The 109,315-nt window shown below is 68.2% G+C and carries 109 protein-coding genes, 1 tRNA gene, 1 other RNA gene and 3 riboswitches (2 of these 114 cut by a window edge); of the genes, 58 read left to right on the forward strand and 53 right to left on the reverse strand.

Annotation, left to right across the window (positions count from 1 at the left end):
• The 3 genes in view from AC1Q9M_RS03120 to alaS are tightly spaced (at most 42 nt apart) and all read right to left on the reverse strand, a layout consistent with a single transcriptional unit that may run on beyond the window.
• A protein-coding gene (locus tag AC1Q9M_RS03120) for a transglutaminase-like domain-containing protein (protein ID WP_492432362.1) crosses the window boundary here: on the reverse strand, positions 1–706 show its 5' portion. It extends 419 nt beyond the left edge of the window; 706 of the gene's 1,125 nt are visible here — the first part of the coding sequence; its start codon is at positions 704–706; its stop codon lies beyond the left edge, outside the window.
• Between the two features lie 42 nt (positions 707–748).
• Positions 749–1,276, reverse strand: a complete 528-nt coding sequence (locus AC1Q9M_RS03125) for a TlpA family protein disulfide reductase (protein ID WP_492432364.1) — start codon at positions 1,274–1,276, stop codon at positions 749–751.
• Positions 1,273–3,894: an alanine--tRNA ligase gene (alaS, locus tag AC1Q9M_RS03130; RefSeq protein ID WP_492432366.1), complete on the reverse strand. Its 2,622-nt coding sequence runs from the start codon at positions 3,892–3,894 to the stop codon at positions 1,273–1,275. Before alaS ends, AC1Q9M_RS03125 begins: the two co-directional genes overlap by 4 nt.
• 267 nt (positions 3,895–4,161) lie before the next feature.
• Between alaS and AC1Q9M_RS03135 the strand changes: the two genes are divergently transcribed.
• A complete protein-coding gene (locus tag AC1Q9M_RS03135) occupies positions 4,162–5,652 on the forward strand; it encodes an NAD-dependent succinate-semialdehyde dehydrogenase (RefSeq protein ID WP_492432368.1) in 1,491 nt (496 codons plus the stop codon).
• A 25-nt stretch (positions 5,653–5,677) separates the two neighbouring features.
• On the forward strand, positions 5,678–7,285 hold the full coding sequence (locus AC1Q9M_RS03140; protein ID WP_492432370.1) for a gamma-glutamyltransferase family protein: 1,608 nt from the start codon (positions 5,678–5,680) through the stop codon (positions 7,283–7,285).
• A gap of 26 nt (positions 7,286–7,311) precedes the next feature.
• Here AC1Q9M_RS03140 and AC1Q9M_RS03145 read toward each other — a convergent pair whose 3' ends face one another.
• The 12 genes from AC1Q9M_RS03145 to AC1Q9M_RS03200 form a co-directional block, all read right to left on the reverse strand.
• Positions 7,312–8,301: a Bug family tripartite tricarboxylate transporter substrate binding protein gene (locus AC1Q9M_RS03145; protein ID WP_382326950.1), complete on the reverse strand. Its 990-nt coding sequence runs from the start codon at positions 8,299–8,301 to the stop codon at positions 7,312–7,314.
• Between the two features lie 51 nt (positions 8,302–8,352).
• Positions 8,353–9,012 (reverse strand): 4-carboxy-4-hydroxy-2-oxoadipate aldolase/oxaloacetate decarboxylase, encoded by a 660-nt coding sequence (locus AC1Q9M_RS03150; protein WP_382324059.1) that lies wholly within the window; start codon positions 9,010–9,012, stop codon positions 8,353–8,355.
• Entirely contained in the window at positions 9,012–9,668 is a 657-nt protein-coding gene (locus AC1Q9M_RS03155) for an RraA family protein (protein ID WP_382158927.1), read from the reverse strand. Before AC1Q9M_RS03155 ends, AC1Q9M_RS03150 begins: the two co-directional genes overlap by 1 nt.
• Entirely contained in the window at positions 9,665–10,345 is a 681-nt protein-coding gene (locus AC1Q9M_RS03160) for an RraA family protein (protein ID WP_444686266.1), read from the reverse strand. Before AC1Q9M_RS03160 ends, AC1Q9M_RS03155 begins: the two co-directional genes overlap by 4 nt.
• A complete protein-coding gene (locus AC1Q9M_RS03165; protein WP_382326958.1) occupies positions 10,342–11,592 on the reverse strand; it encodes a Rieske 2Fe-2S domain-containing protein in 1,251 nt (416 codons plus the stop codon). The genes AC1Q9M_RS03160 and AC1Q9M_RS03165 overlap by 4 nt, the downstream gene beginning before the upstream one ends.
• 18 nt (positions 11,593–11,610) lie before the next feature.
• The gene (locus tag AC1Q9M_RS03170; protein WP_492432374.1) at positions 11,611–12,627 is read right to left on the reverse strand and encodes a DODA-type extradiol aromatic ring-opening family dioxygenase; all 1,017 of its coding nucleotides are present in this window, start codon (positions 12,625–12,627) and stop codon (positions 11,611–11,613) included.
• 23 nt (positions 12,628–12,650) lie between these two features.
• Complete coding sequence (locus AC1Q9M_RS03175; RefSeq protein WP_291121599.1) at positions 12,651–13,658, reverse strand: amidohydrolase family protein; 1,008 nt, start codon at positions 13,656–13,658, stop codon at positions 12,651–12,653.
• 219 nt (positions 13,659–13,877) lie between these two features.
• Positions 13,878–14,645: a FadR/GntR family transcriptional regulator gene (locus tag AC1Q9M_RS03180; protein WP_444686263.1), complete on the reverse strand. Its 768-nt coding sequence runs from the start codon at positions 14,643–14,645 to the stop codon at positions 13,878–13,880.
• Between the two features lie 67 nt (positions 14,646–14,712).
• Positions 14,713–14,786, reverse strand: a tRNA-Gly gene (locus AC1Q9M_RS03185).
• A 35-nt stretch (positions 14,787–14,821) separates the two neighbouring features.
• The gene (locus AC1Q9M_RS03190) at positions 14,822–15,400 is read right to left on the reverse strand and encodes a TMEM165/GDT1 family protein (RefSeq protein WP_382158938.1); all 579 of its coding nucleotides are present in this window, start codon (positions 15,398–15,400) and stop codon (positions 14,822–14,824) included.
• A 6-nt stretch (positions 15,401–15,406) separates the two neighbouring features.
• Positions 15,407–15,580, reverse strand: a riboswitch (yybP-ykoY riboswitch).
• A 26-nt stretch (positions 15,581–15,606) separates the two neighbouring features.
• Entirely contained in the window at positions 15,607–16,242 is a 636-nt protein-coding gene (locus AC1Q9M_RS03195) for a 3-oxoacid CoA-transferase subunit B (protein ID WP_382158940.1), read from the reverse strand.
• 2 nt (positions 16,243–16,244) lie between these two features.
• Positions 16,245–16,952, reverse strand: coding sequence for a CoA transferase subunit A (locus AC1Q9M_RS03200; RefSeq protein WP_382324046.1), 708 nt, complete (start codon positions 16,950–16,952; stop codon positions 16,245–16,247).
• A 99-nt stretch (positions 16,953–17,051) separates the two neighbouring features.
• Here AC1Q9M_RS03200 and AC1Q9M_RS03205 point away from each other — a divergent pair, with 99 nt between their 5' ends.
• On the forward strand, positions 17,052–17,606 hold the full coding sequence (locus AC1Q9M_RS03205; protein ID WP_444686261.1) for a LuxR C-terminal-related transcriptional regulator: 555 nt from the start codon (positions 17,052–17,054) through the stop codon (positions 17,604–17,606).
• Between the two features lie 18 nt (positions 17,607–17,624).
• Here the strand turns inward: AC1Q9M_RS03205 and AC1Q9M_RS03210 are convergent, their stop codons facing one another.
• Entirely contained in the window at positions 17,625–18,596 is a 972-nt protein-coding gene (locus tag AC1Q9M_RS03210) for a Bug family tripartite tricarboxylate transporter substrate binding protein (RefSeq protein ID WP_382158945.1), read from the reverse strand.
• Between the two features lie 57 nt (positions 18,597–18,653).
• Entirely contained in the window at positions 18,654–19,040 is a 387-nt protein-coding gene (gene pcaC, locus AC1Q9M_RS03215) for a 4-carboxymuconolactone decarboxylase (protein WP_492432378.1), read from the reverse strand.
• 283 nt (positions 19,041–19,323) lie between these two features.
• Between pcaC and AC1Q9M_RS03220 the strand changes: the two genes are divergently transcribed.
• The 4 genes from AC1Q9M_RS03220 (at position 19,324) to AC1Q9M_RS03235 (ending at position 26,071) form a co-directional block, all read left to right on the forward strand.
• The gene (locus tag AC1Q9M_RS03220; protein ID WP_492432380.1) at positions 19,324–23,271 is read left to right on the forward strand and encodes a two-partner secretion domain-containing protein; all 3,948 of its coding nucleotides are present in this window, start codon (positions 19,324–19,326) and stop codon (positions 23,269–23,271) included.
• Positions 23,272–23,360: 89 nt separating this feature from the next.
• Positions 23,361–25,031, forward strand: coding sequence for a ShlB/FhaC/HecB family hemolysin secretion/activation protein (locus tag AC1Q9M_RS03225; RefSeq protein ID WP_492432382.1), 1,671 nt, complete (start codon positions 23,361–23,363; stop codon positions 25,029–25,031).
• A gap of 54 nt (positions 25,032–25,085) precedes the next feature.
• Positions 25,086–25,670 (forward strand): peroxidase-related enzyme, encoded by a 585-nt coding sequence (locus AC1Q9M_RS03230; protein ID WP_291115254.1) that lies wholly within the window; start codon positions 25,086–25,088, stop codon positions 25,668–25,670.
• 95 nt (positions 25,671–25,765) lie between these two features.
• The gene (locus tag AC1Q9M_RS03235; RefSeq protein WP_291115256.1) at positions 25,766–26,071 is read left to right on the forward strand and encodes a DUF5666 domain-containing protein; all 306 of its coding nucleotides are present in this window, start codon (positions 25,766–25,768) and stop codon (positions 26,069–26,071) included.
• 15 nt (positions 26,072–26,086) lie between these two features.
• On the opposite strand, the gene AC1Q9M_RS03240 is transcribed toward AC1Q9M_RS03235, so the two are convergent.
• From AC1Q9M_RS03240 to AC1Q9M_RS03255, 4 genes are all read right to left on the reverse strand, one after another.
• Complete coding sequence (locus tag AC1Q9M_RS03240; protein WP_492432385.1) at positions 26,087–27,304, reverse strand: PQQ-dependent sugar dehydrogenase; 1,218 nt, start codon at positions 27,302–27,304, stop codon at positions 26,087–26,089.
• A gap of 70 nt (positions 27,305–27,374) precedes the next feature.
• Complete coding sequence (locus AC1Q9M_RS03245) at positions 27,375–27,794, reverse strand: acyl-CoA thioesterase (RefSeq protein ID WP_382158955.1); 420 nt, start codon at positions 27,792–27,794, stop codon at positions 27,375–27,377.
• Positions 27,795–27,810: 16 nt separating this feature from the next.
• Complete coding sequence (locus tag AC1Q9M_RS03250) at positions 27,811–28,758, reverse strand: DMT family transporter (RefSeq protein WP_382158957.1); 948 nt, start codon at positions 28,756–28,758, stop codon at positions 27,811–27,813.
• A complete protein-coding gene (locus AC1Q9M_RS03255) occupies positions 28,759–29,541 on the reverse strand; it encodes an SDR family oxidoreductase (protein ID WP_382158959.1) in 783 nt (260 codons plus the stop codon).
• 190 nt (positions 29,542–29,731) lie between these two features.
• Here AC1Q9M_RS03255 and AC1Q9M_RS03260 point away from each other — a divergent pair, with 190 nt between their 5' ends.
• Positions 29,732–31,417 carry an electron transfer flavoprotein-ubiquinone oxidoreductase gene (locus AC1Q9M_RS03260; RefSeq protein ID WP_492432388.1) on the forward strand — a complete coding sequence of 562 codons (1,686 nt, stop codon included), beginning with the start codon at positions 29,732–29,734 and terminating at the stop codon, positions 31,415–31,417.
• Positions 31,418–31,423: 6 nt separating this feature from the next.
• Here the strand turns inward: AC1Q9M_RS03260 and AC1Q9M_RS03265 are convergent, their stop codons facing one another.
• The 5 genes from AC1Q9M_RS03265 to AC1Q9M_RS03285 are packed head-to-tail and all read right to left on the reverse strand — an operon-like array spanning position 31,424 to position 36,101.
• On the reverse strand, positions 31,424–32,401 hold the full coding sequence (locus AC1Q9M_RS03265) for a Bug family tripartite tricarboxylate transporter substrate binding protein (protein WP_382324036.1): 978 nt from the start codon (positions 32,399–32,401) through the stop codon (positions 31,424–31,426).
• A 25-nt stretch (positions 32,402–32,426) separates the two neighbouring features.
• Positions 32,427–33,074, reverse strand: a complete 648-nt coding sequence (locus AC1Q9M_RS03270) for a 2-dehydro-3-deoxy-6-phosphogalactonate aldolase (RefSeq protein WP_492432390.1) — start codon at positions 33,072–33,074, stop codon at positions 32,427–32,429.
• Positions 33,071–33,991, reverse strand: coding sequence for a 2-dehydro-3-deoxygalactonokinase (locus AC1Q9M_RS03275; protein ID WP_444686253.1), 921 nt, complete (start codon positions 33,989–33,991; stop codon positions 33,071–33,073). Before AC1Q9M_RS03275 ends, AC1Q9M_RS03270 begins: the two co-directional genes overlap by 4 nt.
• Positions 33,988–35,172, reverse strand: a complete 1,185-nt coding sequence (locus AC1Q9M_RS03280) for a mandelate racemase/muconate lactonizing enzyme family protein (RefSeq protein ID WP_444686252.1) — start codon at positions 35,170–35,172, stop codon at positions 33,988–33,990. The genes AC1Q9M_RS03275 and AC1Q9M_RS03280 overlap by 4 nt, the downstream gene beginning before the upstream one ends.
• Positions 35,169–36,101, reverse strand: a complete 933-nt coding sequence (locus tag AC1Q9M_RS03285; RefSeq protein ID WP_444686251.1) for a dihydrodipicolinate synthase family protein — start codon at positions 36,099–36,101, stop codon at positions 35,169–35,171. Before AC1Q9M_RS03285 ends, AC1Q9M_RS03280 begins: the two co-directional genes overlap by 4 nt.
• 124 nt (positions 36,102–36,225) lie before the next feature.
• On the opposite strand from AC1Q9M_RS03285, the gene AC1Q9M_RS03290 reads away from it, so the two are divergent.
• The 6 genes from AC1Q9M_RS03290 (at position 36,226) to AC1Q9M_RS03315 (ending at position 45,593) form a co-directional block, all read left to right on the forward strand.
• Entirely contained in the window at positions 36,226–37,938 is a 1,713-nt protein-coding gene (locus tag AC1Q9M_RS03290) for an SMP-30/gluconolactonase/LRE family protein (protein ID WP_444686250.1), read from the forward strand.
• Between the two features lie 92 nt (positions 37,939–38,030).
• Complete coding sequence (locus tag AC1Q9M_RS03295; protein ID WP_382158963.1) at positions 38,031–38,534, forward strand: hypothetical protein; 504 nt, start codon at positions 38,031–38,033, stop codon at positions 38,532–38,534.
• Positions 38,535–38,565: 31 nt separating this feature from the next.
• A riboswitch (glycine riboswitch) is annotated at positions 38,566–38,680 on the forward strand.
• Positions 38,681–38,692: 12 nt separating this feature from the next.
• Positions 38,693–38,797, forward strand: a riboswitch (glycine riboswitch).
• Positions 38,798–38,802: 5 nt separating this feature from the next.
• Entirely contained in the window at positions 38,803–39,987 is a 1,185-nt protein-coding gene (gcvT, locus tag AC1Q9M_RS03300; RefSeq protein ID WP_492432393.1) for a glycine cleavage system aminomethyltransferase GcvT, read from the forward strand.
• A gap of 37 nt (positions 39,988–40,024) precedes the next feature.
• Positions 40,025–40,393 carry a glycine cleavage system protein GcvH gene (gcvH, locus tag AC1Q9M_RS03305; RefSeq protein WP_382158966.1) on the forward strand — a complete coding sequence of 123 codons (369 nt, stop codon included), beginning with the start codon at positions 40,025–40,027 and terminating at the stop codon, positions 40,391–40,393.
• 28 nt (positions 40,394–40,421) lie between these two features.
• Entirely contained in the window at positions 40,422–43,325 is a 2,904-nt protein-coding gene (gene gcvP, locus AC1Q9M_RS03310) for an aminomethyl-transferring glycine dehydrogenase (RefSeq protein WP_492432395.1), read from the forward strand.
• 318 nt (positions 43,326–43,643) lie between these two features.
• Entirely contained in the window at positions 43,644–45,593 is a 1,950-nt protein-coding gene (locus tag AC1Q9M_RS03315) for a B12-binding domain-containing radical SAM protein (protein WP_492432397.1), read from the forward strand.
• 22 nt (positions 45,594–45,615) lie between these two features.
• On the opposite strand, the gene AC1Q9M_RS03320 is transcribed toward AC1Q9M_RS03315, so the two are convergent.
• Positions 45,616–46,257, reverse strand: a complete 642-nt coding sequence (locus AC1Q9M_RS03320) for an NrsF family protein (protein ID WP_382324012.1) — start codon at positions 46,255–46,257, stop codon at positions 45,616–45,618.
• On the reverse strand, positions 46,254–46,817 hold the full coding sequence (locus AC1Q9M_RS03325; protein ID WP_382324010.1) for a sigma-70 family RNA polymerase sigma factor: 564 nt from the start codon (positions 46,815–46,817) through the stop codon (positions 46,254–46,256). Before AC1Q9M_RS03325 ends, AC1Q9M_RS03320 begins: the two co-directional genes overlap by 4 nt.
• A gap of 141 nt (positions 46,818–46,958) precedes the next feature.
• On the opposite strand from AC1Q9M_RS03325, the gene AC1Q9M_RS03330 reads away from it, so the two are divergent.
• From AC1Q9M_RS03330 to AC1Q9M_RS03345, 4 genes are read left to right on the forward strand one after another with little or no spacing between them, the layout of a single operon-like run.
• Positions 46,959–47,252, forward strand: coding sequence for a BufA1 family periplasmic bufferin-type metallophore (locus tag AC1Q9M_RS03330; RefSeq protein WP_382158976.1), 294 nt, complete (start codon positions 46,959–46,961; stop codon positions 47,250–47,252).
• A gap of 7 nt (positions 47,253–47,259) precedes the next feature.
• The gene (gene bufB, locus AC1Q9M_RS03335; RefSeq protein WP_492432400.1) at positions 47,260–48,093 is read left to right on the forward strand and encodes an MNIO family bufferin maturase; all 834 of its coding nucleotides are present in this window, start codon (positions 47,260–47,262) and stop codon (positions 48,091–48,093) included.
• Positions 48,090–48,836, forward strand: coding sequence for an HvfC/BufC family peptide modification chaperone (locus AC1Q9M_RS03340; protein ID WP_492432402.1), 747 nt, complete (start codon positions 48,090–48,092; stop codon positions 48,834–48,836). Before bufB ends, AC1Q9M_RS03340 begins: the two co-directional genes overlap by 4 nt.
• Positions 48,833–49,291 (forward strand): DoxX family protein, encoded by a 459-nt coding sequence (locus tag AC1Q9M_RS03345; RefSeq protein WP_492432404.1) that lies wholly within the window; start codon positions 48,833–48,835, stop codon positions 49,289–49,291. Before AC1Q9M_RS03340 ends, AC1Q9M_RS03345 begins: the two co-directional genes overlap by 4 nt.
• Positions 49,292–49,315: 24 nt before the next feature.
• Here AC1Q9M_RS03345 and AC1Q9M_RS03350 read toward each other — a convergent pair whose 3' ends face one another.
• Complete coding sequence (locus tag AC1Q9M_RS03350) at positions 49,316–49,945, reverse strand: hypothetical protein (protein ID WP_492432406.1); 630 nt, start codon at positions 49,943–49,945, stop codon at positions 49,316–49,318.
• A 183-nt stretch (positions 49,946–50,128) separates the two neighbouring features.
• On the opposite strand from AC1Q9M_RS03350, the gene AC1Q9M_RS03355 reads away from it, so the two are divergent.
• Positions 50,129–50,557: a YciI family protein gene (locus AC1Q9M_RS03355; protein ID WP_492432408.1), complete on the forward strand. Its 429-nt coding sequence runs from the start codon at positions 50,129–50,131 to the stop codon at positions 50,555–50,557.
• 21 nt (positions 50,558–50,578) lie between these two features.
• Entirely contained in the window at positions 50,579–51,112 is a 534-nt protein-coding gene (locus tag AC1Q9M_RS03360) for a GNAT family N-acetyltransferase (protein WP_492432410.1), read from the forward strand.
• A 200-nt stretch (positions 51,113–51,312) separates the two neighbouring features.
• Here AC1Q9M_RS03360 and AC1Q9M_RS03365 read toward each other — a convergent pair whose 3' ends face one another.
• A complete protein-coding gene (locus AC1Q9M_RS03365) occupies positions 51,313–51,762 on the reverse strand; it encodes a carboxymuconolactone decarboxylase family protein (protein ID WP_382323847.1) in 450 nt (149 codons plus the stop codon).
• Between the two features lie 161 nt (positions 51,763–51,923).
• Positions 51,924–52,916, reverse strand: coding sequence for a sigma-70 family RNA polymerase sigma factor (locus tag AC1Q9M_RS03370; protein WP_492432412.1), 993 nt, complete (start codon positions 52,914–52,916; stop codon positions 51,924–51,926).
• A 443-nt stretch (positions 52,917–53,359) separates the two neighbouring features.
• On the opposite strand from AC1Q9M_RS03370, the gene AC1Q9M_RS03375 reads away from it, so the two are divergent.
• Positions 53,360–53,743, forward strand: a complete 384-nt coding sequence (locus AC1Q9M_RS03375; RefSeq protein WP_492432414.1) for a hypothetical protein — start codon at positions 53,360–53,362, stop codon at positions 53,741–53,743.
• A 96-nt stretch (positions 53,744–53,839) separates the two neighbouring features.
• A complete protein-coding gene (locus tag AC1Q9M_RS03380) occupies positions 53,840–56,257 on the forward strand; it encodes a TonB C-terminal domain-containing protein (RefSeq protein ID WP_492432416.1) in 2,418 nt (805 codons plus the stop codon).
• 9 nt (positions 56,258–56,266) lie between these two features.
• On the opposite strand, the gene AC1Q9M_RS03385 is transcribed toward AC1Q9M_RS03380, so the two are convergent.
• Positions 56,267–56,932, reverse strand: coding sequence for a DsbA family oxidoreductase (locus tag AC1Q9M_RS03385; protein WP_382323985.1), 666 nt, complete (start codon positions 56,930–56,932; stop codon positions 56,267–56,269).
• Between the two features lie 89 nt (positions 56,933–57,021).
• Between AC1Q9M_RS03385 and aroE the strand changes: the two genes are divergently transcribed.
• From aroE to AC1Q9M_RS03435, 10 genes are all read left to right on the forward strand, one after another.
• Positions 57,022–57,843 carry a shikimate dehydrogenase gene (gene aroE / locus AC1Q9M_RS03390; RefSeq protein ID WP_492432418.1) on the forward strand — a complete coding sequence of 274 codons (822 nt, stop codon included), beginning with the start codon at positions 57,022–57,024 and terminating at the stop codon, positions 57,841–57,843.
• A complete protein-coding gene (locus AC1Q9M_RS03395) occupies positions 57,840–58,721 on the forward strand; it encodes a DMT family transporter (protein ID WP_444688767.1) in 882 nt (293 codons plus the stop codon). Before aroE ends, AC1Q9M_RS03395 begins: the two co-directional genes overlap by 4 nt.
• 39 nt (positions 58,722–58,760) lie before the next feature.
• On the forward strand, positions 58,761–59,441 hold the full coding sequence (locus AC1Q9M_RS03400; RefSeq protein WP_382323979.1) for a TetR family transcriptional regulator: 681 nt from the start codon (positions 58,761–58,763) through the stop codon (positions 59,439–59,441).
• A 134-nt stretch (positions 59,442–59,575) separates the two neighbouring features.
• Positions 59,576–60,112, forward strand: coding sequence for a TRAP transporter small permease (locus AC1Q9M_RS03405; RefSeq protein ID WP_382323977.1), 537 nt, complete (start codon positions 59,576–59,578; stop codon positions 60,110–60,112).
• An 18-nt stretch (positions 60,113–60,130) separates the two neighbouring features.
• On the forward strand, positions 60,131–61,414 hold the full coding sequence (locus AC1Q9M_RS03410) for a TRAP transporter large permease (RefSeq protein ID WP_492432421.1): 1,284 nt from the start codon (positions 60,131–60,133) through the stop codon (positions 61,412–61,414).
• Between the two features lie 92 nt (positions 61,415–61,506).
• The gene (locus tag AC1Q9M_RS03415; protein ID WP_382159012.1) at positions 61,507–62,508 is read left to right on the forward strand and encodes a TRAP transporter substrate-binding protein; all 1,002 of its coding nucleotides are present in this window, start codon (positions 61,507–61,509) and stop codon (positions 62,506–62,508) included.
• 22 nt (positions 62,509–62,530) lie between these two features.
• Entirely contained in the window at positions 62,531–63,580 is a 1,050-nt protein-coding gene (locus AC1Q9M_RS03420) for a Gfo/Idh/MocA family protein (RefSeq protein ID WP_492432423.1), read from the forward strand.
• Between the two features lie 41 nt (positions 63,581–63,621).
• Positions 63,622–64,068, forward strand: coding sequence for a type II 3-dehydroquinate dehydratase (aroQ, locus tag AC1Q9M_RS03425; RefSeq protein ID WP_382159016.1), 447 nt, complete (start codon positions 63,622–63,624; stop codon positions 64,066–64,068).
• Positions 64,069–64,086: 18 nt separating this feature from the next.
• The gene (locus tag AC1Q9M_RS03430; RefSeq protein ID WP_382159018.1) at positions 64,087–64,920 is read left to right on the forward strand and encodes a shikimate dehydrogenase family protein; all 834 of its coding nucleotides are present in this window, start codon (positions 64,087–64,089) and stop codon (positions 64,918–64,920) included.
• Between the two features lie 6 nt (positions 64,921–64,926).
• On the forward strand, positions 64,927–65,802 hold the full coding sequence (locus tag AC1Q9M_RS03435; protein ID WP_382323973.1) for a DMT family transporter: 876 nt from the start codon (positions 64,927–64,929) through the stop codon (positions 65,800–65,802).
• Here AC1Q9M_RS03435 and AC1Q9M_RS03440 read toward each other — a convergent pair whose 3' ends face one another.
• The 4 genes from AC1Q9M_RS03440 to aroC all read right to left on the reverse strand — a co-directional run bounded on the left by AC1Q9M_RS03440 (position 65,803) and on the right by aroC (position 70,094).
• Positions 65,803–66,714, reverse strand: a complete 912-nt coding sequence (locus AC1Q9M_RS03440) for a sugar phosphate isomerase/epimerase family protein (protein WP_492432426.1) — start codon at positions 66,712–66,714, stop codon at positions 65,803–65,805.
• Positions 66,715–66,718: 4 nt separating this feature from the next.
• Positions 66,719–67,633 (reverse strand): 4-hydroxyphenylpyruvate dioxygenase, encoded by a 915-nt coding sequence (locus AC1Q9M_RS03445; RefSeq protein WP_382323969.1) that lies wholly within the window; start codon positions 67,631–67,633, stop codon positions 66,719–66,721.
• 159 nt (positions 67,634–67,792) lie between these two features.
• A complete protein-coding gene (locus AC1Q9M_RS03450) occupies positions 67,793–68,935 on the reverse strand; it encodes an MFS transporter (protein ID WP_444691231.1) in 1,143 nt (380 codons plus the stop codon).
• Positions 68,936–68,993: 58 nt separating this feature from the next.
• The gene (aroC, locus tag AC1Q9M_RS03455) at positions 68,994–70,094 is read right to left on the reverse strand and encodes a chorismate synthase (RefSeq protein WP_382323965.1); all 1,101 of its coding nucleotides are present in this window, start codon (positions 70,092–70,094) and stop codon (positions 68,994–68,996) included.
• Between the two features lie 144 nt (positions 70,095–70,238).
• On the opposite strand from aroC, the gene AC1Q9M_RS03460 reads away from it, so the two are divergent.
• Complete coding sequence (locus AC1Q9M_RS03460) at positions 70,239–70,661, forward strand: cupin domain-containing protein (RefSeq protein WP_444688762.1); 423 nt, start codon at positions 70,239–70,241, stop codon at positions 70,659–70,661.
• Positions 70,662–70,948: 287 nt separating this feature from the next.
• On the opposite strand, the gene AC1Q9M_RS03465 is transcribed toward AC1Q9M_RS03460, so the two are convergent.
• Positions 70,949–71,605, reverse strand: a complete 657-nt coding sequence (locus AC1Q9M_RS03465; RefSeq protein WP_444688761.1) for a glutathione S-transferase — start codon at positions 71,603–71,605, stop codon at positions 70,949–70,951.
• Between the two features lie 137 nt (positions 71,606–71,742).
• Between AC1Q9M_RS03465 and AC1Q9M_RS03470 the strand changes: the two genes are divergently transcribed.
• Entirely contained in the window at positions 71,743–72,954 is a 1,212-nt protein-coding gene (locus AC1Q9M_RS03470) for a polyhydroxyalkanoate depolymerase (protein ID WP_492432429.1), read from the forward strand.
• A gap of 68 nt (positions 72,955–73,022) precedes the next feature.
• On the opposite strand, the gene AC1Q9M_RS03475 is transcribed toward AC1Q9M_RS03470, so the two are convergent.
• Positions 73,023–73,490 (reverse strand): CBS domain-containing protein, encoded by a 468-nt coding sequence (locus AC1Q9M_RS03475; protein ID WP_291114768.1) that lies wholly within the window; start codon positions 73,488–73,490, stop codon positions 73,023–73,025.
• A gap of 127 nt (positions 73,491–73,617) precedes the next feature.
• Here AC1Q9M_RS03475 and AC1Q9M_RS03480 point away from each other — a divergent pair, with 127 nt between their 5' ends.
• On the forward strand, positions 73,618–74,928 hold the full coding sequence (locus tag AC1Q9M_RS03480; protein ID WP_382159031.1) for an O-acetylhomoserine aminocarboxypropyltransferase: 1,311 nt from the start codon (positions 73,618–73,620) through the stop codon (positions 74,926–74,928).
• Positions 74,929–74,930: 2 nt separating this feature from the next.
• Positions 74,931–75,749, forward strand: coding sequence for an alpha/beta fold hydrolase (locus AC1Q9M_RS03485; RefSeq protein ID WP_492432432.1), 819 nt, complete (start codon positions 74,931–74,933; stop codon positions 75,747–75,749).
• Here the strand turns inward: AC1Q9M_RS03485 and AC1Q9M_RS03490 are convergent.
• Both AC1Q9M_RS03490 and AC1Q9M_RS03495 read right to left on the reverse strand, forming a co-directional pair.
• Positions 75,746–76,588 (reverse strand): alpha/beta fold hydrolase, encoded by an 843-nt coding sequence (locus AC1Q9M_RS03490; protein ID WP_444688757.1) that lies wholly within the window; start codon positions 76,586–76,588, stop codon positions 75,746–75,748. The genes AC1Q9M_RS03485 and AC1Q9M_RS03490 overlap by 4 nt on opposite strands.
• Positions 76,589–76,603: 15 nt before the next feature.
• Positions 76,604–77,584, reverse strand: a complete 981-nt coding sequence (locus tag AC1Q9M_RS03495) for a Bug family tripartite tricarboxylate transporter substrate binding protein (RefSeq protein WP_382323951.1) — start codon at positions 77,582–77,584, stop codon at positions 76,604–76,606.
• A gap of 97 nt (positions 77,585–77,681) precedes the next feature.
• Here AC1Q9M_RS03495 and AC1Q9M_RS03500 point away from each other — a divergent pair, with 97 nt between their 5' ends.
• A complete protein-coding gene (locus tag AC1Q9M_RS03500; RefSeq protein WP_492432435.1) occupies positions 77,682–78,578 on the forward strand; it encodes a LysR substrate-binding domain-containing protein in 897 nt (298 codons plus the stop codon).
• Here AC1Q9M_RS03500 and AC1Q9M_RS03505 read toward each other — a convergent pair.
• The gene (locus AC1Q9M_RS03505) at positions 78,571–78,840 is read right to left on the reverse strand and encodes a hypothetical protein (RefSeq protein ID WP_291114781.1); all 270 of its coding nucleotides are present in this window, start codon (positions 78,838–78,840) and stop codon (positions 78,571–78,573) included. The two genes, AC1Q9M_RS03500 and AC1Q9M_RS03505, sit on opposite strands and share 8 nt — an antisense overlap.
• A gap of 127 nt (positions 78,841–78,967) precedes the next feature.
• On the opposite strand from AC1Q9M_RS03505, the gene AC1Q9M_RS03510 reads away from it, so the two are divergent.
• Entirely contained in the window at positions 78,968–80,227 is a 1,260-nt protein-coding gene (locus AC1Q9M_RS03510) for a cytochrome P450 (RefSeq protein WP_492432437.1), read from the forward strand.
• 9 nt (positions 80,228–80,236) lie between these two features.
• On the opposite strand, the gene AC1Q9M_RS03515 is transcribed toward AC1Q9M_RS03510, so the two are convergent.
• On the reverse strand, positions 80,237–81,526 hold the full coding sequence (locus AC1Q9M_RS03515; RefSeq protein WP_382159043.1) for a YihY family inner membrane protein: 1,290 nt from the start codon (positions 81,524–81,526) through the stop codon (positions 80,237–80,239).
• Positions 81,527–81,576: 50 nt separating this feature from the next.
• Here AC1Q9M_RS03515 and AC1Q9M_RS03520 point away from each other — a divergent pair, with 50 nt between their 5' ends.
• The 11 genes from AC1Q9M_RS03520 to AC1Q9M_RS03570 all read left to right on the forward strand — a co-directional run bounded on the left by AC1Q9M_RS03520 (position 81,577) and on the right by AC1Q9M_RS03570 (position 91,916).
• Positions 81,577–82,032 (forward strand): DUF2069 domain-containing protein, encoded by a 456-nt coding sequence (locus AC1Q9M_RS03520; RefSeq protein ID WP_382159045.1) that lies wholly within the window; start codon positions 81,577–81,579, stop codon positions 82,030–82,032.
• On the forward strand, positions 82,029–83,459 hold the full coding sequence (locus tag AC1Q9M_RS03525; protein ID WP_444688755.1) for an FAD-binding oxidoreductase: 1,431 nt from the start codon (positions 82,029–82,031) through the stop codon (positions 83,457–83,459). Before AC1Q9M_RS03520 ends, AC1Q9M_RS03525 begins: the two co-directional genes overlap by 4 nt.
• A complete protein-coding gene (locus tag AC1Q9M_RS03530; RefSeq protein ID WP_382323945.1) occupies positions 83,456–84,370 on the forward strand; it encodes a lytic transglycosylase domain-containing protein in 915 nt (304 codons plus the stop codon). Before AC1Q9M_RS03525 ends, AC1Q9M_RS03530 begins: the two co-directional genes overlap by 4 nt.
• A 162-nt stretch (positions 84,371–84,532) precedes the next feature.
• Entirely contained in the window at positions 84,533–86,065 is a 1,533-nt protein-coding gene (locus AC1Q9M_RS03535) for a class I adenylate-forming enzyme family protein (protein WP_382326992.1), read from the forward strand.
• On the forward strand, positions 86,062–87,009 hold the full coding sequence (locus AC1Q9M_RS03540; protein ID WP_382326994.1) for a fumarylacetoacetate hydrolase family protein: 948 nt from the start codon (positions 86,062–86,064) through the stop codon (positions 87,007–87,009). Before AC1Q9M_RS03535 ends, AC1Q9M_RS03540 begins: the two co-directional genes overlap by 4 nt.
• Before the next feature lie 35 nt (positions 87,010–87,044).
• Positions 87,045–87,992, forward strand: coding sequence for an ABC transporter substrate-binding protein (locus AC1Q9M_RS03545; RefSeq protein WP_444688752.1), 948 nt, complete (start codon positions 87,045–87,047; stop codon positions 87,990–87,992).
• Between the two features lie 5 nt (positions 87,993–87,997).
• Positions 87,998–88,768 (forward strand): ABC transporter ATP-binding protein, encoded by a 771-nt coding sequence (locus AC1Q9M_RS03550; RefSeq protein WP_382159056.1) that lies wholly within the window; start codon positions 87,998–88,000, stop codon positions 88,766–88,768.
• Position 88,769: 1 nt separating this feature from the next.
• Positions 88,770–89,546: an ABC transporter permease gene (locus tag AC1Q9M_RS03555; protein ID WP_382323939.1), complete on the forward strand. Its 777-nt coding sequence runs from the start codon at positions 88,770–88,772 to the stop codon at positions 89,544–89,546.
• On the forward strand, positions 89,543–90,307 hold the full coding sequence (locus AC1Q9M_RS03560; protein WP_382159059.1) for an ABC transporter permease: 765 nt from the start codon (positions 89,543–89,545) through the stop codon (positions 90,305–90,307). Before AC1Q9M_RS03555 ends, AC1Q9M_RS03560 begins: the two co-directional genes overlap by 4 nt.
• Positions 90,308–90,344: 37 nt before the next feature.
• Positions 90,345–91,352, forward strand: coding sequence for an MBL fold metallo-hydrolase (locus tag AC1Q9M_RS03565; RefSeq protein ID WP_382159061.1), 1,008 nt, complete (start codon positions 90,345–90,347; stop codon positions 91,350–91,352).
• A gap of 33 nt (positions 91,353–91,385) precedes the next feature.
• Positions 91,386–91,916, forward strand: coding sequence for a cupin domain-containing protein (locus AC1Q9M_RS03570; protein WP_382159062.1), 531 nt, complete (start codon positions 91,386–91,388; stop codon positions 91,914–91,916).
• Between the two features lie 22 nt (positions 91,917–91,938).
• Here AC1Q9M_RS03570 and AC1Q9M_RS03575 read toward each other — a convergent pair whose 3' ends face one another.
• Entirely contained in the window at positions 91,939–92,517 is a 579-nt protein-coding gene (locus tag AC1Q9M_RS03575; protein ID WP_382323937.1) for a LuxR C-terminal-related transcriptional regulator, read from the reverse strand.
• 87 nt (positions 92,518–92,604) lie between these two features.
• Here AC1Q9M_RS03575 and AC1Q9M_RS03580 point away from each other — a divergent pair, with 87 nt between their 5' ends.
• The 3 genes from AC1Q9M_RS03580 to AC1Q9M_RS03590 are packed head-to-tail and all read left to right on the forward strand — an operon-like array spanning position 92,605 to position 94,847.
• The gene (locus AC1Q9M_RS03580; protein ID WP_382159065.1) at positions 92,605–93,417 is read left to right on the forward strand and encodes a thymidylate synthase; all 813 of its coding nucleotides are present in this window, start codon (positions 92,605–92,607) and stop codon (positions 93,415–93,417) included.
• A 22-nt stretch (positions 93,418–93,439) separates the two neighbouring features.
• Positions 93,440–94,333, forward strand: a complete 894-nt coding sequence (locus tag AC1Q9M_RS03585) for a DMT family transporter (RefSeq protein ID WP_382326998.1) — start codon at positions 93,440–93,442, stop codon at positions 94,331–94,333.
• A gap of 4 nt (positions 94,334–94,337) precedes the next feature.
• Entirely contained in the window at positions 94,338–94,847 is a 510-nt protein-coding gene (locus AC1Q9M_RS03590; RefSeq protein ID WP_444688748.1) for a dihydrofolate reductase, read from the forward strand.
• Here the strand turns inward: AC1Q9M_RS03590 and AC1Q9M_RS03595 are convergent.
• Complete coding sequence (locus AC1Q9M_RS03595; RefSeq protein ID WP_492432445.1) at positions 94,823–95,482, reverse strand: helix-turn-helix transcriptional regulator; 660 nt, start codon at positions 95,480–95,482, stop codon at positions 94,823–94,825. The genes AC1Q9M_RS03590 and AC1Q9M_RS03595 overlap by 25 nt on opposite strands.
• Before the next feature lie 70 nt (positions 95,483–95,552).
• On the opposite strand from AC1Q9M_RS03595, the gene AC1Q9M_RS03600 reads away from it, so the two are divergent.
• The 3 genes from AC1Q9M_RS03600 to xth all read left to right on the forward strand — a co-directional run bounded on the left by AC1Q9M_RS03600 (position 95,553) and on the right by xth (position 98,201).
• Positions 95,553–96,995 carry an MFS transporter gene (locus AC1Q9M_RS03600; RefSeq protein WP_492432447.1) on the forward strand — a complete coding sequence of 481 codons (1,443 nt, stop codon included), beginning with the start codon at positions 95,553–95,555 and terminating at the stop codon, positions 96,993–96,995.
• A 9-nt stretch (positions 96,996–97,004) separates the two neighbouring features.
• Positions 97,005–97,322 (forward strand): tetratricopeptide repeat protein, encoded by a 318-nt coding sequence (locus tag AC1Q9M_RS03605; RefSeq protein ID WP_382323932.1) that lies wholly within the window; start codon positions 97,005–97,007, stop codon positions 97,320–97,322.
• Positions 97,323–97,424: 102 nt separating this feature from the next.
• Positions 97,425–98,201 carry an exodeoxyribonuclease III gene (xth, locus tag AC1Q9M_RS03610; RefSeq protein WP_382323931.1) on the forward strand — a complete coding sequence of 259 codons (777 nt, stop codon included), beginning with the start codon at positions 97,425–97,427 and terminating at the stop codon, positions 98,199–98,201.
• A gap of 6 nt (positions 98,202–98,207) precedes the next feature.
• On the opposite strand, the gene ntrC is transcribed toward xth, so the two are convergent.
• From ntrC to AC1Q9M_RS03640, 6 genes are all read right to left on the reverse strand, one after another.
• Entirely contained in the window at positions 98,208–99,767 is a 1,560-nt protein-coding gene (gene ntrC, locus AC1Q9M_RS03615) for a nitrogen regulation protein NR(I) (protein WP_492432449.1), read from the reverse strand.
• Between the two features lie 48 nt (positions 99,768–99,815).
• A complete protein-coding gene (gene glnL, locus AC1Q9M_RS03620; RefSeq protein ID WP_444688744.1) occupies positions 99,816–100,973 on the reverse strand; it encodes a nitrogen regulation protein NR(II) in 1,158 nt (385 codons plus the stop codon).
• Positions 100,970–101,497, reverse strand: a complete 528-nt coding sequence (locus AC1Q9M_RS03625) for an efflux RND transporter periplasmic adaptor subunit (protein ID WP_382159084.1) — start codon at positions 101,495–101,497, stop codon at positions 100,970–100,972. The genes glnL and AC1Q9M_RS03625 overlap by 4 nt, the downstream gene beginning before the upstream one ends.
• Positions 101,498–101,706: 209 nt before the next feature.
• Positions 101,707–103,122: a type I glutamate--ammonia ligase gene (gene glnA / locus AC1Q9M_RS03630; protein ID WP_291114810.1), complete on the reverse strand. Its 1,416-nt coding sequence runs from the start codon at positions 103,120–103,122 to the stop codon at positions 101,707–101,709.
• A gap of 265 nt (positions 103,123–103,387) precedes the next feature.
• Positions 103,388–104,203: a competence/damage-inducible protein A gene (locus AC1Q9M_RS03635; RefSeq protein WP_382159086.1), complete on the reverse strand. Its 816-nt coding sequence runs from the start codon at positions 104,201–104,203 to the stop codon at positions 103,388–103,390.
• The gene (locus AC1Q9M_RS03640; RefSeq protein ID WP_492432452.1) at positions 104,200–105,096 is read right to left on the reverse strand and encodes an EI24 domain-containing protein; all 897 of its coding nucleotides are present in this window, start codon (positions 105,094–105,096) and stop codon (positions 104,200–104,202) included. The genes AC1Q9M_RS03635 and AC1Q9M_RS03640 overlap by 4 nt, the downstream gene beginning before the upstream one ends.
• A gap of 84 nt (positions 105,097–105,180) precedes the next feature.
• Here AC1Q9M_RS03640 and AC1Q9M_RS03645 point away from each other — a divergent pair, with 84 nt between their 5' ends.
• Together AC1Q9M_RS03645 and AC1Q9M_RS03650 are read left to right on the forward strand one after the other, a co-directional pair.
• Entirely contained in the window at positions 105,181–105,993 is an 813-nt protein-coding gene (locus AC1Q9M_RS03645; protein ID WP_444688742.1) for an alpha/beta fold hydrolase, read from the forward strand.
• A 226-nt stretch (positions 105,994–106,219) separates the two neighbouring features.
• Entirely contained in the window at positions 106,220–106,948 is a 729-nt protein-coding gene (locus AC1Q9M_RS03650) for a hypothetical protein (RefSeq protein ID WP_291114818.1), read from the forward strand.
• 17 nt (positions 106,949–106,965) lie between these two features.
• Here the strand turns inward: AC1Q9M_RS03650 and AC1Q9M_RS03655 are convergent, their stop codons facing one another.
• Complete coding sequence (locus AC1Q9M_RS03655) at positions 106,966–107,715, reverse strand: pseudouridine synthase (protein WP_382325555.1); 750 nt, start codon at positions 107,713–107,715, stop codon at positions 106,966–106,968.
• A gap of 91 nt (positions 107,716–107,806) precedes the next feature.
• Here AC1Q9M_RS03655 and AC1Q9M_RS03660 point away from each other — a divergent pair, with 91 nt between their 5' ends.
• A complete protein-coding gene (locus AC1Q9M_RS03660) occupies positions 107,807–108,397 on the forward strand; it encodes a DUF2062 domain-containing protein (protein WP_382327006.1) in 591 nt (196 codons plus the stop codon).
• Between the two features lie 63 nt (positions 108,398–108,460).
• On the opposite strand, the gene ssrA is transcribed toward AC1Q9M_RS03660, so the two are convergent.
• Both ssrA and AC1Q9M_RS03670 read right to left on the reverse strand, forming a co-directional pair.
• Positions 108,461–108,837: a transfer-messenger RNA gene (gene ssrA / locus AC1Q9M_RS03665) on the reverse strand.
• Between the two features lie 13 nt (positions 108,838–108,850).
• Positions 108,851–109,315, reverse strand: partial view of an HAD-IA family hydrolase gene (locus tag AC1Q9M_RS03670; protein ID WP_382323925.1) — the 3' portion only. It continues 207 nt past the right edge of the window; only the last 465 of its 672 coding nucleotides appear in the window; its start codon lies off the right edge, out of view; the stop codon is at positions 108,851–108,853.

Raw genomic sequence — 109,315 nt, forward strand, 5'->3', positions numbered from 1 at the left:
CCGGCAGGCCGGCCGAGCGGCACAGGCCGACGAAGATGGCGTTGAGGTCGGCGCACTTGCCGCCCAGGTTGCCGGTCTCCAGCATGGTCTTGATGTCGCCTTCGCCGCAGCCGCGCACCTTGGGCTCGCGGTAGGTGTTGGCCACCACCCAGTCGTAGATCTGGCGCGCCTTCTGCGCGTCGGTGCGCGCACCGCGCGTGGCCTTGAGCGCGGTCTCGCGCACGATGCCGTCGGTGGGCAGCAGGGCCGTGGGCTGGGTCCAGAAGCGCAGGCTGGCGGCGTCTTCGGTGCTGGCCGTTTTCTGCGAAAGATCGGCCGCGCGGTTGCGCGTCTGCACGCGGCTGGTGAGTTCCACGTAAGGCATGCCACCACCTTCGGCGAACGTCACGTGCAGCATGCGGGCACCGTAGTGCCGCTCTTCGGTCAGCTGCGCGGTGCCGTTGGTGCGGAAGTCGCTGGTGAAGGACTTCTGCCAGTCGCTCTCGACCGAGGGCAGCGGCAACCAGACCTGGGAAGCGCCCCGGGGCAACTCGATGTCCACCCGGGTGGTCACATCGAAGGTGCGCCAGGCGCCGGGCTGCGGGTTGAACTCGCGCTGTGGTGCCGGGTTGGCCTGGGCCAGGGCCCCTGTGGCATGGAACAGCGGTGATGCGGCGGCCACGGAGGTGGCGGCGCGCTGCAGGAAGCGGCGGCGATCGGGGGTCATGAAGGGCACTCCGGAAGGGGGGACAGGAATTATGGGACGGGGTCAGAGCACGAGCAAACGATCCACCCAGCCCAGCGCCTCGCGGCCGCTCCAGTCGACCTCGCCCCGCACGCGCTGGCGCGCGCGGCCCTGGCGATTGATCAGCACCGTGGTCGGAAACACCCGCACGCCCCAGGCGCGCGCGTGTTCGCCCAGTGGGTCCAGCCACACCGGCAGGCTCAGCTGGGTCTGCTCCACGAAACGCAGGGCGCGCTGCGGCGGCTCCTTGAAGTTGAGCGCGATCACCGCCAGGCGGTCCTCGCCAATCAGCGGGGGCAGGTCCTGCAGCATGGGCATTTCGGTGCGGCAGGGCTCGCACCAGCTGGCCCAGAAGTTGAGCAGCACGGCGCGGCCTTTGAAATCGGCGAGCTTCACGGCCCGGCCTTGCAGGTCCAGGGTCGTCAGCGCCGGCGTGGGCGTGCCGCGCGGCCAGTCGCTCAGTTCGAAAGCCGGCTGTGCGCCGACCGCCACCGGCCCCAGGGCCACGGCCAGCCCGCTGGCCAGGACCTGCCGGCGGCTCAGCGTGCTCACACGCGTTCGGCCACCCAGCCCTGCACCGACTGCAGTGCCTTGGGCAGGCCGCTCGCGTCGGTGCCGCCAGCCATGGCCATGTCGGGCTTGCCGCCGCCTTTGCCGCCCACCTGCTGGGCCACGAAGTTCACCAGCTCGCCGGCCTTGACCTTGCCCATGCTGTCGGCGGTGACGCCGGCGGCCAGTTGCACCTTGGCGCCGTCCACGGCAGCCAGCACGATGGCGGCGGACTTGAGCTTGTCCTTGAGCTTGTCCAGCGTGTCGCGCAGGGTCTTGGCGTCGGCGCCGTTGAGCACGGCGGCCAGCACCTTGATGCCCTTGACGTCCACCGCCTGCGCCACCAGCTCGTCGCCCTGGCTCGAAGCCAGCTTGCCCTTGAGCGCGGCCACTTCCTTCTCCAGTGCCTTGACCTGCTCCAGCGTCTGGCCGATGCGCGCGTTCAGCTCGACCGTGGGCGCCTTGAGCACGCCCGCCGCCTGCGCCACCGTGTCTTCCAGCGACTGCAGGTAGGCCAGCGCGTTCGTGCCGGTGATGGCTTCGATGCGGCGCACGCCCGCGGCCACGCCGCTTTCGCCCACCACCTTGAAGAGGCCGATGTCGCCGGTGCGCTGCACGTGCGTGCCGCCGCAGAGCTCGCGGCTGCTGCCGATGTCGAGCACGCGCACGGTCTCGCCGTACTTCTCGCCGAACAGCATCATGGCGCCGGTCTTCTGCGCCGACTCGATGTCCATCAGGCGCGCCTGCGTGGCGTGGTTGTCGAGGATCTCGGCGTTCACCTTGGCCTCGATCTGGCGGATCTGCGCGTCCGTGACGGGCGCGTTGTGCGCGAAGTCGAAGCGCGTGCGCTCGGCGTTCACCAGCGAGCCCTTCTGCTGCACGTGCTCACCCAGCACCTCGCGCAAGGCCTTGTGCATCAGGTGGGTGGCGCTGTGGTTGCGCACGGTGGCGGCGCGCAGCGCGGTGTTCACCTGGGCGTTCACGTGGTCGCCCACGTTGAGCGTGCCCTGCTCCACGCTGCCGTGGTGGCCGAACACGTCGGCCTTGATCTTCTGCGTATCGCCCACGGCGAAACGCGCCGAGCCACTGGTGATGACGCCCTCGTCGCCGACCTGGCCACCGCTCTCGGCGTAGAACGGCGTGTTGTCCAGCACCACCACACCGGTCTGGCCGGCGTTCAGCGCGGCGACCGGCGTGCCTTCGAAGTAGAGCGCGACGATCTTGCCGGGCGCTTCCAGCTGTTCGTAGCCCACGAACTGGTTGCCCGCGCCGGTGTAGTCCAGCGCCTTGTCCATCTTGAACTTGCCGGCCGCGCGACCTGCGGCCTTCTGCTTTTCCATCGCGGCGTGGAAACCCGCCTCGTCCACCGACAGGCCGCGCTCGCGGCAGACGTCGGCCGACAGGTCGAGCGGGAAGCCGTAGGTGTCGTGCAGCTTGAAGGCCACGTCGCCCGGCAGCACCTTCTCGCCGCCGGCCAGCGCCGCGTCGAGGATTTCCATGCCGTTGGCCAGCGTTTCGTAGAAGCGCTCTTCCTCGGCCTTGAGCACCTCGGTGATGCGCTGCTCCTGGCGCGCCAGGTTCGGATAGGCCGCGCCCATCAGCTTCACCAGGTCGGGCACCAGCTTGTGGAAGAACGGCGTCTTCTGGCCCAGCTTGTAGCCGTGGCGGATGGCGCGGCGCACGATGCGGCGCTGCACATAGCCCCGGCCTTCGTTGCTGGGGATCACGCCGTCGCTCACCAGGAAGGCGGTGGCGCGGATGTGGTCGGCGATCACCTTGAGCGAGGGGTTGTCCAGGTCGCTGATGTGCGTCTCGCGCGCGGCGGCCTTGATGAGCGCGTCGAAGATGTCGATCTCGTAGTTGCTGTGCACGTGCTGCAGGATCGCGGCCAGGCGCTCCAGGCCCATGCCGGTGTCCACGCAGGGGGCGGGCAGCGGCGTGACGGCGCCGGTCTCGTCCATGTTGAACTGCATGAACACGTTGTTCCAGATCTCGATGAAGCGGTCGCCGTCTTCATCGGGACTGCCCGGAGGGCCACCGGCGATGTGGTCACCGTGGTCGTAGAAGATCTCGCTGCACGGACCGCAAGGTCCGGTGTCGGCCATCATCCAGAAGTTGTCGGACTTGTAGCGGCCGCCCTTGTTGTCGCCGATGCGGATCACGCGCTCGGGCGGCAGGCCGATCTCTTTCGTCCAGATGTCGTAGGCCTCGTCGTCCTCTTCATACACCGTGGCCAGCAGGCGCTCCTTGGGCAACTGGTAGACCTCGGTCAGCAGCTCCCAGGCCCATTTCAGGCTCTCGCGCTTGAAGTAGTCGCCGAACGACCAGTTGCCCAGCATCTCGAAGAAGGTGTGGTGGCGCGCGGTGTAGCCCACGTTCTCCAGGTCGTTGTGCTTGCCGCCGGCGCGCAGGCAGGCCTGCACCGAGGCCGCGCGCACATAGGGGCGCTTGTCGGTGCCGAGGAACACGTCCTTGAACTGCACCATGCCGGAGTTGGTGAACATGAGCGTCGGGTCGTTGCCGGGCACCAGGGGGCTGGACGCGACCACGGTGTGGCCCTTGGAAGCGAAAAAGTCCAGGAAGCTCTTGCGGATGTCGGCAACGGAGGCGGGGCGGGTCATGTTGGCCTTGTGGGTGGTCGTCGTTGAATGCGGGGCAGCGCTCGCGCGCGCGGAACCCGCTATTTTCCAACATGCGGGCCGACCCCGGCGCGCGGGCGGCGAAATCGGGTGGATCGGCCCGCCGCGTCGCGGGCGGCACCGCCCCGGAAAAGACCGGGGGCTATGCTGGAACGCCTTTCGGCGGCACAATCGGCGGCGATTCATTTAACAAGTTAAATAAATTCCGATCACCCCTTCCCGCGCACCGCATCGACGGAGACAACACCCATGGACATGAAGACCTCCCCCCTGGCCCTGCTCAAGGACCCGAGCCTGCTCAAGACCGACGCCCTGATCAACGGCCAGTGGGTTGCCGGCAACCGCCGTTTCGACGTGCACGACCCGGCCACCGGCCACAAGCTGGCCGACGTGGCCAACCTGGGCCCCGCAGATGCCGAAGCCGCGATCGCCGCCGCCAACGCCGCCTGGCCGGCCTGGAAGGCCAAGACCGCCAAGGAACGCAGCCACATCCTGCGCAAGTGGTACGACCTGCTGATGGCGAACCAGGACGACCTGGGCACCCTCATGACCGCCGAACAGGGCAAGCCCCTGGCCGAGGCCAAAGGCGAGGTGGCCTATGGCGCGAGCTTCGTGGAATGGTTCGCCGAGGAAGCCAAGCGCATCAACGGCGAAACCCTGCCCACCTTCGACAACAACCGCCGCCTGATGGTGCTTAAGCAGCCCATCGGCGTGTGCGCGGCCATCACGCCCTGGAACTTCCCGCTCGCCATGATCACGCGCAAGGTGGCGCCCGCGCTGGCCGCCGGCTGCCCCGTGATCATCAAGCCGGCCGAGCTCACGCCGCTGACCGCGCTGGCCGCGGCCGAACTGGCCATCCGCGCCGGCATCCCGGCCGGGGTGTTCAACATCCTCACCGCCGACGCCGAACAGTCCATCGCCGTGGGCAAGGTGCTGTGCGCGAGCGATGTGGTGCGCCACATCAGCTTCACCGGCTCCACCGAGGTCGGCCGCATCCTCATGGCGCAGTGCGCGCCCACGGTCAAGAAGATGTCGCTCGAACTGGGTGGCAACGCGCCCTTCATCGTGTTCGACGACGCCGACATCGACAGCGCGGTGGAAGGCGCCTTCGCCAGCAAGTACCGCAACGCCGGCCAGACCTGCGTCTGCACCAACCGCTTCTACGTGCAGGCCGGCGTCTACGACGCCTTCGTGGCCAAGTTCGCCGCCAAGGTGAAGACCGCCAAGGTCGGCAACGGCTTTGGGGAGGGCGTGAGCCAGGGCCCGCTGATCGAGGAAGCAGCCCTCGTGAAGGTGCAGCGACATGTGGACGATGCCGTGGCCAAGGGTGGGCGCGTGGTGGCCGGTGGCCAGCGCCTCGCCAGCCTGGGCAGCGGCCAGTTCTTCGAACCCACCGTGGTGGCCGACGCGACGGCCGACATGCTGTGCGCGAAGGAGGAAACCTTCGGCCCCTTCGCGCCGGTGTTCAAGTTCCACACCGAGCAGGAAGCCATCGACGCGGCCAACGCCACCGAATTCGGCCTGGCGAGCTACTTCTACAGCCGCGACGTCGGCCGCATCTTCCGCGTGAGCGAGGCGCTGGAGTACGGCATGGTCGGCATCAACGTCGGCATCCTGGCCACCGAACACGTGCCCTTCGGCGGCGTGAAGCAATCCGGCCTGGGCCGCGAGGGCTCGCACCACGGCATGGACGACTACGTGGAAATCAAGTACCTCTGCGTCGGCGATATCCTCAAGTGATTCCCACCTGAGAGACACCCACCCCATGCAGTTCGACTGGAGCCACCCCTACCCCACCATCCGCAGCCCGCTCATGGCGCGCAACGTGGTCGCCACCTCGCAGCCCCTGGCCGCGCAGGCCGGTCTGCGCATGCTGCTCAAGGGCGGCAACGCGGTGGACGCCGCGATCGCGGCCGCCGCCGCCCTCACCGTGGTGGAGCCCATCTCCAACGGCCTGGGCAGCGACAACTTCGCGATCGTCTGGGACGGTCAGCAACTGCACGGCATGAACTCCTCGGGCGTGGCGCCCGCGGGCTGGAGCAAGGCCTATTTCGAGAACAAGCACAACGGCCAGATCCCGCTGCGCGGCTTCGACGCCGTGACCGTGCCCGGCGCGGTGGCCGGCTGGGCCGCCTTGTCCGAGCGCTTCGGCGCCCTGCCCTTCGCCGACCTGATGGCGCCCGCCATCGAGCTGGCCGAAAGCGGCTTCGCGGTGGCGCCCGTCATCGCGCACAAATGGGCCCTTGCCGTGCCCCTGCTGCAGGACAAACCCGGTTTCGCGCAGGCCTTCATGCCCCGTGGCCGTGCGCCGCTGCCCGGTGAGCGCTTCGGCTTCGCCGAGGCCGGCCGCGCGCTGCGCCGCATCGCCGAGACGCGCGGCGAGGCCTTCTACCGGGGCGAGATCGCCGCCGCCATCGACGCCTTCGCGCGCGAACACGGCGCGCAACTGCGCGCCAGCGACCTCGCCGCGCACGAGGTGCAGTGGGCCAAGCCCATCGAGATGGCGTTCGCCGGCCACACGGTGCACGAACTGCCACCCAACGGCCAGGGCATCGCCGCGCTCATGGCGCTGGGCATGCTGGAACAACTGGACATCGGGCGCTACGGGCCGGACAGCATCGAAGGCCAGCACCTGCAGATCGAGGCCGTCAAGCTCGCCTTCGCCGACACCTACCGCTGGGTCGCCGACGAGCGCTTCATGACCGAGGTGCGCGCCGCCGACCTGCTGGACCCGGGCTACCTGCGCGACCGCGCCAGGCTCATCGACCCGAAACGCGCCATTCACCCCGGCGCGGGCCACCCGCCGCGCGGTGGCACGGTCTACCTCACCGCCGCCGATGCGCAGGGCCGCATGGTCAGCCTGATCCAGTCCAACTACCTGGGTTTCGGCAGCGGCGTGGTGGTGCCCGGCTGGGGCATCAGCCTGCAGAACCGGGGCCACGGCTTCACGATGCAGGATGGCCACCCCAACCAGGTCGCACCGGGCAAGCGGCCCTTCCACACCATCATCCCGGGCTTCCTCACGCGGCAGGGCCAGGGTGTGATGAGCTTTGGCGTGATGGGCGCCAACATGCAGCCGCAAGGCCATGTGCAGACGCTGGTGCGCATGCTGGTGCACGGCCAGCAGCCCCAGGCCGCGTGCGACGCACCGCGCTGGAAATGGGGCAAAGGCCTGGACGTGGATTTCGAATCCACCATGGCGCCCGCGCTGCGCGACGGCCTCAAGGCGCTGGGCCACCGCTTCGAGCCGACCGCCGACACCTACCTCGACTTCGGCAGCGGCCAGTTCATCGCGCGCCTGAGCGACGACATGGCCGACGGCTACGTGGCCGCGAGCGATGCGCGGCGCGACGGGCAGGCGGTGGGGTTCTGAGCTTCGTCCTGCGGAGGCGCCACGCGTCAGTCGGCCTTGATGCCGTTGCGCTTGACCACGTCGGTCCACATCGCGAGTTCGCTGCGGCACAGCGCCGCCAGTTGCTCGGGTGACCCCCCCACCGGCTCCGTGCCGGCCGTGAGGAGCTGCGTCTTCACCTCCGGCATGGCGAGCACCGCGGCGACTTCCCTGTTCAGCTTCGCCAGGATGGGCTTGGGTGTGCCCGCAGGCAGAAAGAGGCCGTACCAGAGTTCGCTGTGAACGCTGGAGAGGCCGGCCTCGGCAAACGTCGGCACATCGGGAATCTCGGCGAAGCGCGATTTGCCGGTTTGCGCCATCGCCTTGAGGTGGCCGCTCTTGATCAGGCGAACGGCGTTCTCCATCGGGGCGAGCACCACCGTGACGCTGTTCTGAACCACGTCCATGATGGCGCCGGGCACGCCCTTGCTCGGGACGTGCCGCATGCTGGTGCCCAGCACCTGTTGCAGCTGGGCGGTGTAGAGGTGCAGGGTCGAGGCCTGCCCCGCCGAAGCGTAGGTGGCGTTGTCGCCCTGCGCCTTCAGATAGCTCACCAACTCCTTCAGGTTGTTCGCCGGTGTCGCGGCGTTCACCACCAGCACCAGGTTCGAGCGGGCGATCTGGATGACCGGATCGAAGTTCTTGATCGGGTCGTAAGGCATCTTGCGCAGCACCGAGTTGATGATGTGCGTGGGTGGCGCCAGCATCATGGTGTAGCCGTCCGGCGCGGCGGCGGCGACCGCCGCGGTGCCGATCTGTCCGCTCGCACCGGGGCGGTTCTCGACGATGACCGGCTGCCCCAGGCGTTGCGACAGCCGCTCCGACACCATGCGGGCCAGGGTGTCCGTCACGGACCCCGGGCTGTAGGGCACGACCATCTTGAGGGTCTTGGCGGGATAGTTGCCCGCTGTCTCGGCCTGGGCCATCGCCCATGGGGTGGTGGCGGCGGCCAGCAGGCCGATGACCGCGGTGCGTCGGTCGAGTCGAGGGATGTTCATGGGGTTTGTCTCCTGGTTTTACCGTCCATCTGCCTGGGCTTGCGCGGGCGCCTAACGCCATCCGTAAATCGACAAGGTGCTCTCTCCTCGTTGGAGCCGCTGGACGAACTCGGCTTCTTCGGCATCGCGTTGCGCCCCCGCGTCCAGGACCGCCCCGGCCATGTAATGAGGAATGGAGACGACCCCATCGCCGTCACCGACGATCAGATCGCCAGCGTTCACGACCACGTCGCCGATCAGAACCGGGTGATTGATCCAGCCGACGGCGCCGAAATCCTTGCCCGTCCCCCGGATGCAGAGACCGCGGCTGAACGTGGGCACGCCGATCTCCCGCAGCAGATGGCCATCGCGCACGCAGCCGTCGATCACCAGGCCGGCCAGGCCTCGGGCCTTGGCCATCGTCGCCATGATCTCGCCCCAATAACCATGCTCGTGGGCACCGCCCGCGAACACCACCATCACATCGCCGGGCTGGACCCGCTCGAGCGCGCGATGCAGCCAGAGGTTGTCCCCCGGCGGGGAATGCACGGTGAGGGCCGATCCCGCGCAGCGAAACCCGGGCGCGAGCGCCTGGATCTGGGAAGGCAGGGCACCGATCTTTCGCGCGGCCTCGTGCAGCGTGGCCGACGATGCGGCCTGCGCTCGCGCGAGGACGGGCGCCGGCAGCCGGACCGCGTCCCGCGTCGTGGTGGAAGGGTCGTGCCGCTGCATCACGATGCCCTCGTCTGCAACTGGTGGTACCCATGGGCCTTGCGCGCCTCGTCCAGGCGCATGCCACCCCGCACCGCCGCGCGCACGCGCGCCTCGGCCGAGTCGATGGCTTCGGCGGTGTCCAGGACCCGTGCCTCGTGCTCCTTCGGAATGATCACGACGCCATCCGCGTCGCCTTTCACGATGTCACCCGGGCTCACACGGGCATCGCCGACATTGACGGGAACGCCCGTGGCCTCGACCTGCACACGGTCCTTGCCGGTGCGCATCCAGTGGTCCTTGGAGAAGACCGGGTAGTTCAGTTCCAGACAGAGCGCGACATCGCGGCAGATGCCGTCGATCACGGTCCCGGCGATGCCCCGCCGATGCGCAATCTCGGTCAGGATGTCGCCCCACACGGTGGCGTTGTCGCGGCCGCCGTTGTCCAGCACGATCACGCTGCCAGGAGGCACATCGTCGATGTAGTCTCCGACGGTGCCAGGTGGGCTGCCCGCAGGGCCGTACAGCAGGGTCCACGCCCGGCCGGCCATGCGAAAGGAAGGGTCTCGCGGCTTGACGCGATGGCACTGGCCAACGATGCCCAGCTTGTCGAGAGCGTCACTGAGGGCGGCCGTGTCCAGCCGGGCCGCGCGTTGCACATGGGGATCGTCGTTCATCGCTTGTTCTCCAGCATCTGTTCGTAGTGGCCATTCATCACCTGGCTGATCGGGGTTCCCCCCTGGAGGGCCTTGGCCATGCCGCCCTCGCGCCGCGCGATGGCTTCGGCGGTGTCGAGCACCTCCTCGATGCTTGCCGCCGCAATGACGACCACACCACTGCGATCGGCCACCACGTAGTCACCCGGCTGGACCGAGACATTCCCCAGCGCCACCGGCAGCTGAGTGCCCAGCTCGACGACGCGCGACCGGGCCGTCAGGCAGGTCAGGCTGCGGCTGAAGATGGGGAAACCGTAGGCGATGGCCTCGTCCACGTCCCGAAGTGGGCCATCGGCAATGACGCCCTCGACGCCGCGCACCTTGGCGCCCAGCGTGAGCAGCCCGCCCCAGCAGCCGGCCTCGACGCCGGAACGCTGCTCGACCACGATCACCTGGTCCGGCCCCGAGAGTTCGATGGCGGTGCAACCCAGATGCCGTGGCTCACCCGGGGGTGGCTGGCCTGGACCGACCTTCATCGTGACAGCGACCCCGGCGATGCGCCCCTGACCACTGCGCTGCGGGATGCCGGTGACGGCGCCCGCGCGCCCCAGCTTGTCGAGGGCGTCGGACAGCGCGCAGACGTCGATGCGCCGCAGGCGCGCCACGCATGCCTTCTGGATGGTGCTCAGCGTGTTCATAGGCCTGCCGCCTCCCGGAAAGCCTGGCGGACCGACTCGGGCTGGCCATAGGCAAAGCGGAACCCTTCGTAGTGCTGCCGCCAGATGGGGTGCGCCAGAAGCACTTGCCTCGGAAGGCCCCGCAGCAGAAACTCGCGTTCCGCGATGGGCAGCTGAACCCGGACGTTTTTCGCCGGATCACGGATGACGCCTTTCGGATCCTCGCCCCGTTCAACCGCCGCGATGTCCTGCTCGAACCGCCGACGCAGCATCACGATGCCGCGGTCGCTGAGCCCGAGGGTCTCCTTCGTCCGGTCGGCGATGACCCCCTGGCCCACCCAGGCCACCATGTCCTGGTTGATCACGTGACTCGTCACCCAGCGCCCGGTGGCGTCGTCCTTGACCGGGCTGCGCCAGGTCGGCACCGAGGGCTGTGAATACGACTCGACCTCCTGCGGCAGGCGCGTGAAGATCCACGAGATGCTGAGCGTGTTCTCGTCGTCGATCGGCACCCGATACTCGAAGTGGTCCCCGAGGAAGAACGCGTTGGGCCACAGGCACACCCGGCCGACGGTCCACATCGCATCGGCCTTCGTGGCCTCGCCGCGGATGCGCTTGTAGACCAGCCCGTGGTCGAACTCTTCGAAAGCGACTTCCTTGTGTTCCGCCGAGTAGGGGCCGGTCTGCCCGCTCAGGCGGGTGCTCCAGTTGTTGTGCATCCATTCGAAGTGCACGGGGTCGATGGAGTTCTCCTGGCACTGCAACCAGTTGCAGGGCACGTCGGATACCACGATCTGGACGAAACCGTTCTCGAAGCTGAAAGGCTCCCAGTCGGGCAGCTCCGGTGCGGGAGCGGGCCCCAGGTAGGCCCACAGAAGCCCGGCCTTCTCCTTCACCGGATAGCCCTGGATGCAAATCCGCCCGCGTTTCGTGATGTCGGGGTTGACGGTGTCCTCGTACGGGCGGCTCACGCACTTGCCCGAGGCATTGAAGGCCCAGCCGTGGTAGCTGCAGCGGATGCCGTCGGCCTCGACGAAACCGTAGGACAGGTCGGCGCGGCGGTGGGCACAGGCCCGCTCGACCAGGCCATGGTTGCCGCTCAGGTCGCGGTAGAGGACGAGGTCCTCGCCCATCAGCCGCAGCGGCTTGATGGGGTTCTCATCGAGTTCCGAGGCACCCGCGATCGGCATCCAGTGCCTTCGCAGCACCTCGCCCATGGGCGTTCCGCGGCCGACCTGCGTCAGCCTGCGGTTCTGTTCTTCATTCATTGCTTCTGTTTCCTTCTTTCACACTGACAAGGACCACGCCACGAAACCCATGCCGCTGCCGGTGCCGGCCGGCGTCCGGTAGCACGGCGTGTAGTCCCGCATGTCGATGCGCAGCCCCGCTTCGTTCATGGCCGCGGCCACGGCCATCCAGCTCTTGATCTCGCCGCTGTTCCCGTTGAACCAGCTCTCCGGAATCGACTGGAGCGATGCCGCATCGAATGGGCTCAGGGCCTGGAGGACTTTCTGATCCAGCGATTCGTCGACCACGAAGTGGCTCAGCCCCCCCGAGGCGATGAACACCACACGCGACGCATCGGGCAGATCGCGCACCGCCCGGGCCAATGCCGCGCCGAAGCCGAGCGCCCTCCCCGTTCTGACCTGGTTGGGGGCGACACCCACGTTGACAAAGACGGGCACGCTCGGCGGCGGCGCATCGTTCAGGATGCGCCGGTACACGAAACCGAACGCGTGGGGAATGCCGTGCTGTCCATCGGCGGTCGACGGCAGGCGGGCGGAGGTCGCCACATCGAAACCCGCGTCGCTCAGGCTCTCCACGATGCGCGTCGCCTGGGCCGCATGACCGGGGTACACCGCCCCCTCCGGTGGACAGTGCCCCACCTCCGCTTCGGCGATGCCGGGCGGCAGCTTGGCCAGCTGCGCCGGGGTCAGGGGAATGTTGGGAATCGACTCGCCGGTGTACACCAGCAACGCGGGTGACATGTCGTCATGGAAGACCTCCCGCTGGTCGTTGCCCACGACGATCACCCAGTCCGCCCTCATCGCCTTGAACTTGTCCGCCAGCTGGTCCAGTGACGACTGGCATTGCGCGTAGGCGCGCGCCTGATGCGCTGCCTGCACGGCCATGCCGAATCCCGGCGCTCTGGCGGCGAGCAGCTCATCGTAGTGATGGCGCCGGCCCTGATACCAGTGGTTCACATTCTTCTGATCGGCTCCCGCTCGCAGGTGCCAGATCGAAGGAGGCGTGCACAACAGGGGGCCATGGGAGACCGCAATGCCCCCAACGATGTTTGCCATGTCTGGTGTCTCCCGCAGAGGATCTACAGCTTGAAGACCTGCTTCGCGTTGCCACTGAAGATCGCCTGCTTCGCGTCTTCGGAGAGCCAGTCGAAACCCTCGATGAGCGGCTGGATGTCGTCCATCCAGCGCCCGGTCGCGGGGTCTTTCACCGTGCCGACGCCAGGGCGCTCGGCGCCGAAGATGCAGCGCTCGGGGCCGACGGTCTTGATCAGCAGGCGCAAGGCCTCTTCCGAATAGAGCACGGTGTCGAAGTAGAGGCGGCGCAGCGCATCGAGGAAGGGCTCGGGTGCCCGACCCGGGCGCAGCGATGGCGCATGGAAGCGCCCGACCTGATACGGCATCGCGCCACCGCCATGCGACACGACGATGCGCAGTCGCGGGAAATCCTTGAACACGCGCGAGTTGCACAGCGCCATGACGGCTATCGTCTCTTCGTTGATGAAGTGGACCGAGTAGCTGTTGCGCTCCGAACGAAAGCCCGCGGAGTGCAGGTAGGCGGGCACGTCGAGTTCGACCAGGCGCTCCCACAGCGGGTACCAGTATTCGCTGCCGAGATTCGGCACCGCCTGGGTGTCCAGCCCCTCGCTGGGATCGGTGTTCACCATCGCCGCCACCATGCCGAGCTCCTTGACGCAACGGTCCAGCTCCGGCAGGCAGTTCTGGATCGGCTCGCCCCAGGCCTGCGGCAGGCCACATACCCCCCGGAAGGTGCCCGGCACCAACCGGGCCTGCTGCCCGATCATGCTGTTCACCTCTTCCGTGTACCAGTGAACCAGCTTGGCCGGCCTTTCGCTGTGCATGCTCTGGTAGGGCCGGGGCGAGATCAGCTGCATGTCCGTGCCGAGCTCTTTCAACTGTTCCAGGTGGGACTTGGTGCCGAAGGTCGGCGTGTGGAGGACGGCCAGCATCTCGTCGTCACTCACCTTCGGCGATCCGCGTCCGTGGTTGCCGCGGTGCGACAGCAATCCGGCCTTCCACACATACAGCGAATCGGGCGCAGTCACGTGCGCGTGTGCATCAATGAGCATGTCTTTTTCCGTGGGCATTGCGGGCGATCGGGACCAACGCGGCACCTCGACCTCTGGCGCCGGACACCCCATGGGCGTCTCTCGGCTTGGGTCGAACTGTAATCTGTATATCTGTAATATACATTAGGGTTTTCACGATGGTGCCGGCGCAGGCGCACCAAAGAGAACGGGCGCCCAAGGCGCCCGTTCTGGCAAAAAAAGAAGAAAAAGCGCCCGGCGCTAGGGGGCCGGGGCTTGAGCCGCCGGCTCGGCCGTGGCGGTCGGATCCGAGCCCAGGATGCGCATCCGGATGCCGGACTCGCGCTCGCGCATCAGCTCACCCGCGGCCACCGCATCCCCATTGACGATGGCCTGGAGCAGGCGGGCGTTGGACTGGATGATCCGGCGAGTGGCCGCCGCGGTCGTGTTGGCCTCGAGCAAGGGACCGAGCACCGATCCGAAGGCCCGGTACTGGGCGATGAGGACGCGGTTCTTGGAGGCGTTGACGATGGCCTCGCGGAACCGCATGGAAGCTTCCGTGAACGCGTGCGGGTCACCCGCGGCCGCCTCGGTGGCCTGCGCCGCCTCTTCCATCCGCGCGGCATCCTCCGGGGTCACGCGGCCCGCGGCCAGCTCGGCCGAGGCGATGCTCGTGATGCTCTGCGCTTCGAGCATCTCCGCCGCGGTCAATCCGATGAGATGGAGCTGAACGGCCAGCGAGTCGACCAGGCGATCGGAGTTGCCCATGGCCACCCAGGCACCACCCCGGGAACCCATGCGGACTTCCACCACGCCCATGGCGATCAGCGAACGCAGCGCATCGCGCGCCGCGATCCGGCTCACACCGAACTGCTGAGCCAGGGTGATTTCGCTGCCGATGAACTCGCCGGCCTTGAGCTTTCCCGAGAAGAGCGCATCGCGGATCTGCCGCACGATCGACCACGAGAGGCTTTCGGCTCGCGCGGCGGGCTCCCATTGGGGGGCGGTGTGGGCTGATGGCTCGTTCATGATGAAACCGCGCTGCCACAGGCGCCGCACGCGCAGCGATGGTGCCGGTGAAGGGGGAGTCCAGAGGTGGAGCGGGTGAAGGGAATCGAACCCTCGTATGAAGCTTGGGAAGCTGCCGTTCTACCATTGAACTACACCCGCAGCAGGCCGCCATTCTAGCGCCCCGGCCGGACCGGTCAGCCGGTCATCGACGCGCCCACGCCCATCAGGGCCAGCACGCCCAGCACCGCGAAGATCAGCGCGGCGATGATGTGCACGATCTTGATCGGCACGCGCCGCGTGATCGCCTCGCCGAAGAACACCACCGGCGCGTTGGCCAGCATCATGCCGAAGGTGGTGCCGATCACCACCGCGATCAGGGGTTCGTACTGCGCGCCCAGCGCCACGGTGGCGATCTGTGTCTTGTCGCCCATCTCGGCCAGGAAGAAGGCCCACAGCGTCGCGACGAACACGCCCATCTGCCGCTTGGGCACGGCGTCTTCGTCGTCCAGTTTGTCGGGAATCAGCATCCACCCCGCCATGGCGATGAAGGAGACCCCCAGCACCCAGCGCATCACGTTCGGGCCCACGGCGGCCATGATCCAGGCGCCGGCAGCGCCCGCGAGGGCGTGGTTGAGCAGGGTGGCCACCAGGATGCCCCAGACGATGGGCCAGGGGCGCTTGAAGCGGGCGGCGAGGACGAGGGACAACAACTGGGTCTTGTCGCCCATTTCGGCGAGGGCGACGATGCCCGTCGAGATCAGGAATGCTTCCAAGAGAATGCTCCGAGGGCCGGCAAAAGACAGAAGACCACACGGCATCCCCGGCCCATCCGGAGGCAGTGTGGTCAAAGGTCTTGCCAGGCTGGAAGCTGTCTGCGCCATGGCCGTGGGGGCCAAGTGTGTTGACGCGGACCTCTGCAGGGCGCAGAGCGGCTACTCCCCAATGACGGGTGCAGGCGGGAGTATACCCGCCAGGGGTATCAGACCAGCGTGACGCCGGTCTTGGACTGGATGAACTCGCGCGTGACGCCCGGGGCCATTTCCACCAGCTTGAGGCCTTGCGGCGTCACGTCCATCACGCCCAGGTCGGTGATGATGCGATCGACCACGCCCACGCCGGTCAGCGGCAGGGTGCAGGACGGAATGATCTTCAGGTCTTCGGTGCCATCCTTCTTCTTCGCGACGTGCTCCATCAGCACGATCACGCGCTTGACGCCGGCCACGAGGTCCATCGCGCCCCCCATGCCCTTGACCATCTTGCCCGGGATCATCCAGTTGGCCAGATCGCCCTTCTCGCTGACCTGCATCGCGCCCAGGATGGAGAGGTTGATCTTGCCCCCGCGGATCATCGCGAAGCTGTCGTGGCTGCCGAAGATGCTGGAGCCCGGGAGCGTGGTCACGGTCTGTTTGCCGGCGTTGATCAGGTCGGCGTCGACCTGGTCTTCGGTCGGGAACGGACCGATGCCCAGCATGCCGTTCTCGCTCTGCAGCCAGACTTCCTTGGTGCCGGTGTGGTTGGCCACCAGCGTCGGGATGCCGATGCCGAGGTTCACGTAGAAACCGTCTTCGAGTTCTTGCGCCGCGCGCGCGGCCATTTGGTCTTGGGTCCAGGGCATGGTCAGGCTCCAGCTTTCTCGGTGATGGTGCGCTTCTCGATGCGCTTCTCGGGGTGGGCGTTGTGCACGATGCGGTGCACGTAGATGCCGGGCAGGTGGATCTGGTCCGGGTCGATCGCGCCGGTCTCGACGATTTCCTCCACCTCGACCACGCAGATCTTGCCGGCCATGGCCGCGGCGGGGTTGAAGTTGCGCGCGGTCAGGCGGAACTGCAGGTTGCCGGACTTGTCGGCGCGGTGCGCCTTCACCAAGGCCACGTCGGGCACCAGCGCACGCTCCATCACGTAGGTCTCGCCGTCGAACTCGCGCAGCTCCTTGCCCTCGGCCACCAGGGTGCCGACACCGGTCTTGGTGAAGAAGGCCGGGATGCCCGCGCCGCCGGCACGCAGCTTCTCGGCCAGCGTGCCCTGCGGCGTGAATTCGAGTTGCAGTTCACCGGCCAGGTACTGGCGCTCGAACTCCTTGTTCTCACCGACGTAGCTCGAGATCATCTTGCTGATCTGGCGCGTCTCCAGCAGCTTGCCCAGGCCGAAGCCGTCCACGCCCGCGTTGTTGGAGATCACGGTGAGGTTCTTCGCGCCGCTGTCGCGCAGCGCATCGATCAGGGCCTCGGGAATGCCGCAAAGGCCGAAGCCTCCGACGGCAAGCAACTGGCCATCGGCCACGATGCCTTTGAGCGCGGCGTCCGCGTTCGGGAAAATCTTGTTCACGTCGGTGTCTCCTGGGTTGGGCCGTGGAAGCCGCTACGATACTACGTAACCACATACGTAGTATTTCGTAAAGCCAAACCCGCACCTGAGCGACACCCCATGGAGATCGACTACCGCCTCGCCTTCGACCTCGCCCCCGTGGGCCTGGCCCTGTCCCGGCAGCGCATCATGGTCGACTGCAACCAGGTGCTGTGCGAGATGTTCGGCGCCACGCGCGAGCAGCTCGTGGGCCAGAGCTTCCAGATCCTCTACCCGAGCGCCGACGAGTACGAGCGCATCGGCGAGCGCATGGCGCCCCTGCTGGGCCGCAGCGGCACCTACTCGGACAACCGCATCATGAAGCGCGTGGGCGGGCAGTCGCAGGGCGAGACCTTCTGGTGCCACGTGACCGGCCGCGCGCTGAACCGCGACGCGCCGCACGCCGCCGGCATCTGGAGCTTCGAAGACCTCAGCTCCACGCGCACCGTGAAGGCCGAGCTGACACCGCGCGAGCGCGAGGTGGCGGCCTTTCTCATGGATGGCCTGACCAGCAAGCAGATCGGCAAGGCGCTGGACATCAGCCACCGCACGGTGGAGGTCTACCGCGCGCGGCTCATGCGCAAGTACCAGGCCCACAGCACGCCGGACCTGATGCAGCGCCTGCTGGCGGGCTAAGCCCGATCCGGCGCCAGATCACTGTGGCTGGAAGCCGCTGTCCTGGATGATCTTCGCCCACACCTTGCCATAGGCCTGCTCGCGCGCGCCCAGCTGTTCGCCGGTCATGAAACCCACGGTGAGGCCCATGGCGGTGAGCTTCTCGCGCACGTCGGGCTGGGCGATCGCCTTCTGCACCGCCTGGGCAATGCGGTCCAGCGCGGCCTTGGGTGTGCCGGCCGGCGCGAACAGACCGTAGTACGGCACGTCCTCGAAACCCTTGAGGCCGAGTTCGGAGAAGGTGGGCACCTCGGGCATGGCGGCCTGGCGCTGCGAACCCATCACCGCCACCACGCGCAGCTTGCCGGCCTTGTGGTTTTCGATGAAGTCGGGAATGGAGGCCACGCCGGCGGGGATCTGGTTGCCCAGCATGTCCGACATCATGGGCGCGCTGCCCCGGTAGGGCGCGGCCACGAGGTCCAGGCCGTTCTGCTTGGCGATCACCTGCACCAGGAACTGTGGCACCGAGGCCGGCGCGGGAATGCCCACCGAGCCCTTGCCACCCGCCGCTTTCACGCCATCCACATAGGCCTTGAACGATTGCGCGGGCGTGCCGTTGGAGACGGCGAAGGCGTTGACGAAGGTCGCGAAGCCCGCCACCGGCACGAAGTCCTTGGCCGAGTCGTAACCCGGGTTCCTGGTCACCATGGGCAGGATGGTGATGCTGTGGTCGTGGCTGAGGAACAGGGTGTGGCCGTCGGCCGGCGCGGCTTTCAGCGCCTGAGCGGCCAGCTGCCCGCCCGCGCCGGGCTTGTTGTCCACCACCACCGGGCTGCCCAGGTCCTGCTGCAGGCGCTCGCCCAGGATGCGGGCGATGGCGTCGGTGCCGCCGCCGGGCGGGAAGCCCACCAGGATGCGGGTGGTGGACTGCGCCTGGGCCAGGCCGAGGGAGCAGACCAGGCCGGCGGCCAACAGGGCGCGGCGGACCAGCGAGAGACGGTAAGCGGTCATGACGGAACTCCGTAGGGGATGGTGAAGAAACCCCCGATCGTAGCGCCGCATCGGCACTCAGGCCTTCTCGCCGTCCACCACGCTGGCCGCCGTGCGAAACGCCTCCACCGCCGCCGGCACGCCGCAGTACACGGCGGCGTGCAGCAGCACCTCCTGCAACTCGGCGGGCGTAGCGCCGTTGTTCAGCGCGCCGCGCACGTGGCCCTTGAGCTCGTGCTGCTTGCCCAGCGCCGTGAGCATGGCCACGGTGATGAGGCTGCGGGTCTTCAGATCGAGCCCCTCGCGCTGCCACACGTCCCCCCAGGCCTTGCGGGTGATGTGCTGCTGCATCGGTTCGGTGAAGGCCGTCATGTCGCCGAAGGCCTTGTCCACGAAGGCATCGCCCATGACCTGCCTGCGCGTGGCCAGGCCGCGCTCGAATTCGGAATCGGGATGAGATGGCATAGGTGCTCCATGGCAAGAAAAACAGGGTTCGTGTGAACGATAGCGCAGCGAACCGAACAAGCACCCCAATCCCCCGTTATTCGGGCCTCAAGAACATCAAGGCCCGGTCGATACTGCCCCGAGAGCAATTTCTATAGCAACAGCTCCATCATCCGCGCGGCCTGCTCGACAGACCGCAATCCATATCCATCGGCATCCCCCGGCATGCAATGTGTCCGGGCCGCACCGGCCCTCTCACGGTCTTCGAACCGAGGGCGACTGAAGAAGAAAACCAGACAACGCCATGAACCGCATCTACACCACCATCTGGAACCACGCCATCAACGCATGGACCGTTGTGAGCGAGGTCGCCAGCGCGCGCGGCAAGCGCGGCGCCTCCCGCGTGGCCGGCGCCCTGCTGCTCGCGCCCCTGGCCGCCGTGGCCGGCGGCCTGCCCACCGGCGGCACCGTCACCGCCGGCCAGGGCAGCCTGCAGCAGGCCGGCAACGTGCTCACCATCCAGCAGGCCAGCGACAAGCTCGCCATCGACTGGAACAGCTTCTCCATCGGCCAGGGCCACAGCGTCAACTTCGTGCAACCCGGCGCGGCCTCGGTCGCGCTCAACCGTGTGCTCGGACCCGACGTGTCGGTGATCCAGGGCGCGCTGAACGCCAATGGCCAGGTGTTCCTGGTCAACCCCAACGGCGTGCTCTTCTCGCCCACCGCGCAGGTGAACGTGGGCTCTCTGGTGGCCTCCACGCTGAACATCAGCACCGAAGACTTCCTCGCGGGCCGCTACCACTTCAGCGGCGACAGCGCCGCCGCCATCGTGAACCAGGGCCAGATCTCGGCCGCCTCGGGTGGCCACGTCGCGCTGGTCGCGGCGCGCATCGTGAACGACGGCCAACTCTTGGCCGAACGCGGCAGCGTGGTGCTCGCCGCAGGCAGCACCGTGCGGCTCGACCTGGGCGGCCCGGTGCAGGTCGAGGTCGACGGCGGCGCGCTGGGCGCGCTGATCGACAACGGCGGCGCCATCCACGCCAACGGCGGCACCGTGCTCATGACCGCGCGCGCCATCGACAGCCTCACCGCCACCGTGATCAACAGCAGCGGCCTGATCGAGGCGCGCTCGCTCGGCGTCGGCGCCGACGGCGTGGTGAGCCTGGTCGCCGAACAGGGCGGCGTGCATGTCTCGGGCCGCATCGACGTCTCCGCGCCGCAAGGCCAGGCCGGCAAGGCCATCGTCACCGGCGACACGGTCACCATCGCCGACGGCGCGGTGATCGACGCCACCGGCGCCACCGGCGGCGGCCAGATCTATGTCGGCGGCAGTTGGCAAGGCAAGGACAACCGCATCAAGCAGGCACACCACACCGTGGTGGCTTCGGGCGCCCTGCTCGACGCCTCCGCCACGCAGAACGGCCACGGTGGCACCGTGGTCGCCTGGTCCGACATCCACGCGGCCGGCGGCCGCACCGAGGTCGCGGGCGTGCTCAAGGCGCGCGGCGGCGCGCAAGGCGGCAACGGTGGCCGCATCGAAACCAGCGGCGCCACGCTCTCGGTGAACCGCGCGGCCGATGCCGCCGCCCCCAAGGGCAACGGCGGCCTGTGGCTGATCGACCCCACCAACGTCACCATCGCCGCCGGCGCAGGCGCGATCGGCGGCACCAACGTGGGCCTCGACGACATCGAGACCGCGCTCGCGGGCGGCACCAACGTCAGCATCCAGGCCGACGACACCATCACCTGGACCAGCGACTACACCAACACCGGCGGCAGCGGCCGCTCGCTGATCCTCAGCGCGGACCAGCTGGTGCTGCAGGGCAACATCGGCTCCACCTCGGACCTGAGCTTCATCTTCAATGGCGACGTCAAGCTCGACGGCCACATCACCATCGCCAGCCAGGGCGGCGAGATCTACTTCGCCAAGTACGTGGACTCGGCCACAGCGGGCGCGGGCAACGCCAGCCGCCTCACGCTGACCAACACCGGTACGGGCAGCATCGTCTTCGGTGACCAGGTGGGAGGCACCAACCCGCTTGCTTCGTTGTACGTCACCACCGCCCCCACCGGCGCCACGCACATCAACGGCGGCATCGTGCGCACCTTCGGCGAGCAGGTGTATGACTCGCCCGTGGTGCTGGGCGCGGCCGAGTTCCTGAACGCCGGCTTCGAGAACGGCACCACCGGCTGGAGCATCCACGACCAGCGCGTCTACATGAACGGTGGCTCCACCGTGCGCGGCTACCTCACGCCGAACGACCCGAGCGGCCCCGCCACCTCCAGCGGCGAAAACGTCAGCTCCTCTGGCACCTTCACCTCCGGCGTCTCCAACAACGGTGCCAACGGCACCCAGGGCCTGCAACTCAGCAGCATCCAGCAGTGCGCCACCGGCTACTGCATCGTGCGCGGCGGCTACGTCACCAGCGACAGCACCATCGCCCTGGCCAAGGGCGACGTGGTCAGCTTCCAGTGGAACGCGGCCGGCAGCTCGGACGCCTACGACGTGTTCGGCTACCTGCTCAACGTGAAGACCGGCGAGACGCAGGTGATTCTCAACGCCACCGGCGCCAACGCCTGGTCCTCCACCGGCTGGCAGACGGCCAGCACGACCGTGGAGACCGCCGGCACCTACGCCTTCGTCTTCGTCTCGGGCAGCTGGGATGCCAGCGGCGGCCGGGCGCTGGGCGCGACGCTGACGCTGGACAACATTTCCACCACGTCCCTGTTCAATGGCAAGACGCTCGAAGGCAGCTCGCTGAGCTTCCTCCAGGGCATGAACGCGGCCGACAACAAGCTCACGCTCAAGGCCGACGAGGTGAACTTCGGCGGCACCGTCTCCGGCACCGGCCAGATCGGTTTCGAGGCCCTCAACCCTGGCCACGACATCCACGTCGGCGGCGGCGCGGGCACACCGGGCGACGGCGTGCTGAACGTCTCTTCCGCCACGCTGGCCTCGCTGGCCGACGGCTTCTCCTCCATCAACATCGGCGGCGCGGCCATGCAGGGCAACATCGTGGTCGTGACCGACACCCGCCTGCAGGACAGCGTCGCCCTCAACGCAGGCACCGGGAACATCCGGCTCGACGCCGTGCTGGGCTCCACCGACATGGTGACGCTGCAGACCGAAGGCGGCACCGTGACCCAGGCCGGCAACGCCACCCTCGAAGCCAGCACGCTCGCCCTCGTCGGCAACGGCGGCCAGTTCACGCTGGGCAACGCGGGCAACACCGTGGGCACGCTGGTCACCGACACGCAGGACGTGCACTTCGTCAACAGCGGCGCGCTCGCCATCGGCAGCGCCACGCTGGCCGACGGCAGCACCCTCAACGGCATCCACAACACGGGTCTGGTGAACGTGAGCACCGTCAGCGGCGACATCGCGCTCGGCAAGAGCGTTCAGACCAGCAGCACCGCCAGCAACGCCATCGTGCTCAACGCCGGCGCCAGCCAGTCGGCCGGCCAGGCCACGGGCGGCAACGTGACGGTGGGCGCGGGCGCGACCGTGGGCACCGGCGCGGGCGGCCGCGCGGTGATCTACACCGGCAGCGTGGCCGGCAGCACCGGCGTGACCGGCGCCGTGGGCAGTGGCTCGGGCCGCTTCCGCTACAACAGCGACGAAAGCACCAGCAACTTCACCAAGGCCCTGGGCGACAGCGGCGTGCACGCGGTCTACCGCGAACAACCCGTGCTCACCGTGAGCACCAACGGTTCGACCAAGCTCGAAGCGGACAACTCCGGTGTCAATGGCTTCGATGGCGGTGGCGCCGAGGGCTACGACGTGCAAGGCCTGCTCAACGGCGACACCAAGGCCATGCTCGGCGATCCGCGCTACACCACCGACGCGGCCGGCCCGGGCAAGCACGCCATCCGGATTTCGCTGCTCAACGAGCTGGGCTACGCCGTGGTCAACAGCACGGAGAACGCCGAGGTCGAGGTGACCCTGCCCTTCAACCCGGCTTCGGTGACCGACAGCATCCAGCGCCCCAGCCTCACGGCCGTGCCGGCGCAAGTGCATGTGCCACAGGTCAGCGAGCCGGCATCCGCGCCCGATGCGACCGGCGGCCTGCAACTGGTGCAACTGGCGGCCGAGGGTGACTCCACCACGGGTGCCGGTACCCAGAGCGCCAGCGCAACGGATGCCGCACCGGAAGACTGCGCCGCCAGCGGCTGGACCGGCAGCGGTTGCGGCGCCTCGGCCCAGGTCCTCGTCAGGGGCAGCGGCCTGCGCCTGCCCAACGGCGGCCACTGACGCGCACACCACCGCGGCTCCTTTTTTTTGATCGCTCCCGCCAGGGCCCAACGGCCCTGGCGCGGGCATCCACGAACGATTCACCTCCCATGCACAAGACCTTTCGCCTCTCGCCGCTCACGCTGGCCCTCTCCGCGCTCGCCCTGAGCAGCGCCTCTTCCGCCTTCGCCCAACAGGCCCCCGATGCCGGCCGCATCCTGCAAGACCTGCAACTGCCCCAGCAGGTGCTGCCCGAATCGCTGAACCTTCAGCTCGACGTGCCGCCGGCGGACAGCGCCGGCCGCGACGAAGGACCCGCGGTCGCGCTCAAGACCGTCCGCATCAACGGCGCCAGCCGCATCGAGACCGCGCGGTTGCAGGCCCTCATCGCGCCCGCCATCGGACGCAGCCACACCCTGGCCGGCCTGCGCGGCCTGGCGGACCAGATCACGCGCTTCTACCGCGAGCAGGGCTACCCCTTCGCCCGCGCCTACGTGCCTGCCCAGCGCATGGCCGACGGCGAACTCACCATCGAAGTCATCGAAGGCCGCTACGGCCAGGTGAACGCCACCTCGCAGGACGCCGACCTGGCCACCGAAGCCGGGCGTTTCCTCGGCGACCTGCGCAGCGGCGACGTGATCGCCATGGACGCACTCGAACGCTCGGTGCTCGTGCTGTCCGATCTGCCGGGCATCCGCGTGCGCCCGGTGGTGCGCCCCGGCCAGGCCGTGGGCACGGGCGACCTCGCCGTCGAGGTCGAACGCACCAAGGCCGTGGAAGGCCGCGTCTCCGTCGACAACCACGGCAACCGCTACTCGGGCCAGCACCGCGTGCTGGTCGAAGGCGCGTGGAACAACCCGTTCAGCTTCGGCGACCGCCTCAACGCAGCCGTGATGGCCACCGACGAAGACCTGTTCTTCGGCAACCTCGCCTACTCGCGCGCCCTGGGCACCAGCGGCCTGCGCGGCGACGTCGGCTACGCCGTCTCCGACTACAGCCTCGGTGGCGAGTTCAGCAGCCTGCAGGCCTCCGGCACGGCCCGCGTGGCCAGCCTCGGCGTGAGCTACCCGCTGGTGCGCAGCAACCGCGCGAACCTGCTGCTCACCGCGCAGGCACAACACAAGACCATGGTGGACGAATACCGCGCCACCGGCATGCGCAACGAAAAAACCAGCAACGTGCTGCCGGTCGCGGTGCAGTTCGACCTGCGAGACGCGCTGCTCGGCGGCGGCATCACCTACGGCACGCTGGGCTGGACGCACGGCAGCGTTTCGCTCAAGGGCGATGTGCAGCGCCTGCTCGACCGCCTCACCGCCAAGACCCACGGCTCGTTCAACAAGGTCAACCTCGACGTCACCCGCCTGCAGGCCCTGCCAGGCGGCTGGACGCTGTCGGCCCGCGTCGCGGCGCAATGGAGCGGCAAGAACCTGGACTCCTCCGAAGACTTCGTGCTCGGCGGCGCCAGCGGCGTGCGCGCCTACCCGCGCGGCGAAGGCGCGGGCGACGAAGGCGTGCTCGGCCAGGTGGAGCTGCGCTACGGCCAGGGCGCGGTCGTGCCCTACGCCTTCTGGGACGCCGGCCAGAGCACGCTCAACCGCCGGCCCTGGGCCGTGGGCGACAACCACCGCAGCCTCGCCGGCGGCGGCGTGGGCGTGCGCGCTCAGCACGGCAACTGGTCGGTGGACGGCACGCTGGCCTGGCGCCACGCCGGCGGCCCCTCGCAATCGGACAGCCAGCAGCGCAACCCGCGCGTCTGGGTGACCGGGGCCTACCGCTTCTGACCCTCGGCGGGGGGCGGTACGATGGCCAGACATTCCACCACGCCGGAGACCCGCATGAGCCGCTACCCCGCCCCCGACATCAACGACCTGCCCGAGGACATCAAGGCCAAGGTGCTCGAAGTGCAGGAAAAGGCGGGCTTCGTGCCCAACGTGTTCCTGGCCCTGGCGCGCCGGCCCGCCGAGTGGCGGGCCTTCTTCGCGTACCACGACGCGCTGATGCTCAAGGAAGAAGGTTCGCTCACCAAGGGCGACCGCGAAATGATCGTCACCACCACCAGCGCGGCCAACCAGTGCCTGTACTGCGTGGTGGCGCACGGCGCCATCCTGCGCATCCACGAGAAGAAACCACTGGTGGCCGATCAGGTCGCGGTGAACTACCGCAAGGCCGACATCACGCCGCGCCAGAAGGCCATGCTGGACTTCGCCATGAAGGTCTGCCAGCGCTCGCACGAAATCAACGACGACGACTTCGCCCCCCTGCACGCCCACGGCTTCTCCGACGAGGACATCTGGGACATCGCCGCCATCACCGCCTTCTTCGGCCTGTCCAACCGGCTGGCGAGCTTCAGCAACATGTTGCCCAACCCGGAGTTCTACCTGATGGGCCGCGTGCCCAAGGCCAAGCCGCCGAAGGACTGAACGGCACAGCCGCCAAATCAGACAAGGCTTACAGCACTTTTTGTCGGCGCGCGATTCAATCGATACCGCCACACAACAACACAAGGAGTGCTTCCATGCCGATCAAACCATCCGTCAAGCGAGCCTTCCTGCTCACCGCCGTCCTCGCCCTGGGCACAGGCGCGGCCTGCGCAGAAGACATCAAGGGACGCATCACGGCCGTCGACACCACCGCGAAGACCTTCACCGTCAACAGCGAAGTGATCTATGTGACCGACAAGACCGACTACGAAAACGACTACAAGCGCTTCGAGGATCTGCGCCAGGGCCACTATGTGGAAGTCGACATCGACCGCAGAGACGGCCGCCTGTACGCAGACGACGTCGAGTACAAGAAGGACGCTCGCGAGAACAAGCAGTAAGCCGCCGCGCCGGCTTCAGCCCCCGATGCGCAGCAGCTTGCCGCTGCCGCCATCGGTGAGCAGGTAAAGCCGGCCGTCGGGGCCCTGCCGCACATCGCGGATGCGCTCGTTGCGGTTCGCCAGCAGGCGCTCGCGCCCCACCACCCGCGTGCCATCGAGCTGCAGGCGCCACAGCGCCGTGCCGGCCAACGCGCCCACGAACAGGCTGCGGTTCCAGTTCATGGGAATGGTGCCGGTGAAGAAGGCCATGCCGCTGGGCGCGATGGACGACTTCTGTCCGCCGGTCCAGGCGCTGCCGTCGATGGTCTCCCAGTACGCCACCGGTTGCTCCATGCCGGCCTTGGCCGTGCCCTCGCCCACCTGCTGCGTCGTGCCGTACTCCTGCCCATAGCTGATGATGGGCCAGCCGTAGTTGCGCCCCGCCTGCGTGAGGTTGACCTCGTCGCCACCCTGTGGGCCGTGTTCGCTGGTCCACAGCTCACCGGTCTCCGGGTGCAGCGCCGCGCCCTGCGGGTTGCGGTGGCCGTAGCTCCAGATACCGGCCTGCGCGCCCGCCAGCACAGGGTTGCCCGGTGCCGCCGCGCCCGAGGTGGTGATGCGCACCACCTTGCCGTTGCCGCGGCTCAGGTCCTGCGCGTACCCACGCTGGTCGTTGCTCTGCCGGTCGCCCAGCGTCACGAACAGGTGGCCCTCGCGGTCGAACACGAGGCGCGAACCGAAGTGCCCACTGCTCGCCACCTTGGGCAACTGCCGGTAGATCACCTGCAGGTTCACCAGCGCCATCGCGCCCGTGTCGAGCTCGGCCCGCGCCACGGCGGTGCCGTTGTTGTTCGCGTTGCCACTGTCGGTTTCCGAGAAGCTGAAGTAGATGCGCCGGTTGCTGCCGAAGGCCGGGTCCAGCACCACGTCGAGCAGACCGCCCTGCCCGCCGGTGTCCAGCGCGGGCAGGCCGCTGATGAGGTTGAACGACTGCGCGTTCGCCGCGTACAGGCGCAGGCTGCCCGTGCGCCCCGTGATCAGCATGCGGCCATCGGGCAGGAAGGCCAGGCTCCAGGGACTGGGCAGGTTGGTCGCGAGTTCGGTGACCGCGACCGGCCCGGTCGTGGGCACGAAGCTGGGGTTGCCAGGCGCGGGCGAGCCATCGTCACCGTCACGACCACCACCGCCGCCGCCGCACGACAACAGCAGACCCATCGATAGGGCCCCGCCGATGAGCGCAGAGAGGTGGCGCATGTCGGACATGCTAGGCACGCGCGCGCCGCCTGTGTGCAAGCATTTGTGTGTGCGCCAGCGCACACAGCGATCAGCTCAGATGCGCGCGCAGCCAGTCGGGAATCGGGGCCGACTTCTTCAGCGGGAAGTTCACCCACACGGTGGTCGCACCGCCGGCCGCGTACACGGTGTCGGGGTCGTCGCTGCGCGAGAGCGTGCACCAGCTCTCGAAGCTGCTGCGACCCACATCGCTCACGTACATGGTGGCGATCACATCGCCCGGGTATTCGAGCTGCCGGTAGAAGTTGCAGAAGGCGTTGGCGATCACCGGCCCTTCGCCGCCCGGATCGGGCGGGCAGCCGATGGAGTGCATCCAGTCGATGCGGATGATCTCCAGGTAGCGGAAATAGATCGTGTTGTTCACGTGGTTCATGCCGTCCATGTCGCCCCAGCGGATGGGGATGGTCATGCTGAACACGCGCTTCTTCTGTTCGGGGATGTCAAGTTTCATGGGGTTGGGGTGGTCGTCAGCGGTGCGCCTTGATCGACGCGAGGATGCCGAGCACGAACAGCACGCAGGCCGTCCATTGCAGGGCAGCGGGCCACTGGGCGCTCCAGGCGAAGGTGTAGATCAGGCCGAACACGGTCTCGCTCACGATGAGCTGGCCCGCCAGGCTCGGGCTCAGGCGGCGGCTGGCCATGTTCCAGAGCACCGAGGCGATCCAGGCCGAGCCGATGCCGGTGACCGCGCAGACGATCAGGAACATGCCGAAGCCCGGGCGCTGCACCAGGGTGTCCACCTCGGTCCCGGCCACGGCCCAGATGCCCAGCGCGCCCAGGCCCGCCGCCACGCCCAGCCAGTTGGCCCACACGGTGGAGTTCACTTCCGGGTGGCGGCTCAGCCAGCGCGCGTTCAGCAGACCGAACGCGGTCCACGAGGCCATGGCCAGCACGGCATAGAAGATGCCGAGCCAGAGGTTCGCACCGCCGCCCGCCTCGCCACCGCCATGCGCCGTCACCCGCATCATCAGCGCCAGGCCCGCCAGGGTCAGCAGCAGCCCCGGCACCAGCGCGCGCCAGCGCAGGCCCTGCGGCTTGCCCAGCAACATGATCCAGATCGGGATGGTGCCGATGATCAGCACCGGCAGCGCCGCGCCCGCCGCCTGGATGGCCAGCACCAGCAGCAGGTAGTAGCCGGTGTAACCCAGCAGGCTCAACCACAGCGCGGCGCCCGCCTGGCGCCAGGTCGGCAGGTGCGCCTCGCCGCGCAGCCCGGCCCACGCCAGCAGCAGCACCGACAACAGGCCGCAGGCCAGGAAACGGCCCACCGTGAGATCGATCGAGCTGAAGCCCGGCGTGAGCAGGGGCGCCAGAAAGGCCGTGCCCCAGAAAGCCCCCGCGCCCAGCCCCGCCAGAATGCCGGTCACCATGCCCGGCGGCCAGCCCGAAGGCCGGCCCAACACCGCTGCCGTCATCTAAGCCCCGAAACCGTCGTCGGCGGCAATGACCGCACCGTTCACGAAATGGCTCTCGCTCGAACACAGCATCACCAGCAGCGCGTCCAGGTCGGCGGGTGAACCGACGCGCTTGCGCGGCAGCATGTTGATGAGCTTCTGGCCCTGCTCGGTCTGCCAGTGGTGGTGGTTGAGCTCGGTGTCGATGTAGCCCGGGCAGATCGCGTTCACGTTGATGCCGAAGCGGCCCCACTCGATCGCCATCGCCTTGGTCATCTGCACCACGGCGGCCTTGCTCATGCAGTACACGCCGATCTGTGGCAGCACCTTGAGCCCGGCCATGGACGCGATGTTGACGATGCGCCCGCCCACGTAGGTGCCCGGCGCCGCGCCGTTGGCGCGCGCCAGCATGCGACGACCCACTTCCTGCGCCACGAAGAACGCGCCCTTGGTGTTGGTGTCGAAGACGAAGTCGTAGTCTTCCTCCGTCACGTCCTGCAGGCGCTGCGTGGTGCTCACGCCCGAGTTGTTGACCAGGATGTCGATCGCGCCGACCTCGGTCTCGGCGTGCGCCACCGCCGCCTTGATCGACGCCGTGTCGGTCACATCCATCGCCACCACGTGCGCGTCGCCGCCGGCGGCCTCGATGTGCGCGCGCAGCGCCATCAGGCGGTCGGTGCGGCGGCTGGCCAGCACCACGGCCGCGCCCGCCCGCGCCAGCGTCTTGGCGAACTGTTCACCAAGCCCGCCGGACGCCCCGGTGATCAGGGCCACGCGGCCCGACAAGTCCAGGCTGTATGCCATGAGAGAACCTCCTCTAAAGTGGTTGGATTCTGCGGCCATCCGAGCACCGCCCAGGCCGACGAGGCCCCATCCGACAGGATTGTGCGCCCTGGGCCACTAAAATCGGTCCCGACCACGACACCGGCATGACTCCATGCATTGCCGTCATGAAAATCCCCGGGCGCCCGCCCGACAGAGTGAGACCCTCGACATGACCCCCGAAGAAATCCTCAGCACCTACGGCCCGCGCGAAGCCATGGAGTACGACGTGGTCGTGGTCGGTGGCGGCCCCGGCGGCCTGGCCACGGCGATCCGGCTCAAGCAGATCGCCGCCGAAAAAGGCGGCGAGATCAACGTCTGCGTGCTCGAAAAAGGCTCGGAGCCCGGCGCGCACATCCTCAGCGGCGCGGTGATGGACCCCAAGGCCCTCAACGAGCTGCTGCCCAACTGGAAGGCCGACGGCGCGCCGCTCAACCAGCCTGTCACCGACGACAAGCTGCTCTGGCTGACCGAAAAAGGCGCCATCGACACGCCCAAGTTCCTGATCCCCAACAACTTCCACAACGAAGGCAACTACGTCGTCGGCCTGGGCAACGTGGTCAAGTGGATGGCCCAGCAGGCCGAAAACCTCGGCGTGGAGATCTTCCCCGGCTTCGCGGCCGCCGAAGTGCTCTACAACGACGACGGCTCCGTCAAGGGCGTGGCCACCGGCAACCTGGGCGTGGGCAAGGACGGCGAGCCGACCGACAACTTCCAGCTCGGCATGGAGCTGCACGCGAAATACACCGTCTTCGCCGAAGGCTCGCGCGGCCACCTGGGCAAGCGCCTGATCGCCCAATTCCACCTCGACGAAGGCAAGGACCCGCAGGCCTACGCCATCGGCGTGAAGGAACTGTGGGAAATCGACCCCGCCAGGCACCAGCCCGGCCTGGTGATCCACACCGCCGGCTGGCCCATGAAGGACGACACCTACGGTGGTGGCTTCATGTACCACCTGGAAGACAACAAGGTCACGCTGGGCCTGGTCACCGGCCTGAACTACAGCAACCCCTGGCTCAGCCCGTTCGAGGAAATGCAGCGCTGGAAGACGCACCCGCGCATCCGCGCCTTCCTCGAAGGCGGCAAGCGCATCAGCTACGGCGCGCGCGCCATCACCACCGGTGGCCTCATGAGCCTGCCGCAGACCACCTTCCCCGGTGGCGCCCTGGTCGGTTGTGACGCGGGTTACCTCAACGGCGCGCGCATCAAGGGCAGCCACGCCGCCATCAAGAGCGGCATGCTCTGCGCCGAAGCCGCCTTCGAGGCCGTGCAGGCCGGCCGCCAGCACGACGAACTCAAGGCCTACCCGGTCGCCTTCGGCAAGAGCTGGCTGCGCGAAGAGCTGGACGCCTCGCGCAACTTCAAGTCCTGGTTCAAGTACGGCAACATCGTCGGCGGCCTCATGGTCGGCATCGAACACTGGCTGCTGCCCCGCCTGGGCTTCAAGGCCCCGCCGTGGTCGCTGCATCGCGAGAAGGCCGACCACCTCTACCTCAAGCCGGCCGCCGAGTGCGAGCAGATCGTCTACCCCAAGCCCGATGGCAAGCTCACCTTCGACCGCCTGGGCAGCGTCTTCGTCAGCAACACCAACCACGAAGAGCACCAGCCGGCCCACCTCACGCTGAAAGACGCCAGCGTGCCGGTGAGGATCAACCTCGCCAAGTACGCCGGCCCCGAAGCCCGCTACTGCCCGGCCGGCGTGTACGAGTTCGTGAAGAACCCCGACAACACCGACCGCCTGCAGATCAACGCGCAGAACTGCGTGCACTGCAAGACCTGCGACATCAAGGACCCGACGCAGAACATCGTCTGGGTCACGCCCGAAGGCGGCGGCGGTCCGAACTACGCCGGCATGTGAGCCAGCTCACTCCAGCTTGATGCCGCGGCTCTTGACCACGTCGCCCCAGCGCGCGGTCTCGGAAGCGATGAAATCGCGCAGCTGCGCCGGCGTGGCGATCTCGGGCGTGACGCCAAAACCCGCGAAGCGCTCGCGCACGCTTTCCTGCTGCAAGGCCGCGCGCAGTTGCGTGCCCAGGCGCTCCACCCCGGCCGCGGGCACATTGCGCGCCGCGAACAGCGCGGCCCAGCCGGTGATCACGAACTCGGGGCCCTGGGTGTTGAGGGTCTTCACGCCGGGCAGCGAGGCCACCGGCTTGCTCGATGTGACGGCAATGGCGCGCAGGCGGCCGTCCTGGATCAACGGCAGCGCCACCGGCAGGTTCATCACCCCCATCGAGATGGTCCCGGCCACCACGTCGGGGATCAGCTGCGCGTCGCCCTTGTAGGGCACCGCCAGCAGCTTCAGACCCAGTTTTCGATTGAGCAGTTCGGTGGTCAGGTGCGACAGCGTGCCCACGCCGCTGTTGCCCGCCGTGAGCTCGCCACCCTTGCCACGCGCGACCAGGTCGTCCAGCGACTTCAGCGGCGAATTGGCGGGCACGGCGAACACCAGGGGCTGCGAGGAGATCATACCCACGGGCTGCAGGTCGCGCTGCACGTCGTAGCCCAGGTCGCTGCGCAGCGCGGGCAGGATGGTCATCGTCGTGCTGCCCATCAGCAGCATGTGGTCGTCGTTGCTGTGGGTCACCACCTGCGTGCCCGGGATGCCGCCGCCACCGGCGCGGTTCTCCACCACGAGCGGCTGGCCGATCTGCGGGCCGATGATCTCCGCCAGGATGCGCACCGAGCCGTTGCCCGCGCCGCCCGGCGCAAAAGGCACGATGACGGTCACGGGCTTGGTGGGCCAGCTCGCCTGCGCCCAGGCGCGGGCGGGCAGCACACCCGAGGCCACCACGGCGGCCGAGGCCGCGAGCAGCGTGCGGCGGTTGAATCGTTGGTTCATCACTTCATCTCCTGGTTGTGTTGTATCAGTCCGGCTGGCCCTGCCAGCGCGCGACAAACTCGCGCGCGCGTCGAGCGGCCTCGGCCGCAGATGTGCCCGGCGCATAGAGCGCCGAGCCGATGCCCGCGCCGCTGGCGCCCGCGGCCTTGAAGGCCGGCAGGTTCTCCAGGTTGACGCCGCCCACGCTGAACATCGGGGTGGCGCGCGGAAACACCGCGCCCCAGGCCTTGATGACCGCAGGACCGAGCAGCTCACCCGGGAACAGCTTGAGCGCGTCGGCACCTGCATCGAGCGCGTCGAAGCCCTCGCTGACCGTGCCCACGCCCGGCATCGAATAGAGGCCGTGCGCCCGGGTGCGCCGCACCACGGGCGCGTGGAAGTTGGGCGAGAGCACGAGTTGCGCGCCCGCCGCCGCGACAGCGTCGACATCCTGTTCGCGCAGCACGGTGCCCGCGCCGATCACCGCCTCGCCCGCGAGCGCCTGGACCAGCAGGCGGATGCTCTCCAGCGGCTCGGGCGAGTTGAGCGGCACTTCGATCACGCCGATGCCCGCGGCGTGCAGCGCACGGCCGACCGCCACCGCCTCGGGCGGTGTGATGCCGCGCAGGATGGCGACCAGCGGTCGGGCCGCGAGCGCCTGTGCGACCCGTTCGCTCGCGCTGCGCGCGCTCATGGCGCGCGCTCCAGCAGACCGGCCTGCCGCGCCACGCGCCACTGGCCGCGCGTGGTCGCACCGTCGGCGGCGCGCGTGCTCGCGATGCCCGCGAGTGCAAGCGCCTTCGCATAGCGTTCGCACAGGCCGTCGTCGCCCAGCAGCACCACCTCGAGCGGGCGCTCGGTGCGCGTGGCGCTCGCGATCTCGATGCCCATGAGGATGCCCGACAGATAGTCAGGCAGGCCCTCGGGCGCGATGCGGCCCATCAGGCCGGCGGTGCGCGCGGCAAAGATCACGTGGGTGGCGTTGTCGCTCTGCGCCAGGCCGAGCCGAACGCCGGCCTCGAAGGCCTGCGGCGCGGCGTGGCCGAACGCCATGAGGCGGCCCAGGATGCCGTGCTGGGTCAGCAGGCCGTAGAGCTCGCCGGTCATGTAGGTGGAAAAGCGCGTGACCTGGCCGGCCTCGCCAAGCCAGGCCCACTTGGCATGGGTGCCGGGCAGCACGCAGCAGCTGCCGGCGGCGAGGTCGGCGCCCCACATCTGCGTCTCTTCGCCGCGCATCACGTCGTCCTGTCCGTCGGCGTTGCGGCAGGTCAGGCCCGGCACGATGTGCAGCGGCACCCCCGGCAGCACGTCCACACGCGTGAGGCGCGCGGCGGCCTCGCCGATGCCCGCAGGGCAGCCGAGGTAGTCGGCCTCTTTCCAGCCCTGGCGGCTGCCGATCATGCCGCTGGCGATCAGCGCGCCCGCGCGTTGATCGATCCAGTCGCCGCACAGCGACAGCAGGGCATCGGCGAAACGGCCGTCCTTCACGGCCATGACGCCGCCAGGCGCGGCGCGCGTCTCGATCGCTTCGCCGGCCGCATCGAGCAGGCTGGCGCGCAGGTTGGAGGTACCCCAGTCGATGGCGATGAGGGCGGAGGGGGAAGCGGTCATGAAATGGGGGCTTTCTTGCGCAGGAAGGACCAGAGCGTGGCATTGGGTTCGATGCCCAGCCCCGGCCCGTCGGGAACGATGAACGCGCCGCTTTCGCAGCGCATGGTGGTGTCGACGAACCGCAGGTTGCGATCGAACACCGAGTGCTGGTACTCGTGCATGGGCACGTTGGGCAGCGACGCCGAGGCGTGCAGGCTCGCGGCCTGGAAGATGCCCACGCCAATGCTCGCGTGCGGAATCACGCGCATGTGGAAAGCGTGCGCCATGCGGCCGATCTGCATGAACTGGCTCACGCCCGTGTGGCCCATCTCGGGCTGCACGATCGACATCGCGCGGCGCTCGAAGCGCGGCAGCGCCTCGTGCACCGAGCGCCACTCCTCGCCCAGCGCCACCGGCACGCGCACGGCGGCGGCCACACGCGCCTGGCCTTCGAGATCCTCGGCGGCGCACGGCGCCTCGACAAAGTACGGGGCGAAGGGCGCGAGCCGGTCGATGAGCTGGATCGCCTCGCCCGCATCGAACTTCCAGTGCAGGTCGACCATCAGCTTCGCGCGCGGCCCCAGCGCCTCGCGCAGCGCGCGCATCTCATCGACGATGCCCTCGAACGACACCGCCGCCGCGTACTTGAACGCGGTGAACCCGCGCGCCGCGAAATCGCGCGCCAGCGCCACCTTGTCGGCGAGTGTCCTGCCCGGCAGGCCTGAAACGTAGGCCGGCACGCGCACCGTGCGCTGGCCGCCCAGCAGCTTGGCCACGGGCAGGCCAGAGAGCTTGCCGGCGAGGTCCCACAGCGCGATGTCGATGCCCGCGATGGCGTCGCCCCAGAAGCCGCCCGAGGCCCCACGCACGCGCATGAGGTCGTAGAGGTCCTCGTGGATGGCGGTCGCATCGCGCGGGTCGCGCCCGAGGATCACCGGCCCGAGCACGTCGTCGATCAGGGCCGTGACCGCCTCAGGCGCGACGATGCCGTAGGTCTCGCCCCAACCCCATGTGCCATCCTCGGCCGTCACCTTGATCAGCACCGACATGTCGGTGCTCGGGTAGATCGTGCGGTTGCCCTGGCGCACCAGGTAACCGCGCGCGTTGACCTGCTCGCCCTCACCCAGCGGGCCGAGGTAGGGCGTGTCGCGCGGCAGCGAGACCACGAAGGTCTCGACCGCAGCGATGCGCGGCCCACTCATCCCGCACGCCCCCGCAGCGGGTGCGTGGGCAACAACAGGTCCTGCAAGTCGCCCAGGAAGGCGTCCACGTCGGCCTTGTCCAGCGCGTCCAGGCGCGGGCCGGCCGCGCGCTGATGCTCGCACGGCAGCAGGCCACGGGCACTCAGCACGTACTTGGTGAGCGACCAGCGGAACACCGCCTGCACGTTGAGGATGGGCAGCATGCGCGTGAACAGTTCGCGCACACGCGCCGCGTCGCCCGCGCGGTGGGCCTTGAACAGCGCCACATGCACTTCGGCCAGCTCGATCGCCGGCATGGTGCCGGCCGCGCCGCGCCGCAGTTCGTCGGTGATGTAGCGCCCACCCGCGCCGCCGAACACCCCCACCAGGCTGGCCGGGCCGCGCTCGCGCAGCACCGTCAGGCGCTGGCCGCTGGGCAGGGTCTCTTCCTTCACGTAGCGGATCGCGTGAACGACGGCCGCCACTTCCACGATCGCCTCGGGGTCGAGGCCGGCCCCCACCGGCTGCGGCACGTTCTGCAGCACCAGCACCGCGCCCGGCACGGCCGCCGACACCTCGCGGAAGTACTCGACCTGGGTGGCCACCGTCGGACGGTCCGGCGGTACGGCCACCATCAGCGCGGCCGCGCCCTGCGCGATCGCGGCCCGCGCCAGCTCGATCGTGGTGGCCGCCTGGGCGCTGGACACCCCCGCCACCACCGGCACCCGGCCCGCCACTTCCTCCAGCACGGCGGCGGTCAGCGACAGGCGCTCGGGCACGCTGAGCTGGCCAACTTCACTGGCCACGCCCGGGTAGGTGATGCCATCCACACCCGCTTCAAGCAGGTAGCGCACCAGGCCGCGCAGGGCCTGCGCGTCCGGTTGGCCGGCGGCGTCGAAAGGCGTGGGGAGAACGGGGTAGACCCCGGCAAGCGATGCAGGTGATGTCACGTCGTGAATCCAATTTGTTCCGTTGAATGGAACTTCAATTGTAGATCTCGTGGTGTTTGACAAACAAGTTCCATTCATTGGTACTTACCCTGGGTTGACCTCCCCTAGAATTCCCGCACCCGCCATGTCAGAAACCGCTCATCCCGCCTCGACCTCCGCCACCACCGCCCCGGGCCTGGGGGTGCTGGAGAAAGCCATGGCCGTGCTCAATCTGGTGTCGGCGGCGCGCGCGCCCATGACGTTCACGCAACTGCAGCGCGCCTCGGCCCTGCCCAAAGCCACGCTGCACCGCATGCTGGGCACGCTGGTGCGCGAAGGCCTGCTGCGCCACGACAGCTACAACAAGACCTTCCTGCTCGGGTTCCGGTTGCTGGAACTGGCGCACGAGGTCTGGAGCGATTTCGATCTGCGCGTGGCGGCCCAGGACGAACTGGTGCGCCTGCGCAACGCGTTCGACGAAAGCGTGCAACTGGTGGTGCTCAGTGGCCAACAGATGGTGGTGGTGGCCAGCGAGGACGCTGGCCGCGAACCGCAGGTCGCCTCCAAGGTGGGCATGCGCCTGCCCTTGCACGCCAGCGCGGCCGGCAAGGCGATCGCGGCCTGCCTGGCGCCCGCGCAGCAGGCCCAGCTGTTGGCCGCCTCGCTGCTGGAGCGCTTCACCGAGCACACCATCGTGGACAACGAGGCGCTGCGGGCCGAGCTCGACCTCACCCGCGCACGCGGCTACGCGCTGGAAGTGGGTGAATACGACGCCGAGCGCGTGAGCGTGGCCGCGCCGGTGTTCGACTACGAGGGCCGCGCCATCGGGGCCGTAGCCGTGACGGCCAGCGCGGCGCAGCTGGATGCGCGGCGCGCGCACAGCCTGTCGGCCGAGCTGATCGGCGCGGCCCGCACCATCACGCACAGCGCGGCGGGCCAGCCGATGTCGCTGCTGGCGCACACCGAGCCCCCCGCGGCGCCCACGCCCGAGGTGCATGCCATCGGCGAGGCGCGGGCGCTGCTGGGCGAAGGCCCGGTCTGGTCGCCCCGCGACAACGCGCTGTACTGGGTGGACATCCTCGCGCCGGCCATCCACCAGCTCGACGCCGCCAGCGGGGTGCTGCGCGAAACACCGCTGGGCGCCATGGTGAGCATGGTCGTGCCCATGGCCTCCGGTGGCCTGCTGCTCGCCACGCCCTCGGGCCTGATGGCCATGGCGCCCGACTCGGGCCGCATGACCCTGTTCGCCCACCCCGAATCCGCCCGCCCGGGCAACCGCTACAACGACGGCAAGTGCGACCGGCGCGGCCGGCTGTGGGTCAGCTCCATGGACATGGGCGCCATGGCCAACCGGGGCAACCTCTTTCGCGTCGATCCGGATGGCAGCTGGGAGAAGGTCGACAGCGGCTTCACCGTGCCCAACGGCCTGGGTTTCAGCCCCGACAACACGCGGATGTATTTCACCGACACCTTCCGCAAGACCATCTACGAATACGACTTCGACCTCGCGGCCGGCCGCATCGCGAACCGCCGCCCCCTCGTGGTCTTCGGCGCGGGCGAAGGCAAACCCGACGGCCTGACGGTGGATGCCGAGGGCTGCCTCTGGGTGGCCGTGTGGGACGGCTGGGAACTGGCGCGCTTCGGCCCCGACGGCCGCGAGCTGATGCGGGTGCGCCTGCCGGTGCCACGGCCCACCAGCTGCTGCTTTGGCGGCGCCGACCTCGGCACGCTCTATGTGACCAGCGCTTCGGTGCGGCTGGGCTCGCAGGCGCTGGCCAGCGCACCGCTGTCGGGCGCACTGTTTGCCCTGGAGGTCCCGGGCGTGCGGGGCCTGCCGGAAACCACGTTCGCCGGCTGAAACCGACCGCAGGCCGGTTACCTGCGCGGTGTTCACCGCGCCGTCACATGGGCTGTCCACAGTGCAGGCTCCGTGAACGACGCCGAGATGCCATGCTGAACAAGACCCAGAAGGGCCGCGCCGAGCTGCGACCCGGGCAACGCCAACTCGCGCAGCGCGAGCGCGCCCTGCTGCTGCTGGCCGATGGCCGCAAACCCGATGCCGAGCTGTTCGCCCTGTTCGAGGGCCAGGGCCCCACGCTCGCGGCCGACCTGATCTCGCGCGGCTACCTTGTGGACGAAGCACCACCGCCGCCCCGCACGCCGGCCAACACCCCGCCCACCGTCTCCGCCGACGCCTTTTCCGGCCCCCGCTCGCTCGCCAGCGCGCGCATGTTCCTGTTCGACCTGAGCGAGCGCATGTTCGCCCCGCGCGACAAGGCCATGGCCCAGCGCTACCGCGACGCCCTGCGCGAAGCGCGCGACGTGGGCGACATGCTGGCCGTCAGCCGGGCCATGATGGCCGACGTGGAGCGCCTGGCCGGCAGCGAACGCGCCGACGGCATCCGCGAGCGGCTGGCCCGCCTGCTGCCCGAATCGGCCCTGGAAACGCCCTGAAACACCGGCCCGCCGGACGCCGTGCGATACACTCGCCGGGTCAGGAGAGAAGCCGATCCGGTCCCCGGAGAAGGCTCGCCGAAGGCGCAGGCGGCACCGCACACCGGGTGCCCTGAACGCTCAGGCAAAAGGACTGGCAAACACGGGCCACGAGGCCGGTGTACCCCCCTGGAGAGAGGCCGTTCCTCGAAGCGGCCCACCGAAGGAGCAAGCGCGGCATCGCCCGCGTGAATCTCTCAGGTAAAGCGGACAGTGGGGCAGCGCACGGATGAACCGTGTTTCGCCCCACCGGGGCCTGCCCCCTTGCCTGAAAGCCTCTGCCGTGCCCGCTGCCGCCGCCCCGCTTCTCCAGACCCCGCTGCACAAGCTCCACGTCGAACTGGGCGCCCGCATGGTGCCCTTCGCCGGCTACGACATGCCGGTGCAGTACCCCACCGGCCTCATGGCCGAACACCACCACACCCGCAAGGCCGCCGGCCTGTTCGACGTCTCGCACATGGGCCAGCTGCGCCTGGTCGGGCCCGACGCCCCCGCCGCCTTCGAGACGCTCATGCCGGTGGACGTGATCGACCTCGGCGTGGGCAAGCAGCGCTACGGCCTGCTGCTCAACGACGAGGGCGGCATCATCGACGACCTGATGTTCGTCAACCGCGGGCACGACCTCTTCGTCATCGTCAACGGCGCCTGCAAGGCTGATGACATCGCGCACATCCAGGCGCGCATCGGCTCGCGCTGCGAAGTCATCCCCCTGCCCGACCGCGCCCTGCTCGCGCTGCAAGGCCCGCTGGCGGTGGACGTGCTGCAGCGCCTCGTGCCCGGCGTCGAAAAACTGATCTTCATGACCGGCTCGCCCTTCCCGTGGCACGGTGCCGACCTCTTCATCACCCGCAGCGGCTACACCGGCGAAGACGGCTTCGAGATATCCCTGCCCGGCGACCGCGCCGACCAGTTCGTGCGCACCCTGCTGGCCCAGCCCGAAGTAATGCCCATCGGCCTGGGCGCGCGCAACTCGCTGCGCCTCGAAGCCGGCCTGTGCCTCTACGGCAACGACATCGACACCACCACCACCCCGGTGGAAGCCGGGCTCAACTGGGCCATGCAGAAAGTGCGCCGCACCGGCGGCGCGCGCGCGGGCGGCTTCCCCGGCGCGGCGCGCGTGCTCGCGCAGCTCGACGGCAGCGAACCGCTGACCCGCAAGCGCGTGGGCCTGATCGCCCAGGAATGGGTGCCCGTGCGCGAGAACGTCGAACTGCAGAACACCAGTGGCGAGGTGATCGGCAAGACCTCCAGCGGCCTCATCGGCCCCAGCGCCAACAAGCCCATCGCCATCGGCTACGTCACACCCGAACACGCCGCCCTGGGCACGCCCGTGGTGGCCATGGTGCGCGGCAAACCCGTGCCCATGGAAGTCAGCGCCATGCCCTTCGTGCCCAACCGATACTTCCGCGGCTGATCTCACTTTTTTCGTTTCTTTTTTCAGGAGCTTTTTCATGACCACCAAGTACACCGAAGACCACGAATGGATCACCGTTGACGGCGGCATCGCCACCGTCGGCATCACCGTGCACGCGCAGGACGCGCTGGGCGACGTGGTGTTCGTCGACCTGCCCGAAGTCGGCAAGAGCTTCGCGCAAAAGGAAGTGGCCGGCGTGGTCGAGTCTGTGAAGGCCGCGGCCGACGTGTACATGCCCGTCAGCGGCGAAGTCACCGAAGTCAACGAAGCCCTGCGCGCCGACCCGTCGCTGGCCAACACCGACCCGCTCAAGGCCGGCTGGTTCTTCAAGGTCAAGCTCTCCGACCCGGCCCAGGTCGACGCCCTGCTGGACGAGACCGCCTACAACACCTTCGCCAACGCCTGATCCGCCTCTTCTCCCGCCGGAGCCTTCCATGCTGATGCCCTCTGTCAAACCCCTCGGTGAACTCGAAAACCCGTCAGAATTCGTGGCGCGCCACATCGGCATCGGCCAGGCCGACGAGACCCACATGCTCTCGGTCATCGGCGAGGCCTCGCGCCGCGCGCTGATCGACGGCATCGTGCCGCGCAGCATCGCGCGCAGCCAGGGCATGCAGCTGCCACCGGCCGTCACCGAGGCCGCGGCGCTGGCCGAGCTCAAGGCGCTGGCGCAGAAGAACAAGGTGTTCAAGAGCTTCATCGGCCAGGGTTACCACGGCACGCTCACGCCCGGCGTGATCCTGCGCAACGTGCTGGAGAACCCCGCCTGGTACACCGCCTACACGCCCTACCAGGCCGAGATCTCGCAAGGCCGCATGGAAGCCCTGGTCAACTTCCAGACCATGGTGAGCGACCTCACCGGCATGGCCATCGCCAACGCCTCCATGCTCGACGAAGCCACCGCCGCCGCCGAGGCCATGACCCTGGCCAAACGCTCGGTGAAGAGCAAGGGCAACACCTTCATCGTCTCGGGCGACGTGCACCCGCAGATCATCGAAGTGGTGCAGACCCGCGCCAAACCCCTGGGCCTCACGGTGAAGATCGCGATGTCGGGCGAGGAATGGGCCGCCATGCTGTCGGACGGCGACTACTTCGCCGCCTTCACCCAGTACCCCGCCTCCAGCGGCTGGCTGCACGACTGGACCAAGGACGCCGCCACCGTGCACGGCAAGCAGGCCGCCTTCATCGTCGCCGCCGACCTGCTCGCCCTCACCCTGCTCAAGCCCCCGGGCGAGATGGGCGCGGACATCGTGGTCGGCACCACGCAGCGCTTCGGCATGCCCATGGGCGCGGGCGGCCCGCACGCCGGCTACATGGCCTGCCGCGACGAATTCAAGCGCTCGCTGCCGGGCCGTCTGGTCGGCGTGAGCGTGGACGTGCACGGCCAGCCCGCCTACCGCCTCGCGCTGCAGACGCGCGAGCAGCACATCCGCCGCGAAAAAGCCACCAGCAACATCTGCACCGCGCAGGTGCTGCCCGCTGTGGTTGCCAGCATGTACGCCGTGTACCACGGCCCGCAGGGCTTGAAGCGCATCGCCAACCGCGTGGCCGCCTACACCGCCATCCTTGCCAGCGGCCTGGAGCAACTCGGTCACCGCGACACCCACCACGGCGAACAAGGCGTGTTCGACACCCTCGCCCTGCACACCAAGGACCAGACCGACGCCCTCATGGCCCGCGCCGTGGCCCATGGCGCCAACCTGCGCAAGGCCTGGGGCGAGTACCTCATCGTCTCGCTCGACGAAACCACCACCCGCGACGACATCGGCCTGCTCTGGAAAATCTTCGCCAAGGACGGCCAGGCCCTGCCCGTCTTCGACACCTTCGAAAAAGGCGTGGAGCCACTCATCCCCGCCGAACTGCGCCGCACCAGCGACTTCCTCACGCACCCGGTGTTCAACACCCACCACAGCGAAACCGGCATGCTGCGCTACATCCGCGCGCTGTCCGACAAGGACCTCGCGCTCGACCGCAGCATGATCCCGCTGGGCTCCTGCACCATGAAGCTCAACGCCACCAGCGAGATGATCCCCATCACCTGGCCGGAGTTCGCCAACATGCACCCCTTCGCCCCGGCCGACCAGCTGCAGGGCTACCAGCTGCTCGACGAACAGCTGCGCGCCTGGCTCTGCCAGGCCACCGGTTACGCCGGCATCAGCCTGCAGCCCAACGCCGGCTCGCAGGGCGAATACGCCGGCCTGCTGGTGATCCAGGCCTACCACGCCTCGCGCGGTGAAAGCCACCGCAACATCTGCCTCATCCCCAGCAGCGCGCACGGCACCAACCCCGCCAGCGCGCAGATGGTGGGCATGCAGGTCGTCGTCACCAAGTGCGACGACAACGGCAACGTGGACATGGCCGACCTCCAGGCCAAGTGCGAACAGCACAGCGCCCACCTCGCCGCCGTGATGATCACCTACCCCAGCACCCACGGCGTGTTCGAGACCACCGTGAAGGAACTCTGCGCGCTGGTGCACCAGCACGGCGGGCGCGTCTACGTGGACGGCGCCAACATGAACGCCCTGGTGGGCGTGGCCGCGCCGGGTGAATTCGGCGGCGACGTGAGCCACCTCAACCTGCACAAGACCTTCTGCATTCCTCATGGTGGCGGCGGCCCCGGCGTGGGCCCGGTCTGCGTGGTGGAAGACCTCGTGCCCTTCCTGCCCGGCCATGCGGCGGGTGGTCTGCCGGTCAACGGCGTGGGTGCCATCAGCGCCGCGCCGCTGGGCAACGCGGCCGTGCTGCCGATCAGCTGGATGTACATCCGCATGATGGGCGCTGAGGGTTTGCAGCACGCCACCGAAGCCGCCATCCTCGCGGCCAACTACATCAGCAAGCGCCTGGCGCCGCACTACCCCACGCTGTACGCGAGTGCCAACGGCCACGTGGCGCACGAATGCATCCTGGACCTGCGGCCCTTGAAGGACACCAGCGGCGTGATGGCCGAAGACGTGGCCAAGCGCCTGATGGACTACGGCTTCCACGCGCCCACGCTGTCGTTCCCGGTCGCCAACACGCTGATGGTGGAACCCACCGAAAGCGAGACGCTGGACGAGCTGGACCGTTTCATAGACGCGATGATCGCCATCCGCGACGAGATCCGTCAGGTAGAGAACGGCGTCTGGCCGCAGGACGACAACCCGCTCAAGAACGCGCCGCACACCGCGCCCAGCCTCATGAAGGCCGACTGGCCACACCCCTATGCGCGCGACGTGGGCGCCGCCAGCGCCTCCACCCGGGCCCACGCCAAATACTGGCCGCCCGTGGGCCGCGTGGACAACGTGTACGGGGACCGCAACCTGTTCTGCAGCTGCGTGCCCCTGTCTGACTACGCTTGATGAAGTCCTGATCCCTCGCCTGCTGGGTGGGCGAGGTCGGGCACACCAACGGTGGTGCGCCTGCGTTGTTTCGCAGGACGGTGGCGGCGTCCGAATGCGCAGGCCCCCATTCGCGGTTGCCACAGAGGCTGCGCGCCGGCCAAGGCGTTGACGAAGGGGTGGTGGCGGACCCGGGCAGCCGCCCGCGAGCAGGGCCGGAGCAGTCGGATCCCGCCACCGGCCTGCCGCGAGGTGCAGGCCGGAAGCGAACCCAACAAACCCCGCCAAAACGAAAAAGAGGCCCCAAGCCTTAACATCGTCGCCACGCCCGAAAAAGCCATGACCACCCACGCCCCGCGCGTGCTGAGCCTCATCCCCCCGATGACCCAGCTCAACACGCCCTACCCCTCCACCGCCTACATCACCGGCTTCCTCCGCTCGCGCGGCGTCGACGCCGTGCAAGCCGACCTCGCCCTCGCGCTCGTCCTCAAACTCTTCACCCCCGCCGGCCTCGAAGCCGTGCGCGGCAAAGCACTCGCTCAGCCCGAAGCCGACCGCAGCGGCAGCGTGCACGCCTTCCTCGACCAATTCGACCGCTACCGCGGCACCATCGGCCCCGTCATCGCCTACCTGCAAGGCCGCGACTCCACCCTCGCCCACCGCATCGCCGCGCGCGAACTCCTGCCCGAAGGCCCCCGCTTCAGCGCGCTCGAGGTCTACGTGGACGCCGCCCTCAGCGAAGAAGGCGGCGACCCCCTGGCCTGGGCCTTCGGCGCCCTCGGCGTGCAAGACAAAGCCCGCCACATCGCCACCCTCTACCTCAACGACCTCGCCGACGTGCTGCGCGACGCCGTGGACGAACGCTTCGCCTTCGTGCGCTACGCCGAATCCCTCGCCAGCAGCCAGCCCAGCTTCGAGCCCATGGCCGCCGCGCTCGCCGCGCCCTTCACCCTGGTCGACGAGGTGCTGCACACCCTCACCCTCGCCACCCTGGCCCAGCACAAGCCCGACGTGGTGCTGCTCTCCGTGCCCTTCCCCGGCGCGCTCTACGCCGCGCTGCGCATCGCGCAGACCATCAAGGGCCAGAACCCGCACATCACCATCGCCCTGGGCGGCGGCTTCGTCAACACCGAACTGCGCGAACTCGCCGAGCCCCGCCTGTTCGACTTCGTCGACTACGTCACCCTCGACGCCGGCGAACGCCCCCTGCTCGCGCTGCTGGAATTCCTGGACCGCAAGCGCTCCCGGCAGCGCCTGGTGCGCACCTTCGTGCGCGAGACCAGCGAAGCCGGCACGGCCACGGTGAAGTACATCAACTTCGGCGAACCCGAGGTGGCCTTCGAAGACGTGGGCACCCCCACCTGGGACGGCCTGCCGCTCGACCGCTACCTGAGCCTGCTCGACATGCTCAACCCCATGCACCGGCTGTGGAGCGATGGGCGCTGGAACAAACTCACCGTGGCCCACGGCTGCTACTGGAAGAAGTGCAGCTTCTGCGACGTGAGCCTGGACTACATCAGCCGCTACGAAACCGCGTCCGCCGCCACCCTCGCCGACCGCATCGAAGCCATCGTCAACGAGACCGGGCAGACCGGCTTCCACTTCGTGGACGAGGCCGCGCCGCCCAAGGCCCTGAAAGCCCTGGCCGACGAGCTGCTGCGCCGGCAACTGCCCGTCTCGTGGTGGGGCAACATCCGCTTCGAAAAAACCTTCAGCCCCGAACTCTGCCAACTGCTCGCCGACAGTGGCTGCATCGCCATGAGCGGCGGGCTCGAAGTGGCCAGCGACCGGCTGCTCACCCTCATGAAAAAGGGCGTGTCCGTCGAGCAGGTCGCGCGCGTCACCAAGGGATTTTCAGACGCGGGCATCCTCGTGCATGCGTACCTCATGTACGGCTTTCCCACGCAGACCGTGCAGGACACCGTGGACTCGCTCGAGTACGTGCGCCAGCTGTTCGAGAACGGCTGCATCCAGAGCGGCTTCTTCCACCGCTTCTCGTGCACCGTGCACTCCCCCGTGGGGCTGGACCCGGCCGCGTATGGCATCGAACTGGTGCCACTGCCCGAAGTGACCTTCGCCAAGAACGACATCGGCTTCATCGACCCCACCGGCGTGGACCACGACGCACTGGGCATCGGCCTGCGCAAGGCGATCTACAACTACATGCACGGCATCGGGCTGGACGAAGACGTGCGCGCCTGGTTCAGCCACCTGCACGACCCGGTGCCCAGGACGCGGGTGAAGCGGCACTTCATCGAACGGGCGCTGGACAAACGGGAAAGGGCTTGATCGCGGCGGTCGCCTTCGTGGACTACCAACGCAGCCAACGCCACCCGGCCAGCGCGCCCAACAACGCGCACGCCGCCATACCCAGCACGTACCAGACGGCGAGAAAGGGTGCCTGCATCTCAGGGCAATGCAGGGCATACACCGCGGCACCCACCGCGCCCGCCAGCCAACCCGCCGCGGCCCCCGTCAGCAAGGGGCGCGTGGGCGCCAGACCCCTCAGGGCCCAGAACAGCGCGACCCCCACCGGCAAGGCCGTGGCCATCACGTTGAACACGCAGTAGCGCCAGGTCTCGCCCAGCACCAGCGCCGCCCGCGTGCCGGGAGCCGCCTGCGCCAGCACCAGCATCGCCCAGGCCCACAACAACGCCACGGGCAGCCACAGCCCCCACGCCCAGCCGCGCACGCGCGCGCCCGGGTGGCCCAGCAGGAACACCACCACCAGGCCACTGACCGCCACGGCCAGCGGCATCGCCAGCTTGACCCCGAACGCCGGCGTGGCCCAGACCTCGCCCAGGTCGCTGCGCACGCCGTACATCAGGTGCACCCAGGCCAGCGCACACACCAGCCCCAGACCCAGCGCGAGCGCAAAACGGCGCTCACCCGCATGCCGGGGCACAGGGGTGGCGCCGGTGGCCAGGAGATTCATCAGATCGTCGGTTTTCATGATTGTCCTTTCCATTGGCGCGCCAGCGCCTTGATGCCCCGGTGCACCCCCACTTTGACGGCGGACTCACTCATGCCCGTGAGCCGGGCCGCCTCGGCGACCGACAGGCCATCGAGCTTGGTGTGCTGGATGGGCAACCGCTGGTGATCCGGCAATTGCTCGAGCAAGCGGCCCAGATCGCGCCGCGCCTCACCCGCCTCGCTGTCTGACTGCGCAAACACGTCCAGCTCATCGTCCAGGGGATCGTTGAACGCCTCGTGGCGGGCGCGCCGTCGCCACAAATCCACCAGCTTGTAGCGGGCCAGTGCATGCACCCACGCCGTCAGCGGCTCGCCCCGGCGGTAGGTCTGGCGCTGGGCGTGCACGGCCATCAAGGTCTCCTGCACCAGGTCTTCCACCTCGTCCGGCAGCTGCTGCAGGCGGCGCCGGAAATAGCCGCGCAGCAACGCCGCCAGGCGCTGCAGGAAACGGTGGTAGGCGGCGCCATCGCCGTCCAGCCCCGCCACAAAGAGTCCGTGCAATTCGTGTTCTGTCGCGGTCACGTCAGCTATTCGTGTCATGGCGCGAAAAGGTTACAGACAGGCCGAAATAAAAAAGCCGATCGATTCTGCGGCGGGCCTGTAACCAGCGCAGCGGCGGCGACGAAATAGCCATCGGTACGCACCAACTGGTTGGCGCGGCCCTACACAAAGGAGCCTTTCATGAACACCTCGCAACTGACCCTCACCCTGGCCACGCTGGCCGCCCTCACCACCGGCGCCGCGCTCGCGCAGTCCAACATGCCCGACACCAAGAACGCCGCCAGCGCCAAGGAACGCTGCTATGGCGTGGCGATGGCCGGCAAGAACGATTGCGCGGCCGGCCCCGGCACCACGTGTGCGGGCACCTCCAAGATGGACTACCAGGGGAACGCCTGGAAGTATGTGCCTGCCGGCACCTGCGTGGGCATCAAGACGCCCACCGGCATGGGGGCGCTGCAACCCGTCAAGGGCTGAACACCCCATGGACCTGAGCGCCGGTCTCGGCCTCAAGCCCGAGCACGTCGATGCCGCCTGCAGCACGCGGGCAGCGGGCCTGTGGTTCGAAGTGCATGCCGAAAACCACCTGGTGGACGGCGGCCCGCGCCTGGCATGGCTGGAGGCCGTGCGCGCACACCACCCGGTGGCGCTGCACGGCGTCTCGCTCTCGCTGGCTGGCCACGAGCCGCCCGACAGCGGCCACCTGTCGCGGCTGGCGGCGCTGGTGCGCCGGCTGCAGCCGGCGCTGGTGTCCGAACACCTTGCCTGGAGCAGGCTGGCGGGCCACTACGCGCCCGACCTGCTGCCCTTCGTGCGCACCCACGAAGCCCTGCGGCACACCGCCGCGAACATCGAGCGGGTGCAGGACGCCCTGCAGCGCCGCATCGCGATCGAGAACCCATCCCACTACCTGCACCTGCAGGGCCACGACTGGGACGAGCCCGACTTCCTGCTGGAGCTGGTGCGCCGCACCGGCTGTGGCTTGCTGGTGGACGTGAACAACCTCTTCGTTTCGGCGCACAACATCGGCACCGACCCGCTGGACGCGCTGGACCGCCTGCCGGCCGACGCCGTGATGGAAATCCACCTCGCCGGCCACCACGAAGACCCGGCGCTCGGCGCAGGCCTGCTCATCGACGGCCACGACGCCCCCGTGGCCGAACCGGTGTGGCGGCTGCATGAACACCTCATCGAACGCATCGGCCCCAGGCCCACGCTGATCGAGCGCGACGGCAACCTGCCCGCCTTCGACGTGCTGATGGCCGAGCGCGACCGCGCCCATGCCCAACTGAGCCGGTTCGGCGAGGTGATGGCATGAACCACGCCGACTTTCAGACCACGTTCTGGCACGACCTGTGGTCGAGCGATGAGACCGCCTCGTCCGCCCTGAGCCGCCAGCCCGGCTTCATGGTCTACCGCAACACCGTGCTCAAAGCCTGTGTGGACAGCCTGCTCGCGCTCCACCCCGCCGTGCGCCGGCTGACCGGCGACGACTGGCTGGCCGCCGTGGCGCTGGCGCACGCGCGCGAACACCCGCCGCGGGCCGGTTGCCTCGCGAGCTACGGCGAAGGCTTTCCGCAGCACCTGGCGCGCTCGCTCCCCGCAGGCGAATGGCCCTGGCTGCCCGAGGTGGCGCGGCTCGACGCATTGTGGAACCAGTGCCACACGGCCGCCGACGCACCCACGCTGCCGCCTGCGGCACTGACGGCGCTGGACGCCACCACCCTGCCCCGCAGCGTGCTCGTGCCCCACCCCGCCGCGCGCTGGCACCCCTGCCCCGAATGGCCCGCCCTCAGCCTCTGGCTCGCCGCACGCGAAGCCCTGCCCGACCCCAACCCGCCCCACTGGCACGGCCAGCACACGCTGCTCACGCGGCCCCAGGGCACGGTGCTGGCCCACGAGATCGGCCTGGGCGCCTGCGCGCTGCTCGACGCCTGCGCCCAGGGCCAACCCATCCCCGACGCTGCCGCCCGTGCCCTGGCGGCCGAACCCGGCCTGGACCTCGCCGCCACGCTGGGCCAGCTCATCACCCACGGCGCCTTCACGGCGGTTGCACCATGAACACCCTTGCACGCACGACCCACGCCACCGAATCCATTCGCCTCTGGCTTGAGCGCTGGATCTCGCACGACCTCATCGCCCTGGCCAGCCGCCTCGGCATCGCGGGCATCTTCTGGCTCTCTGGCCGCACCAAGGTCGAAGGCTGGTTCAGCCTCACCGACACCACCTTCCTGCTGTTCAGGGAAGACTACGCGCTGCCCCTGATTCCCCCGGAGTGGGCGGCCTACCTCGCCACCAGCGCCGAACACCTGTTCCCCGTCCTGCTCGTGCTGGGGCTGGCCACCCGGCTCTCGGCCGCCGCGCTGTTAGGCATGACCGCCGTCATCCAGTTTCTGGTGTATCCAGCCGCCTGGCCCACCCACCTGACCTGGGCCGTGCCGCTGCTCTATCTGCTCGGGCGCGGCGCGGGGCGCTGGTCGCTCGATGCGCTGCTGCTGCCGCACCAAGAGGATTGACGAAGCGTCGAGGCTCTTCGCCCGTCAGGGCGCCGCGCCGGCGGACTTCACCTCGGACAGCTTGCAGCCCTTCTTGAGGAACAAGTCGGTCAGGTGCTCGCTGCGCGCCTGCGCCAGCTCGCGGGCCTGCTCCGCGTTCACCAGGCGCGTCTGCACCTGCATCATTTTTTCCACGCTATCCTGCATGCTCGCGCGGCGGGCGTCGGCAGCGGCCTGCATGGCGAAGCTCTGGATCTGACCGCCACCGGGAATCAGGCTGAGCAGGCTGCTGCCCACCGACGAACCCACGCCGCCGCCACCCATGCCGCTGGCCTGTTTCATCATCTCGTTCTGGCTGGCCATCATGGCCGCCTGCGCCTGCTCGGCCTCGGCCCCCCGCTCCTGGCTGGTCTTCTCCAGCACCTGGGTTTCCGCATAAATCTGCGCGCAGCTGAGTTCACCATCGCCCAGCTTCTTCACGTTTCGCGGCATCGGCGTCATGGCACCCGCGCTCATCGGCATCGGTGGCAAACCGGCCGCATCGTCGGGCAGATCGGCCAGGGCCGCTGCCCGCGCCGCCCCAATCTGCGATGCCACCTGCGCGCCAACCGCCCAAGGCGCCAGCGCCAGCAGGCCAGACAGGGACAGACGCGTGATCGCAGCGGCGGACAGCATGGGAATCTCTCTTTTTCCGTTGAAGGTGCGGGCGGCTGAAAAGCCCGGCGAGAATTTTCAGGCGCCCCGCGCGGGGCGTAAAGTGACGCGGGTCATATTCACGCAGGCTGTCGAAATGGCGCGGCCTTAATCGTCGTACTGAGGCGGGCGGATGGTCGCCCCGATCAACCCAAGGAGATCAAGATGCGATTCATGGTGATGGTGAAAGCAACGAAAGACAGCGAAGCCGGCGTGATGCCCACACAAGAGGAATTCGCCGAGATGGGCGCGTTCAACGAGGAGCTGGTCAAGGCCGGCGTCATGGAGGCCGGCGAAGGCCTCCACCCAAGTTCTCGAGGCGCCCGGGTCGCGTTCTCGGGCAAGGACCGGCGGGTGATCGACGGGCCGTTCCCGGAAACCAAGGAGCTGGTCGCCGGCTTCTGGATCTGGAAGTGCGGCTCGCTGCAGGACGCGATCGAATGGGTGAAGAAGTGCCCCAACCCCATGCGAACCGATTCCGAAATCGAGATCCGGCAAATCTTCTCGGCCGAGGATTTTGGCGATGCGCTGACACCCGAACTGCGTGAGCAGGAAGAGCGGCTGCGCAAAGAGGTGCAGTCGCGCGCCGGCTGATCCGTCACCAAAGAAGGCCTCGTGTTGGAAATCCTCCGAATCGCCCCTGCGGACGCGCCTCGCTGGAGTGCGGCGGATCGAAGCTTCTTGGTGGAGCGCGTGGCCAGAGTCAGCTTGTCGGCGTCCAGCACCGTGCTCGAAGCCATCCCGGTCCAGCCCTTCACCAAGACCTACCCGGCGTCTGAATCATCTGCAGACGCAGAGCATCACGTCGCTCTGCTAGGGAGCGAAGTCGCCGGCGAACTGCAATGCGGGCCGCACTGGAATGGATACCTCTACATCCACGATCTTGTCGTCGGCGCAGCGTTTCGCCGTCAGGGCATCGGTCAGCGCCTGGTCCACCATGCCCAGGCCCGTGCCCTCGAACTGGGTCTTGCAGGCGTCATGCTGGAGACGCAGAACACGAACCTGCCGGCGTGCCGGCTTTATGAACAGGGTGGCTTCGAGCTTGGCGGCCACGATGCTTTGCTCTACAGCGGCCTGAACCCATCCATCAATGAAGTTGCCTTGTTCTGGTATTGGCGCCCCGCCAAGAGTGACCTGCAAGCCGCGTAGATTCGCCTTCGCGATGTCTGCAGTGGGCCCGTCGCCGTCTGTAACTACAGGCATGTCGACGACCGCTTTGCGGCGGTCTTCCAATCTGCAGCTCTGACACGTGAGTCGGCTTTGGGGGCAAAAGCGGTCGCTAGGTTACAGGCAGACCGGAGGCCCCGGGGCAAGCGTTCAGCCACGCAATCGCGGATCTGCCCGCAGTTTCACGATTTGGCCCGAGGCTTCATGCGGAAGCTTATGCCCATGCGATTGATGGCATTCATGGCGGCAATCGTGAGAGTCAGATCAACCAAATCCTTCTCACCAAACGCGGTCAATGCGGCCGAGTAGGCCTCATCCGAGGCATGAGTCTCGCTCACCAGCGTCACCTCCTCGCACCACGCTAACGCAGCGCGCTCCTGCTCAGAGAACAGGTACTGAGCCTCGTGCCAGACAGGAACGAGTACCAACTTCTCAACCGACATCCCTTCGGCAAGCAGATCACGCGAATGAATGTCGATGCAGTGCGCACAACCGTTGATCTGTGAAACGCGTAAGAAGACCAGATGAGTCAGCAAGCTCGGTAGGCCAGTGTCTTTGGTGACGAAGTGATGCAGCGTTCCAACAGCCTTGGCGCCCTGGGGGGAGGCTTGAAACCATACAGCGCGATTCATAGATCAGATTCCTTCAGTATCAATGATGGGCGGAGGCCAAAGCCGACCTCCTGCTCACAAGACGTTTGACACGGAGGCGCTGTGACACAAGATGGAAAAAAATGACTGCGAACGTCGGCGTGCAGCACGTGTTGTGACCGCATACACACAGGAACGGAAGATCAGTGAGGATTTCGCAGTGGCAGCAAGTCGCTGCGGCGTTTTAGGCCTGCCAACTTCTCCGGATTGCGCTGTATCCGCACGTGCGAGATGCGGCCACGGTGGAACTCGAAGGCCTGGACGGACTCTAGTTCGCCTTGCAGGTAACGCAGTAGAGCCCACTCACCGTTCAAGAATGCCAGTTCAAGCCGCATGTTGTCACCATGCCGCAGGTGGTGCGCGTAATAGAGCTGGGCAATGCGCTGGGCTCCGTTCAAGGGGTGACGCAAGCTTGGACCATGCCCGCCAAAGTCGCCCACTAGGGCGGCTTCTTCTGCCAACAAAGCCCGTATCCCGCTGAAATCACCTTCCATGATGGCCTGTACCAGGCGATGCAGAAGTACGTACTGCTCCGGCGACGGGGTTCGCGAGTGCTGCCCATTCAAGCCGCGCGCTGCGGACAGCTGTTGCTTTGCACGGTGCACGATCTGACGGGACGCCGCCTCGCTCTTGCCGATAGCGGCGGCAATGTGCTCATAGTCGACTTCAAAGACCTCCCGAAGCAAGAACGCAGCGCGCGCCTCTGGCGTCAGGCAATCGAGCAGCACCAAGAAGGCGACAGAAACATCATCGGCGACTTCGTGGATTTGCTCCGGTGAGGCCGGGCCGTCGCCGATCAGTGGCTCGGGAAGCCAGAGGCCCGGATAGGCTTCTCGTCGAAGCTTGGCAGAACGCAAGCGGTCAATTGCCATGCGCGTGGCGACCGTGACAAGCCAAGCCTCTGGAACGAGCACGACTTCACGTTGATTCTCGACTTCATCATGCCAACGCAGCCAGACATCCTGCACCAGGTCTTCGGCCTCGTCGACGGAGCTAAGCATTCGATAGCCGATGGCCATCAGCCTTGGGCGCAATCGCGAAAAGACTTCTTCTGACGATGGAGACAAGGTCACCTCTAAGACATTTCTGCTGCCGCCGCTCCGGTACGCGTAGCCGCTGGCCGATTGGACGAACATCAACCGAGCACGAGAAGAAGCTGCTTGATCCTACGGTACAGCGTCTTGACAGTTGTTGACTGACTGCGATGCGGCGCTAAGTAGTCCCGTCCATGGTTCGGACTTGCCTCAACCGCCGGCGGCAGGTTTGGCCGCACAGCGGTAGCTTGTGGCGCTCCACCAGGCTTGGGGGCAACGTCAGAGCAGACTCTCGACCAAGTGGGGCAAACGGCCGCTTCTGGCCGATAGCAGAAGTTTAGCCTTCGCACGCACGCCACCAATGCCACGCAAGCGCCGCTTCCTTCGGCCAGTCTCTCGCATACGTCATGTATGTGAGAAGCAAACTCCGTAGATAAAGAAATGGCGATTTGCCATCCTCGCTCTGCCTTTCGTCCTTCAGTGTCACACGTCAAAAGCGCCTCTGAATCACCTTGAAAGCTCTGCCCACCCGACCCAGGAGGAACATGAAATCGCCCAAGCCAGCAGCCAAATCCAAACTGGGCAGGCTGCCCAAATCTGAGCGACCGCCCAAATCCGAGCGCGTCGCGTCCCTCACCCCTCACATCCTCATGCTGGCCGAGCAAAGCATGGAGCAACTCGCGCAGTTGTCCACGACGCTGGAAGCGAGCATTTCGCTGGACACCGCCGTGGCGCCCGCAAGCGCGGAGGACGCGGTGGAAACCTTCGCCCCGCCCGAGCAGATCGACGCGATGCGGCGCTCGCTCAAGGCCGAGATGCGGCGGCAGGCCAAGACGCTTGGCGACTCCATCAACGCGATCTACGCCTGCGCCGACGAGCTCCATCGCGGGCGGCACTACTGGCCGCCGAAAACACCTCGCAGCCAGTAGGCGCGTGGGTTCGCAGAGGCTCGCCGGTGTCGCTGGCGGGGGAAGCGTGAGATACGTCGCCCCGGGGCGGCCGGTTTGGATACGACAATCGGCCTCATGTCCGCGCCCACCCCCTCTTCTCGCCCGATGCCGGCGGGACCGTCGCTGGCCACGGCAAGCACCGCCCGTGGCCCGTGGGCGGGCATGGACCCCGAACGCCGGCGCATGACGCTGGCGCTGACGTTCTCCCTGATCTTTCACGCCTTTCTGCTGAGCCTGACCTTTGGCGGCCAGGGCATGGGCTTGCCGGGTTTTGGCTTTCCCTGGCAGGAGCGGCGGGCCGAGGTGCCGGTGCTGCATGTGGTGCTGGGGCCGGCGCAGCCGGGCGGCGCGCCCACGCCGGCCACACCCGCGCCCGTGGCGCCCCCGCAGGCGCAAGCCCCCAGCGGGCAGCCCGTGGCGGGCGGTGCCCCGGCGCGCAGCAGCACGCCCGCGCCCGCCGTGGCGCAACCGGCCGCCCCGGCGGCCGTGGCCGAGGCACCACCACCGGCCGTGCCCGCCCCTGAAACCCTGGCCGCTGCCGCACCTGCGCCCGCAACCACACCGCCCGCGCCTGCCGCTGCGGCACCGGTGGCGGCCACGCCTCCGCCAGCCCCAGCGCCGGAGGCACCGGCAGCGCCACCCCCGGCCCCGGCCCCGGTGCCGGCGCCCGCCGTGGTGGCAGCGGCCGCGCCCACTCCCCCGAGCATGGAGGCCGCGATGCCACCGCCGCGCGACGCGGCGGAGATCGACCGCGAGCAACGGGCGCAGCGCGAACAGGCCGCTGCCGAGGCCTTGCGCGAGCGCGCCGAGCAGGAAGCCCAGCAACTGCAGCAGCAGCAGCAGCGGCAGGAAGCTGAGCGCCAGGAAGCGAAGCGCTTCGAGATGGCGCGCCTGGAGGCCGAGCGCGCGGAAGCCGTTGCGCGCCAGGAGGAAGCGACCCGGCAGGAAGCCGAGCGCGAAGCGGCGCGCGTGGAAATCGCGCGGCTGGAGGTGGAACGCCAGGAGGCCGAGCGCCAGGCCACGGCCCGCGAAGAGGCCGCGCGTCGCGAAGCCGCAGCACAACAGGCCGAAGCCGCCAGGCGCGAGGCCGCCGAGCGGCAGGCAGCGGCTGCGCGGGCGGCGGCAGCGGCCCAGCAAGAGGCCGCACGGCAGGAAGCCGCTCGCCAGGAGAGCGCCCGGGCCGAGGCGGCGCGGCAGGCGGCCGAGCGACAAGCCGCAGCGCAGCGGGAAGCCGCGCAGCAGCAACAACAACAGGCTGCGGCTCAGCAAGAGGCCCAGCGGCGCGAAGAGATCGCCCGCCAGGAAGCAGCGCGGGCCGAGGCCGAGCGGCAGGCGGCGGCCCAACGCGCGGCGGTGCAGCAGGCGGCGGCTGCTGCAGCCCAAGCCCAGCGCGAGGCAGCGACCCAGGCCCAGCAGGAGGCGGCTCGCCAGGACGCCGCTCGGGTGGAAGCGGCCCGTGTGGAGGCAGCGCGACTGGAGGCCGAGCGCCAGTTGGCGGCGCAGCAGGCGGCAGCGGCGGCGGCCCAGCAAGAGGCCGCGCGGCAGGAGGCGGCCCGCCTCGAAGCCGCCCGGCTGGAGGCGGAGCGGCAGGCGGCGGCGCAGCGCGCTGCCGCGCAGCAATTGGCCGCGCAAGAAGCCGCCCGCCAGGAAGCCGCCCGGGCCGAGGCCGCGAGGCTCGATGCCGAACGGCAAGCGGCGGCGGCACAGGCGGCTGCCCAGCAAGCGGCTGCGCAACAAGCAGCGGCACAGCAGGCCGCAGCTCAACAAGCGGCAGCGCAGCAGGCAGCAGCTGCTGCGGCGGCGCAAGCGGCTGCCGCGCAACAGGCGGCGGCCCAGGAAGCCGCTCGGCAGGAAGGCGCAGCCCGGGCGGCCGAGGCAGCGCGGCAGGAAGGCGAGCGCCAGGCGGCTGCGGCACAGGCTGCCGCGCAACAACAAGCCGCTGCCCAGCAGGCAGCGGCGCAGCAGGCGGCCGCTCAGGACGGCGCCCGCACCGAGGCCGCGCGCCTGGCGGCCGAGCGCGCGGAGCACGAGGCCAAGCGCGAAGAGCGGCTGCGCGCGATCGGCCGGCAGCTGGACGAGGAACGCGCCCGGCGCGACGCGGCCGATGCGGCGGCGCTGCGCGACCCGCAGGGGAGCCCGCTGCGCCGGGGCCGCCTGTTCGGGCTGGTGGACAACAACGAGGAGCTGGTGCGCTACGCCGAGGCCTGGGCGCGCAAGATCCAGCTGAACAGCAACACCTTCGAGCTGGTGCGCGAGGCGGTGAAGCAACCGCACACCAACCCGGTGGTGACGGTGGCGATCCGCGCCGATGGCTCGGTGGAGTCGGTCACCTTCGTGCGCACCAGCGGCGTGGCGGCGATCGACGAGGCGATCCCGCGCATCATCCAGAGCCTGGCGAACTACCCGGCGTTTTCACCCGCGCTGTCGCGCCAGTACGACGTGGTGGAGATCCGCCGCACCTGGCATTTCGACGTGGCGATCAGGCTGTACTGAAGCCCCGGCTCACTCGGCCGCGATCTGCCGCAGCGCCTGTTCGAACACCGCCGCCGGCTGGCCGCCGGAGATGAGGTGCTTGTCGTTGATGATGACGGCGGGCACGGAGTGGATGCCGTGGCTGGTGTAGAAGGCTTCGCGCTCGCGCACGTCTTGCGCGTATTCGTCACTGGCGAGGATGGCTTTGGCCCGCGCCTCGTCCAGCCCGGCTTCGCGCACGCAGCCGAGCAACACGTCGTGGTGGCCCATGGCTTCGCTGCGGGTGTGGCAGGCGGCCATGAGCGCTTTCTTGAGCGCGTGTTGCTGGCCGGGCGCGCCTTCTTCGCCGGCCCAGTGCAGCAGGCGGTGGGCGTCGAAGGTGTTCCAGATGCGGCCCCGGCCTTCGGGGTTGAAGGCGAAGCCCACTTCGGCGCCACGCGCGCGGATGGTGTTGCGGATCTGCGCCTGCTGCTCGGGCGTGGAGCCGTATTTCTCGGCGAGGTGTTCGCCGATGTCCTGGCCTTCGGGGCCCATCTTGGGGTTGAGCTCGAAGGGCTGGAAGTGCAGTTCGGCCGACACGTCGCCCTGCAGTTTCTGCAGCGCTTCTTCGAGCGCGCCCAGGCCCACGGCGCACCAGGGGCAAGAGACGTCGGACACGAAATCGATCTTGAGGGGGGTGGTGTTCATGGCCGCCATGGTAGGCCGGGGGCCATGCCCGTGGCCGGCCCAGGGGCTTGCGCCACAATGTTGCTTTCTCAACCCCGGCCTGCCCCACTCCCCGCTTTATGACCGACCGCTACGCCGTTCTCGGCCACCCCATTGGCCACAGCAAATCGCCGCTGATCCACACCCAGTTCGCCCGCAGCACGGGGCAGGACCTGGGCTACACCGCCATCGAGACGCCGCTGGACGGTTTCGCGGACACGGTGCTGGGCTTTCGGGCGAGCGGCGGGCGTGGGCTGAACGTGAGCCTGCCGTTCAAGCTGCAGGCCTTCGAGATCGCCACGGAGCCGAGCGAGCGCGCGCGGCTGGCGGGCGCGGCGAATTGCCTGAAGTTCGAGGGCGATCGCATCCTGGCCGACAACTTCGACGGCGTGGGCCTGGTGAACGACCTGCAGCGCAACCTGGGCGTGCCGCTCCAGGGCAAGCGCGTGCTGCTGCTGGGCGCGGGCGGCGCCACGCGGGGCGCGCTGCTGCCGATCGCGGCGGAGCAGCCGGCGCTGCTGTCGGTGGCGAACCGCACGCCCGAGAAGGCGCACGCGCTGCGGCACGATTTCGCGGCCCATGTGCCGCTGCAGACCGGCGGCTACGACACGCTGCTGGGTCAGAGTTTCGACGTGGTGATCAACGCCACGTCCACCGGGCTTTCGCAGGAGGCGCTGCCGCTGCCGGACGGCCTGTTCGCCCCGGGCGCGCTGGCCTACGACATGGTCTACGGCAAGGGCCTCACGCCCCTCCTGCGGCAGGCCAAGGCCGCGGGCGTGGAGCGCGTGGCCGACGGCGTGGGCATGCTGGTGGAGCAGGCGGCCGAAGCGTTTCTGTGGTGGCGCGGCGTGCGCCCCGACACCCAGCCCGTGGTGCGGCAGCTCACCGTGCCGCTGGTTTGAAATCCCGCCACTTCCTGCAACTGGTCGGCCTGTCGGCGCTCTGGGGAGCGTCGTTCCTGTTCATCCGCGTGGCGGTGCCCGAGATGGGGCCGCTGGTGCTGGCGGGTTGCCGCGTGGCGCTGGCCGGGCTCACGCTGGCGCTGATCATGCGGGGCCTGAAGCAGCAGTGGCCATGGCGCTACTGGCGCGAGCTGCTGTTGATGGGCGGGCTGTCGGTGGCCGTGCCTTTCCTGCTGTACGCCTGGGCCGGGCTGCGGTTGCCGGCGGGCTACAGCGCGCTGCTCAACACCACGGCGGTGCTGTTCGGCACCCTTGCCTCGAGCTGGTTCAAGGAAGACACGCTCACGGCGCGCAAGCTGCTGGGTTGCGTGTGCGGCTTCATCGGCGTGGGCCTGATCGTGCGGCTCGGCCCGGTGCGGCCTGACGCGGCCACGATCGCGGCGGCGCTGGCCTGCGTGCTGGCGGCCGCGTGTTACGGCTGCTCCACGCCGCTCATGAAGCGCGCCACCACGCGCATGCAGCCGCTGGCGATCGCGGCGGGCATCCACGCAGGCGCGATGGTGCTGGTGTTGCCGGGCGCGCTCTGGGCCTGGCCGCAAGCCACGTTCACGCCCACGGGCATGGCGGCGGTGCTGGTGATGGGCGTGGTCACCTCGGGCCTGGCCTACTGGGCGCACCTGCGCATCATCCGCCACGTGACGCCGGTGGCGGCGATGAGCCCGGTGTTCCTGATTCCGGTGTTCGGCGTGACCTGGGGCCACCTGTTCCTGGGCGAGGAGCTTTCGTCGGGCATCTTCGTGGGCGGCGCGCTGGTGCTGCTGGCTTCGGCGCTGGTGACGGGTTTCAACCCGCTGCGGCGCAACCCGCCGGTGCCCTGAAACGCCCGCAGCAGGGGCCCTCCGGCCTATACTGCGCAAATGAACGAAACGGTACATTCCAAGCGGCGGGCCGCGCGAAGCGTGGCGCCTGCCAAGGAAACCACCCGCACCAACGACCCGGAGCGGACCATGGCCAACATCCTCGAGGTGGCCATGGCGGAGTTTGCCGAAAAGGGCCTGGCGGGGGCGCGCATCGACGAGATCGCGGCCGCCACGCAGACCAGCAAGCGCATGATCTATTACTACTTCCAGAGCAAGGAGGGCCTGTACCTGGCCGTGCTGGAAGAGTCGTACCGGCGCATGCGGGAGATCGAGAGCCAGCAGCACCTGGAAGACCTCGAGCCCGAGGCCGCGCTGCGCAAGCTGGTGGAGTTCACCTTCGACCACCACTTCAGCCACGAGAACTACATCCGGCTGGTGATCTCGGAAAACATGAACCGGGGCCAGTTCCTGGCGCAGAGCCAGAGCATCCAGCAGCTCAATGTGCCGGCGATCTCGGCGATCCGCCGGCTCTACGAACGCGGCGTGGCCTCGGGCGTGTTCCGCCCCGGGCTCGATGCGATCGACATCCACGCCTCGATCTCGGCGCTCACCTTCTTCAATGTGTCCAACCGCCACACCTTCGGCCTGATCTTCAAGCGCGACCTGAGCGACCCGAAGATCGCCGCCGCGCGCCGCGACGCCATCGCCGAGATGGTGTTGCGCTACGTGCGCGCCTGACGCACCACCCCTCCCGGGGCCCTGTTTTTCACGACCCGACGGCCGGTGCGCCGACCTAGGGTAATCCCCGATTCGTGGAAAACTAACCAGTTCGTACATTACCAACTCGAACGGAACAAACCCAGGAGACCTGCGTGATCCAGAACCTCATCAACACCTACTGCCGGCTGCTGGCCTGGCTGATGGTGCTGTTCCTCGCCCTCATGGTGGTCATGGTGTTCGGCAACGTGCTGATGCGCTATGGCTTCAACTCGGGCATCACCCTGTCCGAAGAGCTGTCGCGCTGGCTGTTCGTGTGGATGACCTTCCTGGGCGCCGTGGTGGCGCTCAACGAGCGCGCCCACCTCGGCACCGACTCGCTGATCTCGCGCCTGCCGGTGCTGGGCCGCAAGCTGTGCCTGACCGCGAGCCTGGCGCTGATGCTGTACGTGTGCTGGCTGATCTACCAGGGCGCGTGGGAACAGGTGAAGATCAACTGGGACTCCACCAGCGCGGTGATGGAGACCTCGATGGCGTATTTCTATGCCAGTGGCATGGTGTTCGCCTTGCTGGCCGCGCCCATCCTGCTGCTGAACCTGTGGCGCCTGCTGGCGGGCCGGATGAGCGAGGACGAGCTGATCGGCATCCGCGAATCCGAAGACGTGCCGCCCCCCGGCAACCCCCAAGCCTGAACGCACCGGAAGACCGCCATGACCATCGCCATCTTCCTCGGTGCTCTGCTGGCCGCCATGGCCATCGGCATTCCCATTTCCTTCGCGCTGCTGCTCAGCGGCGTGGCCCTGATGTGGCACCTGGGCATGTTCGATGCGCAGATCCTCGCGCAGAACCTGATCGAGGGTTCCAACAGCTTCCCCCTGCTGGCCGTGCCTTTCTTCATGCTGGCCGGCGAGATCATGAACACCGGCGGCCTGTCCAAGCGCATCGTGAACTTCGCGATGGCGCTGGTGGGCCATGTGCGCGGCGGCCTGGGTTACGTGACCATCGTCGCGGCCTGCCTGCTGTCGGCGCTCTCGGGCTCGGCCGTGGCCGACGCGGCCGCGTTGACCGCCCTGCTGCTGCCGATGATGGTGAAGGCCGGCCACGACAAGGCGCGCAGCGGCGGCCTGATCGCGGCCTGCGGCGTGATCGGCCCCATCATCCCGCCCTCGATCGGTTTCGTGATCTTCGGCGTGGCGGCCAACGTGTCGATCTCCAAGCTGTTCCTGGCCGGCATCTTCCCCGGCATCCTGCTGGCCGCCGGCCTGTGGGCCACCTGGTGGTGGAGCACGCGGCGCGAAAAGCTGGAGCCGCCGCCGCGCAAGTCGGCCGGTGAGGTGCTCAGCGCCATGCGCAGCGCGGGCTGGGCGCTGATGCTGCCGCTGATCATCCTGGTGGGCCTGCGCATGGGCGTGTTCACGCCGACCGAAGCGGCCGTGGTGGCCGCCGTGTACGCCCTCTTCGTGGCCGGCGTGATCTACCGCGAACTCACGCTCAAGCAGCTCTACGAGGTGTTTCTGAACGCGGCCAAGACCACAGCGGTGATCATGTTCCTGGTGGCAGCGGCCATGGTCTCGGCCTGGCTGATCACGGTGGCGCAGCTGCCGGACCAGATCGTCACGCTGCTGCAGCCGCTGCTGGACAACCCCACGCTGCTGATGTTCGCCATCATGCTGCTGGTGATCGCCGTGGGCACGGCGATGGACATGACGCCCACCATCCTGATCCTCACGCCGGTGCTGATGCCCATCGTGAAGGCCGCCGGCATCGACCCGGTGTATTTCGGCGTGCTGTTCATCATCAACAACTCCATCGGCCTGGTGACGCCCCCGGTGGGCACCGTGCTCAACACCGTGGCCGGCGTGGGCCGCATGCGCATGGACGACGTGACGCGCGGCGTGATGCCCTTCATGCTGATGCAGTTCGCGGTGATGTTCCTGCTGGTGCTGTTCCCCTCGCTGGTCATGGTGCCGGCGCGCTGGCTGATCGGCAACTGAGCGACCCTTTCCACACCCGGCCTGTGCGCGGTGCGCCGCGGGCCGAGGTTCCCCGGATGCCAGCGCACTGCCCTCATTTCTTTGGAGACAACATGAAACGCCTGATGCTCAAGACCCTGGTCGCCGCCCTCGCGATGACCGCCTTCGGCGCCGTGCACGCGCAGGACAAGACCATCAAGTTCGCGACCCAGAACCCCAAGGGCCACCCGATCGTGATGGGCATGGAGAAATTCGCCGAGCTGGTGGCGGCCAAGTCGGGCGGCAAGATGAAGGTCAACCTCTTCCCCGGCGGCACGCTCGGCAGCGACCAGGCCAATGTGTCGGCCATCCAGGGCGGCACGCTGGAGATGGCCTCGATGAACTCGGGCATCTTCGCCAGCCAGGTCAAGGAATTCGCGATCTACGACTTCCCCTTCATGTTCGCCAACTCGAAGGAGGCCGACGCCGTGGTCGACGGCCCCTTCGGCAAGAAGCTGCACGACAAGCTGCAGGAAAAAGGCCTGATCGGCCTGGCGTACTACGAGCTGGGTTTTCGCAACATCACCAACAGCAAGCGCCCCATCACCAAGCTGGAAGATCTGGAGGGTCTGAAGCTGCGCGTGATCCCCAACCCGATCAACGTGGACTGGGTCAAGGCCCTGGGCGCCAACCCCACGCCCCTGCCCTTCCCCGAGGTGTACGCGGCGCTGGAGCAGAAGGCGATCGACGGCCAGGAGAACCCGCTCACGGTGATCAACGCCAACAAGTTCTACGAGGTGCAGAAGCACGTGGTGCTGAGCAACCACCAGTACAACCCGCAGTCGGTGATCATCAGCAAGAAGTTCTGGGACAACCTGGACGCGGCGCAGAAGAAGATCGTCGCCGACGCGGCGCAGGAATCGGCGAAGTACCAGCGCGAGCAGGCGCGCGGCCAGGTGGCGGTGGCGCTGGACAACATGAAGAAAAGCGGCATGCAGGTGACCGAGCTGTCGGCCGCCGAGACCGACAAGCTGCGCGACAAGCTGCGCCCGGTGATCGCCAAGTTCGCGGTGACCGTGGGCCAGGACACCGTTCAGAGCCTGCAGGCCGAGCTGGCCAAGGTGCGCGGCAAATAAACGCAACGCACGCCGCTCCGTCATGAGCAAGACCCGCATCGCCGTGGCCGGCGCCGGCTACATCGGCCAGGCCCACATGGGCGTGGCGCGGGCCAGCGCGGGCTGCACCCTGAGCGCGGTGGTCGATCCTTCGCCGGCCGCGCAGGCCGTGGCGCGGCAAGCGGGCGTGCCGCTCTACCCGTCCATCGAGGCCTTGCTGGCCAGCGAGCACCGGCCCGACGGCCTGGTGCTGGCCACGCCCAACGCGCTGCACGTGCCCCAGGCCTTGCAATGCTTGGCCGAAGGTATGCCGGTGCTGGTGGAAAAACCCATCGCCACCACGGTCGCCGAAGGCCGGCGGCTGGTGGACGCGGTGGAGAACAGCGGCGCGGCCGTGTTGATCGGCCACCACCGGGCCCACAGCCCCATCATGGCCAAGGCGCGCCAGGTGGTGGCCTCGGGCCAGCTGGGCCGGCTGGTGAGCGTGATGGGCAGCGCCCTCTTCTACAAACCCGCGGGCTATTTCGCCGACAGCCCCTGGCGCCGCGAGCCCGGCGGCGGGCCGATCCTGCTCAACATGATCCACGAGGTGCACAACCTGCGCATGCTCTGCGGCGACATCGGCGCGGTGCAGGCGTTCAAGTCGCACGCCACGCGCGGCTTCGCGGTGGAGGACACGGTGGCCATCAACCTGCGCTTCACCAACGGCGCGCTCGGCAGCTTCATGCTCTCGGACACCGCCGCCTGCCCGCGCAGCTGGGAGCAGACCTCGCAGGAGAACAAGGCCTACCCGAGCTACGCCGACGAGGACTGCTACGTGATCGCCGGCACCGACGGCAGCCTCTCGGTGCCCACCATGCGGCTCAAGACCTACCCGCGCGCCGAAGACCGCTCGTGGTGGAAGCCTTTCGAGGTGGGTACAGTGGGCCTGGTGCGCGACGATCCGCTGCAACACCAGATGGACCATTTCGGTGCCGTGGTGCGCGGCGAAACCTCACCACTGGTGAGCGCGCGCGACGGCCTGGACAATCTGCGCGTCACCGAAGCCATCGCCGAAGCGGCCACCACCGGCCGCGTCGTCGAACTGGCCTGACCCCTTTTCTTTTTTCAACCATCCCATCTTCTGGAGCGACGATGAAAGTTCTCATGCTGCACGGCATCAACCTCAACATGTTCGGCAAGCGCGACCCCAAGCAGTACGGCACCATCACACTCGACCAGATCAACGAGCAGGTGAGCGAGCTGGGCAAGGAACTGGGCGTGGAGGTGGAGGCCTTCCAGACCAACTTCGAGGGCGCGATGTGCGAGCGCATCCACCAGGCCTACTTCGACCAGGTGGACGCGGTGATGATCAACGCCGGTGCGTGGACGCACTACAGCTACGGCATCCGCGACGCGCTGGCCATCCTGCCCTGCCCGATCATCGAAGTGCACATGTCCAACATCCACGCGCGCGAGACGTTCCGCCACCACTCGGTGCTGGCCGAGATCGCGCAAGGCCAGATCGCCGGTTTCGGCGTGGAAAGCTACCTGATGGGCCTGCGCTCCGCCGTGAACCACGCGCGCGCCAAGAAGGCCTGACGGACCCCCGCGACGACCATGATCAACGGCACCACCGGGCTGATCGCCCACATCGGCTACCCGACGCACACCTTCAAGTCGCCGATGATCTACAACCCCTACTTCGAGCACGTGGGGGTGAACGCGGTGGTGGTGCCCATGGGCTGCCAGACGCCCGATTACCCGGCCTTCCTGAAGTCGGTCTTCACGCTCACCAACATCCGGGGCGCGCTCATCACCATGCCGCACAAGGTGGTCACGGTGGGCCTGATGGACGAGGTCACGCCCACGGTGAAGGTGGCCGGTGCGTGCAACGCCGTCAAACGCACCGAGGACGGCCGCCTGGTGGGCGACATGTTCGACGGCGCGGGCTTCGTGCGCGGCGTGCAGCGCAAGGGCCTGAACCTGCAGGGCGCGCGCGTGCTGGTGGTGGGCAGCGGCGGCGTGGGCAGCGCCATCGCGGCCTCGCTGGCCGGCGCAGGCATCGGCGCGATCGCGCTGCACGACGTGAACGCCACCTCGGCCAGCGCCCTGGGCCTGCGCCTGAAGGCCAGCTACCCGGGCATCGAGGTGAGCACCGGCAGCAACGACCCGGCGGGCATGGACCTGGTGGTCAACGCCACGCCCATGGGCATGAACGAGGGCGACCCGCTGCCGATGGACGTGTCGCGCCTGGAGGCGCGCACCTTCGTGGGCGAGGTGGTGATGCGCACCGAGATGACGGCCTTCCTCTCGGCCGCGCGGGCGCGCGGCTGCCCGGTGCAGGTGGGCTCGGACATGCTGTTCGAGCAGATCCCGGCCTACCTGGAATTCTTCGGCCTGCCCACCACCACGGCCGAGGTGTTGCGCTCCGTGGCCCGGCTGAGCTACTGAGCCGGCGTGACGAACCCCGACACCCACTCCCCGAAACGCACCGCGCTGGGCATCGCGCTGCTGGTCTGCGCCACGCTGTGCTTCGCGCTGCTAGACACCACCTCCCAGTACGTGGGCCCCGCCGTGCCGGTGGTGATGGCGGTCTGGCTGCGTTACCTCACCCAGACCCTGATGACCACCGCCCTGCTCTGGCCGCAGCGCGGGCGCACGCTGCTGCACACCCGCGCGCCGGGCTGGCAGTTCGGCCGCGGCGTGCTGATGCTGGGCTCCAGCGTGGTGGCCTACCTGGCCCTGCGCCACGTGCCGGTGGGCGAGTTCACCGCCATCATGATGCTGGTGCCGCTGGCGGTCACGCTGCTGGCCGCGCTGATGCTGCGCGAACCGGTGTCCGCGCTCACCTGGGCGCTGGTGATCGGGGGCCTGGCCGGCGCGATGATCGTGATCCGCCCCAAGGGCAGCGATTTTCACGGCGCCATGCTGCTGCCCCTGCTGCTGGTGCTCGTGAACGCGGCCTACCAGATCCTCACCAGCCGCATGGTCCGCACCGAAGACCCGGGCACCATGCACTTCTACACCGGCCTGCTCGGCCTGGCCTGCTGCTCGCTGCTGCTGCCCTGGGGCTGGGCGCCGATGGCCGACTGGACGCTGTGGGCGCTTGCCGGCCTGCTCGGGGTGTTCGGCTCGGTGGGCCACTACCTGCTCATCCAGGCCTACCACCACGCACCGGCCTCGCGCCTCACGCCCTACCTGTACGCGCAGATCGCCTTCGCCACGCTGGCGGGCTGGGTGGTGTTCGGCTACGCGCCCGATGTCTGGACCGTGGTCGGCATCGCGCTCATCGCGCTGTGCGGCTGGCTCGGCGTGCGCCTGCGGCGAGGCTGATCACGCCTGCAGGGTCTTCAGGCGCATCTGGTTGGGCAACGGCATCGAGCGGCGCATCACGTCCTCGGCCAGCCACAGCGCCGAGCGGCGCGCGCGCTCGGCCACCACCGGCAGCGGCATCTGCTGGTAGTCGTCGTTGAACACCTCGAAGCTGTAGTCGCCTTCGTAGCCCAGCTTGTCGAGCTTGAGCACGAGTTCGGCCAGCTGCTCGCTGTGCACGCCTTCGCCGGGGAACACGCGGAAGGTGCGCGCGGTGGCCATGCGCTCCTCGAAGGTCTTGGTCTCCTGCCACATGAAGTCGGCCAGCTGCACCAGAAAGATCTTGGCCGGGTCGAGGTAGTCGATCTCTTCCAGCGAGGTCTTGGCCGCGAAGATGTGGAACGAGTCGATGCCCAGGCCGAGGTTGGGGCAGTCGGCGCGGCAGACCACGTCCCACGCGGTGGTGAACTCGTTGACCGTGCGGCCCCAGGACAGGCCTTCGTAGGCGATGCGGATGCCAAAGGGAATGGCCAGCATGGCGAGCTTGCGCAGGTCGCGCGCGATGTGGTCCAGGTCCTGCGAGGCGTGCGCCGAGGTGGACGAGCAGGCCAGCAGCACCTTGCAGCCCAGCGCGGCGCACATCTCGAGCATGCCCTTGGCGATGTCCACCTTGTAGTGGTGCAGGTGGCCCGAGAGGCCTTCGAAGTCGCGCAGCACCTGGAAGCCGGTGCCGCGCAGGCCGCTGTCCTTCACGGCCTGCACGGCCGCGCCCAGGCCGCCGGGGTGGCCGACCAGGTCGTTGGCTTTGAGCATCACCTGCGAGAAGCCAGCGGCCTTCATGGCCGCCAGCTTGGCTTCGAGCGGACCGGCCAGCGTGATGGTGTCCATGCCGAAGCCGCTGATGGCCTCGATGGAAGCGCGGTTCGGGCTCATGGCCTCACTCCTTCTCACTGTGCACCAGCTCGAACACGACCGAGCCCAGGTAGGTCTTGCTGATGGCGCCGCGCTGCTCGGTGTGCGCGGCCTGGGTCTCGACGAACTCCACGCCGAGCGCGCGCAGCGCCTTCACGGCTTCGAGCACGTCGGGCACGCCCAGGCCAATGCGCTGCAGGCGCTCGTCGGCGTCCACCACGTGCAGCTCGGGCTCGATGAGCTGCAGCATGAAGCGCTGCGACGGGTCGAGCGCCGGGGTGCGCAGCAGCGTGCCCTTGGGCATGATGCCGAAGCGCTGTTCGTCGGGGATCAGCTCGGTGCCGAAGAGCTCTTCGTAAAACGCGATCCAGTCGTTGCTGCGCTCGGGGCCGATGTACTGCACGACGCCGAAGAAATGGATGCCGGCGGTGGCCGGCGGGTGCTGGTCCACCGAGGGAATGGGCACGAAGTCCACGTCGTAGATCGAGAAGTCCTTGTAGCGGTCCACGAAATAGATGCGGCTGCCGCCCGCGCCGTGGATGGCCGGGATGTTGAGCTCCATCACCTCGGCGTGCGTGGGCACCGACCAGGCGCCGCGCTCGAGCACGTAGTGGTAGGCCGCGCGCGCGTCGCGCACGCGCAGCGCCATGGCCGAGATCGAAGGCACGTCGCTGCCGTGGCCGGCGCCCTTGGCGTCCACCGGGTTGGCGTTGACCACCACATTGAGCCCGCCCTGGCGGTACAGCAGCACCTCGCGCGAACGGTGGCGCGCCACCGGGCGGAAACCCATCATCTCCAGCACCTGGCCCAGCGCCTGCGGCTTGCTGGTGGCGTACTCGATGAACTCGATGCCGTCCAGGCCCAGCGGGTTGGCCGCGTCGCTGAAAGAGGCTTGCAGGGGCTCGCGGCCTTCCTGTGGGTTGAGCAGGAAATCACTCATGTCGACAACTCCGGGGATCAAGAAAACGGAACAGGCCAGCGGCCAGGGCCACCCCGCACTTTAGGTGTCAACCTCCGGCATGACCAGGGTTTGCGCGCACTGTATGCTCGATATTCGCACGCTTTCGTTCGATAAACGATCCATGCGAGGGTTTCTGGTTCACCCCGGCGACACCGCCGCGTTCAGCGCCCGGGCCCGCAGCGCGCAGCACGTGGCCACCAGCGCCAGCAGGGCCGACAGCCAGAACACGCTGGCCAGCCCGAAGGCCGAGCTGAGCAGGCCGCCGCTGATGCCCCCCACCACGCCGGGCAGGCCATAGCCCACCACGGTGTAGAGCGCCTGGCCGCGCCCGCGCAGGCGGCCGGGGAAATGGTGGGACAGCATGGCGATGCACACCGTGTGGTGCGCGGCGAAGGTGATGGCGTGCAGGGCCTGCGCCAGCAGCAGCACCGGCCACACCAGCGCGAAGCCGGCGGTCAGGCCCATGCGCAGCGACATGAGCGCGGCCGCCAGCACCAGCCAGCCCGAGAGCGACAACAGCGGCAGCCAGCGGCCCTGGGTGAAGAACCAACCGATCTCGATCACCACCGACAGCGCCCACATCAGGCCGATCACGGTCTTGCTGTAGCCCAGCGAATCCAGGTAGAGCGAGAAGAAGACGTAGATGAAGATGTGCGCGAGCACGTGGAAGAACACCGCCGCGAAGAACCAGCGCACCGGCGGCTGGCGCAGCACCGGCCACACGCCGGGCTGGGGCGCCTGCGTGGCGTGGGCGGGTTCGCGGAAGTCGGGCAGCAGCCAGGCGCTGGCGGCCACGGCGGCGAGCGTGCCCAGCGTCCAGGCCGGAAAGTGCACCAGGCCGAAGCGCTCGAACCAAAGGCCCGCGGCCACCACCGTGACCAGGAAGCCCAGCGAGCCCCACAGGCGCACGCGGCCGTAGCGCTTCGCGTCGAAGGCGCCGCTCTGGCTCACCAGATGGGCGAGCGCGGCCTCGCTCATGGGCATCATGCCGCTGGTGTGGCTGAACATGAGCAGCAGCACCACGAACAGCACCACGCCGCCGCCGTCGAACCACAGGCCCAGCGAGAGCAGCAGCGCGGTGGTGGCGCCAAAGCGCAGCAGGCGCACGCGCTCACCGGTGCGGTCGCTCAGCGAACCCCAGAGGTAGGGCGCGAACAGGCGCGTGGCCGACTGCACCGAGGTGAGCACGCTGATGGCGATCAGGCCGAAGCCCAGCTCTTTCAGCCAGAGCGGCAGGTACGGATTGAAAAACCCGATGTGCGCGAAGTAGCTCGCGGACAAAGCCGCGAAAGGGAAGAGTTGACGGCGCTCGACCACGGCAGGCCAGGCGGCCGTGGGGTCAGCCGCGCGCCTGGGCGGCGATGTCGGGCGTGGGCAGCTGCACGTCGCCGCATTGCGCGCGATGCAGCAGCGCGTGGTCCATCACCACCAGGGCCAGCAAGGCCTCGGCGATGGGGGTGGCGCGGATGCCCACGCAGGGGTCGTGGCGGCCCTTGGTGATGATTTCGGTGGGCTGACCGGCCGTGTCGATGGTCTCGCGCGGGATCAGGATGGAGCTGGTGGGCTTGATCGCGATCTGCACTTCCAGGTCCTGCCCGGTGCTGATGCCGCCGAGCACGCCGCCGGCGTTGTTGCCTTTGAAGCCTTCGGGGGTGAGGCTGTCGCCGTGCGTGCTGCCCCGGTGCGCCACGCTGGCGAAGCCGGCGCCGATCTCCACGCCCTTGACGGCGTTGAGGCCGAGCATGGCGTAGGCGATGTCGGCGTCGAGCCGGTCGTACAGCGGCTGGCCCAGGCCGACCGGCATGCCCTGCGCGGTGACGCGCAGGCGCGCGCCGCAGGAGTCGCCGCTCTTGCGCAGCTCGTTCATGTAGGCCTCGATGGCCGACACATCGGCCACCGGGGCGAAGAAGGGGTTGTGGGGCACGTGGTCCCAGCTCTCGAAGGGAATGGCCAGTTCGCCGACCTGCGTCATGTGGCCGCGGAAGGTGGTGCCGTAGCGTTCCTTGAGCCACTTTTTGGCGACCGCGCCGGCGGCCACGGTGGGCGCGGTGAGGCGGGCCGAGCTGCGGCCGCCGCCGCGCGGATCGCGGATGCCGTATTTCTGCCAGTAGGTGTAGTCGGCGTGGCCGGGGCGGAAGGTCTGCAGGATGTTGCCGTAGTCCTTGCTGCGCTGGTCGGTGTTGCGGATCAGCAGGGCGATGGGGGTGCCGGTGGTCTTGCCTTCGTACACGCCGCTGAGGATTTCGACGGTGTCGGGTTCGTTGCGCTGGGTGACGAATTTGCTGGTGCCGGGGCGGCGGCGGTCGAGCTCGGCCTGGATGTCGGCCTCGCTGAGTGCCATGCCCGGCGGGCAGCCGTCGATCACGCAGCCAATGGCCGGGCCGTGGGATTCACCGAAGTTGGTGACGCAAAACAGGGTGCCGAAGGTGTTGCCGCTCATAGAGGGGTGATTATCCCTGAGGCACGCTGGTGCGTTGGTGGGCCAGTCTGGTGCATGCGATCGGGCCTGGGGGACGGGAACATTTTGTGCTTTGTGCTGCGGCGCAGCAGCTGGTTGCTGTCCATCCCCAGAAAGGAGCGTCCCATGCTTGATCGAACCTCCACTTTGTTTTCTCACGTGAAGGGCGGCGAAGGCGACTATGTGAGTGGTGGCCTGCGCGATTTTTTCCTGTACCGCGACCTGGGGATCGCCCAGGCGACGCACGGCAAGGTGATTGCGCATCTGGTGAAGGCGAATCTGCCGCCGGAGGAAGGCACGGGCTGGCACCGGCACGAGGCGGATTTCCAGATCGTGATCATGCTCAGGGGTTGGGCGCGGTTCATGTACGAGGACCAGGAGACGCTGGTGGAGGCCGGCGATTGTGTGCATCAGCGGCCTGGGATCCGGCATTACCTGTTCGACTACTCGCCCGATATGGAGTACCTGGAGATCGTGTCTCCTGCGGACTTCAAGTCGATCGATGTGGAACCGGTTTGTGAGATTCCCAAGCCCACTCCTTGGGGCTGATTTCACTCCTGCCGGTCTTCGAGGCCCCAGGGGCGGGTGATGGGCTCCGCGAATGTCCCCCGGCGGCTGGTGCCGCCTCCTCCTTTACTTCGCTCCGCCCATCACCCACCCCTGGGACTTGCCACCATCCAGGCACTCGAGCGTTGACGCGCCAACATGGCTTCGGCTCGGACACCCGGGCGCTCTGCGCAGCGGGGTAAAGGAGGAGAACCGGCGAAGCCGGTTCGGGGGACACCCGCGGAGCAGAGCGCCCGGGTGTCCGAGCCCGCGAGGTACAGGAAAGAAACTTAAAACTCGGCATCCAACTCGTCGATGTCGTCGGGTTCGGCCTCCGCAGCCGCCACCCATTCCTTCATGGCCGGCAAGTCCATGATGGTGTCGCAATACGCCACACACGCAGGGCTGATCGCCACCTCGTAGGTGATGAAACGCGTCACCACCGGCGCGAACATCGCATCCGCCATGCAGGGCTTGCCGCCGAACAGATAAGGCCCGCCATACGTCTCCAGACACTCGCTCCAGATGGTCTCGATGCGATCGATGTCCGTCTGCGCGCGCGACCACAGCTTGAAATTCGGAAACGAGGCCTTGATGTTCATCGGCAACGACGAGCGCATCGCCGAAAACCCCGAATGCATCTCGCCACAGATCGCCCGGCAATGCGCCCGCGCCGCCCGGTCCGCCGGCAACAGACCCGCCTTCGGCTTCACCTCGTTCAGGTACTCGCCAATCGCCAGCGTGTCCCACACATGAATGCCATCGTGCTCCAGCGCCGGCACCCGCATCGAGGCCGACAGCAACAACATCTCGGCCTTCATCGCCGGATCGTCCGGCGAAATCACGTTCTCCGTGAACTCCAGCTTCGCCATGCGCGCCATCAACCAGCCCCGCAAGGCCCAGGCACCGTAGTTCTTGCTGCTGATCGTGAGTACCGCTTTGGCCATGGACATGCTCCTTCAGAGGGCATCCACCGAGCAAGGCCTGTGCCATCGCTGTGCACCCACCACGCACCGCGCCGGTGCAACACCCCGCTGGCCCGCAACTTGCCTGCAATGCGACACGTTGTCCCAGGAAAGAAACCATGCTGTATCAGGCCTACCAACTCCAGTCCGACCTGATCTCGCCCCTGCGCCTGACCGCGCAGCACCTGAGCGCCGCGCTCTGGCTGCGCGAAACCGAGGGCAGCGTCATGCGCAAGCTGGCCGCCGCCTGCGACGTGATCTCGCGCCTGCGCCTGACCCACACACGCCCGCCCTACCAGATCCACAGCGTGACGGTGGGTGAACGCGAATTCCCCGTCACCGAGGAAACCGTGCTCACCCTGCCCTTCGGCACCCTGCTGCGCTTTCGCAAGGAAGGCGCCGAACCCCAGCCCAAGGTGCTGCTCGTGGCCCCGCTCTCCGGCCACTTCGCCACCCTGCTGCGCGAGACCGCGCGCACCCTGCTGCAGGACCACGACGTCTACATCACCGACTGGCACAACGCGCGCGACGTCTCCCTGCGCCACGGCGCCTTCTCGCTGGACGACTACATCAGCTACATGATCCGCTTCACCGAGGCCGTGGGCCCGGGCAGCCACATGGTGGCGGTGTGCCAGCCCTGCGTGGCCGCGCTCGCCGCCACGGCCGTCATGGCCGAGGACGACAACCCCGCCCAGCCGCGCAGCCTCACGCTGATGGCCGGCCCGGTGGATTGCCGCGTCAACCCCACCGAGGTGAACAAGCTCGCCACCAGCAAGCCCATCGAGTGGTTCGAGAAAAACCTGATCAGCCACGTGCCGTTCCCGCACGCCGGCATGATGCGCCGCGTCTACCCCGGCTTCGTGCAGCTCACCGCCTTCATGAGCATGAACCCGGACCGCCACAAGCAGTCCTTCCGCCACATCTACGACCACCTGGCCGCCGGCCGCACCGAGGAGGCCGGCGTGATCCAGGCGTTCTACGAGGAGTACCTCGCGGTCAACGACCTGCCGGCCGAGTTCTACCTGGAGACGGTGGAGAAGGTGTTCCAGACCTACGACCTGCCGCGCGGCGTGCTGACCTGGAACGGCCGCACCGTGAACCCCGCCGCCATCCGCCGCACCGCGCTGATGACGGTGGAAGGCGAACGCGACGACATCTGCTCGGTGGGCCAGACGGTGGCCGCGCAGGACCTGTGCCGCAGCGTGCGCCCCTACATGAAGACGCACCACGTGCAGACCGGCGTGGGCCACTACGGCGTGTTCAGCGGGCGGCGCTGGAACCAGCAGATCTATCCCCGCGTGCGCGACATGATCCACGCCAGCTCGGACTGAACGTTCGTTCGCACCATGAAAAACGCCCCGGCATGCGGGGCGTTTTCATTTGAAGCTCGCTCGGCGCTTCAGGGGAAATTCGGCTCGTTCTTGCTCGACTCTTCCTCGGGCCAGTCGCGGATGTAGGCCTTGAGCATCTTGTTCTCGAAGTTCTGGCTGTCGACCACGGCCTTGGCCACGTCGTAGAAGCTGATCACACCCATGAGCATCTTGTTGTCCATCACCGGCATGTAGCGCGTGTGGCGCTCCAGCATCATGGGCCGCACCTGCTCCAGTTCGGTCTGGGGCGTGCAGGTCATGGGGTGGTCGTCCATCACGGTGCGCACGGTGCGCCCGCCCAGCGAGCCGCCGTTCTTGGCCAAGGTGTGGATGACTTCGCGGAAGGTCAACATGCCGACCAGGTCGCCGTGCTCGATCACGGCCAGCGAACCGATGTCGAACTGCGACATGGTTTCGATCGCGCGTTCCAGCGTCTCCTGAGGCTGGACGGTGTACAGCGTGCCTCCCTTGACGCGCAGGATATCGCTGACTTTCATGGCTGTGCTCCTCAATTCTGGTGTGTCCCCCATGGGGCTGGGGTGCTGACAATATAGCCCACAATACAAATCAAAACCACTGCGCGCGCCTCGCCCGCCGCAACGACAGGCAACCACTGGAGACCATATGTCCGGCTACGCTGACCCCGGCTTCGACACGCTCGCGCTGCACGCGGGCGCCGCCCCCGACCCCACCACCGGCGCGCGCGCCGTGCCCATCCACCTCACGACCTCGTTCGTCTTCGAGTCCAGCGACCACGCCGCCGCGCTGTTCAACCTGGAGCGCGCGGGCCATGTGTACAGCCGCATCAGCAACCCGACCAACGCCGTCTTCGAGCAGCGCATGGCCGCGCTGGAGGGTGGCATCGGCGCCATCGCCACCGCCAGCGGCCAGGCCGCGCTGCACCTGGCCGTGGCCACGCTGATGGGCGCGGGCTCGCACATCGTGGCCAGCACCGCCCTGTACGGCGGCAGCCAGAACCTGCTGCACTACACGATGCGCCGCTTCGGCATCGAGACCACCTTCGTGAAACCGGGCGACATCGACGGCTGGCGCGCCGCCGTGCGGCCCAACACCAAGCTCTTCTTCGGCGAGACCGTGGGCAACCCGGGCCTGGACGTGCTGGACATCCCCACCGTCTCGCAGATCGCGCACGAGGCCGGCGCGCCCTTGCTGGTGGACTCGACCCTTACAACGCCTTACCTCGTCAAACCCTTCGAGCTGGGCGCCGACATCGTCTACCACTCGGCCACCAAATTCCTCAGCGGCCACGGCACGGTGATCGGGGGCGTGGTGGTCGACGCGGGCAGTTTCGACTGGGAGAAGTCGGGCAAATTCCCCGAGCTCACCGAGGCCTACGAAGGCTTTCACAACATGGTGTTCAGCGAAGAAAGCACGGTCGGTGCCTTCCTGCTGCGCGCGCGCCGCGAGGGCCTGCGCGACTTCGGCGCCTGCATGAGCCCGCACAGCGCCTGGCTGATCCTGCAGGGCATCGAGACGCTGTCGCTGCGCATGGACCGCCACATGGGCAACACCGAGAAGGTGGTGCAATTCCTCGCCAGCCACCCGCTGGTGGGCCGCGTGGGCCACCCTCTGCTGGAGAGCCACCCCAGCCACGCGCTGGCCGAGAAGCTGCTGCGCTTCGGTGCCAAGGGTGCGGGCTCGGTGTTCAGCTTCGACATCAAGGGCAGCCGCGCGCAGGGCAAGGCCTTCATCGAAGCGCTCAAGATCTTCAGCCACCTTGCCAATGTGGGCGACTGCCGCTCGCTGGTGATCCACCCGGCGAGCACCACGCATTTCCGCATGAGCGACGAAGCGCTGGCGGCCGGTGGCATCGGCCCGGGCACGATCCGCCTGTCCATCGGCCTGGAAGACCCGGACGACCTGATCGACGATTTGAAGCGCGCGCTCAAGGCCGCAGAAAAGGCAGGGGCCTGACCATGTACCTGCAAGTCAATGGCGCCAGCACCTACTGCTACACCGGCGGCAAGCCTTTTGATGCCGCCAAGCCCACCGTGGTGTTCCTCCACGGCGTGATCAACGACCACAGCGTGTGGATCCTGCAGAGCCGCTACCTGGCCCACCACGGCTGGAACGTGCTCGCGGTGGACCTGCCCGGCCACTGCAAGAGCGAGGGCGAAGCGCCGGCCTCGGTGGAAGACGCGGCCGGCTTCGTGGCCGCCCTGCTCGACGCCGCCGGCGTGCAGAAGGCCGCGCTGGTGGGCCACAGCTGGGGCTCGCTGATCGCGCTCGAATCGGCCGGGCGCCTGAAGGAGCGCGTGAGCCACCTGGTGCTGGTGGGCACGGCCTACCCCATGAAGGTTTCGCCCGCGCTGATCGAAGCCTCGCTCAACGAGCCGGAGAAGGCGCTCACGATGGTGAACGTGTTCAGCCGCAGCACCCTGGCCGCGCCGCCCTCGGCGCTCGGCCCGGGCACCTGGGTCTACGGCTCCAGCATGGCGCTGGGTCGGCGCGTGCTGCGCAGCAACCCTCAGGTCAACGTGTTCCACCGTGGCTTCGTGGCCTGCGACCGCTATGCCGGCGGCGAAGCGGCCATCGCGCAGATCAGTTGCCCGGTGCTGTTCGTGCTCGGCGGGCTGGACCAGATGACCAACCCCAAGGCCGCGCAGGTGCTGGTGCAGGCCGCGCGCGCGGCCGGCAAGGCGGTGAGCATTGCCACGCTGCCGGTGGGCCACCACCAGATGACCGAGACGCCCGACGCCACGCTGTTCGCGATCCGCGATTTCCTCCGGGTTTAAGAACAGGCGCCCGTTTCGGCCACCGGGTCGGCAGGCGCCCCACCCAGGCACGACCGCAGAAAGCGGCCCACCTGTGCGTTGAACTCCGCAGGGCGTTCGAAGTACGGCGAATGCCCACAGGCGTTCATCTCGATGGCCCGCGCGTTCGGGAAAAGCGCCGCGATCGACCGGGCGAGTTCCGGGGGCACCAAGGGATCGTGCACCCCCGAGACCAGGAGCACGGGGCAGGCGACTTCTGCGAGGCGCTCACACCCGATCAGGGCATCCGGGTGGTTCAAGGCCTGCAGCCGGCGCTTGAGCTCGGCCGTCATGTCGCCGGACACCAGTGGGTTGAAGGCGTTGATCTGCTGGTACAGGAAGGCCAGGGCCGCCTCCGATGCGCGGAATGAGGGCGCCAATGCGCGTTGCTCGACCTGCCGGCTGTCCGACGTGCCCAGGTAACGTTCGACGCACGCCAGCACCTCGGGCGCATCGATGCCCAGCGGCGAACCGCTCGAGACCAGGGCCCACACGCGATCGGGGTGCGCCAGCGCAAGGCGCAGCCCCACGCCCCCGCTCAACGACTGGCAGACCAGGGCCGCGCGATCGATGCGCTCGGCGTCGAGCACCGCCAGAAGATCCCTGGTGAGCGCGTCCCATGTCAGGGAGTCGGGGCGTGCCAGCGACCGGCCGAAACCGCGGCAGTCCAGGGTCAGGCAGGTGAAACGGCTCGAGAAAAAAGGAATCTGCTGCCACCAGGTCGCGGCATTGGACCCCGCGCCATGGCAGAAGACCAGCGCCGGTCCCTGACCGTGGCGCTCATGGTAGATGCGGCAACCCTGGGCCTGGACGAAGCTCATGGCAACGGACCCCCTTCAGTCTTCCAGCTTCATGCCTGGCACGATCGCCCGGTACTTGCGCTCCTCGGCATCGAGAAAACGCTGCGCCCCGGCGAAATCCAGGCCAGCGGCGGGCACCGCCATGCCGCTGGCGCGAACGAACGACTGGATCGACTCCGAGCGATGCGCCTCGCGCAGCGCCTGGTTGAGGCGCTCGGCCACCGCCTGTGGCGTGCCCTGCGGCGCAAAAAGGCCCACCCAGATCGAGAAATCGACATCACGAAGCTCGGGCATGCTCTCGGCAAAAGTGGGGACCGTCGGAGCCAGGTCCATCCTCGAAGACGAGGACACCGCCACCGCCTGCATCTGGCCGCTCGACAACTGCGGCACCGCCGTGACCGTGGGCAGCAGGATCAGGTCGATCTGGCCACCGATGAGGTCCGCGATGAAGGGCGCGCCCCCCTTGTAGGGAACGTGCAGCAAGTCCGACTTCAGCCGAGACGCCAGCGAGTGCATCACGATGTGCTGAAAGGTGCCTCGACCCGGCGTGCCATACGTCAGGCTGGCCTTGCCGGGTGCGCTGGCCTGGGCGATGTCCTTCAGCGATCGGTGCGGTTTGGATTTGCCGGTCAACAGCACGACCGGAGAGGCGCCCAGGATGCCCACGGTCTTGAAGCTGGCGGTCTTGTAGGGCGGATTTCGGTTGGTCAACGGGCTCAGCACCACCTCGTTCACCGCCCCCAGCAAGAGCGTGTAGCCATCGGGCGCGGCCTGCGCCACCCGCTTCGCGCCGATCATGCCGCCCGCGCCCCCCATGTTCTCGACCACCACCGGTTGCCCAAGCTGTTTGGCAAGCTCTTCGCCCCACTTCCGGGCCACCGTGTCGGTGGAACCACCGGCCGGATACGCGACCAACAGGGTGACGGGCCGGTTGGGATAGCCCGGATCGGCCAGGGCAGTGACGGTTGCCCCCAGCAGGGCCGCGATGGCCAGGGTCCATCGGTGAAGGGTCTTCATGGTCGTGTCTCCATCGTTGTGCTGGAAGAATTCTGTTCTTGCGGCCCATGGCGGTAAATCGAATAATCCGCATGCACCCATTCCCTATGGAAATACCATGAGGCTGCCAGCCCTTCACTTGCTGCAAGCGTTTTCCGCCACCGCCCGCCACGGATCCATCTCGGCCGCCGCGAGGGAACTCCACCTCACGCAAGGTGCCGTGAGCAAGAAGCTCCTGGAGCTGGAGGCCTCGCTGGGGGTGGCCCTGTTCGACCGGATTCGAGGGCGCCTTCACCTTTCTCCTGCGGGGCATCGCTACCTGCCGGGGGTGGATGCGGCACTCGGACAACTGGAGCAGGCGACGCTGGGCGTCATGACGCTGCGAGGGCGCGGGGGTGTTCTGAACGTGATGAGCACCCCGACATTCGGGGCGAAATGGCTGATCCCCCGCCTGCCCCGGTTCCTGGCACAGCATCCTGAGGTATTCCTGAATTTCGTGCCCTTCAACCGAGGCGCATCCCCCGACCCCGATCTGGACTGCGCGCTTCTCTATGGCAACGGCACCTGGCCTGGAGCAAGCTCCCACTACATCGCCGGCCATGAGTACGTGGTCATTGCCCCGCCGCGCCTGCCGGCCTCGTCGCGCCTGCGCAGGCCGCGCGACATCGCCCTGCACGCCCTGCTTCAGCATCCCGCCGAACCGGGTGCCTGGCCGCGGTGGTGTGAGCTGCACGGCGTCTCTCACCCGGCGCTCATGCAAGGCCCCAAGCTCGATCAGGTGACCTCCATCGTGCGCGCGGTGATGGCGGGCATGGGCCTGGGCCTGGTGCCCCGTTGCGTGGTTCAGGACGACATCGACGCAGGGCTCGTGGCGGCCCCCTTTTCCAAGGACATGGTGGGCGAGGCCGGCTACTACCTCACCTACCCCGAGGGCAAGAACCACCTGCCACCTCTGGCCACCTTCCGCGACTGGCTGCTGCAGGAGGCCACGGGAAAGGACGCGCCGGCTACTTGACGCACTGCAGTTGGCCGGTGTCCTTGCCGCTGCTGGGCGGCACGCTCATCACGCAGGACATGCCGCCGCAGACGCAGTGCACGAGGCGGGTGCCGCCCGCCACCACGGACGTCGGTGCCGAACACTGGCAGGCCGGCGCCTCCATGATGTTTTTGGACTGGGCCGAGGCCGGCCGCAGCGGCAGCGCCGCGAGCAGGGCAACGACCAGCACGAAGAGCAGGATCGCAGCGATCAGCACGCCGCGCAGGGGACGCTGGAACATGGCAACTCCTCAGGTGGACAAGGGCGCGACCCATGCTACGCCGCCGCCTCGCGATTGCAAGCCCATTTCGTCCATGCTTTCGCGCTGCCACAATGCGCGAACCATGACGCCACCGATCACACCGCCCATGACCGCTGCGCGCGCGCAGGAGATCGCCGCCCACTTCGACCTGCGCGCCCTGCCCGCCGACTTTCTGGCCAACCCCTACCCGGTCTATGCCGCGCTGCGCGAGAGCCAGCCGGTGCGCCGCATGCCCGACGGCTCGGTGTTCCTCACCCGCTGCGCCGACCTGATGGCGGTGTACCGCGATGCGCAGGCCTTCAGCTCCGACAAGCACGTGGAGTTCGCGCCCAAGTACGGCGCGGATTCGGCCCTGTTCGAGCACCACACCACCAGCCTGGTGTTCAACGACCCGCCGCTGCACACGCGCGTGCGCCGGCTCATCATGGGCGCGCTCACGCGCCGCGCCATCGCCGAGATGGAGCCGGGCCTCATCGCGCTGGTGGACCAGTTGCTCGACGAGCTGGACGCGCGCCGCGGGGGTGACCTGATCGAGGACTTCGCCTCGGCCATCCCGGTGGAGATCATCGGCAACCTGCTGGACGTGCCGCACGAAGACCGGGGCCCGCTGCGCGCCTGGTCGCTCGCCATCCTGGGCGCGCTGGAACCCACGCTCACGCCCCAGCAGCAGGCCAGCGGCAACCAGGCCGTGACCGAGATGACCGCCTACCTGCGCAGCCTGGTGGCCGCGCGCCGCCAGCGCCCGGGCGACCCGGAGCGCGACGTGCTCACCCGCCTGATCCAGGGCGAGGCCAGCGGCGAACAGCTCAGCGAGGTGGAGCTGCTGCAGAACTGCATCTTCCTGCTCAACGCCGGCCACGAAACCACCACCAACCTGATCGGCAACGGCCTGATCTCGCTGCAGGAGTTTCCCGAGGCCCGTGCCGGCCTGCTGCGCGATTTGCAGGCCACGGCGGGCGACGCCGCCGCCGAGGAAGCCGTGCTCGGCCGCGCGGTCGATGAATTCCTGCGCTTCGAGTCGTCCAACCAGCTCGGCAACCGGCGCGCGATCCAGGACACCCAGGTCGGCGGCGTGGACCTGCCGGCCGGCACGCTGGTGACGCTGTGCATCGGCGCGGCCAACCGCGACCCGGCGCAGTTCGCCGACCCCGAGGTGCTGAACCTGGCGCGCGAAGGCAACAAGCACCTGGCCTTCGGCTTCGGCATCCACCAGTGCGCCGGCCTGAGCCTGGCGCGGCTGGAGGGGCGCATCGCCATCGGCCGCTTCCTGCGGCGCTTCCCGGGCTACCGTCTCATCGAGGAGCCCACGCGCGGCGGCCGAGCACGCTTTCGCGGCTTTCTGCGCGCGCCGTTCGCCATCGATTGAGCGCGGGCGTCACCCCGACGCGACCGAAGCCTCCCCCACGGCCTCGCTCGAGCCGCCGGCCAGGGCCGGTGTGGTCGAGACGGCCTGCGCCACCGAGAGGTCCATCCAGCGGCTCTCGGACCAGAAGCGCGCGGTGTGCGGCTGGTGCGCGAGCAGCAGCCGCTCCACCAGCGGGGCCACCGGCGTCATGGCCGGGTCGATCAGCAGCACGTAGCGCTCGCCGTCCTCGTCGAGCCGGCCCAGCCAGTCCAGCTTGACCATCACGGCCACCGGCTCTTCGAGCTGCAGCGCGTCCACCCGCAGCACCTGGGCCAGGGCCTCCAGGCTCAGGCCCTTGGGCGCGCTGTCGCGCGCCGTGTGCAGCTGTTCCAGCAATTCCAGCGCGAGCTGGAAGCTCCAGCCCGGCGTGTCGCTGCGCCGCGCGATGCCCGAGAGCAGGCTGGGCAGGTAGGCCGCGACCACCGCCCCCAGCAGCACGATCACCCAGGCGACGTAGAACCACACCAGCAGGATGGGCACGGTGGCGAAGGTGCCGTAGACCACCGAGTAGGTGGGCACCTGGGCCAGGTACCAGGCCAGCACCTTCTTGGCCAGCTCCAGCCCCACGCCCACGAACAGGGCGCCCGAAAGCGCATGGCTCCAGCGCACCCGGGTGTTGGGCACGTAGCGGTAGAGCGCGGCCAGGCCGCCGGTGAGCAGCGCGAACTGCACGGCATCCAGCAGGAAACGCACGCCGCCAGGCAGGCCCGAGACCACGCCGCGCGAGGCCGTGACGGCGTAGGAGGTGGCCGCCAGGCTGCCCGCCAGCAGCAGCGGGCCCAGGGTGAGCACGGCCCAGTACACCAGCACGCGCTGGGTCAGCGAACGCGGCTGGCGCACACGCCAGATGTCGTTGAGCTTGCGGTCGATGGTCAGGATCAGGGCCAGCGCGGTCACCAGCAGCACCAGCGCGCCGGCCCAGCCCATCTGCCCGGCCTTGTTGGCGAACTGGTTGAGGTAGCTGAACACCTGCTTGGCGATGTCGGGCGGCACCAGGCTTTGCACCAGCCAGCGCTGCAGGGTGACCTGCAGGCGGTCGAACATCGGGAAGGCGCTGAAGATCGCCAGCGCGACGGTGAACAGCGGCACCAGCGAGATGGTGGTGGTGAAGGTCAGCGAACTGGCGGTGATGCCCAGCCGGTCTTCCCGGAAGCGCTCGCGCAGCGTCAGCGCCGTGGTGCGCCACGGAAAATTCAGGGCGTCGCGCCACAGCGCGCGCGCCAGGGTTTCAAGGGCCCGCAGGCGCTCTTTCAGGGTCATCCCGGTATCATGCCACCTGCCCTCCCGCCCCCGCTTTCCCACCCTCCCCCATGCCCTCATCCCCCTCGCCCTCCAGCGCCCTGGACACCCCTTCCGCCGTGCGCGGCACCCGCTGGCTCGCCGTGGGCAGCCTGCTGGGCCTGATCGTGCTCGGCCTGGCCTGGGAACTGTGGCTCGCGCCGCTGCGCGAAGGCGGCTCCTGGTGGGCCATCAAGGTGCTGCCGCTGACCGTGCCGCTGGCCGGTCTGCTGAAAAACCGCATGTACACCTACCGCTGGGTCAGCCTGCTGGTGTGGCTGTATTTCACCGAAGGCGCGGTGCGCGCCACCAGCGAGTCGGGCACCTCGATGTGGCTGGCCTGGCTCCAGGTGCTGCTGTGCATCGCCCTCTTCGCGGCCTGCGCGCTGCACGTGCGCATGCGCCTGCGCGCCGCCGGCAAGGAAGCCGTGGCCGCCGACGTGGCCAGCTCCACCGCCGCGGCCGAATCCCGCGTGGCCAAACCATGAGCGCCGATCTGCTGCAAGCGCTGCGCGCGGCCGTGGGGCCGGCCCAGGTGCTGACCCACGAAGACCCCGCCGCCGACCTCTCCGCCTGGGAAAACGACTGGCGCAAGCGCGCGCAGGGCCGCGCGCTGGCCGTGGTGCGCCCGGGAAGCACCGCCGAGGTGGCCGCCGTGGTGCGCGCCTGCGCCCAGGCCGGGGCGGCCATCGTGCCCCAGGGCGGCAACACCGGCCTGGTGGTGGGCTCGGTGCCCGACGATTCCGGCACCCAGGTGGTGCTGAGCCTCACGCGCATGAACGCCGTGCGCGCGATCGACGGCGCCAACCTCACGATGACGGTGGAAGCCGGCTGCGTGCTGCAGTCGCTGCAGGACGCGGCCGAGAACGCCGGCTTCCTGTTCCCCCTGAGCCTGGCGGCCGAGGGCAGTTGCACGATCGGCGGCAACCTGGCCACCAACGCGGGCGGCACACAGGTGGTGCGCTACGGCAACGCGCGCGAACTCTGCCTGGGCCTGGAGGTGGTGACGGCGCAGGGCGAGGTGTGGCACGGCCTCACCGGCCTGCGCAAGGACAACACCGGCTACGACCTGCGCGACCTCTTCATCGGCAGCGAGGGCACGCTGGGCGTGATCACCGCCGCCACGCTCAAGCTCTACCCGCTGCCCGCCGCGCAGCTCACCGCCTGGGCCGCCGTGCCCACGCTGGACGCCGCCGTGGCGCTGCTGGGCCTGGCGCACCAGCACCTGGGCGCGGGCCTGACCGGCTTCGAGGTGATGGGCCAGTTCGCCCTGGGCCTGGTGGACAAGCACTTTCCCGCCCTGCGCGTGCCGCTGTGGGCGGACAGCCCCTACTGCGTGCTGCTGGAGAACAGCGACAGCGAATCGGAAGAGCATGCGCGCGGGCAGTTCGAGCGCCTGCTCGAAACCGCCTTCGAGCAAGGCCTGGTGAGCGACGCGGTGGTGGCCGAGAGCCTCTCGCAGGCGCGTGGCCTGTGGCACATCCGCGAGAGCATTCCACTGGCCCAGGCCGAAGAGGGCCTGAACATCAAACACGACATCAGCATCCCGGTTTCGCGCATTCCCGCCTTCTGCGCCGAGACCGACGCCTTGCTGCAGCGCGAGATCCCCGGCGTGCGGCTGGTGAATTTTGGCCATCTGGGCGACGGCAACCTGCACTACAACGTGCAGGCGCCGGCCGACGGAGATGCCAAAAAGTTCCTGAATGAGCAGGAAACGCGCGTGAACACCCTGGTTTTCGATGCGGTGGCGCGCTACGATGGATCGATCAGCGCCGAACACGGCGTGGGCAGCCTCAAGGCCGCCCACCTGCCCCACTACAAGGACCCGGTTGCCCTGGGCCTGATGCGCGCCATCAAGCAGGCGCTCGATCCTCACCACCTCATGAACCCTGGCCGCGTGCTCACCCACCCATGAATCTCCGCCGTCCCGCCCGCCTCTTGCTCGTGTGCGCGCTCGCCGCCACGGGTTGGGCGCACGCGGTCGAGGCGAACCAGCGCCAGGCCTGGCGCGAGCAGGCGCTGGCGTACGAACACGGGGAAGGCGTGGCGCGCGACACCAATGCGGCGATCGCGCTCTACTGCCGCGCCGCACTCGCGGGGGACGCGGTCTCGGCCTACAACCTGGGCTGGCTCTACGCCAACGGCCGGGGCACGCCGCGCCACGACGGCTACGCCGCGCACTGGTTCGCGCGCGCGGCCCTGCTGGGCGATGCCCAGGCCGAGGCGATGTTCAAGCGACTGGACACACCGGCGGACAAACCCGAGTGCGTGCTGCAGGCCGAACGGGCCGAACAGCAGCGCGCCGAGCAGGAGCGGCTGACCGCCGAGGCCGATGCGGTGGTCACGCGCTACCGCGACTGGGTCAACACGCCCGAGCAGCAGCGCATCATGAAGATCGTCTACAAGCTCGCGCCGCAGTTCGGCATCGAGCCCGGCCTGGCCTTCGCCGTGATCAAGGCCGAGTCCAATTTCAACGTGCACGCCCTGTCGGACAAGAACGCCCAGGGCCTGATGCAACTCATTCCCGAGACCGCCGCACGCTTCCGCGTGAACAAGCCTTTCGACGCCGAGCAGAACATCCGCGGCGGCCTGTCCTACCTGCAGTGGCTGCTGGCCTACTTCAAGGGCAACGTGCCCCTGGTGCTGGCCGCCTACAACGCGGGCGAAGGCACGGTGGAGCGCTACCGTGGCGTGCCGCCGTTCCCCGAAACGCAGGGCTACATCAAGCGCATCCAGCAGATCTTCGCCCTGCAGCAGCACCCCTTCGACGAGCGCATCACCGCGCCGTCGCCGGCCATGCCCGGCATCACCTCCGTGCGCCCCTGAGCGGCGGCCCGGCAGGCCACGCGCGCGCGGCGCGCGCTCGAATCAGTAGTAACCCCATGAGGTAGTCCTACGACTATCAGGCGCAGAGGCGCGTTCCTAGAATTTTCGAATCACAAGCCATGCGCCACGGCACCCGGGCATGGTCACAGGAGACGAAGTTTCATGAACATCGCGCAGTTGCTCGTGCGTTCGGCCCGAACCTTCCCCGACCGGGATGCCGTGCTGCTGGGTGCGCGCGTGTGCTGCGACTACCGCGAACTGGCCCGCCGGGCCGGGGCGCTCGGCACCGGCCTGTCGCAGCACCTGGGCCTGCGGCCCGGCGAGCGCGTCGCCCTGCTGCTGCACAACTGCCCGCAGTACCTGGAGGTGCTGTACGGTGCCTGGTCCGCCGGGCTGGTGGTGGTGCCGATCAACCACAAGCTGCATGCGCGCGAAGTCGAGTACATCCTGGCCGACAGCGGCGCGCGGGCCCTGTTCACCTCGGCCGATCTGAGCGCGGACCTGCAGCCCGGCCCGGCTGCCGCCATCGACGTGAACGGCGCCGAATACCTGTCCCTGCTCGCCAGCGATGCGATGGCACCGGTGCACCGCGCGCCCGACGACATCGCCTGGCTGTTCTACACCTCGGGCACGACCGGGCGCCCCAAGGGGGTGATGCAGACGCACCGCAACCTGCTCTCGATGACGCTCTGCTATTTCGCCGACGTGGACACCGTGCGGCCGGGCGACGCGAGCCTCTATGCGGCGCCCATGTCGCACGGTGCCGGCCTCTACAACATCCCGCACGTGCTGGCCGGCGCGCGCCATGTGATCCCCGAGTCCGGCGGTTTCGACCCCGACGAGATCCTCGCGCTGGCCCGCGAGCTGCGCGATGTGTCGATGTTCGCGGCGCCCACCATGGTCAAGCGCCTGGTCGACAGCGCGCTCGCGCGCGGCCTGGACGGCGACGGCATCAAGACCATCGTCTATGGCGGCGGGCCCATGTACGCGGCCGACATCCAGCAGGCCATCGCCGTGATGGGGCCGCGCTTCGTGCAGATCTACGGCCAGGGTGAGTGCCCGATGGCGATCACCGCGCTGTCGCGCGAACACCTGGCCAATCTCGGCCATCCGCGCCATGCGCAGCGCATGGCTTCGGTGGGCGTGGCGCAGAGCAGCGTGGAGATCCGCATCGCGCAGCCGGACGGCACCGCGCTGCCCTGCGGCGAGACCGGGGAGATCCTGGTGCGCGGCGACCCGGTGATGCCAGGCTACTGGGGCAACACGGCAGCCACGGCCCAGACCTTGCGTGACGGCTGGCTGCACACCGGCGACATCGGCGAACTCGATGCCGATGGCTTCCTCTCGCTCAAGGACCGATCCAAGGACCTGATCATCAGCGGCGGCTCCAACATCTACCCGCGCGAGGTCGAGGAGGTGCTGCTGCGCCATCCCGGCATCCGCGAGGTGGCCGTGGTCGGCCGCCCGCATGGCGAGTGGGGCGAGGAGGTGCTGGCCTACGTGGTGCCACGCCCCGGCCACACGCTGGACACCGGCGAGCTCGATGCGCTCTGCCTCGCCAGCATCGCGCGCTTCAAGCGCCCGCGCCAGTACCTGCTGCTCGACGAATTGCCCAAGAACAGCTACGGCAAGGTGCTCAAGACCGCTCTGCGGGACCTGGGCGATTCCCCCAACGACAGGAGACACATCCCATGAAACTGGTCACATTCGATCTGCCCGGCGGCCAACGCCACATCGGCGCCATGCTCGCGGGCGAGCAGCGCCTGGTGGACTTCACCGCGTCGTCCACCTCGCCCGCCATGCGCAACATGCTCGCGCTGATCGACGGCGGCGAGGCCGCGCTCAAGGAAGCCCGGCAACTGCTGGACAAAGCCGCCGTCACCCACGCGCTGGCCGATGTGAAGCTGGCCGCGCCACTGCCCGAGCCGCGCCAGATGCGCGACTTCCTGTGCTTCGAGAAACACTTCCGCCAGGCGCGCGCGAACCGCCACCTGTTCGGCGCCACCGACGGCGAGCGCGACCCGGCCAAGGTGGAGATTCCGCCGATCTGGTACGAGGAGCCGATCTACTACAAGTGCAACCGCTTCTCGGTGGTGGGCACGGGCGCGGACATCGTCAACCCCGCGTACTGCCAGATGCTGGACTACGAACTCGAGTTCGCCGCCATCCTGGGCAAGAGCGGCAAGAACATCCGCAAGGAAGATGCGCGCTCGCACATCTTCGGCTACCTGATCTTCAACGACGTGAGCGCGCGCGACCAACAGATGCGCGAGATGGGCGGCACGCTCGGGCCCACCAAGGGCAAGGACTTCGACACCGGCAACGTGCTCGGCCCCTGGCTGGTCACGGCCGACGAGGTCGGCAACCCCTACGACCTGACCATGGTCGCTCGCGTCAACGGCGAGGAATGGTCGCGTGGCAACAGCGGCGAGATGCACCACCGTTTCGAGGACGTGCTGGTCCACGCCTCGCGCGACGAGACGCTGCACGCAGGCGAGTTCTTCGGCTCGGGAACGGTCGGCAGCGGATGCGGACTGGAACTGGGCCGCTTCCTGAAACACGGCGATGTCGTCGAGCTGGAGATTCAGAAGCTCGGCGTGCTGAAGAACCGTGTGGTGTTCCGTCACGCAAGCCAGTGACCGCGTTCTTCCCTAAAACCATCTGGAGACAAGCCATGCACACCTTTATCGCGACCCTGCGTTCCCTTGTGCGCCCCCTGGCGGTGGCCACGCTGCTGAGTGCGGCGGCGGCCCCCGTCTGGGCCCAGAAGATCGTGTTCGGTTTCTCGGCATCCACCGCGTTCGCCAACGCCTTTGTCGCGGCCAACGAAGGCCTCTTCAAGAAACATGGCCTGGACGTGGAGATGAAGCTGGTGCCCAACTCGGCCACCACGCCGGCGGCCCTGATGGCCGGCAGCCTGCAGATCGCCACACCGACCGCGCCCAACACCATGCAGGCGGTCGAGCAAGGCCTGGACCTGGTGGTGCTGGCCGGCGGCGGCTACTACACCAAGGGCATGGAAGACGTGGCCATCATGGTCCGCCCCGACAGCCCCATCAAGACCGCCAAGGACTTCGAGGGCAAGCGCGTGTCCACCCCGGGCCTCAACGCCTTCCTGCACGTGCTGTTCCGCAAATGGATGGCCGAGAACGGCGGTGACTACAAGAAGGTGACGTTCACCGAGAACGCGTTCGCGCAATCGGTGGACGTGCTGCGCAACGGCCAGGTCGACGGCATCCTCGCGGTGCAGCCCTTCCTCTCGCGCGCCGAGGAAACCAAGGCCGGCCGCGTGGTCGCCTACTACATCGCCGCGCTGGATGGCGAGGTGCAGTCGGGCTGGCACGTCGCCAGCCGCAAGTGGGCCGACGCCAACCCCAAGCAGGTCGCCGCCTTCCGCGCCGCCATCGAGGAAGCCTCGGCCATGGCCTTGAAAGACCCGGGCGTGGTGCGCAAGGCCAACCTGGTCTACATCCCCTTCCCGCCCGAAGTGCAGGCCAAGTTCCCCGACCCCAAGTTCCGCCCGGTCATCACGCCCGAGGTGGTGCAGAACTGGAACAAGATCATGATGGACCAGGACATGCTCAAGAAGCCGATCGACCCGGCGAAGCTGATCTACAAGTGAGCCGCATGAGCCAAGCCAACGATCCCGTCCTGTCCATCACCGGGCTGGACTTCACCGTGGGTTCCCTCAACATCCTGAACGACATTTCGCTCACGGTGCATGAGAAGGAGTTCGTCTGCATCGTCGGTGCCTCGGGCTGCGGCAAGACCACGCTGCTGCGCCTGATGGGCGGCCTGCTGAGCCCCACCCAGGGCCGCGTGCTGTACCGGGGCCGCGCGATCGACGGGCCCGACCCCGAGCTCGCGGTGGTGTTCCAGGACTACGGGCGCGCCCTGCTGCCCTGGCGCACCGTGGCCGGCAACGTGGAGCTGGCGCTGGAGGCGCGCCGCGTGCCCAAGGACGAGCGCGCGCCCATCATCCGCGACATGCTGGAACGGGTGGGCCTGGCCGAGCGGGCCGACGCCTACCCGATCCAGCTCTCCGGCGGCATGCAGCAGCGCCTGCAGATCGCGCGCTGCATGGCGCAGGCGCCGCAGGTGCTGCTGATGGACGAGCCCTTCGGCGCGCTCGACGCGATGACGCGCCAGACCCTGCAGGACGAGGTGGCCCGCCTGTGCGCCGATGCCGGCGTGACGGTGGTGTTCATCACCCACGACCTGGAGGAGGCGATCTACCTGGGCGACCGGGTGATCTCCATGGACAAGCACCCGGGGCGGCTGTCGGAGACGCTGACGATCGAGCTGGAGCGGCCGCGCAACCAGCTCACCACGCGGGAGGACGCGCGCTTCCTGGCCTACCGCCACCGCCTGTTCAACCTCCTGCCACCGGGGCACTGAGATGAATGCATCCATGGCGCGCGTGTTCAAGGGGGTGCTGTTCCCGGCGGCGGTCCTGATCTTCTGGGAGTTCGCGGCCCGCTCCGGGCTGCTCAAGGCCGAGAGCCTGTCGTCCCCGATCGCGATCTTCCGCGCGGCGGTGGGCGTGGTCGCCGACGGCAGCCTGTTCAAGGCCGCGCTGGAGACCTTCGGCGGCGCGGTCGGCGGGCTGGTCGTGGGGGCCACGGCGGGCATTCTGGTCGGCGTCGCCTTCGGCCTCTCGCGCCACCTGTCGCAGCTGATGCGGGTGTCCACCGAGGCGCTGCGGCCCATTCCCTCGGTGGCGCTGATTCCCCTGGCGCTGCTGATCCACGGCTACGGCTTCCAGATGGAGAGCAGCATCGTGGCCTTCTCGTGTTTCTGGCCGTTGCTGATCATCACCGAAAGCGCGGTGCGCGGCATCGAGCCGCGCCTGCTGGAGGTGGCGCACATGCTCAACTTCAGCCTGCGCGAGCGCGTGACCAAGATCGTGCTGCCGGCGGCGCTGCCGCGCATCTTCGTCGGCCTGCGGCTGGCGGCCGCGGTGTCGCTGGTGGTGGCGGTCACGGTGGAGATCACGGCCAACCCGATGGGCCTGGGCTATGCGCTCATCGTCGCGCAGGAGAGCATGCGGCCCGATCGCGTGTTCGCCTTCATCGGCTGGATCGGTCTGATCGGCTGGGCGCTCAACGCCTCGCTGCTGCGCGCGCAGCAACGCTGGTTCGGGCGCATGGGCAACTGGGCGGAGCAATCGGCATGAAAAGACAACACGGTGTCCTGATGTGGTTCGCCAGCCTGGGCGTGCTCGCCGCGCTGGTCGGCCTGTGGCAGCTCGCCGCGCACCTGGAACTGGTGTCGCCGGTGTTCTTTCCGGCCCCGCTGCGCAGCTTCGAGTCGCTCTGGGACCAGATGGGCACGGCGGACTTCTGGCTCGCGTTTCGCGAAACCCTGCGGCGCATGGTGCTGGGCTTCGTGACCGCCTCGGTCGCGGGCGTCGCGCTGGGCGCGGCGATCGGCCTCTCGCCCCGGCTGCGCGCCTATGTGGAGCCCACGCTGGAGCTGATCCGCCCGCTGCCCGCCTCGGCCATGATCCCGGTCTTCGTGCTGCTGATCGGCCTGAACGACCGCATGATCGTGACGGCGATCGCGTTCTCCTCGCTCTGGCCGGTGCTGCTCAACACGGTGCACGGCTTCAAGACCATCGAGCCCCGGCTGCTGGAGGTGGCGCGCATCCTGCACCTCTCGCGGTTGGAGATGGTCTGGAAGATCGCCCTGCCCAACGCGCTGCCCGACATCTTCGCCGGCCTGCGGCTGGCGCTGACGGTCTCGCTCATCCTCGCGGTGGTGGCCGAGATGCTGGCCGGCACCATCGGCCTGGGCCAGAACATCACGCTGGCCGCGCGCTCCTTCCGCAGCGCCGACCTGTACGCCGGGATCATCGTGCTCGGCGCGGTCGGCTACGTGTCCAACATCCTGCTTCAACGCGCCGAACAGCACCTGCTGCGCTGGCGCACGCCCTGAACCCGGCATCCCCCACCTCAACCACAGGAGACAACCCATGAAATGGCAATACACCAAGGGACTGCACGACATCGGCAATGGCAACTACGCGTGGCTGCTGCCCGACGGCACCTGGGGCTGGAGCAACGCCGGCCTGGTGACCGACAGCGGCGAGTCGCTGCTGGTGGACACCCTGTTCGACCTCAAGCTCACGCGCGAGATGCTGCACGCCATGCGCAACGCGGTGCCCGAGGCCAAGGAGATCGCGCAGGTGGTCAACACCCACGCCAACGGCGACCACTACTTCGGCAACCAGCTGGTGGCCGACTCGGAGATCATCGTCTCGCAGGCCTGCGCCGACGAGATGCTCGCGCACCCGCCCCAGGCCCTGATCGACCGCTTCCGCAACTACAAGGAACTGGGCGACGGCGGCGAATTCCTCATGAAAGCCATGGGCCGCGTGTTCGATTTCCGCGGCATCGTCTACACCCCGCCCACCAAGACCTTCAGCGGCGAGATCGACCTCAAGGTGGGCAACAAGACCGTGAAGCTGGTCGAGGTGGGCCCCGCCCACACCAAGGGCGACGTGCTCGCCTACATCCCCGAAGACAAGATCGTCTACACCGGCGACATCCTGTTCAACGGCGGCCACCCCATCGTGTGGGCGGGCCCGGTGGACAACTGGATCCGCGCCTGCGACCTCATGCTCGGCTGGGACGTGGACGTGGTGGTGCCCGGCCATGGCCCGATCACCGACAAGACGGGCGTGCGCGCGCTCAAGCACTACCTGGAGTACGTCAAGGCCGAGGCGCGCAAGCGCTACGACCAGGGCATGACGCTCGAGCAGGCGGTGGACGACATCTCGCTGCGCGAGTTCAACTCGTGGACCGACGCCGAACGCATCTACGTCACCGTCAACAACCTGTACCAGGAGTTCAGCGGCGACACCTCGCCGCCGGACACCGTGAAGCTGTTCGGCCTGATGGCGCACTACGAAGAGCGCCAGCGCAAGCTGCACGGCAACGTGATCGGCTGCGGTCCCAACTGCAACCACGCCAACCACTGAACACCCCTCAGACCACCTCAAGGAGACACACACATGGCCTGGAGAATCCGCCGCGTCGTGACCGGGCACGACGCCCAGGGTCGCTCGACCTTCATCATGGATGGCCTCGCGCCCAACATCAAGGAAATGGCGTCCATGCCGGGCGTGGCCTTGACCGACCTGTGGGAGACCACCACCGCTCCGGCCGACAACACCGGCACCGCAGACGCCGCCGCGCGCCCGGTCAAGCTCGAGCCGCCGCAGGTGGGCAGCATCCTGCGCATCGTGGAATTCCCGCCCGACACCATGTGGCAGGGCGCCGACGCGGCCAAGGCCTTCGAGTCCATCGGTGCGGGGCACGCGCCCGATGCCCATTCGGACGACCCGATGCGCCACAAGACCAGCACCATCGACTACATCGTGGTGCTCAAGGGCGAGATCTACGCCATCCTGGACACGGGCGAAACGCTGCTCAAGGCCGGGGACATCCTGGTCCAGCGCGGGACCATGCATTCGTGGAGCGTGCGCGGCACCGAGCCCTGCATCGTGGCGGCCATCCTGATCGGCGCCACGCCGCACGCCTGAGCAGCGCCCGCCTCCCGCCCGCTCAGGGCGAGGGCGGCATGCCCAGGATGCGCGCGATCAGCTCGCCGGTGGAGTTCACGTCCAGCTTGCGCATCAGCCGCATGCGGTGCGCCTCCACCGTGCGGTGGCTGACGTTGAGGTCCTTGGCAATCTGCTTGCTGGTCAGGCCGGTGATGACCCGGGCCGCGATCTCGCGTTCGCGCGCGGTGAGCGGCGCGTTCACCGGGCGGGCTTCGCTGATGTCGTCGAACACCCAGATCACCGACGCGAAGGGCGATTCCGGCGTGAAGGACCGCCCCGACACCGCGCACCAGAACATGCGCCCGTTGGCGTGCCGCATGATGCGCTGATCCCGGTGGTTGCCGTTCTGCCGCATGCTGACCACCCAGGTCTCGCCGATGTGCTCGAACTCCTCGTGCGAGGGATACAGCATCTCGGTGGATTGCCCGACCAGGGCGCTCACCGGGTAACCGAACATCTCCGACATGGCCCGGTTGCAGCGCTCGATGATGCGCTGGCGGGTCACCATCAGACCGACCGGCGCGAGCTCGAAAATCATTTCGGGCTCGGCGATGGATTCAGACAGGGTCTTGGGCGTCATCGGGCGTCGGGGTGATGGGCCATTATGGCGCAGGGGTTCGGCGCGCCGCCGCCTCGGGGCCGGGCCGAAACAGGCACAATTCCGTCCATGACCGACCGCCCCATCCGCTCACAGTACGAAGATTTCATGCGCCACGTGTTCACCACGGGCGTGCAGAAAACCGATCGCACCGGCACCGGCACCACCAGCGTGTTCGGCCACCAGATGCGCTTCGATCTCAACGAAGGTTTTCCCCTCGTGACCACCAAGAAGGTGTTCACCAAGGCCATCATCGTCGAGCTGCTGTGGTTCCTGCGCGGCGACAGCAACGTGAAGTGGCTGCAGGAGCGCGGCTGCACGATCTGGGACGAGTGGGCGCGCGAAGACGGCGACCTCGGACCGGTGTACGGCGTGCAGTGGCGCAACTGGCCGGCGCCGGACGGGCGCCACATCGACCAGATCAGCGAGGTGGTCAAACAGCTCAAGACCAACCCCGACTCGCGCCGCATCATCGTGAGCGCCTGGAACGTGGCCGACCTCGACAAGATGGCCCTGATGCCCTGCCACGCGTTCTTCCAGTTCTACGTGGCCGACGGCAAGCTGAGCTGCCAGCTCTACCAGCGCAGCGCCGACATTTTCCTGGGCGTGCCGTTCAACATCGCCAGCTACGCGCTGCTCACCCACATGCTGGCGCAGCAGTGCGACCTGGAAGTGGGCGAATTCATCTGGACCGGCGGCGACTGCCACATCTACAGCAACCACCACGAGCAGGTGCAGACGCAGCTCGCGCGCGCCCCGCACCCCTACCCCACGCTGCGCATCAAGCGCCGCCCCGCATCGATCTTCGACTACGAGCTCGACGACTTCGAGATCCTCGACTACCAGCACCATCCCGCCATCAAGGCGCCGGTGGCGGTCTGAGCCCGCGCCCGCCACGGACCACGTGATCACCCGCCGCCAGCTCTGGGCGCTGCTCGCCCTCACGCTCATGTGGGGCGTGAACTGGCCCATGATGAAGCTCTCGCTGCAGGAGCTCACGCCGCTGTATTTCCGCGCCAGCACCATGATGCTGGGCGCGCTCGGCCTGTTCATCTACGTCGCCCGCCGGGGCGAGCGCATGCGCCCCACGCGCGCCGAATGGGCCGCCATCGCCTGGCTCGGCCTGCCCAACGTGCTGGGCTGGCACACGCTCTCGATCTTCGGCGTGCAGGAACTCGCCTCCGGCCGCGCGGCCATCCTGGGCTTCACCATGCCGATCTTCACGGTGTTGATCGGCGCGGCCTTCTTCGGCGAGCGCATCACGCCGCGCGTGCGCACGGCCGTGGTGTGCGCGGGCATCGCCATCGCGCTGCTGCTGTGGCACGAGCTGCAAAGCCTGAGCGGCCGGCCCACCGGCATCGCGTGGATGCTGGGCGCCGCCTTCTGCTGGGGCGTGGGCACGCTGCAGTTCCGCCGCGCCCACCTCACGCTCTCGCCCATGGTGGTCACGGTCTGGATGCTGCTGCTGGGCAGCGGTGTGGTGGGGGCACTGGCCCTCGCGCTGGAACCGGTGCCCCGGCTGGCGGGCTTTTCGGTGCCGATGTGGATCAGCCTGCTGTATGGCGTGTGCATCAACTACGGTGTGGCGCAGTTGATCTGGTTCGGCATGGCGCGCAACCTGCCGCCGGCCACCAGCGCCATGAGCGTGATGGCGATCCCGCTGGTGGGCACGCTGAGCGCGACCTTCATCGTGGGCGAGGTGCCGCACTGGCAGGACTGGGTCGCCATCGGCTTCGTGATGATGGCCATCGCCAGTGTGCTCTGGCCAGCCCGGCCTGCTCTGCCGGCGGCACAATAGGCGCATGCCCCAGCCCACCACCCGATTGCACCTCATCTTCGCGCGCGCCGCCAATGGCGTGATCGGCAAGGACAACGCCCTGCCCTGGCACCTGCCGGAGGACATGGCGCACTTCAAGCGCACCACGCTCGGCCACCCCGTGATCATGGGCCGCAAGACCTGGGATTCGCTGCCACCCAAATTCCGCCCGCTGCCGGGCCGACTCAACATCGTCGTCACGCGCGACGCCGCCTGGCAGGCCGAAGGCGCTGCCCGGGCGAACTCGCTGCCCGAAGCCGTGTCGCTGTGCCCCGCAGGCTCGGACGCCTGGGTGATCGGCGGCGCGCAGATCTACGCCGCCGCCCTGCCGCTGGCCGACACCGCCGTGGTCACCGAGATCGCACGCGATTTCGAGGGCGATGCGCACGCACCCGTGTTCGGCCCCGAATGGCAGGAGACCGCGCGCGAAACCCACACGGCCGCCAACGGCCTGCCCTTCGCGTTCGTCAGCTACACCCGGGCCACGACGCGGTAGACGCAGCGCGATGCCCCCGCGAGCACGTGCTGCTCGCGCGTGACGCGGCCGTCGCCGCCGATGATGTCCTGGAACAGCAGCAGCTCCGAGCGGCAGAAGCCCTGGCAACTCCGCGCCGCGGCGCAGATCGGGCAGTGGTCCTCGATCAGCAGCCAGTCCTTGCCATCGCGCTCGACGCGCGCCATGTAGCCCTCTTCGCTGCGCACCACCGCGAGCTGCTCCAGGCGCTTCGCCATGGTCTTGCCGTTGCAGCGCTGCCGGTACAGCGTGCGGGCATCGGCTTCGCGTTGCGAGATCAGCCGCTCCAGGCCCTGCTCGCCAAACAGCTGCCGCACCGAGCCGATCAACTGCACCGTCAGCTGCGCATGGGTGTCGGGAAAACGACGATGCCCGGCCTCGGTCAGCGCCCAGTTCTGCCGGGGCCGACCGACGCCGACCGCAGCTTCCTGCACGCCCTCGAGCACGCCCGCCGCGACCAGTTTCTGCACCTGCTGGCGCGCCGCTTCGGGCGTCAGGCCCAGCGCCTGCGCCAGCCGGGCGGTAGAGGTCGGCCCCCTGGACTTGATGAGGAACAGAAGGCGATCCGCCGTCGGCGATGCACCCGGCATATCCAGGTCTTTACTTGCATAAACCATGGCGCAATCCTAATATGCAAACAATCACTTGGATAATAACCGCGCCACCGCGCACTGTCGAGAATCACGCATGTCTTCCCTGACCGCCCCTTTACCCGCAACGGCTTCCTGGGGCGATCTGCTCAAGGGCAAGAACGGCTGGCTCGCACTGGCCCTGACCGGTGGCGTGGCCCTGCACGCCATCAACGTGCACATCGTTACCACTGTGCTGCCTTCCGTGGTGCAGGACATCGGCGGACTGGACTGGTACGCCTGGAACACCACCTTGTTCGTGGTGGCCTCCATCATCGGCGCCGCACTCTCGGTGCGCGTGCTGTCCTCGCTCGGGCCCCGCGGCGCCTGCCTCGCGGCGCTGGGCCTGTTCGCCCTCGGCTCGGCCGTGTGCGCCAGCGCCGGCTCCATGGGCGGGATGCTGATCGGCCGCAGCGTGCAGGGCCTGGGCGGCGGCACCCTGGCGGCCCTGAGCTACGCCCTCATCCGCGTGGTGTTCGAGCCGGCCCTGTGGTTGCGCGCGGTGGCCCTGGTCTCCGGCATGTGGGGCATCGCCACGCTGTGCGGCCCGGCGGCGGGCGGGCTGTTCGCCGAGGCCGGCCACTGGCGCTGGGCTTTCTGGATCCTGCTGCCGATCTCGCTGCTGCAGGCGCTGGTGGTGATGGTGCAGCTGCGCCCCGCGCCCGGCGCCGCACCGAGCCGTGGGCAAAAACCAGAGGTGCCGTTGGTGCAGGTGGGGCTTCTCGCCGGCTCGGTGCTGCTGATCGCGGCGGGAAGCCTGTCGCCGCAGTTGCTGTGGCAAGGCCTGGGTGTGGCCGGTGGCCTGGCCCTGGGCGCCGCCGCCGTCGCGGTGGACCGCCGGGCGGCGGTGCGCCTGCTGCCTTCGGGGGCGACGGCACTGGGCTCGCCGCTGGGCTCGGTGTACGCCATCGTGGCGCTGCTGCTGGTGGGCATGACGACCGAGATCTACGTGCCCTACTTCCTGCAGGTGCTGCACGGCTACACGCCGCTGGCGGCGGGTTACCTCACCGCGGCCATGGCGGCCGGCTGGAGCGCGGGCTCCTTGCTGTCGTCGGGGCGCGGCGGTGCCGCTGCCGCCCGGCTGCTGCGCGTCGGTCCGCTGTTGACCACCCTCAGCCTGCTGGTCCTGGCGGTGGTGATACCGGTCGGCGCGGACCTGAGCCCCGGCGCGCGCCTGCTGCTTTGCGGCCTGCCCCTGGCCGGTGCGGGGGCCGGCGTGGGCATCGGCTGGCCCCATCTGCTGAACCGCGTGCTGAACCTCGCGCCCCCCGGGGAAGGCGGCATGGCGTCGGCCGCCATCACCACCATCCAGCTCTACGGCATGGCCGTGGGCGCGGCGGTGGCCGGTCTGGTGGCGAACGCCGCGGGCCTCAGCGACCCGGGCGGCCCGGCCGGTGCGCGCGCCGCCGCGGTCTGGCTGTTCGCGAGCTTCGCCCTGGCGCCGGCCCTGGCGACGCTGCTGGCCCGCCGCATCACGCGCGCACCGGGCAGCCACCCATGAGGAGACGCCATGCGCGAACGGCTCGAGAAAATGCTGGCCGAGGGCCGTGACAACGCCCTGTTGCGCTTCGGCCTGGGCCAGGCCTGCCTCAAGGACGAGGACGCCGAAGCCGCGGCGCTGCATCTGACGCAGGCGACGGCGCAGAACCCGCGCCACTCGGCCGCCTGGAAACTGCTCGGTGTGGCGCTCCGCCGGCTCGACCGCCTGGACGCGGCCGAAGCGGCCTGGACCCAGGGCCTGGTGGTGGCCGAACAGCAAGGCGACCACCAGTCGGTCAAGGAAATGACGGTCTTCCTCAAGCGCCTGCGGCGGCCCACACCGGGGTGACGGGCTCGCCCGGTCGGGCCGCGGTTCATCGCATACTTGGCACTTCCGGCCGCATGGCTGGCATGCACCAACACGCTGATCAACCACCACGATGGGTCCACCATGAAACTCGCCACCTGGAACATCAACTCCCTCTCCGTGCGCCTGCCTCAGGTGCTCGACTGGCTGGCCGCCAATCCCGTCGACGCGCTGGGCCTGCAGGAACTCAAACTCGTGGACGAGAAGTTCCCGCACGACGCGCTCAAGGAAGCCGGCTACCACGCCGCTGTCTTCGGCCAGAAGACCTACAACGGCGTGGCCATCCTGAGCCGCAACCCCGTCACCAACATCGTGCGCAACATCCCCCGGCACACCGACGACCAGTCGCGTGTGATCGCCGCGACGCTGGACACGCCCGAAGGCCCGCTGCGCCTGGTCAACTGCTATTTCGTCAACGGCCAGGCACCGGGCACCGACAAGTTCGCCTACAAGATGCTCTGGCTGGAGGCGCTGCACCGCTGGCTGCAGGAAGAACTGAAGGTGCACCAGCGCCTCGTGCTGCTGGGTGATTTCAACGTGGCGCCGGAAGACCGCGACTCGTTCGACCCCGTCGGCCTGAAAGACACCATCCACCACACGGTCGAAGAGCGCGCGCATTTCCAGGCCTTGCTCGACCTGGGATTGACGGACGCCTACCGCCTGTTCGAGCAACCGGAGAAAAGCTACTCGTGGTGGGACTACCGCATGCTGGGCTTCCAGAAGAACCGGGGGCTGCGCATCGACCACATTCTGGTGAGCGAGGCGCTGCGCGGCCGCGTGGCGGCCTGCCACATCGACCGCCTGCCGCGCAAGAACCCGCAGCCCAGCGACCACGCACCGGTGGTGGTCACGCTGGGCTGAGCCCGTTCACTCGAGGTTCAGTTCCTGGATCTTGCGGGTGATGGTGTTGCGGCCGATGCCGAGCTTGTGCGCGGCCTCGATGCGGCGCCCACGCGTGTTGGCCAGCGCGGTCTGGATCAGGCGCGTTTCGAAGCGGCGCGTGAGCACGTCCCACACATCGGTGCGGCCGTCTTCGAGCAAGGCCTGGGCCTCGGCCTGCAGGCCACTCTCCCAGGCCAGAGGCGCCGCCCGGGCGGTCTCCGCCTCGGGTGAGGCGACGGCCGATTCGGCGTGGGCAATGGCCGCCGAACTGCCTGCGTAGACGGGCTCGGGCACGGCAGGCGCCATGAGGCCGGTCGGCAGGGAAGACACCACCTGGGCTTCCGAGGCGGCCGGGTGGGCCACGGCGGGAGCGGTGCCGCTCATGGACAGCACCTCGGGCGGCAGGTCCTTGAGTTCGATCACCTGGGCCGGGGCCATCACCGTGAGCCAGTGGCAGACGTTTTCCAGCTGGCGCACATTGCCGGGGAAGTCGAAGGCCCCGAGCAGCCTCAAGGCCGCCTCGGAAATGCGCTTGGGCTCCACGCCCAGCTGTTTGGCGCTTTGCTGCAGGAAGAAGCGCGTGAGCATGGGCACGTCTTCGCGCCGCTCGCGCAGCGCGGGCAGGCGCAGGCGGATCACGTTGAGGCGGTGGAACAAGTCTTCGCGGAACACGCCTTCCTTGACGCGCTGCTCCAGGTTCTGGTGGGTGGCGGCGATCACGCGCACGTTGGCGCGCACGGCGCTGTGGCCGCCCACGCGGTAGAAGTGGCCGTCGGACAGCACGCGCAGCAGGCGCGTCTGCAGGTCGAACGGCATGTCGCCGATTTCGTCGAGGAACAGCGTACCGCCATCGGCCTGCTCGAAGCGGCCCCGGCGCATGGTCTGCGCGCCGGTGAAGGCCCCACGCTCGTGGCCGAACAGTTCCGACTCCAGCAGGTCCTTGGGGATGGCTGCGGTGTTGATGGCCACGAAGGGCCCGGCCGCGCGCGGCGAATGCTTGTGCAGCGCGCGCGCCACCAGCTCCTTGCCCGAACCCGACTCGCCGGTGATCAGCACCGTGACCTGGCTCTGGCTCAGGCGCCCGATGGCGCGGAACACGTCCTGCATCGCGGGCGCCTGGCCGAGCATTTCGGGCGCGGCGCTCATGCGCTCCTCGGCCACTTCCTCGCGCAGGCTTTCGTCCACCGCGCGGCGGATCAGCTCGACCGCCTTGGGCAGATCGAAGGGCTTGGGCAGGTATTCGAAGGCACCGCCCTGGAAGGCCGAGACCGCACTGTCCAGGTCGGAGAACGCGGTCATGATGATGACCGGCAGGCCGGGCAGCTTTTCCTTGACCTTCTCCAGCAGCTCCAGCCCCGAACCGCCGGGCATGCGGATGTCGCTCACCAGGATCTGGGGGCCCTCGTGTTCGGGCGTGTCGATCAGGGCCTTGAGCACGTCCTGCGGGTTGGTGAAACTGCGCGTGGGCAGGTTCTCGCGCAGCAGCGCCTTTTCGAGCACGAAGCGAATCGATTGGTCGTCGTCCACTATCCAGATCGGCTTCATTGAGTTGTCTTCCCTTCTTGTGGCGCGGCGTTCGACGGTCGGTGACGGCTAGGGCAACGGAATCAGAATCTTGAAATCCGTCTCGTTCGGCACGCTCTCACACTCGATCAATCCATGGTGCTGCTGGACAAAGGTCTGCGCCAGCGTGAGCCCCAGGCCGGAGCCGCCATCCCGCCCCGACACGAGCGGGAAAAAGATGCGGTCCTTGATCGAGTCTGGAACGCCAGGCCCGTTGTCGATCACATGCAATTCCAGTGCCAGCCGATAGCGCTGTTTACCAAACGTCACCTGTCGGCCCACGCGCGTGCGGAACACGATGCGCGCATCGCCCGCCGCGATGCGTTCGCTCAGCGCCTGCGCGGCGTTGTGCGCGATGTTGAGCACGGCCTGGATGAGCTGCTCGCGATCACCGCGGAACTCGGGAATGGAGGTGTCGTAGTCGCGCACGACCTTCAAGCCCTTGGGAAACTCGGCCAGGATGAGCGAGCGCACGCGCTCGCACACCTCGTGGATGTTCACGTCGCCCACCACGTGAGGCCGGCGGTGCGGCGCGAGCAGGCGGTCCACCAGCGACTGCAGCCGATCCGCCTCGTGGATGATGACCTGGGTGTACTCGATCAGCTCGCGGGACTCCAGCTCCATCTGCAGCAACTGGGCCGCACCGCGAATGCCGCCGAGCGGGTTCTTGATCTCGTGCGCGAGGTTGCGGATGAGTTCCTTGTTCGCCTGCGCCTGATCGATCAGCCGCTCTTCGCGCTCCTGGCGCGCCTGCTGCTCCAGCGGCAGCAGCTCGACGATCACCTCACCCGGGTTGTCGGTCTGCGCCACCACCACGTGCACCGGCAGGGCTTCGTGGTTGAGGCGCTTGAGCCAGGCGTCGTAGCGCAGCGCGGCGAACTGGTTGCCGCTCGCGCCCTGCAAGGCGTTTTCCAGCAGCGGGGGTTCGGTGAAGCAGTCCTGCAGCAGCGCGCCCGTGATGCTGCGGCGGGACATCCCCAGCGCATCCTCCAGCGCCGCGTTGGCGTAGAGCACGCCACCGTGCTGATCCACCACGGCCACCAGGGTGGCCAGCAGGTCGAGGGACTGGAAACGGGAAGACACCGAGGGGGACTTGCGTCCGGCAGCCGACCCGTCCGGGTCGGCCGGGGCCCGGCGCGGGAAAGTGGGAAGAAGGGAGGGGAAGTTGGGCTTTTTCAAGCCGGTCATTTTGCGGCAGAACCGACGGCGTTGGCGGACCCCGGCAGTCGATTCAATTCGCGCTGCAGGCCGGCGACGTCGCTCTCGGCGCGCGCCACGGCGGCCTTGAGTTCGGCCACGCGGTCGAGGTAGCGCTGGTAGTTGCGCGACTCGATGCCCTGCTTCTCGGGCTCGCCGTTGGCGTACTCCTTGCGCGCGAGCGCCAGGCGCTCTTGCGCCTTGCGCAGTTCGGCCTCGAGGATGGCGCGCGCATCGCTGTCGCGCGCGCGCTGCGCGGCCGAGTCGACGCGTTCGTTGGCGCTGCCGTTGCGTGGGGCGGCCGCTGCGGGCGTGGCGCGCGGCGGCGTGGGCCGGGTGCCTTCGATGATGGTGATGTTGCCGCCCTCCATGGGGCTGCAACCCTTGGACTTGGCCACCTGCGCGTCGTTCGTGTATTCGTTGCCGCAACGGTAGATGCGCGCCTGGGCATGGGCTTCCAGGACGCACAGCGCGAGCGTGGCCACAGCCAGCGACCGGATCGTGAGTGAAGGCATCGGATTCAAGGTGACATCAACTCCAGGAAGCGGTTTGGGGTATGGGCGGGCGCCCCGATATGCGTTTTTCAGTATGACCGAAAACTGTTTCAAAAGTGCCGTGCCAGCGCGTGAACGGTGGCGATTGACCGCCCGAGCAACAAAAAAGGGGCCACTTGCATGGCCCCTTTCGGGATGGCCCTGGCAGCCCGGCAGAGCCGGGCAAGCCATCACAGGCTGTAGTACATGTCGAACTCGACCGGGTGCGGCGCCATGCGGAAACGCGTGACTTCGCCCATCTTGAGTTCGATGTAGGCGTCGAGCATGGAGTCGGTGAACACACCGCCCTTGGTCAGGAAGCTGCGGTCCTTGTCGAGGTACTCCAGCGCCTGGTCGAGGCTGTGGCACACGGTGGGCACCAGCTTGTCCTCTTCGGGCGGCAGGTGGTACAGGTCCTTGGTGGCGGCTTCGCCCGGGTGGATCTTGTTTTCCACGCCGTCCAGACCCGCCATCATCAGGGCCGAGAAGGCCAGGTAGGGGTTGGCCGAAGGATCTGGGAAACGCGCTTCGATGCGGCGGCCCTTGGGGTTCGCCACGTACGGGATGCGGATCGAGGCAGAACGGTTGCGGGCCGAGTAGGCCAGCTTCACGGGGGCTTCGAAGCCAGGCACCAGGCGCTTGTAGGAGTTGGTGCCAGGGTTGGTGATGGCGTTGAGCGCACGGGCGTGCTTGATGATGCCGCCCACGTAGTACAGGGCGAAATCGCTCAGGCCGGCGTAGCCGTCACCGGCGAACAGGTTCTTGCCGTCCTTCCAGATCGACTGGTGCACGTGCATGCCGCTGCCGTTGTCGCCGGCGTAGGGCTTGGGCATGAAGGTCGCGGTCTTGCCGTAGGCGTTGGCGACGTTCCACACCACGTACTTGAGCACCTGCGTCCAGTCGGCGCGCTCGACCAGCGTGCTGAACTTGGTGCCGATTTCGTTCTGGCCAGCGCCCGCCACTTCGTGGTGGAACACTTCAACCGGGATGCCCAGCGATTCGAGGATCAGGGACATCTCGGCGCGCATGTCCTGCGTGCTGTCGACCGGGGGCACGGGGAAGTAGCCGCCTTTGACGGTGGGACGGTGGCCGCGGTTGCCGCCTTCGAGCTTGGCGCCGCTGTTCCAGGGAGCTTCGTACTCCTCGATCTCGCACATCACGCGGCCGGGTTCGTTGCTCCAGCGCACGCCGTCGAAGATGAAGAATTCAGGTTCCGGTCCGAAGAAGGCGGTGTCGCCCAGGCCGGAGGCCTTGAGGTAGGCCTCGGCGCGCTTGGCGATGGAACGCGGATCGCGGTCGTAGGCCTTGCCGTCGCCCGGCTCGATCACGTCGCATTGCAGGAACAGCGTGGTTTCTTCGAAGAAGGGGTCGATGTTGGCGGTATTGGGGTCGGGCATGAGCTGCATGTCCGAGGCTTCGATGCCCTTCCAGCCAGCCACCGAAGAACCGTCGAACGCGTGGCCCGAGCTGAACTTGTCTTCGTCGAAGTGAGACACGGGCACGGTGACGTGCTGTTCTTTGCCCCGGGTGTCGGTGAAGCGGAAGTCAACGAACTTCACTTCGTTGTCTTTCACCATTTGCATCACGTCTGCGACGGTCTTGGCCATCAAATACTCCTGTAGCTGGGTGAGTGGAAAAATTGAAAACGACGCTGCTGATAAGCAGAATGTGTGCCACAAAGTGGGTCATGCGCGGGCGCTGGCTCCCCCGGCTTCACGGGACAGCGGGAATTATGGCCCAGCCATGCGCCACAAAGGGTCGGCCGGCAGGCATCGAAGCCCTGGGAAGACCGTGCGTTGCACCTTGTCGGGCGTTATCGCCCCCGGTCGCACCCATTGGGTGCACCCGTCAATTGCACCGATTTGGTGCAATTCAATTTCGCACCATTTCAGGGCCCAGCTTCGCGTCGTGCCGATGCAGGCCCGCGAGCAGCTGGGCGTAGGCCGGCGCCACCGCCTCGGTGGCGCCCTTCACCCCCAGTTCGATGTGCCGGCCGTACTCAGGGTGGTCCACGCTGGGCAGGCTGAAGACCTTCACGGCATGGGCCTGCTCGATCTGCTCCATGAGCGGGGTCAGGGTGGCCTCCATGGCGCCGAACACGATCACCGAACGCTCCTGCCAGGCGCCCTGGCGATGCCATTGCGCGTACTCGGTATCGAGCACGCCTTCGATCATGGGCCAGGCCATGACGGGGAAGCCGGGCACGAAATGCACGCTGCCGCCCCCCGCCCCGTCGCAGCTGAAACCGGGGATCTTGTTGTACGGGTTGAGGATGAGGCGAGCGCCCACGGGAAACACGCCCATGTTGTAGCGGTGCACGTTGTCCGGCCGCTCGGGATCGAAGACCTCGCCACGCTCGGCGGCCGTGTCGCGCATGCGGGACTCGATCAGTTCCTTGGCCTGCGGGTGCAGGGCCAGGTCCACGCCCAGCGCGGCGGCGGCGCACTGGCGCGTGTGGTCGTCGGGCGTGGCGCCAATGCCGCCGCAGCAGAACACGGCGTCGCTGCCCGCGAACGCGTCGCTCAGCGTGGCGGTGATGCGGTCGCGATCGTCGCCGACCAGCTTGGCCCAGGACAGGGTCAGGCCGCGCTGCGCCAACAGCTCGATGATCTTGGGAAGGTGTTTGTCGCTGCGCTTGCCGGAAAGGATCTCGTCACCAACGATGATCAGGCCGAAGGTGGGTGTCATGAAAGGGTGGGTGGCTGGTTGAATGAGGACCCTGGTTCCTGGGCAGGCAAGGTCAATGGGGCCGGTGGGCTGGGTTCGGCGTCCCGCACCTCCACCGTGGCCTGCGCGCGCTGGCGCTGCAGCACGGTCAGGCAGAAATGGGCGAACCAGAGCGAGGCGAATGCGAACACCAGGGTGTAGATCCAGATCGCCACAGGCACCAGCAAGGGGGCCAGTGCAATGAACATCGCACCCGAAGCCCACAGCAGGCTGGGCGCGGCGCCCAGGTAGCCGCTGAGCACGCCCATGACGAGCAGGCTGCCGCGGTGCTCGCGCAGGATGGCCTTGCGCTCGTCGCCGCTGGCGTGCGTGACCAGCGCGTCGAACGCGAACACCCGGTAGGTGAGCCAGCCCCAGATCAGCGGCGGAAGAATGAGCACCAGGGGTGGCACCAGCCACAGCGGCATGGACACAATCAAGGCCAGCACCGCGAGCAGCGTGGAGCCGAGCGACCACAACACGCTCACCAGCAGAGACCCACCGTGCTTGCGCTCCAGGCTGGGAAAGCGGCGCTGGCCAACCAGCTCCACCATGGCGGGCGTCATGAACATCGCCACCAGCAACAGGCACAACAGCACGATGACGGGGGTGGCCAGCACCAGCACCAGCAGCGGCGCGAACACGGTGCGCAGCGAGCCCAGGCCCAGGCGCTCCAGCCAACCGAGGAACATCTGGATGAGGTCAAACGCCTCCAGCCACGCCGCCACCGAGGCCACGGCGTTTTCCCAGAAGAAGTAACCCAGGCCGAACGACAGCACCACCATCAGGATCAGCGGGAGAAACGACAGTGCGATCACCCGCGGATGCATGCAATAGGCGATGGCGCGCCAGAAGGAATCGAACAGCAAGGACATGCCGGCAAGAATACATCCAATCCATGTCAGGCCACCCCGCGGGCGGCCCTCGCGCCGATCGCTGCGACGCTAGGATCGAGCCCCATGAAACACATCGACATCGCGGGCATTGGCCTGGAAGTGGCTCACATTCCGGGGCCGGCGGAACGTGCCCCCCTGGTCTTCCTGCATGAAGGCCTGGGCAGCGTGGCCATGTGGCAGCAGCGCGGCCGGCACTGGCCCGCCGAGCTTTGCACCGCCACAGGCCGCGCGGGCTGGCTGTACTCGCGCCGAGGCTATGGCCAGTCCGACCCCGTGGCCGACGTGCGCGGCCAACCCCGGTGGCAGGGGTCCTGGCACATCGGCCGCCACGAGCCCGACTACATGCACCACGAAGCCTGGCAGGTTCTGCCTGCGCTGCTGCAAGCCCTGGGCGTGCCCGAGCCCGTGCTCGTAGGCCATTCGGATGGCGCCACCATCGCCCTGCTGCACGCCAGCCGGCACCCGGTCGCGGCCTGCGTGGCCATGGCGCCCCACGTGTTTATCGAAGACATCGCGCTGAACGCCATCGCCCAAGCCAAGACCTTGTACGAAGGCGATCCCGACGGGCTTCGCCAGCGCCTCTCGCGCTACCACGCCGACGTGGACAACGCCTTCTGGCAGTGGAACGACGTCTGGCTCAGTCCGGCCTTCCGCCAGTTCGACATCCGCGCCGAATGCCAGGCCATCACCGCCCCCTTGCTGCTGGCGCAAGGCCTGGGCGATGAGTACGGCACCCTGGCCCAGCTGGACGAGATCGCGCTGGCGGCGCCGCATGCGCAACGCATCGAGCTGCCCGATTGCGGCCACAGCCCCCACCGCGATCAGCCTGAGGCCTTGACCCGCGCCGTGGCGGATTTTCTGGCCCGCTTGGGCTGATTTCCCCGCCTGGGGGATGCACGCCCGACGCGCAGTTGGGCACAATGGAACGTTGGCCGGACGCGGGCGCCGCCGGCCTGGCGCGCCATACCGCCATTTGCATCAAACGACCTCAAAACCCCAAGAAATTCACACGAAACGCGTACACACAAGGCCACAAAGCCCCGCCGAAGGTCCGGCAAACCTCTACACTTTGATACAAATAGACGCCACCCCTCCGCCACACATGAATACTTGGAACAACCCATGGCTGCTTGCCGTGCTCGCGCCCGCTCTGCTGGCCCTGGGGGCATTCCTGCACCGCGTCTGGGTCGACAAGCAGGCGCGGGAACGGCGGCGCATTCCCAAGCATTGGCCGCTGAGCACCCGCGCGCTGGCCAACAGTGAAGAAGCCCGCGTCTGGCACTGGCTGGCGCGCGCCTTCTACGACCACCACGTCATGATCAAGCTGCCGGTCACGCGCTTCACCTTGCCGCGCGACAAGGAGCAAGGCATGGACTGGTACAAGCTGCTCGGCGGCGTGTATTGCACCTTCACCGTCTGCCGCTCGGATGGGCGCGTGCTGGGTTGCCTGGACGTACCGGGCAGCGCTGGCTTGCCGCGCAGCACCCGCACGCTCAAACACTCCCTGCTGACCCAGTGCGGCCTGCCTTATTGGGTCGTGCGCTCCAACAGCCTGCCCACGGTTGCCGAAATCCGGGCCGAGTTCCTGGGCGAGTCCTCGCTCAACCACTCCATGCGCGAGCGCGAAATGGAAGAGCGCGCCATCATCGCCGCGCAGGCCAACCTGCGCACCGCGCTCACGCGCCAGCGAAGCAACCGCAACAGCGATTTCAGCCCGCTGTCGAACTGGCCCAACAGCACCACCGGCGACCCGCGCAGCGACTTCAACTCGCAGTGGCAGGAAAACTCCTTCCTCATGCCGCTGGACAGCCGCAAGGGCGATCTGCTCTAAGCCTGGCGCGCCGCCTGCTAGGCGCTCGCCGCACCGGGGGCCTTCTGCGTGAGCGCCAGCACCTCCGCCGCGGTGAGCCACCGCCACTGACCCGCCTTGAGCTCGGGCGACAGCACCAGAGCGCCGATGGATGACCGGTGCAGGCCTTCCACCCGGTTGCCGACGGCCGCCACCATGCGCTTGACCTGGTGGTATTTGCCCTCCGTCAAGGTCAGCCGCAGGTGAAGCTCGCTGACGGCTTCACACGCCTCGGCCTTCACCGGCTGGGGATCGTCGTCCAGCACCACCCCTGCCAGCAAGCGGCCGATCTGCCGCGCATCCAGTGGATGCTTGACCTGGGCCTCGTACACCTTGGGCACGTGGTGGCGCGGCGACGTCAGCCGGTGGATGAACTTGCCATCGTCGGACAGCAGCAGCAAGCCCGTGGTGTCCTGGTCCAGCCGACCGACCGCCTGCACGCCCGCGGCAGCCCCGCCCCCGCGCTGGCGCAAGGGCCCAGGCAACAGGGTGTAGACGCTGGGGTAGGTGCTGGGCTTCTGCGAACACTCGTAGCCCGCGGGCTTGTGCAGCAGCAGGTAGGCGCGTGCGTGGTAGTGCCAGACCTCACCCTGCACGCGAAACACCAGCCCCTCCTCCTCGAAGAGAGCTGAGGGATCGGTACACGGAGAGCTGTCTTCACCCACCGACACCAGCCCTTGCTGCACCAGGCCGCTGCAGATGCGGCGGGTGCCGAAGCCCTGGGAAAAAAGAATGTCCTGCAATTGCATCATGGTGCGGGAATTGTCGCCGCTCGCCCGACTCAGACCACGACACACCAGAATGGCAGGCCGCCCTCCGTGGGCACCCTCACTTTTGCGCATGAAGCAACGGATCAAGACCTGGCTCAGCACACAGGACGGACTGCGCCACCACCGCTGGCTGCGCTGGATGGGGCCGGTGTTGCACCAGCCCAGGTTGTGGCACTTCAGTCGCAAAGGCATCGCCATGGGCGTGGCCGTGGGCATCTTCTTCGGCCTGCTCGTCCCGATCGCGCAAATGCCCCTGTCGGCCGCCGCGGCCGTGCTCCTCAGGGCGAACCTGCCGATGGCGGTGGCCAGCACCTTCGTGACGAATCCGGTGACCTTCGGGCCGGTCTACTACGGCGCCTACCGCCTCGGCAAGGTGGTGTTGGGCGAACCTCGCGTGACGGAGAGCGAGGCGATGGCCGCGCTTGAGAGGGTGCGGGCTGAAGAGGAGAAGGCCGAGGGAGCGCGCCCAACCTGGTCGCAGCGCCTCGCCCGAGGTGTCGAGCACCTGAGGACAGCCGGCAAGCCGCTGGCCGTGGGTCTGGCCATCATTGCCACCTTGAGCGGGCTCACCGTCTACGTCCTCATCAGCGGGCTGTGGATTCTCAAGACACGCTGGGAACGCAAGCGACGGCTGCGCGAGCGCTCTTCGCCGGACACCTGAAGGCCGCTAGCTTCGCAGGGCCGAAAAAAAACCCACCCGGCACCGGGTGGGCTTTTCAATAGATGGTGGAGCTGGGGGGATTCGAACCCCCGTCCGCAAGCCTTCTTCGAGCAGTTCTACATGTGTAGCCGTCTGTTTTGGGTCTCGCCGCCCGAGTCGCGCAGTGGCACGCTAAACGGGAAGCCAGCATCCTTGAATCTCACCCTGCGCCAAGGTGCCCGACGCAGAGCCAGCCAATGTGAATTACCTCGCAGCCGGGAGGTCTTGCGACCCCCTTGCCCAGCCCATCGGCCTGCTGTTGCGAGGCTCACCGGTGTTTAAGCGGCGAGTGCGAAACGTTCGTCGTTTGCAGTTGGTTTTTTTCTGCGGATTAACGAGGTGACAGAACCTCGACATGCCCTGCTGCGCGTCCGAACCCACGTCGAAACCAGTGCAGCCCCAGGAAGACAGAGTTTAAGGCAGTTCCAGCAATTTCAAGAGCTGCAGGGGCGAAGAAACCTCCGCGTCCGCACCCCAGCTGGCCACGTCGGCACCATAGCCGAGGTAACCGTACCGAGCAGCCACCGTCGGCATGCCCGCCGCCTTGCCCGCCCGGATGTCGCGCTCGTCATCGCCCACGTAGATGCACTGGCTCGGCAGCAGCTGCAACCGGCGCGCCGCCTCCAGCAAGGGCTCGGGATGCGGTTTGGCATGGGGCGTGGTATCGCCGCTGATCACGACAGAAGCGGTCTCGAAGAGCGCCATGGCCCGCGAAAGAGGATTCGTGAACCGCTGCGACTTGTTGGTGACCACGCCCCAACGAAGCCCACCGTCCACGAGGCGGGCCAGCAGATCGGCCACGCCGTCGAACGGCGCCGTGCGTTGGGTCATGCAGACTTCGTACGCACCAAAGAACTCTTCCTTCAACGCAGGGTAGTC

The sequence above is a fragment of the Hydrogenophaga sp. GW823-FHT04C09 genome (genome assembly GCF_058796355.1).

What these genes read in the sequence shown, in the direction of transcription:
- alaS (WP_492432366.1), bottom strand. Translation starts at nt 3,894, where the DNA reads ATGACCCGCCCCGCCTCCGTTGCCGACATCCGCAAGAGCTTCCTGGAC.
- AC1Q9M_RS03135 (WP_492432368.1), top strand. Translation starts at nt 4,162, where the DNA reads ATGGACATGAAGACCTCCCCCCTGGCCCTGCTCAAGGACCCGAGCCTG.
- AC1Q9M_RS03140 (WP_492432370.1), top strand. Translation starts at nt 5,678, where the DNA reads ATGCAGTTCGACTGGAGCCACCCCTACCCCACCATCCGCAGCCCGCTC.
- AC1Q9M_RS03145 (WP_382326950.1), bottom strand. Translation starts at nt 8,301, where the DNA reads ATGAACATCCCTCGACTCGACCGACGCACCGCGGTCATCGGCCTGCTG.
- AC1Q9M_RS03150 (WP_382324059.1), bottom strand. Translation starts at nt 9,012, where the DNA reads ATGCAGCGGCACGACCCTTCCACCACGACGCGGGACGCGGTCCGGCTG.
- AC1Q9M_RS03155 (WP_382158927.1), bottom strand. Translation starts at nt 9,668, where the DNA reads ATGAACGACGATCCCCATGTGCAACGCGCGGCCCGGCTGGACACGGCC.
- AC1Q9M_RS03160 (WP_444686266.1), bottom strand. Translation starts at nt 10,345, where the DNA reads ATGAACACGCTGAGCACCATCCAGAAGGCATGCGTGGCGCGCCTGCGG.
- AC1Q9M_RS03165 (WP_382326958.1), bottom strand. Translation starts at nt 11,592, where the DNA reads ATGAATGAAGAACAGAACCGCAGGCTGACGCAGGTCGGCCGCGGAACG.
- AC1Q9M_RS03170 (WP_492432374.1), bottom strand. Translation starts at nt 12,627, where the DNA reads ATGGCAAACATCGTTGGGGGCATTGCGGTCTCCCATGGCCCCCTGTTG.
- AC1Q9M_RS03175 (WP_291121599.1), bottom strand. Translation starts at nt 13,658, where the DNA reads ATGCTCATTGATGCACACGCGCACGTGACTGCGCCCGATTCGCTGTAT.
- AC1Q9M_RS03180 (WP_444686263.1), bottom strand. Translation starts at nt 14,645, where the DNA reads ATGAACGAGCCATCAGCCCACACCGCCCCCCAATGGGAGCCCGCCGCG.
- AC1Q9M_RS03195 (WP_382158940.1), bottom strand. Translation starts at nt 16,242, where the DNA reads ATGCCCTGGACCCAAGACCAAATGGCCGCGCGCGCGGCGCAAGAACTC.
- AC1Q9M_RS03205 (WP_444686261.1), top strand. Translation starts at nt 17,052, where the DNA reads ATGGAGATCGACTACCGCCTCGCCTTCGACCTCGCCCCCGTGGGCCTG.
- AC1Q9M_RS03210 (WP_382158945.1), bottom strand. Translation starts at nt 18,596, where the DNA reads ATGACCGCTTACCGTCTCTCGCTGGTCCGCCGCGCCCTGTTGGCCGCC.
- pcaC (WP_492432378.1), bottom strand. Translation starts at nt 19,040, where the DNA reads ATGCCATCTCATCCCGATTCCGAATTCGAGCGCGGCCTGGCCACGCGC.
- AC1Q9M_RS03220 (WP_492432380.1), top strand. Translation starts at nt 19,324, where the DNA reads ATGAACCGCATCTACACCACCATCTGGAACCACGCCATCAACGCATGG.
- AC1Q9M_RS03225 (WP_492432382.1), top strand. Translation starts at nt 23,361, where the DNA reads ATGCACAAGACCTTTCGCCTCTCGCCGCTCACGCTGGCCCTCTCCGCG.
- AC1Q9M_RS03230 (WP_291115254.1), top strand. Translation starts at nt 25,086, where the DNA reads ATGAGCCGCTACCCCGCCCCCGACATCAACGACCTGCCCGAGGACATC.
- AC1Q9M_RS03235 (WP_291115256.1), top strand. Translation starts at nt 25,766, where the DNA reads ATGCCGATCAAACCATCCGTCAAGCGAGCCTTCCTGCTCACCGCCGTC.
- AC1Q9M_RS03240 (WP_492432385.1), bottom strand. Translation starts at nt 27,304, where the DNA reads ATGCGCCACCTCTCTGCGCTCATCGGCGGGGCCCTATCGATGGGTCTG.
- AC1Q9M_RS03245 (WP_382158955.1), bottom strand. Translation starts at nt 27,794, where the DNA reads ATGAAACTTGACATCCCCGAACAGAAGAAGCGCGTGTTCAGCATGACC.
- AC1Q9M_RS03250 (WP_382158957.1), bottom strand. Translation starts at nt 28,758, where the DNA reads ATGACGGCAGCGGTGTTGGGCCGGCCTTCGGGCTGGCCGCCGGGCATG.
- AC1Q9M_RS03255 (WP_382158959.1), bottom strand. Translation starts at nt 29,541, where the DNA reads ATGGCATACAGCCTGGACTTGTCGGGCCGCGTGGCCCTGATCACCGGG.
- AC1Q9M_RS03260 (WP_492432388.1), top strand. Translation starts at nt 29,732, where the DNA reads ATGACCCCCGAAGAAATCCTCAGCACCTACGGCCCGCGCGAAGCCATG.
- AC1Q9M_RS03265 (WP_382324036.1), bottom strand. Translation starts at nt 32,401, where the DNA reads ATGAACCAACGATTCAACCGCCGCACGCTGCTCGCGGCCTCGGCCGCC.
- AC1Q9M_RS03270 (WP_492432390.1), bottom strand. Translation starts at nt 33,074, where the DNA reads ATGAGCGCGCGCAGCGCGAGCGAACGGGTCGCACAGGCGCTCGCGGCC.
- AC1Q9M_RS03275 (WP_444686253.1), bottom strand. Translation starts at nt 33,991, where the DNA reads ATGACCGCTTCCCCCTCCGCCCTCATCGCCATCGACTGGGGTACCTCC.
- AC1Q9M_RS03280 (WP_444686252.1), bottom strand. Translation starts at nt 35,172, where the DNA reads ATGAGTGGGCCGCGCATCGCTGCGGTCGAGACCTTCGTGGTCTCGCTG.
- AC1Q9M_RS03290 (WP_444686250.1), top strand. Translation starts at nt 36,226, where the DNA reads ATGTCAGAAACCGCTCATCCCGCCTCGACCTCCGCCACCACCGCCCCG.
- AC1Q9M_RS03295 (WP_382158963.1), top strand. Translation starts at nt 38,031, where the DNA reads ATGCTGAACAAGACCCAGAAGGGCCGCGCCGAGCTGCGACCCGGGCAA.
- gcvT (WP_492432393.1), top strand. Translation starts at nt 38,803, where the DNA reads ATGAACCGTGTTTCGCCCCACCGGGGCCTGCCCCCTTGCCTGAAAGCC.
- gcvH (WP_382158966.1), top strand. Translation starts at nt 40,025, where the DNA reads ATGACCACCAAGTACACCGAAGACCACGAATGGATCACCGTTGACGGC.
- gcvP (WP_492432395.1), top strand. Translation starts at nt 40,422, where the DNA reads ATGCTGATGCCCTCTGTCAAACCCCTCGGTGAACTCGAAAACCCGTCA.
- AC1Q9M_RS03315 (WP_492432397.1), top strand. Translation starts at nt 43,644, where the DNA reads ATGACCACCCACGCCCCGCGCGTGCTGAGCCTCATCCCCCCGATGACC.
- AC1Q9M_RS03320 (WP_382324012.1), bottom strand. Translation starts at nt 46,257, where the DNA reads ATGAAAACCGACGATCTGATGAATCTCCTGGCCACCGGCGCCACCCCT.
- AC1Q9M_RS03325 (WP_382324010.1), bottom strand. Translation starts at nt 46,817, where the DNA reads ATGACACGAATAGCTGACGTGACCGCGACAGAACACGAATTGCACGGA.
- AC1Q9M_RS03330 (WP_382158976.1), top strand. Translation starts at nt 46,959, where the DNA reads ATGAACACCTCGCAACTGACCCTCACCCTGGCCACGCTGGCCGCCCTC.
- bufB (WP_492432400.1), top strand. Translation starts at nt 47,260, where the DNA reads ATGGACCTGAGCGCCGGTCTCGGCCTCAAGCCCGAGCACGTCGATGCC.
- AC1Q9M_RS03340 (WP_492432402.1), top strand. Translation starts at nt 48,090, where the DNA reads ATGAACCACGCCGACTTTCAGACCACGTTCTGGCACGACCTGTGGTCG.
- AC1Q9M_RS03345 (WP_492432404.1), top strand. Translation starts at nt 48,833, where the DNA reads ATGAACACCCTTGCACGCACGACCCACGCCACCGAATCCATTCGCCTC.
- AC1Q9M_RS03350 (WP_492432406.1), bottom strand. Translation starts at nt 49,945, where the DNA reads ATGCTGTCCGCCGCTGCGATCACGCGTCTGTCCCTGTCTGGCCTGCTG.
- AC1Q9M_RS03355 (WP_492432408.1), top strand. Translation starts at nt 50,129, where the DNA reads ATGCGATTCATGGTGATGGTGAAAGCAACGAAAGACAGCGAAGCCGGC.
- AC1Q9M_RS03365 (WP_382323847.1), bottom strand. Translation starts at nt 51,762, where the DNA reads ATGAATCGCGCTGTATGGTTTCAAGCCTCCCCCCAGGGCGCCAAGGCT.
- AC1Q9M_RS03370 (WP_492432412.1), bottom strand. Translation starts at nt 52,916, where the DNA reads ATGTTCGTCCAATCGGCCAGCGGCTACGCGTACCGGAGCGGCGGCAGC.
- AC1Q9M_RS03375 (WP_492432414.1), top strand. Translation starts at nt 53,360, where the DNA reads ATGAAATCGCCCAAGCCAGCAGCCAAATCCAAACTGGGCAGGCTGCCC.
- AC1Q9M_RS03380 (WP_492432416.1), top strand. Translation starts at nt 53,840, where the DNA reads ATGTCCGCGCCCACCCCCTCTTCTCGCCCGATGCCGGCGGGACCGTCG.
- AC1Q9M_RS03385 (WP_382323985.1), bottom strand. Translation starts at nt 56,932, where the DNA reads ATGGCGGCCATGAACACCACCCCCCTCAAGATCGATTTCGTGTCCGAC.
- aroE (WP_492432418.1), top strand. Translation starts at nt 57,022, where the DNA reads ATGACCGACCGCTACGCCGTTCTCGGCCACCCCATTGGCCACAGCAAA.
- AC1Q9M_RS03400 (WP_382323979.1), top strand. Translation starts at nt 58,761, where the DNA reads ATGAACGAAACGGTACATTCCAAGCGGCGGGCCGCGCGAAGCGTGGCG.
- AC1Q9M_RS03410 (WP_492432421.1), top strand. Translation starts at nt 60,131, where the DNA reads ATGACCATCGCCATCTTCCTCGGTGCTCTGCTGGCCGCCATGGCCATC.
- AC1Q9M_RS03415 (WP_382159012.1), top strand. Translation starts at nt 61,507, where the DNA reads ATGAAACGCCTGATGCTCAAGACCCTGGTCGCCGCCCTCGCGATGACC.
- AC1Q9M_RS03420 (WP_492432423.1), top strand. Translation starts at nt 62,531, where the DNA reads ATGAGCAAGACCCGCATCGCCGTGGCCGGCGCCGGCTACATCGGCCAG.
- aroQ (WP_382159016.1), top strand. Translation starts at nt 63,622, where the DNA reads ATGAAAGTTCTCATGCTGCACGGCATCAACCTCAACATGTTCGGCAAG.
- AC1Q9M_RS03430 (WP_382159018.1), top strand. Translation starts at nt 64,087, where the DNA reads ATGATCAACGGCACCACCGGGCTGATCGCCCACATCGGCTACCCGACG.
- AC1Q9M_RS03440 (WP_492432426.1), bottom strand. Translation starts at nt 66,714, where the DNA reads ATGAGCCCGAACCGCGCTTCCATCGAGGCCATCAGCGGCTTCGGCATG.
- AC1Q9M_RS03445 (WP_382323969.1), bottom strand. Translation starts at nt 67,633, where the DNA reads ATGAGTGATTTCCTGCTCAACCCACAGGAAGGCCGCGAGCCCCTGCAA.
- aroC (WP_382323965.1), bottom strand. Translation starts at nt 70,094, where the DNA reads ATGAGCGGCAACACCTTCGGCACCCTGTTTTGCGTCACCAACTTCGGT.
- AC1Q9M_RS03460 (WP_444688762.1), top strand. Translation starts at nt 70,239, where the DNA reads ATGCTTGATCGAACCTCCACTTTGTTTTCTCACGTGAAGGGCGGCGAA.
- AC1Q9M_RS03465 (WP_444688761.1), bottom strand. Translation starts at nt 71,605, where the DNA reads ATGGCCAAAGCGGTACTCACGATCAGCAGCAAGAACTACGGTGCCTGG.
- AC1Q9M_RS03470 (WP_492432429.1), top strand. Translation starts at nt 71,743, where the DNA reads ATGCTGTATCAGGCCTACCAACTCCAGTCCGACCTGATCTCGCCCCTG.
- AC1Q9M_RS03475 (WP_291114768.1), bottom strand. Translation starts at nt 73,490, where the DNA reads ATGAAAGTCAGCGATATCCTGCGCGTCAAGGGAGGCACGCTGTACACC.
- AC1Q9M_RS03480 (WP_382159031.1), top strand. Translation starts at nt 73,618, where the DNA reads ATGTCCGGCTACGCTGACCCCGGCTTCGACACGCTCGCGCTGCACGCG.
- AC1Q9M_RS03485 (WP_492432432.1), top strand. Translation starts at nt 74,931, where the DNA reads ATGTACCTGCAAGTCAATGGCGCCAGCACCTACTGCTACACCGGCGGC.
- AC1Q9M_RS03490 (WP_444688757.1), bottom strand. Translation starts at nt 76,588, where the DNA reads ATGAGCTTCGTCCAGGCCCAGGGTTGCCGCATCTACCATGAGCGCCAC.
- AC1Q9M_RS03495 (WP_382323951.1), bottom strand. Translation starts at nt 77,584, where the DNA reads ATGAAGACCCTTCACCGATGGACCCTGGCCATCGCGGCCCTGCTGGGG.
- AC1Q9M_RS03500 (WP_492432435.1), top strand. Translation starts at nt 77,682, where the DNA reads ATGAGGCTGCCAGCCCTTCACTTGCTGCAAGCGTTTTCCGCCACCGCC.
- AC1Q9M_RS03505 (WP_291114781.1), bottom strand. Translation starts at nt 78,840, where the DNA reads ATGTTCCAGCGTCCCCTGCGCGGCGTGCTGATCGCTGCGATCCTGCTC.
- AC1Q9M_RS03510 (WP_492432437.1), top strand. Translation starts at nt 78,968, where the DNA reads ATGACCGCTGCGCGCGCGCAGGAGATCGCCGCCCACTTCGACCTGCGC.
- AC1Q9M_RS03515 (WP_382159043.1), bottom strand. Translation starts at nt 81,526, where the DNA reads ATGACCCTGAAAGAGCGCCTGCGGGCCCTTGAAACCCTGGCGCGCGCG.
- AC1Q9M_RS03520 (WP_382159045.1), top strand. Translation starts at nt 81,577, where the DNA reads ATGCCCTCATCCCCCTCGCCCTCCAGCGCCCTGGACACCCCTTCCGCC.
- AC1Q9M_RS03525 (WP_444688755.1), top strand. Translation starts at nt 82,029, where the DNA reads ATGAGCGCCGATCTGCTGCAAGCGCTGCGCGCGGCCGTGGGGCCGGCC.
- AC1Q9M_RS03530 (WP_382323945.1), top strand. Translation starts at nt 83,456, where the DNA reads ATGAATCTCCGCCGTCCCGCCCGCCTCTTGCTCGTGTGCGCGCTCGCC.
- AC1Q9M_RS03535 (WP_382326992.1), top strand. Translation starts at nt 84,533, where the DNA reads ATGAACATCGCGCAGTTGCTCGTGCGTTCGGCCCGAACCTTCCCCGAC.
- AC1Q9M_RS03540 (WP_382326994.1), top strand. Translation starts at nt 86,062, where the DNA reads ATGAAACTGGTCACATTCGATCTGCCCGGCGGCCAACGCCACATCGGC.
- AC1Q9M_RS03545 (WP_444688752.1), top strand. Translation starts at nt 87,045, where the DNA reads ATGCACACCTTTATCGCGACCCTGCGTTCCCTTGTGCGCCCCCTGGCG.
- AC1Q9M_RS03550 (WP_382159056.1), top strand. Translation starts at nt 87,998, where the DNA reads ATGAGCCAAGCCAACGATCCCGTCCTGTCCATCACCGGGCTGGACTTC.
- AC1Q9M_RS03555 (WP_382323939.1), top strand. Translation starts at nt 88,770, where the DNA reads ATGAATGCATCCATGGCGCGCGTGTTCAAGGGGGTGCTGTTCCCGGCG.
- AC1Q9M_RS03560 (WP_382159059.1), top strand. Translation starts at nt 89,543, where the DNA reads ATGAAAAGACAACACGGTGTCCTGATGTGGTTCGCCAGCCTGGGCGTG.
- AC1Q9M_RS03565 (WP_382159061.1), top strand. Translation starts at nt 90,345, where the DNA reads ATGAAATGGCAATACACCAAGGGACTGCACGACATCGGCAATGGCAAC.
- AC1Q9M_RS03570 (WP_382159062.1), top strand. Translation starts at nt 91,386, where the DNA reads ATGGCCTGGAGAATCCGCCGCGTCGTGACCGGGCACGACGCCCAGGGT.
- AC1Q9M_RS03575 (WP_382323937.1), bottom strand. Translation starts at nt 92,517, where the DNA reads ATGACGCCCAAGACCCTGTCTGAATCCATCGCCGAGCCCGAAATGATT.
- AC1Q9M_RS03580 (WP_382159065.1), top strand. Translation starts at nt 92,605, where the DNA reads ATGACCGACCGCCCCATCCGCTCACAGTACGAAGATTTCATGCGCCAC.
- AC1Q9M_RS03590 (WP_444688748.1), top strand. Translation starts at nt 94,338, where the DNA reads ATGCCCCAGCCCACCACCCGATTGCACCTCATCTTCGCGCGCGCCGCC.
- AC1Q9M_RS03595 (WP_492432445.1), bottom strand. Translation starts at nt 95,482, where the DNA reads ATGGTTTATGCAAGTAAAGACCTGGATATGCCGGGTGCATCGCCGACG.
- AC1Q9M_RS03600 (WP_492432447.1), top strand. Translation starts at nt 95,553, where the DNA reads ATGTCTTCCCTGACCGCCCCTTTACCCGCAACGGCTTCCTGGGGCGAT.
- AC1Q9M_RS03605 (WP_382323932.1), top strand. Translation starts at nt 97,005, where the DNA reads ATGCGCGAACGGCTCGAGAAAATGCTGGCCGAGGGCCGTGACAACGCC.
- xth (WP_382323931.1), top strand. Translation starts at nt 97,425, where the DNA reads ATGAAACTCGCCACCTGGAACATCAACTCCCTCTCCGTGCGCCTGCCT.
- ntrC (WP_492432449.1), bottom strand. Translation starts at nt 99,767, where the DNA reads ATGAAGCCGATCTGGATAGTGGACGACGACCAATCGATTCGCTTCGTG.
- glnL (WP_444688744.1), bottom strand. Translation starts at nt 100,973, where the DNA reads ATGACCGGCTTGAAAAAGCCCAACTTCCCCTCCCTTCTTCCCACTTTC.
- AC1Q9M_RS03625 (WP_382159084.1), bottom strand. Translation starts at nt 101,497, where the DNA reads ATGCCTTCACTCACGATCCGGTCGCTGGCTGTGGCCACGCTCGCGCTG.
- glnA (WP_291114810.1), bottom strand. Translation starts at nt 103,122, where the DNA reads ATGGCCAAGACCGTCGCAGACGTGATGCAAATGGTGAAAGACAACGAA.
- AC1Q9M_RS03635 (WP_382159086.1), bottom strand. Translation starts at nt 104,203, where the DNA reads ATGACACCCACCTTCGGCCTGATCATCGTTGGTGACGAGATCCTTTCC.
- AC1Q9M_RS03640 (WP_492432452.1), bottom strand. Translation starts at nt 105,096, where the DNA reads ATGTCCTTGCTGTTCGATTCCTTCTGGCGCGCCATCGCCTATTGCATG.
- AC1Q9M_RS03645 (WP_444688742.1), top strand. Translation starts at nt 105,181, where the DNA reads ATGAAACACATCGACATCGCGGGCATTGGCCTGGAAGTGGCTCACATT.
- AC1Q9M_RS03650 (WP_291114818.1), top strand. Translation starts at nt 106,220, where the DNA reads ATGAATACTTGGAACAACCCATGGCTGCTTGCCGTGCTCGCGCCCGCT.
- AC1Q9M_RS03655 (WP_382325555.1), bottom strand. Translation starts at nt 107,715, where the DNA reads ATGCAATTGCAGGACATTCTTTTTTCCCAGGGCTTCGGCACCCGCCGC.
- AC1Q9M_RS03660 (WP_382327006.1), top strand. Translation starts at nt 107,807, where the DNA reads ATGAAGCAACGGATCAAGACCTGGCTCAGCACACAGGACGGACTGCGC.